Genomic DNA, 85,332 nt, shown 5'->3' with positions numbered 1-85,332 from the left:
GGAGCGAAACGGACTTAAAGTCACAAAATTAGACACAACAAAAGCCATCGCTTGATGGCTTTTGTTTATTTAGTTTGCTCAAAGCGTAGGTGTACAATTACTTTGTCACCATAACCGTTACGCTCCAAATCTCGTTGCAAACGGTATGAAATATAATGCTCAGCAATATTGATAAAGCCTGCTTCCATGAGACGATTTTCAACCAATGACTGAATCATGTTGATGGTTGGGCGTTCTACCTGAGCATCTTGAAGATCAAGCACTACTTTTTTCGTCACTTGAGCAAGGTTTTGGCGCCAAGTATCGTCGAGAACATACACAGTCTGTGCTGCTTTTAAGATGGCTTGGTAAATTTTATCAGGATCAAATTCAGCAACTTGACCATTACGTTTAATAATTTGCATGGCTACCCTCTTTTCATGGCTTTTTCTTTTATTATGCAGAGAATTTACATATTTGTCAAGTGCAAATCCCTGAAAGAGCTATCCATACTGCTTATTACCAGAATTTAGAAATGTAAACTGGTTTGCCATGTTTATCAAAGGAAAGCGTTGCAGTATAGGAATCTGACTCATGGTGCCGCATATAATTAGCGATTCTTTTATCACCGTTTATCAGGTGAATGTCATAAGTCTGCCCGTCAGAACTTTCAAAGTGAGCATTAATCCTAGCACTACTCGTTTTAGACCCAACATGACTAATATCTATTTGTTCAACTTTGCCATCAATGGTTTTAGCTATAGGTCCTCCATAATCCTTGTAAATAGTGACGGTAGCTAAAACATCCTCAACCAAAACATAGGTCATTCCGAAAATAAACAGATAAACTATTGGGATGACAATGAAAGATAATTTACTTTGACAAAACTTTTCCTTCTGCCAAGCCCAGATATCTTGAGGTGACATGATTAAAAACTTCTTAACATACTGATGAACGAGTAACCTATAGACTAACACTAAAAATGTTAATTGTCCCAAGGGATAAGCAAAACTGGGTAAGCCATCAATAAGTACATTGACTTTATCAGATTCAAAAGTGTAATGTCCCCATACCCCGTCAAAGAACTCTAAAAACAAATTATCTCCTTTATGTAATATCGTCTAATCACTTAAAAATCCATCTTCTCAGATGGATTTTCTAACTATTAACGTACTTCTGCTTTAACTTTTTCAGTGAGAGCTTTAGTAATTTTTTCCATGTATTTGGCAACTTCTTCATCTGTGAGGTTGTCATTTGGATTTTGGAAGGTAAGGCTATAAGCCATTGATTTCATACCTGCACCAAGTTTTTCACCTGCGTAAACGTCGAAGAGTTTAACGGCAACCAAGCGTTTGACTCCTGCAGAGTAGATAGCATCCAGAACTTCTTGATGAGTTATTTCTGCCTTGAGAAGAAGGGCAATATCACGTGATACTGCAGGGAATTTTGTGATTTCAACAAATGGTTGATCTGGTTGCAAGGCAGCTTCTACAGCACTAAGGTTAATTTCAGCCACATAAGTCTCAGGAATGCCATAGTTTTTGGCAGTTTGTGGGTGAACTTGACCAAGGAATCCAATCGTTTGACCATCAAGCACAATAGCAGCTGTACGACCTGGGTGCATGCTTGCTAGGTCTTTTGTTGGTACATAGTCAACTGAAACTTCAAGTTTATCAAAGAGTGCTTCAACAATACCTTTGGCATAGAAGAAATCAACTGGCGTTGCTTTGGTTTGGAAATCTTTTTCAGCTACAAGACCTGAAATAGCGAAGGCAAAGGTATTGATTTCATTTGGCAATTCCTCTTTTGGATTACCCTTTTGTTCAAAGACCTTACCGATTTCGTAAATGGCAACGTTACTATTCTTACGGTTAACATTGTAAGCAACAGTATCAAGCATACCAGAAACCATATTCTGACGGAGAGCTGAACGGTCAACAGTCATTGGCCACATCAACTCAGTCAAATTACTTGGTGTCGCAGCAAATTCAACGGCTTTTTCAGGTGTTGTCAAAGCATATGAGATGATTTCAGTCAATCCAGCACCTTCAGCAATGCTACGAACCTTACGGCGAAGTGCTTGTGTTTCAGTCAATTCACCGGCTGTTCCTGCTGCTTCTGGAAGTGTCGTAGGCAATTTCTCGTAGCCGTAGATACGTGCAATTTCCTCAACCAGGTCTGCTTGGATACTGATATCCCAACGACGACGTGGTACAGATACTGTGAATTTATCGGCATCACCTGTCAATCCAAAACCAAGTTTCGCAAAGACATCTTCAATATCTGCAAAAGTCAATTCTGTACCAAGGCGAACATTCACATAGTCAAGACTTGTAGAAACTTGAACTGGCTCTGTATCAACTGATCCCGCTTGAACACGGCCTGCAAGCACCGTTCCATTTGCCAATTCTTGCAACATTGCTGCAGCAAAATCAAGCGCTTCAAGGACAGTATCGTTATTGATACCTTTTTCAAAACGTGATGATGATTCTGAACGAAGGTTGAGACGACTACTTGTCTTACGAATTGATTTACCATCAAATACAGCAGCTTCGAGAACAACATTTTTAGAATTGTTGTCAATTTCAGTTGAAGCGCCACCCATAACACCTGCTAGGGCAACTGGTTTGTCAGCAACTGTAATAACAATATCTTCAGTAGTCAATTCACGTTCTTCACCATCGAGAGTCACCAATTTTTCACCCTCACGGGCATCACGGGCAACGATTCGTGAACCTTCAAATTTGTCCAAATCAAAGGCGTGCATTGGTTGTCCAAAGTAAAGAAGAACATAGTTTGTCACATCTACCACATTGTTGATTGGACGGATACCAGCATTCATAAGAAGGTTTTGTAACCATTGTGGACTTGGTTGAACAGTAACATTCTCAACCACACGGCTAGCATAAGTAGCCACTTTATCGCTTTCGATAGCTACTGAAATCTTATCAGAAGCTGGCTTGCTGTCTTCTGTGACTGTTTTTTCTGGGAAGTGAACAGATTTACCATAGATTGCAGCGACTTCATGGGCCACACCACGCATAGAAAGAGCATCAGCACGGTTAGGTGTGATTGACAATTCGATGATTTCATCATCAAGGTCGAGATATGGGAAAATGCTATCTCCAGGTACAGCATCTTCAGGCAAAATTTGGATTCCATCTGCAAATTCCTTAGGAATAATGCTATCTGGAAGTCCAAGTTCTGCCAAAGAACAGATCATACCGAGAGATTCCATGCCTCGAATCTTCCCTTTTTTAATTTTGTAATTGTCCGCAATGCGTGCACCAGGAATGGCAACAATTACCTTGATTCCAGCAGTGACATTTGGAGCTCCACAAACAATTTGACGTGGACCTTCAGCATCTCCTGTATCTACTTGACACAAGTGCAAGTGTGTTTCAGGCACATCTTCACATGACAAGACATGACCAACAACCAATTTAGACAAGCCTTCAGCAGGTGTTTCAACACCCTCCACTTCAATACCTGTCGTCGACATTTTTTCAGCGAGTTCAGCAGTGGTAACATCCACATCAATCAACTCTTTTAACCATTTATAACTAACTAGCATAATAATGATACCAAGCCCGTTAATAGCTCTCAGCAAAAATAGGAAAGGCAACGTTGGTGCATCAGCACCTAGGAGCCTTTATCTTTTTTGCCCAGAGCTTAGGGCGGGTTCAAATCCTTTCTGTATAATTAGGAAGAAAACATTTAGATTCAAAAACAACTAATCTCGAACTTTGAGGTCGTATTCAAATCCTTTCTGTAAAATTATCAGTTCAACTGATAAATGAGAGAAGAATTTAAACCTCTACTTAGGGCGGGTTCAAATCCTTTCTGTAATTTAGGAATATGTATAGCTAATATAAGAGGAAGACGAACTGACACGTTTAATCGCCCTATAAACTCCTCTCTATCAACTTAATAATAGGTTTATAATTTCAATTTTAGTAACCAATCGCAATCCACTTTACCATCACCGACCGGAAAATTGTGTTCTGCAAATTTTTCAAAGCCATATTTATCGTAAAAAATCTGTGCTTTGAAATTTCTTTCCCAAACACCCAACCAGGCCCAATCACAACCTAGATCACGGGCTTCCTGCAATGCAAATTCAAAGAGTTGCTTACCCAAACCCATGCCTTGAAAGGCCTGACTGATATAAATACGCTGAATTTCAAAGGCATTGTCTAGGTGCTGCTCTGTTTGGGCAGAAGCAACATTGGTCTTTAGAAAACCTGCCTTTTCACCATCAACGAGAATGAAAAAGTATCGCGATTCTTCATGAGTGATTTCATCTAAGAGAACTTCTTCAGAAAGTGCCGTGTCGAAGTAACCTTGCAACTGGGCCTCGGTGTTATCATGAGCAAAAGTCTCTCTAAAGGTGTCTTCGGAGATAACTTTTAATTCTGCTACTTCTTCCGGAAGAACCTGACGAATAACTACTGACATGACAACCTCCTAAACCTTATTTAAACTGTTCTGAGAAACGAACATCCCCTTGATAGAAACCACGGATGTCGTTGATACCATAGCGAAGCATGGCAATACGTTCTTGACCAAGACCAAAGGCGAAACCTGAATATTCTTCAGAATCAACACCTGACATCTCAAGCACTTGTGGGTGAACCATACCAGCACCAAGGATCTCAATCCAACCTGTCTTTTTACATACGTTACATCCTTTACCTCCACACTTGAAGCATGACACGTCAACTTCAACTGAAGGTTCAGTGAATGGGAAGTAAGAAGGACGCAAACGGATTTGACGTTCTGCACCAAACATTTTTTGAATAATCATCTCAAGCGTTCCCTTAAGATCACCCATTGAGATGTTTTTACCAACGACCAAACCTTCGATTTGGTGGAACTGGTGGCTGTGAGTCGCATCATCGGTATCACGACGGAAAACACGTCCTGGTGAGATCATCTTAAGTGGACCTTTAGAAAAATCGTGTTTATCAAGTGTACGAGCTTGAACAGGACTTGTGTGTGTACGAAGCAAAATTTCTTCCGTAATGTAGAAGGTATCTTGCATGTCACGCGCTGGGTGGTCTTTAGGCAAGTTCATACGTTCAAAGTTATAGTAGTCAGTCTCAACTTCAAAACCATCAACGATTTGGAAGCCCATCCCCAAGAAAATGTCTTCGATTTCTTCAGCTGTTTGGCTAAGAATATGACGGTTTCCAAGTTTGACTTGGCGTCCTGGAAGGGTTACGTCAAGACTTTCAGAGTCAAGTTGTGCTTGAATTTTAGCCGCTTCAACAACTTTAGCTGCTTCGTCAAAAGCTTCAGTCAAAACGTCACGAACTTCGTTGACCATTTTACCAACTTTAGGACGTTCTTCATTAGGAAGGTCTTTAAGCCCCTTCAAAAGATCTGTCAAAGAGCCTTTTTTACCCAAAACTGCAACACGCAATTCCTGTAATTCTTTAGAGTGTTCACCACGCATTTCAGCCAATTTAGCCTGCGTTGATGTTTTCAACTCTTGCAATTGTGTTTGTAAATCCATGAGATTCCTTTCTGATGTAACAATTTCGAATCGCAAACAAAAAAACCACATGCCAAAACTCCAACCCGGAGCGTTGACACGCGGTACCATCCGTTTTTATCTGGTTACCCAGACCTTGATTCGCCAGTCGTTTTCATGAGTGAATTCGCCAAACTTCCCTTGAGGAGGCTTCCAGTCCATGGCCCCCAATCCCTGTCAATTTCCATAAGGTTACTAGTCTCTACGACTTCTATTCAATTACTATCAATTTTACCAAAAAAACAAAAAGCTTTCAAGAGCTGACAAAGAAACCTTTAGTTAATGCCAAAATGGAAAATATGTCTAAGATAATTGACATACCTATATAAACGTGCTACAATTATGTCAGATAAAGTTGACATAATTAATAAATTGCGACTTACAGCAACACATTAGCTTGTCTTTCAGAAGGAGGCCCATTATGAATCATGTCAGGGAATTTAGAAAGAATATGGGGCTTTCGCAATTAGAACTTGCAAAGTCTATTGGCGTTTCCCGACAGACTATTAACATGATCGAAAATAACAAGTATAACCCAACACTGGAGCTCTGTCTAAATCTAGCTAAAGCACTAGACACAGATCTTAACAGTCTCTTTTGGGATGGAAATTGCGAATAGAGATATAAGATAGAAAGAGGTAAATCATGATTAAAGAAACTTTCACTGACAAACTCATTAAACGTTTTTACGGTATTACTGGACCTTTAGATGAACAAAAGCGCCAACAGGTTGATCGAATGGGTAACATAGCTTTCGTAGTTCTTTTCTTTACCTTACTTTGTGGTAATTGTATTGCCTTTCTTATAGGCTTTAAGTATCCCGAACTTGTAGCTCGTATTTATCCTATCCTCCTCTTGATTATCATTCTGTTAGTTAGCAGCATCCTTACTTATAAGTTAAAGATAAGTGCTGTTAATGCTTTTGACGAGGAAGAACTGACTGAGAAAGAAAAAAAACAACTTAAGCACGTGGGGCTTAAGTCAGGTTTATGCTTTGGGATTAGCATGTTCTTAGGCATGCCCCTAGTTCACTTCTTAGTTGACAATAAAGACTATTTGACAGAATTATTCTCAATCCGTAATATGCTATCAGGCATCTTTGAAGCTATCTTTTTTGGAGCTATCATGCAGGGCTTAGTTAATGCTGGTATCAAACAAGCCAAATCTCAAGCTGAAAAAGATGACCAATAAACTCAAAAGACAAAGAAAAAATCCAGGTTTCCCAGCCTGGATTTTTTGCTCGAAAGAAGACTTCTTAGACTTGTATACGCGAAGCCTAAAATGTGTCCAGAAAATCGTATCTTAACACATACACTATAACTAACTTCAAAAAACACCATATCCCCATATGACATTTCCTTAAATATTGTAACATGTCAGTAGGAAATGACAAGTCGCCCTCTCTCTCATAAACCCTAAAATCCTAATCATAGTCCTTGTTATGCCATTTTACGCAATCGATTGCGTAATTTTGAAAGCGCAAACTTAATTATTTTCTGAAAGTCCTTGCAAATTTTTTGAGACTATAAAAAAAGATAGTGATAAAGCTATCAACTATCTTTCATGAAAATATAATCTATTTTTAGTCTAAATCAAGGTCTTTCAGTTTGACCGAAACGATTTTCGAGACACCTGATTCCTGCATAGTTACCCCATAAATAGAGTCTGCTGCAGACATGGTTCCCTTACGGTGGGTAACTACAATAAATTGACTGGACTTGTCAAAACGATTAAGGTAGTCACCGAAGCGTTTAACATTGGCTTCATCCAAAGCCGCTTCTACTTCATCAAGGATAACAAATGGAATGGTTTTAACACGAATGATGGCAAAGAGAAGGGCAAGAGCTGACAAGGCCTTCTCACCACCAGACATAAGGTTAAGTGATTGAATTTTCTTACCTGGTGGCTGCACAGAAATTTCTACCCCAGCCTCTAGGAGATTGTCTGAGGTCAAAATCAAGTCTGCTGAACCTCCACCAAACATCTGGGTAAAGGTCTGTTTAAAGCTTTCTCGGATAGCCTCAAAGGTTGCTTTAAAGCGTGATTTCACTTCATCATCCATGTCATTTATGGTATTCAGAAGGAGACTCTTAGCTTCGAGCAAATCATCCTTTTGTCCGTTCAAGAAATCAAGACGTTGCTTAACCTCTTCAAATTGGGCAATAGCATCTACATTGACCGGACCTAAAGCTTTGATTGAACGCTCAAGACCTTGCAGGTTCTGGCGTGTTTGTTCGACATTGTCAAGAGGGCTAGCCTGACCTTTGGCGACTTCAAGTGTCATCTGGTAATCTTCAGCCAACTGGGTCGCAAACTTACGAAGCGATTGACTAATCTGACTTTCACGTTCTTCCAAGCGAGTCTGCTGACGAATCAAGTCCTCGTTACGATTGCCAGCTTTAGCCAAACGCTCCTCCAAGTCTTCCAACTGACCTTCGTAATCTTGCACCTGAATCTTGGCACGGACAAGAGCTTGTTCCAAATCGTCCTTACGTTGAACAGCTTCTTTATGCTGTGCTTGCAAATGCGGAAGACGGTCAATTTGGTCATCATTGACCTGGTTATTAAGGAGGGCTTTAAGACTATCCGATTCCTTCATTAACTCAGACAAGTCGGCTTGAAGACGATTGCTCTCTGTCTTAGCAAAACGCAATTCTGCTTGCAAATCACGTTCCTTCAACTGAAGTTCAGATTGCTTGTCTAAGAGAACCTGTTTTTGTTGGCCAAGAGCGTCTTTATCTTCCTTAATAGCCTCAATACGGTCGTTAATGGCTTCACGCTTGGATGCAATTTGTGCTAACTCTGCTTTAAGTTGTTCAGCCTTATCTTGAAGATTTGCTCCATCAGTTCCCTGAGAATCCTGTTTGAAACTATCCACTAGGGTTTGATTTTTCTCCACATCAGACAAGGCTTGTTGGTGTTCTAGGTCTAGTTTTTGCTCCTGAAGACGAGCATTTTCACCATCTAGCTTAAGGTCTTCTAACTCTTTCTGTAGAGCCTTACGTTTGATTTGGAGGGCTTCAACTTTGGCTTCACTATCACTTAATTGAGCCTTAATCTGGTTAATTTCAGCAGTCAATGCATCCAGTTCAGGCTTGATAAAGAGGTTATTGTTTTGTTTGTTGGTACCACCAGCAAAGGCACCACCGGGACGAATCTCAGACCCGTCAAGAGTAACCATACGTACTTGGAAACGAACAGCTCGAGCTGCTTTATTAGCATTGTCAATGGTATCAAAGATTGCCGTTACCCCTAGAAGGTTTTGGAAAATATTAGATAAACGGTCCTCATAGGTAACCAAATCGGAAGCCAAACCAATAAAGCCCGGTGCATTGGCAAGACTTTGAGCAAATTGTCCATTAAGTTGACGTGGTTTGATGGTTGTCAACGGCAAGAAAGTTGCACGCCCCTGACGATTGCGCTTCAAGTAGTCAATCGAACGCTTAGCAGCCGCTTCATCCTCAACAATAATATTTTGCCCACTAGCCCCCATAGCGATTTCAAGAGCCGTCTGATAGCGCGTATCAAAGGTCAAGTGTTCACTAACTGCACCAATAATTCCTTGAATGGATTGGGCGTTTTGAAGGACAGCCTTAACCCCTGCATAGAAATTAGAATGATTTTTTTGAATAGATTCAAGACTTTGACGACGGGCATCTTTACTCTTAAGGTGATCCATGAGGTCAAACATCTGCTTTTGAGCCTCTTGATAGTCCTTATCAAGAGTTTGATAAGCCTGAGCCTTTTCTTTGTAGATATTTAGAAGGTTTTGAAGACTTGCTTGGGCCGCTTGATAAGCTTTTTGGGTTTCGCTAGCCACTTCCTGAGCGGAAAGCAAATCAGCCTGAGCTTGTTTAAATTCTTCAGCTTGTGCCTCAAGCGCTTGTGTCTGACTGTCCATGTCGTGAGTGACCTGAGTCAAACTGTTGGAAACCTTAGCTTCCTCCTGCATCAGACCAACATAGTCCTCACGCAATCGTTCAATAAGCGTATCCGGGTCATCAGAAAATTGCTCCAGTTCTTTTTGAATAGCAATCAGCTCCTGGGCAAGGCTATCCAACTCAGCATTCAATTCAACTTGGCCTTGATTAACCTTATCGAGTGCTGCCTGAGCTTCTTCTTTCAAATGCTCTAACTCACTGAGACGAGCTTCAGTTTCTTCTTTTTTCTCTGAACGCTGCTGACTCTCCATGGTATAAAGATCAATTTGACGCTCAAAGTCACTAATAAGACGTGTGACATCCACCAAGGTTTGTTGGTCAGAAGAAATTTGTTCTGAAATTTGATGGCGTTTTTGTTTGAGTTCTTGATTCTCAGTCTCAAGGCGATGGCGTTCCTCATAATAGCTGGTTAATTTTTCCTTGACCGCTGCCAAATCCTCTTGGGTCTGGCTCAAATCAGATTTACCAACTTCAATATCGTGGACCAAAAGATTAAGCTGAGTCTGTCTACGTTCCTCATCTAATTCCAAATAACGTTTGGCAGTCGCAGCTTGCTTTTCAAGCGGTTTAACCTGACCGTCCAGCTCGTAGATGATATCTTCCAAACGATCAAGATTATCTTGGGTTTGATTAAGCTTGCTTTCCGTTTCTTTCTTACGTGTCTTATATTTGAGAACCCCTGCGGCTTCTTCGAAAATAGCGCGGCGTTCTTCAGGTTTGGCATTAAAAATAGCCTCAACACGACCTTGGGAAATAATAGAAAAAGAATCACGCCCCAGACCGGTATCCATGAAGAGGTCATGAATATCACGCAGACGAACCTTACGACCATCAATCAAGTAATCATTGTCACCGTTTCGATAAATGTGACGCTCCACACGAATGGTTTCACCAGCACCCGCGATAAAGCCATCACTATTATCAAGAGTGACTGCCACTTCCGCATAGTTGAGAGCCTTACGAACCTCTGTTCCTGCAAAAATAACGTCAGGCATCTTGCCCCCACGCAAACTCTTGGCAGATGATTCACCCAGTGCCCAGCGTAGACTCTCTGTAATATTTGATTTTCCCGATCCATTTGGACCTACAACGGCTGTTACTCCCTTGTCAAAGACGACTTGCGTCTTGTCCGCAAAGGATTTAAAGCCCTGCATTTCAATTGATTTCAAATACATGCTTAATTTCCTAGTTGTTCAAGGGCAGCCTTAGCCGCTGCCTGTTCAGCTAATTTTTTAGATTTTCCAAGACCTGTGCTGAGCTCCTTACCATCAACAGCTACCTGCATAGTAAATTCTTTGGCATGAGCTGGTCCAGACTCATCGATAACGGTATAAGTAATATCAACCGTACCATTGACCTGAAGACGCTCTTGCAAGGCTGTCTTATAGTCTGTTACGCGGTCAAAGTTCCCCTTTTCAACCTGAGGAATCATGACCTGATTCAAGAATTTCTCAACTGCAGGCAACCCTTGATCCAAATAAAGGGCACCGAGGAAGGCCTCCCAAAGGTCACCAAGGATAGTGGCACGTTCACGTCCACCAGATTTTTCTTCCCCTTTACCAAGACGGATATACTGCTCGAAACCGCAAGCCTTTGTAAAACCTGCTAAACTTTCTTCACGAACGATAGTACTGCGCATCTTAGACATTTCCCCCTCTGGCTTATTAGGGTAGCGTTTGTATAGATAAACAGAAATGACTAATTGCAGAGCCGCGTCTCCTAAAAATTCCAAACGTTCATTATGTGAAATGTTTAGGAGGCGGTGCTCATTGGCATATGAGGTATGGGTAAATGCTGTTTCTAAGAGGTCTTTTTGGCTGAAAACAATACCAAAATCCTGCTCAAGTTTTTGTTCAAGTTGATTCATGAAACTTCCTTTCTTTTTAAGCACACTAACTATAATTATATCAAAAAAAGCCAATTTTCATGATAGAAAACTGCTTTTAGACCCTATATCAGCTTATTTTGTGAGATTTAACCTATTCAACTAAAAAAAGCTGAGCAAGCTGCTCAACTTCATTTTCTTAATAATCTGGACGAACGACACCTGTAACTGTCTCACGTGTTGCTTCGACATCTTCTTCAAGGACAACCTTGATGATACGTTTGGCTTCTTCTGAAGTACATGCAACCAATGGCAAACGAAGTGGTCCAACTTCGAAACCAAGATGGTTAAGAACAGCCTTAACAGGTGCAGGGCTTGGTACTGAGAAGAGAGCGTTAACTTTAGGAATGAATTTACGTTGGATAGCTGCTGCTGTCTTGAGATCACTATTTTCAATAGCTTCAAGCATAGCATGCATCTCATCTCCATTTGTATGAGAGGCTACTGAGATGACACCGTTAGCGCCAAGGTTCATAGCGTGGAAGGCATCCCCATCTTCACCAGTATAAACTAAGAAATCTTCAGGTTTATGTTCGATGAGGTAGGCCATATTAGCAAGGCTGGTACATTCTTTAACACCGATGATATTTGGATGTTCAGCCAAACGAAGCATGGTATCAGGAGCCATTTCAACAACCACACGACCAGGGATGTTGTAGATAATAATTGGCAAATCAGAAGCATCCGCAATGGCTTTGAAGTGTTGGTACATACCTTCTTGTGATGGCTTGTTGTAGTAAGGCACGATTGCAAGACCAGCTGCGAAACCACCAAATTTAGCAACTTCTTTAGCAAACTCGATAGAGTCACGTGTATCGTTGGTACCGACACCAGCAATCAATGGCACACGTCCATTAACAATTTTCTGAACAGCCGCAAAAAGTTCCAACTCCTCATCGTGAGTAAGTGTTGGACTTTCAGCCGTTGTTCCCGCCAAAAGAAGAGCTTCTGTATGGTGGGCCAAAAGATGCTCAATCAATTCTGGAAGGGCATCATAATTGATAGAGCCATCTTCGTGGAAAGGTGTAATAAGGGCTGTGATCAGTTTGACATCTCTTAATTGATCAATTGACATAATATTCTCCTTCAACCGTTTTCTAATCCTTTCCATTTTACCATAATTTTGACCAGACAGACAGATAAGTTGACAATTTTCTGAAAACGTGAGGACTGACTATTTCCATTTGATGGCTAATAAACAAAAAAACAGAGAGAAGTCTCTCTGCTTTATAGGATTCAGCTTGATTTAGTATTTGAATACAACAATAAATCCTTACTGATTTCTGTTTCGCTCCCTATTTCAATTCAAATTTCAATTCTGAAGTTGGGCGAACCAAACCACGTTCGTGGAGTGTTTCTGCGATTTGGACTGAGTTCCAAGCGGCACCTTTAAGGAGGTTATCTGAAACAACCCACATGTGGATACCTTTTTCAGCATCCAAGTCTTTACGGATACGTCCGACAAATGTATCACGTGAACCTACAGCATTAACGGCTTGTGGGTAGACTTGGTTAGCAACGTCGTCTTCAAGGACTGCACCTGGGAATTCTGCAATAGCAGCTTTCACTTCGTCAATTGGTGCCACTTCTTTTGTTTCAATGTAGACTGACTCTGAGTGAGCTGACAAGACTGGAATACGCACACATGTTGCTGATACGGCAATGCTATCGTCTTCCATGATTTTCTTAGTTTCGTTTGTCATCTTCATTTCTTCGTAAGTGTAGTCATTTTCAGTGAAGACGTCGATTTGAGCCAAGGCATTGAAGGCGATTGGGTAGTGTTTCTTATCACCACCACATGGCAAGATTTCAGCTTTAACATCACGTGGGTTAACACCGTCATTCAAAACTTCTTTCAACTCACGTTGTGTTTCAAGGATTGCTCCCATACCAGCACCTGATACGGCTTGGTAAGTTGAAACGATGATACGGTCCAAGCCCCATTTTTGACGAACTGGCTCAAGGGCAACCATCATTTGAATCGTTGAACAGTTAGGGCAAGCGATAATACCGTTGTGAGCATCAAGCGCATGTGCATTGACCTCAGGTACAACCAATGGTACATCTGGGTTTTGACGGAAGTAAGATGTATTATCAACGACTACTGCACCAGCTTTAACAGCGTATGGTGCGTATTTAGCAGAGGTAGATCCACCAGCTGAGAAAAGTGCAATATCTACACCTTCAAATGCGTCTTCAGTCGTTTCTTCGATAGTCACATCTTGACCTTTAAATTGCAAGACTTTCCCTGCAGAACGTGCAGACGCAAGGTAGCGAATTTTATCGATTGGAAGTGTTGATTCTTCCAACATTTTGATCATTTGAGCACCAACGGCACCTGTAGCACCGACAACAGCAACTGTGTATCCCATAGTAAAACCTCTTTCGGAATTTTCTATCAAATTAGTTTAGTGAATCTATTATACTACGTTTAAGTCCAGTTGAAAAGGGTTAAAAGGCCAAGAATAAAGAAAAAATCCCCTACCAAATGGTAAGGGATAGGAGGCATCTTTCGATGAGAGTAGCAGGTTCACACAACTACTCAAGGTCCGCTCCTGCGTTACAATCTAATGTAGACCTCCTCAGCGCAAAAGGCTCTAAAGAGCCAATCGACTCATCGCATGTTTCTATTCTAACATAATGAACGACAGAGTCAAGTCATGAATACCATGGGATACTTATCTTAGCCATTTGGATTACTTTCCATCATCATGACCATCTTTATAACCACGTAGGTATTCTGTTTTTTCTGAACTTGTTGTAAATTTGCCAAAAAGAGTTGATTCCTTTGAGTATGAATCATAATTATCAATGCCTTTTTCGGCATCCGCAAAGCCATCTTGGTAGCCCTTGGTATAAGCCTTATTATTCACTTTTGAATGGTATGAATTCCCATAGCGATGATAAGAACGTCGACTCATATACATCCAGAACCAGGGATTACGGATGACATCTTGTCGGTAATAACGGTCACGGGTTTGATAGTCGTCATTATTGTCAAAAATACTTTTAGCCTGGTCATCTGAGAAATCATCATTTTGTTTGGAATACTTCTTGAGTGTCTCATCGTCACTAACCTTTGCACCCGATTGAAAGTTCGAACGTTCAGAGTCATTTAACTCAGGAGCTGACATCTTAGGCTTTGTGTATCCTGAATTTGTATCCGATTTTGACTTGCTAGAACTGTTACTTGAAGAAGACTGACTGTCTGAATGGCTCTGACTGCTATTTGATTTGGAGCTAGAATCAACGTCTGAACCCGAACTATGCGAGCTACTAGAACCGTAAGTCTTACTAGATCCATCGTAACTGTCATGATCACTACTTGACTTGTAACTCTTACTAGACCCACTATCAGATTTATACCCTTTTCCTGAATTACCATCAGAATGATGTCCCTTGTTAGAGCCAAAACCAGATTTAGATCCACTTCTGCTACCTCTACTTGAAGAGCGTGAACCACCACGTCTGCTTCGTAGAGCGGTGATATTTTCAGAAGTTTCTTGTGCTTTAATTTCTTGTGCCGTTGATAAAATTAGTCCTGACACCAAGGTCAACCCTAAGAGAGCCATTGCTTTTTTCATTAAAAAATCCCCTTATTCATCTAATGGTCTTATTATACCATAGAACAAAAAACGGGGAAAATTATAAAGAAAATTACATCAAAGGTCCAATCAAAGAAAAGAGATAGCCACATAGACGATGAGCCATAGGCATTTTCGACAAACTTTCCAGAGTGACTTCCTCTGAGAGAGCCTGGGTTTTCTCAAAATCTTGTTCAATCTTAATCACTTCCAGATTTTTGTAGAGATAAACCCCGTCTTCAAAATTTTGATAGAGACTTCGATAGTCTGTGTTAATGGTACCTACCACAGCTTGTTTGGCATCAGAAACATAAACTTTTGCATGGACAAAACCTGGAGTATAGCGGAAAATACGGACGCCAGCATCCAAGAGCACTTTAAAATATGTCGTCGCAATATCAAAGGCATACTGTTTATCTGGAATCCCTGGCATAATGATCCGAACATCTACACCTCGTCTGGCCGCAAAGGTCATGGCTCTGACCAATTCATCATCCAAAATCAGATAAGGCGTCATGATATAGACATAATTAGTTGATGTATTCAGAAGATGTAAATAAACATTTTCGGCAACCTTGTAGTAGGTCAGCGGTGAATTGCCATAAGGGAGTACAAAGCCCTGACTCTTTCTTTGTTGAGGTTTTTCTTGTAGATAGTGCTCCATATCCGTTTTATCTTCTATTCCAGTCACTGTCCACATGGTCAAAAAGAGAGCTTTTAGCGTTTGAACTGCTGAACCATCTAATCGAATGGCCGTGTCCTTCCAATGACCAAAGCGTTCTCGTTTATTAACATACTCATCAGCGATATTAACGCCACCAGTATAACCAACTTGACCATCAATCACTGTAATCTTTCGATGGTCTCGGTAATTGTAATAGGTTGATAGAATGGGCTTGACTGGTGAGAAGGCCTGAGCTTTTATCCCAACCTTGTGCAAGCGCTCGATATAATCATAGGACAAGGTGGTCATCTCATTCATTCCATCAAACATGACACGAACGTCCAGACCTGCCTTGACCTTCTCCTCCAAAATGGCTAAAATCTCGCCCCACATGATCCCTTCGTCAATAATGAAATATTCTATGAAGATATAACGTTCCGCCTTTTTCAAATCCTCCAACAAGGCTGGAAGCATGTCATCTCCAAGTGGAAAATAGGTAACCTCTGTGTTTCTGTAGATAGGAAACTGGGCTGGACTATGCTCCAAAAAATAAGCTAATTTCTGTAATTGACGATCACTTTGGGATAAATAATCAGCAACTCCTGGATCGGTGCTTAGATAGTCGGATGCCTGCACTGTAGCATCCTCAAGCTGCTTCTTCAAGCGTCTTACACCCAAATCAGCTAACGAAAAATAGAGCAGAGCCGTCCCAAAAATTGGAAAGAGGGCAATGATAATCACCCAGGACAGTTTGGAACGAGAATCCATGGAACGATTGAGCAAGTAAAAGAGGGTAAAGACACTCAACAAGTGTTCCCATAAGATAATGGATGGGAAATGCTCTTGTAGGCTGAGATATGAAAAGACAAGAAAGGCCAATTCCAGTAAGAAGAACAGGAGAATAGGAACCTTTCGGTTAAGTAGAATTTTAGCCCATCTGGAGGGCTTTTGGGGTAACAGTCTAGCACTTTGTTCTTGAGTCATATAGGCTCCTTTCGTGTAGGGGAGACCATTACAACTTTCCGGTCTCTTTCAGTAATTTTATTAGTATCATTTTAGCCTATGAAAAAGGCAGGGATAATTAGCCATTGCGATTATGATTGGCGTGATTTCTACTTTATTTTCCTAACAGGGCCGTCTATTGTCTTTTGCATCCAGACGATATCATGCCATTGCTCAAACTTGTAGCCAACTTTTGGAAAATGGGCAACTTGAACATAACCGCGTTTTTCATGCATGGCAATACTGGCTTCGTTAGGAACTGCAATGCAGGCTAGAAAACGCAAGAAGCCTCGTTTTTTAAGTTCCTCCTCTAGGGCATCATAGAGCTGGCTTCCCAAACCTCGACCACGTGCATCTTCATGAAGATAGATAGACAGCTCTGTCGTCCAATCATAGGCTGTACGAGCATAATAGGTTGAGGCATAAGCATAGCCTAGCACTTGGCCATTCTCTTCCGCTACTAAATAGGGGTATTTTTCAATCGTCTTGCTAATGCGTTTTTCAAACTCTTGAACACTGGGAACCTCATATTCAAAGGTAATAGCTGTCTTCTCGACATAGGGTGCGTAGATGGTCTGGATAGCTTGTGCATCTGACAAGCTGGCTGGACGAATGGTTAACATCATTTTCTCCTTCGACTTCATTATCTTTATTTTAAACTATAAAAAAAGAGGGCTCAACCCTCTTCTAACAGAAATTGTCACTACATCAATGGCGCAACTAATCTGGTCAATAAGCCTAAGCACTTCTGGTGAAATGGTCGATTTTTAACATCAGCCATGCTGACTCGGTGACACTTGGCCATTGTCGCTTGGAAATCTTCCTCAATACCAACCACTGATGACGTCCTGTAAAGATAGGTCGCACACTCAAAGTGATGATAAAGACTACGGTAATCTAAATTAATCGTTCCAACAACAGCTCTACTATTGTCACTCACAAAGACCTTAGCATGAACAAATCCAGGTGTGTACTCGTAGATTTTAACTCCGGATGCCAAAAGTGTTGGGTAGTAAGTCTTAGCTAGGTAGTAAGCTGACTTTTTATCAGGAATACCAGGCATGATGATACTGACGTCTACCCCACGCTCAGCCGCAAACTTCAAAGCATGCAGTAACTCACCATCTAAAATAAGATAAGGTGTCATGATATGAACAAAATCACGCGCATGGTTTAGGATATCAATATAAACATTCTCACCAACCTTATCCTTATCAAGTGGGATATCTCCGTAAGGGACAACAAAACCAGGAGTATCGAAGGTCTCATGTTCGACCATATAGGGTGTCACATCCAGTGTTTCATGAGAGTAAGTCCACATCTGAAGGAAGAGGACTAAGAAAGTGTCGACTGCTGGCCCCTCAACCATAAGTGCGGTATCTTTCCAATGGCCAAAACGCTCAATTTTGTTGATGTACTCATCAGCTAGATTAACCCCACCTGTAAAAGCAACCTTACCATCAATCAGCAAGATTTTTCTATGGTCACGGTAGTTGTAATAGGTAGACAAGAAAGGCGTTACAGAGGCAAAAACACGAGATTGAATGCCAATTCTCTCCAAACGTTTCTTATAGTCGAAACTTAAGGTTGAAAATTCATTCATTCCGTCATATAGGACTCGCACTTCCACCCCTTCTTGAACCTTTTGTTTCAAGATGGCTAGGATTTCACCCCACATTTCACCTTCACCAATGATGAAATATTCCAAGAAAATGTACTTCTCCGCTTTAAGAAGTTGCTTCTTCATTTCCTCAAACTTGGCTTCACCACTTGGAAAATAAGTTGTCTTCGTGTGACGATAGACAGGAAAATGCCCATTCACATTTTCAAGATATTGGACCAAGTTGTAGTTGCTCGTGTGACGTTGCTTAAGCTCTTCGAGAGCCTGATCATCCTGTTTCAATAGGCCAGAACTACGATCAATATTGCTCTGAATCGCACGCTTCATCCCTGTATAGCCTAAATCTAGTTTGGTATAGGCTAGGAGTAAGGTTCCAATAATAGGGAAAGGTAAGACAATCAGCAGCCACGTATTAACAGCCGTTGATTCCATATCACTTTGAAAGAGATAGATGATGGCCAGAATACGGAGGACCACTTCCGTTACTTGCAAGTGCACCCTGTACTGTCTCAACCATAAGTATGACATGGCTACAACAACAAGCTGTAGTAAGATGATTAGGAAGATAATCGTGGCACGACTAAAGATACCTCGAAGAAAGCCACGACGCCCCCTATCATAAAGACGTTCAATTTTAGCTTCGTTTTTAATAGCAAGACTCCTTTCCCTTTTTAATTATTCTTATTATAACAAAAAAATGGCTTAATGAATTTAAGTTTCTTTAATTGTTATCTTCTCCTAACTTATCCAATAGAGCCTGGGCTACTTTTTCTGGAATGCCAAGTGCTTGGATATCCTCAACGGTAGCTTTTTGGATAGCTGTCATAGACTTGAAGTGTTTGAGAAGTTTTTGTTTGCGCTTAGGTCCAAGCCCCACCACGCCATCAAGTTTGGAGCTAAAACTATTTTTACTACGAACTTGACGATGGAAGGTGATAGCAAAACGGTGAACTTCATCTTGGATACGGTGAAGAAGGAAAAATTCCTCGGATTGACGTGGCAAATCAATGACTTGCAAGGGGTCCCCAAAGAGCAATTCGTTGGTTTGGTGCTTGTCATTTTTCTGAAGCCCCGCAACTGGGATAGAGAGATTCAATTCATTGCGTAGGACATCCTTGGCCACATTGACCTGACCTTGACCACCATCCATGATAATAAGGTCTGGTGGCGTTAGCCCATCGCGTTTGACACGACTATAACGGCGACGAATGACCTCACGCATGCTGGCATAATCGTCAGGTCCTTCAACCGTCTTAATCTTGTATTTGCGGTACTCTTTTTTATTGGGTTTCCCATTCTCAAAGACGACCATGGCTGATACAGGACTCGTTCCCATGATGTTAGAGTTATCGAAGGACTCGATGCGAACCGGTGTCGGAATTCCCATGAGTTTGCCTAGATTTTCAATGGCTCCTTGGGTCTTGGCTATATCTTTTTCAAGAAGATCAAATTTTTGAGTCAGACTGACACGGGCATTTTTCGTCGCCAGATTAACCAACTGCTTCTTCTCTCCACGTTGAGGTTTAAAGACCTTGACCTCATCTCCAACTAGAGCTTCGACAGACTCTTGATCAATGTCTCCTGGAATGAAAATCTCCCTAGGCTTAAGATGACGACTATCCAGATAAAATTGACCCATATAGGTTAGAAAATCTTCCTCAGCATCATTATAATAAGGGAACATATTGACATCACGCTGAATGAGTTTTCCTTGGCGAACAAAGAAAACCTGAACACACATCCAACCCTTGTCCACGTAGTAACCGAAGATATCACGGTCCTGCATGTCCTGACGGATAACCCTTTGCTTGGTCCTCAGCGTCGATACCGCCTCAATCAAATCACGATACTCCGCAGCACGCTCAAATTCCATCTGGTCAGACATATCCTTCATCTTGGCCTTAAGCTGATTAACGATTTTATCATCATGACCGTTTAGGAAATTCTTGACATCCTCAACCAAACCTTGCCAATAGTCCTCAGTGGTGTGACAGATGGTGTGGGCATTACATTGTCCGATATGGTAATAGAAACAGACCTTATTGGCCGGATTTTTACATTTCTTAAAGGGGAAAATACGGTCCAAAAGCTTCTTGATTTCATTGGCTGCACCAGAGTCTGGGTAAGGACCAAAATAGAGACCGCCATCCTTCTTAACCTGGCGAGTAATCAAGAGCCTTGGATAGAGCTCCTTAGTAATCTTAATAAATGGGTAAGACTTGTCATCCTTGAGGCGGATGTTGAATTTGGGCATGTTCTCTTGGATAAGATTAATTTCCAAAAGCAGGGCCTCAATATTGGACTCGGTTACGATAAATTCAAAATCTGCAATCTCAGATACCAAAAGCTCTGTCTTGGTATCATGACTTCCACGAAAATAGCTACGCACACGATTTTTTAGATTTTTAGCCTTACCGACATAGATAATATTGCCGAATTTGTCCTTGTGGAGATAGCACCCCGGGTTGTTTGGGAGCAATTCCAACTTATGTTTAATCAGATCATTCATGCTTTCATTGTAGCAAAAAAAGAGCTGAAAAGCTCTTAATAGTCATAGGTAAATACAATTTGAAAAGTGGCCTATTTGCTCAAAATCGTCAAAATTTCTTGGTAGTTTTTGACTTGATAGGTTGGAACAGCTGGAGTCTCATTAACCAAACCATTTGGATTAAACCAAATGCTGTCAATTCCTGCATTATTACCACCTTGGATATCAGCGGTTAGACTATCACCAATCATGAGGGCCGAATCGGGATGAAAGTCATTTACCTGATCCGAAATTTTTTCAAAAAAGTCAGTAGACGGTTTGTGGGCACCCACCTCATCTGAGATGAAAATATCATCGAAGAATGGCAAGATGCTTGAGGCTTGCAGACGACCTCGTTGGATATAGCTAACACCGTTAGTGGCTGCATAAATCTTGTGGCCTCGGTCTTTAACATTCGATAAGAAAGCATGGGCCTGAGGCAACTCCTGCCCCTGTTGGCTCAAGAAATGCTGGTAACGGCCAGCTAAGTGACTGCCATCAACCTCCTGTCCAAAATGCTCAAAAAGACGTGAAAAGCGCGTGCGAAGCAACTCAGGCTTAGTGATTAAACCATGATTAAGATCCTCCCACATGGAACGGTTCATGGGGATATAGTGATCCTTGTAAACTTTAAGATCTCGTGAAGCCACCCCAGCCTCTTCAAGAAGGTAGGTCAAAGCCAAATCCTCAGCACGGTCAAAATCTAGGAGGGTGTGGTCAAGGTCGAAAAGCAAATGCGTGTAGGTCATTGCGTATTTACCTTGAGATATTTTATTCATCATTTCCTCTACCGTTTTTCAATAAAAGTCCAAGAATGCTAACTATAACCCCAACGGTAGCACCAACTGTTGCACCTTTTTCCTTAAGTTTTTCTATCTTCTTTGCTCTACAAAACTCACATTTTTTATATTTATAGTCATTATGTAAAGGTTTCCTACAAGATTTTGATTTACAAAATTTAGTTTCCGTCAATTTCTAATACCTCGCTTCCAATGTTAATCGGTAAATTTAAAATTGTATCTTCAAGAACAGGTACCCTATCACTCCAGTAATTTTCTACTGCTGGATCTATCATATCTAACCTTTCTAACAATTTCGGATTACTTAGATAGGTTTCTTTTAGGAAATCACCAAAATAATTCAAACATTTTTTAGCAGCGTTAGGCTCACCAAGTTCAATATATGCCATAGTCTCTGATAATGAAACCATATTAATTGCCATTAATCCTTCTCTAAGTTCAGACATCCGTGTTTCAATATCTGTTGTTTTTGATCCTTTAAAAAATTTACCAACTGTTGTTTCAGGCTCTTCTTGAATAAATTCCACATTCGATTTTTGACTAAGCATCAAGAGATTTCGACTATCCTCTGCATCAGATATTACTTGCAAAAGTATAGAAGTTTTAATATCTTGATTTTCAACTTCTCTGGCCTGAAATAGCTTCTGTTGGCAACTATAGGCTAATGCTAATCTATCATTTTCTTGCCCCTTTCTTACATCTCCAATTGCTAGTTGGATGGTCTGAACCTGCTCAGCAATTTTAGCAATTTGCATTTGAGTAGAATAGTTCATAACAGAATGTGTTAATTCAGGAGTTAGTTTAACATTTTCTAAAGGAATAGTGGATACTATTTTACTGGTTTTCGGATTTACTAGAGTTGCCAATAATGAGCCATCTTTTTTTGTCATTAGTTTTAACGACCCATCTGCTAACGCTCGTTTTTGTTCCGATGATAGAACTGCCTGGAATGATGATTCAGGAACAGCTGATTTCACTGCTTCAATAAATGATGGAGCAGTATACAAGCATTTTTCTATATGCCCAAATATTGTTTGTGCGTTTTTTTGTAATGGAGTTGCAATCTCTGAAAGTTTCCCTAAAAATTTTGATGGACTAGTTTCATATCCTTCAATAATTTCATACGCATCATCATCTGGACCAAAAAACAAAATATCGTTCGACAAACCGATACCTCACTAAAGTACAATTATTCGCAATCATTGTATCATAAAAAAAGTAGTCAGTCATAAACTTTCTGATAATGAAATGCTAACACAAAAGGGCGACCCGCAGGCCGCCCTCTCAGATTTATGAAAAATAAGTATTGCTTACTTAATAGACTGCTATTATATCCATTGAAGCTTAAAGAAAGCTTAAAGTAGGTTATTTTTTTGATTCTATAGATTTTTACTTAAACAGCGAATCTCTTTAATTCGTGGTATACTGAAATACAAGATTAATCAAACGAGGCGTGTTATGAAAAATTTAAAATTTCAATCCGTTTTTGACATCATCGGACCTGTCATGGTCGGGCCTTCCTCTAGTCATACTGCAGGAGCTGTTCGTATTGGCAAGATTGTTTCTGCCATCTTTGGTGAGACACCGACTGAGGTAGAATTTCAACTTTATAATTCCTTTGCCAAAACCTATCGAGGTCACGGGACTGATGTGGCTCTAGTGGCTGGTATTTTAGGTATGGAAACGGACGCCCCTGACATTCCACGCGCTCTGGATATCGCATACGAAAAAGGCATTAAGGTCTACTGGAAAATTAACAAGGATAGTAATGCGCCACATCCCAATACTACTCGTATTACCTTAAAAAATGATAAAAAAACCATTTCTGCCACAGGTGTTTCTATCGGTGGAGGGAATATCCAAGTAACTGAACTCAATGGTTTTGCGGTCAATCTCAAGATGAATACACCGACTCTCATCATTGTCCACCAAGACGTTCCAGGAATGATTGCCCTTGTCACAGATATTTTGTCGCGTTATGGCATCAATATCGCCCAAATGACTGTTACTCGGGAAAATGCCGGTGAAAAGGCCATTATGATTATCGAAATTGACTCGCACCAGTGTGATGAGGCCGTCACTGAAATCGCTAGAATTCCTCATCTACATAATGTCAACTTTTTCAGCTAAGAGGGGGATTGCATGTTTTACACTATTGAAGAATTAGTTCAACAAGCTGACCGAGATTACCAAGGCAATATCGCCGAGCTCATGATTGCTACAGAGACAGAGCTAACTGGACGGGAACGGCCTGAAATTCTAACTCTGATGACTCGAAATCTCGAAGTGATGAAGGAGTCTGTTCAGGCTGGTTTGTCTCCTGAGAAATCACCAACTGGCTTAACTGGGGGAGACGCTGCCAAACTGGATGCCTATATCAAAAATGGAAAGACCTTGGCTGATTCTGCAGTTTTGGGTGCTGCAAGAAATGCCATGGCAGTCAATGAATCTAACGCCAAGATGGGCTTGGTTTGTGCCACACCTACTGCTGGATCAGCTGGTTGTCTACCTGCTGTTCTAACAACAGCTATCGAAAAACTAGACTTGAGCGAATCACAACAATTAGATTTTCTCTTCACTGCTGGTGCATTTGGTCTAGTCATCGCAAATAATGCCTCGATTTCTGGTGCCGAGGGAGGCTGCCAAGCCGAAGTCGGTTCCGCCTCTGCTATGGCTGCTGCCGCTATTACAATAGCTGCTGGTGGAACACCTTTCCAAGCCAGCCAGGCCATCTGCTTTGTGCTTAAGAATATGTTGGGACTCATTTGCGACCCTGTAGCCGGATTGGTTGAGGTCCCATGTGTCAAACGTAATGCCATGGGAGCAAGTTTTGCCCTAGTAGCTGCTGACATGGCCTTGGCGGGTATCACATCGGCCATTCCAGTCGACCAGGTTGTTGACGCGATGTATCAGGTTGGTTCAGCCATGCCAACTTCCTTTCGGGAAACTGCTGAGGGTGGCTTAGCAGCAACTCCGAAAGGAAAAGCACTCGCAAAAGAAATTTTTGGGTAATTTTTAGTAAAAAACAAAAAACTTAGAAGCTTTCATACTTCTAAGTTTTTTCTTCTTACATAGCCTTTTCAACGTTTTGATTTTAGCTGAATAGCCATTTTGTTAAAAAGTGCCATGTTTCTTTGGCAATACTTGCAAGGAAGGTTGTGAGACTAAATGCGTTGAATTTTTTGAGGAGGTTCTCAACTAGTGGAGTGACAGTCTTAGGTGTTTCCACTGGAGTGTTACTTTCTTCTTGCTTACTAGTATTATCCTGAGATGAATCTGGCACTGTGTTTGTACTGTCGTGACCATTATTTTGTCCAGTTGGTTCAGGCTCTGGAGCAACCTCAGGCTGATGCTCAGGTTCCACTGGTTTATTTTCCGGATTTGGCTCTGGCTGAGGATCAGGTTTGATTGGTTCGTCAGTAGTGTCACTGCTTGTGTTTGTCATTTTTTCAGTTACGAAGAAGTTTTTGAATTCTACTGCTCCATCCCAAAGACCGACACCTACATGGGCTTGATTGAAGTAATTATCCACAGCATCAAATTGATGATGGAGCACTTCCTTGCCATCGACATAGACTGTCATGGTGTCCTTGCCTTTCACAACCTTGACATGGTGGTACTGACCGTCATTGATAGCCTTATCCAAATGAGCTTCAGCGATGGTTTCACCACCAAAACGGAAGAGACGAACAGTGTCGTTGTCAGCAAATTGGACTGAGTAGGCACGACCAGGTTCTTCACGTTCCGCAGCTACAAAGAGGTTGACCAAACCATGTTGGTATTTGACATCGATATCATAGTCAAATTGCTTGAAGCCATTGCTTTCATAAGCCATGAAGAAGTCATTGGCACTGACATTGCTATCGTAAAGGGTGTCGTCATCAATATACCAATCACCAGTGACAGCTTTCAATCCTTTAAGATTGGTCGCAAAATTGTTGAGCGTAATAGCAATATTAAAGGTCTTGGTCAATGATGGGTTTTCAACTGAAGTTGCTGTGACAGTGAGATGACCTTTGTGAAGAGCTTTGAGAGAAAGTTTATTGTCATGTTCGGTATATGACACCAAACTTGGATCACTAACTGTCCATGTCACATCTTGCTCTTCAGAAGCAGGTGCGAGGTAAACCTGCAAGTCCTTACTTTGTCCAACTTCAAGAGCCAAATGACCTGCAACTGTGGTGTTCATGGCAACAGCCTTAGTGACTTCCTTCTTGTCAGTCCAAGTACTCTTAATTGGGTAGATAGCAATATTTGCTTTGGCTGGACCACCTTCAACCAAGACACTAGCGCCAACAGCTCTTGGGCTTGGGAAAATCTGATTAGCACCAGCTACCGTATTTCCCTTAGCAAAGACTTCCACACTCGCACGGTCCACATAAAGGTGCAAATCAATAGAACCATCTTCATTGCGAGTCACTTGTTGGCTGTTAACCTTAGCAAAAGCATCGGAAAGGATTGTTCCAGATTGGCTACGGTCAATAGACAAAGTTTCCTTAGTTAAATCGTAAACGACTTTGGTAGCTTGACCATCACCGACGCGAAGATTAAATCCAACTGCTGTCGTGTCCTTACCTGGTACAAAGTGAGAAACCACTTCATAAGTGTCACCTTTGAAATCTTTAAGCAGTTCATTGTCAGAAGCCACTGTGACATTTTCAAAATATTGAGCATTGTCTGTATCACGAAGGCTTTCGTAGGTTTTGACAGGGGTTTGGGTCAAGAGGTAACGGTCGCCTGATTTGACCAAACCAAGGTCAAGGTTAAGGTTAAAGGTACCATTAAATTTTTGACCTACAGTATCTGCAACCAGATTGCAATAATCTTCCCAAGTGTTCATCCAGTTGATTTCAGTCAATTGTGGGATGTTTGGATGGTCAGCTGTCCCAAAATCATGAACATAATAGGTCATAGCAGCATAGGAATCCTTACCAAAATTCATGATTTCGTCATGGTCTTGGTAAACATCATCAGCTACAAAGGCCCACTTGCCATCTACTTTTTTAAAATCACCAACCTTGTAAGAACGACCACCACGTGAGAGGACCCATTTGAGTGCACCATCATTGGCCACAATCGGATAAAGGTCAGGACATTCCGTATGCAAATCCTTATAGGTTGTTTCCACTTGCCAGTTCTTCAAGTCTTGTGAAGAATAAATGCGGAGTGGACCACCTGCAAGGACCATAAACCATTGGTTATCCCAACGGAAGACCTTAGGGTCACGGAAATCTTGGTTTTGAAGTGGGTCCTGAGACCAGTCAGCAACTACCTTGTCATATTTTTGCCAAGTTCTCCCCTCGTCCTCACTATAGGCAATCTCAATCCGTTGCCCATTACCATTTGAAGTGATAATAGCTACTAGGCCACCTTCCGGAGATTTGAAGAGGCCGGAGCTATTGGTACTATCAACCACGACAGAGCCTGAGAACATGTGACCTGTTGCATCTGGATAGAAGGCTATCGGCTCTTCATCCCAATGTAGCAAGTCTCGGCTTGTCGCATGGGCCCAGTGCATTGGCCCCCATTTGGTATCATCGTAAAATTGATAGAAGAGATGGTAACGTCCCTTGTAGAAGACCAAGCCATTAGGGTCATTAGCCCAGCCATCCTTGACAGAATAATGATACTGATCACGATAAAGCTCATTGTAGTACACATCATCACTTTGTCTGCGGTGGATATTAACACGATAAGTCAAGGTCACAGGACGGCCTAGTGAATCAGTCATACTACTTTCAATAATAAAGTAATTGGCACCTACAGCCACTGGCAATTGTGAAATATCTGTGTAGACATTTCCCTTGGCATCCTCTACCTTGATAACAGCATTTGGATTATGCTTAGTGATGTCAAAGCCTACTGTCTCAGCATTGTGTCCCACATATTGGATATGGAGTGGTTCTTCAGAGAAGAATTGGGCTTGTTTTTCAACAGAACCTGTCTTTGAGGTCACCACAAGATTGTCAATCAAAGGAAGACTGGCATCGTCGAGATTAACATAGCGGGTATTTTTGAAAATGACATTGGCATTCCAATTAAGAAGTCCAAAGTAACCTTCTGGAAGGACTTGAGGTTGGCCCTTGTCACTCTTTTGAAGAACAGCGTCACCTGTACTTGCGACAAGCACATCATTGACATAGTAAGATAGCCACTGATTAGCCGCAACTACTCTAAGATTGTAGGTTTCATCAGCAGTTGGTGTCACATCTTTCTCATCTACAAGTTGAATATCATGATTATTGACCCAACGCCAAAACTTAACCTTATGGTTACCAGAGTCTACGTTGACCCCGTACATATTTTTATCGCTACTATCATTGTTACCACGGAAAATGAGGGCAGCGGCACCACCAGCTTCCTTGAAGGTCACATCTGTTGAATAGATAAAATTCTTGCCCTCGGATTGAGAATAAAGGAAAGAGTCTCCCTTGTCTTTGGCTTCTGAATGAATACCGTCAGCCTGCATTTCCCAGTGGCCATTTTGGTCTGCGGTCATCCCTTCAAGATTGGTAACCGCTTCATTATTAGGCAAATCCGTTTTTTCCGCTGTCACATGAACAGGACTGGTGCTATTCGTTACAACTGGAGAGTGGTCTTGATTGGTCTGATTCAAATCGGCTTCTTGCGTTTGGTTAGTCACTTTCTCAGCCACACTAGCCTGTGTTTGTACTTCTTTTGACTGGTCAGGGCTAGGCTGAGTGGGATTCTCTTGAGCTGTTTTAGCAGATTCGGAAACAAGAGACTGGCTCGGCTCTACCACTTGGGGGACTTCCTTGGTCGTGCTAGGTGCAAGCTCCACTTGAGGGGCAACTTGATGGTCAGTTTGAGTTACCACTTCTTGAGGTGTTGGGCTCACAGTTGCCTGTTCCACTTGGTCCGCATAGACAGGACTAGCCAGGGCCAAACCTACAAAACTTACCAAGGCACAACCATAGACCCAAGTTTTCCCACTTTTACGCATAAACCAATTTTTACAAACAGTATCATTCATGACTCTTCTCCTTCTTTAGAGTAACATTAAATGTTAACTCATTTTTCATGAAAATTCAAAGTCAATACATTCACCTTTATTAATAAGCCTATCAAAGTTTCCGGAAATATCTCTAGGATTTACATTAAAACGGTAAACGCTTACTTTTAATATCATTATAGCACTATCGTCTGAAAATGTCGCATTTTTCTATAATATTTTTCATATAAATGAAAAACTTCCGAATTTGCCATTCGAAAGTCTCATACTTATGCTTAATCTGAGCCTGTTAGCAGGCTATTTCCAATAATACCAATGGTTACAATAGCAATCCCAAAGAATCCCAAAAGGCTAGGTAGACTATCTCCGAGGAAGAGGCAACCCCCCAAGAGGGTAAAGAGAACTTCACCAGCCTGAGTGGCTTCAACCACTGCCAGTTGCTTATGGTTATGCTTAACTAGATTAGTCGCCTCGAAGAAAAGCAAGGTTGCGACAACCCCAGAAAAGACAGCTACAATTAAAGACTGTAAAATCTGTCCACCTGATGGAAGCCCAGCATCTGCTACAGCAAAAACTGACAAAAGTAACCAAAAAGGCGTACTCATCAAGGTCATCCCCAACACACGCTGCGTCGTTGAAAGCTGATCCTGCTTACAGTGGACCATCATCTTACGATTGCCCAAAGGATAGGCAAAAGCGGCCAGTAAAATCAAGAGACTAGCACGGACCACACCGCTACCAAGACCACTACCAAAGTAAGGAATCTGGATGAGAATAATACCTAAAAGGATAACCAATGTCATAAGCAGTTGCTTACCAGGTACCCTCTGCCCAAAGAGAGGCGTCAAGAGCAGACCAGCAAGAATGGTAATCTGCCAAGTAGCCGCCACGAACCAAGACTCGCCATAAATGGACGCTAGAGACAGCGGTCCATAAAAAAGCCCAAAACCCACCGTACTCCAGACCAACCAGGTCAAGGGGGCTTTCTTAATGGCAGACAATACACCTACCAGCTCACCCTTACGCCAGACCAAAACAGCCAGCATAGGCAAACTAAACAAGTAACGTAGACTAGCACTCCACATCCAGGACCCACCTGAAAGGTTCATACTACGATTAAAAATAAAAGTAAAAGCAAAAAAGAGGGCACCAAGAATACCATACCAAAGCGCCCTCGCAAATTGAGATTGTTTCATAATTGTAAACTCCTGTAATTATTCTATTGTACAGTATTTAGAGCAATAAAAAAAGGAGGTCATCGTAATGACTTCCTTTAATCGTCTACAGTTTTCCTTAAGAATCAAGTAAGCAACCTGTATCTTAGTCACCTCTTAGCTGTACTTGTGTACGGGCTAGTAGGTCTCCTAGATGCCTCTTATCTTTCCTAAATATCGTCATTGCCAGTAGCAAAACTGCAAGTAGAGTCGCCGAATTAGAAAGGATAATGGATACCACATCAAAATCACTATATAAGCCATGAATCGTGCCCATATGACCGAGTTGCCAAGGTAAAAATTTGATGACATTTCTAATCAAGCTAGCCTGCACTGTTTTTTTCTGGTAGACAAGTTCAAGTCCCGCTTTTACCTTCCCAAAACTGCCATCATTTTTATAATCCAAGAATGTGAAAAGGAGCGTGATTGGAAAAACAGAGGTGAAAAATACAAGCCACTGCGACTGAATTTCTGTAAACTCTGGGACACCATTAAAAAAGATGATGTAAATAAGCATCGAACTTAAAAACAGAAGAACTAAATAAGCTAGAATGAAAAGATAATCAAAGAGAAATTCAATCATTCTTTTTTTAAACGGAATAGGGTTTATTGCTATAATTTTCATCATCGTCTCCCCCTTTCTCATCTCCTATTATAACATTTTTAATATTCTAAATAATATTTGAGAAGAATATCCGCTGGCTAGCGCCCTCGCAAATCAAGATTGTTTCATAATTGTAAACACCTATTATTGCTCTATTGTACAGTATTTGGAGCAATAAAAAAGGAGGCCATCATAATGACTTCCTTGGTTTAAGTTTTCACTTAAACTTGTCCTTATACTTCTTAATATACTTCTTCCCATACCATTCTTCAACTGACTTGCCTTCCCAGTCTCGGTATTCTTCAGGATACTTCCATTTGTAGTAGCCCTGCAACATGTAGGGGAACATGAAATAAATTTCAAAGGCAGCTATTAATATATTGAACACTAGAAATAAAAATAGAACGCTTAATCCTCCAACCAAACTATCTGCATTTCTTATTGAATCCGAAAATATCGTACGAAAAATTATCCAGAGTGCTACGACTATTCCACCATACTTGACAATAAATCTAAATACTCTATTAAACAATCTATCAGTTGGACTCTCTATTTCGGTACCACCATATAATAAATTTAGCAATGAGGTAGTCTTATCACGTATCAGGTAAATGATTATAAAAAGAATCAGTCCTTCAAAAGCGACCATTCCCAAATATCCAACTAGACCATAAAGGAAATTCAACAATAGAAGATTTAGTTCAATTAGGAGCCATATTATAAAGGAAACCATAAAATAAAATTGACCTCTATAGATTAAAATGAACTGTTGGTTGAATCGCTTCCCTAATATAATCAGTAAAAGCCATATTGCAAGTCCCATCCAAAATACCCAGTAGGGAAGAAAATTAATTCCGGGCAAGTCTACTGTTAAATCCTTAGGATTAGCATGATAAAATAAATAATCATTTAAAGCAACAATCAACCAATTAGGACCGATTATAAATAAGATCGTCAAGATTACTAACCAAACATATGACTTCAAGGTCCCTCTGTATTTTTCTTTTTTTAGAGCATCCTGATAGTTATCCTGTGCAAATTTTCCTGAGACACTATCATCTAAAAGATTTAAACTCTCTTCAAAACTTGCACTAAAGATTGATTTTTTCTTCATTTTTAGCTTCCAACAACTCCTTGTGTTTCTTCAGATACCGCTTGCCATACCAATCTTCCAGTGATTTTCCTTCGAACTCGCGATATTCTTCTGAATATTTGTTTCGGTAGTAACCATACAGTGAATGAGGTAAAAACAATACAAATAATGCACCTATAATAATTACGTTAAAAGCAAAAGAGATACCTATAACAGATAATGTCCCCCAAAAATCAGTTCTAATTTCTCCAATCCTAGGGAACAAAAGTTTCAGGATCATCCAGATTGCTACAATTCCGCTACCTCCCAATGTAACAATATGTATGAACTTTCTCTGTCTTATTGTCATACTTCTATCTTGCACTCCATAAAGACGAGTTTTGATTGATGTAATTCTCATTCGTATGATAAAAAATAGAATCAAGATGGTTAATAAATAGAATAAGATTAACCCAATAACTGTGAGAAATTTCCCTAAAATACTAATAAAAAATAAGTTAAAAGCTAGCACCATCCAGAAAACATATAAATTCGCATTTAGAGTTGTGATGTATGGAAGATTGGCAGGATACTTTTTCCATAAATTGATTCTACAAGCGATAAACCATAAAAAACAACAAAGGCAAAATACCCAGACTGGATAAAAATTGATTCCCCATGTTTCAACTGGTGTATCTGGATTCGGATCTTTCATTATTGATTCTATAAAGATAGCGAGTCCAAACATTATCAATGCACCAAGAAAAGAAAATATGGTTCTAGTTAAACTAAATGATTTGGTATATATGCTACGACTATTTGCTTCGCGAACCATATAATCGATAAAGCCATCATGACGCAAACGACGACTCTCATAAAAGTTTGCCTTAAAGATTGATTTCTTCATTCTTACTTTCCAACAACTCCTTATGTTTTTTCAGGTATTTTTTGCCATACCACTCTTCCAATGACTTACCTTCCCATTCACGATATTCTTCAGGATATTTCCATTTGTAGAGACCTTCTAAAAAGAAAGGAAACTCCATGAAGATAACCATTGCCAAGAATCCAATATCTATGACTAGCCATGTCAAAAACAAGCCTAACAAGGTCAAACTTTGTGAAACTGCTATGCCCGAATGCGATAAGATTATTTTGATGATTACAGCAAACCCTAGCACTCCTGAACCATAGGTGGCGATTAGACCTGCTATTCTATCAACAAGAGTTTCTCTCGCCTCTTCACCGAAAAAACAAGTGGTCAAACTTCTTTTCTCCATACGGAGGAATATCAGGGCAATGATAAACAAGAGAATGTAAATAAACCAAATTCCTAACGAGGTTAGGGTCGGGAGTGCTATAGTTATGGCCAAGAGATTGAATTCAAGAAAGAACCAAAACAAAAAGGTCTCGATATGAAAGCGATATCTGTATGGTCGAAGAAATGGTTTTCGCACAAATTTTCCAATAAGAACGAGTGATAGCCAAATAAAACAACAAATAAGGAATAATTCAGGGGTCAACAGGGACGGCTTATGAACTGGCAGAGTTAAATCCTTAGGCTCTGCAACATCCAAAGAAGAGGCAAATAAGGCAAGGAGAAAGTTCCCTCCAAAAACAAACAAAACACTGTAGAGAATACTTTTTATTCTAAAACCAATACTTGGCTTTCCATTATTTAAGCCTTTTCCAAGTTTTTCGTAATAGTCTTTTTTTATATACTGAAGCGAAGCATCGTCTAATAAATTTAAACTCTCTTCAAAACTTGCCTTAAAAATTGATTTTTTCATTTAGATTTCATCCTGTTTGGTAATTGCCTTTGTATTTTACTCACTTAAATAAGCACAACTGTCTCCATTTTACCATGTCTGGACTTTGCTTGCTTGTGAATGTTTAGATAGATTATAAGCCACAAAAAAGCCACCATATGGTGACCTTTAATTAATAAAATTTCTTTTATAAACTTCTCCTCATCCCAACCAGTCTTTTTCTTTGGCGATGCGGACGGCTTCTGTTCGATTGCCTGCATCAAGTTTGGTCAGGATGGCTGTCATGTAATTTCGGACGGTTCCATTTGAGAGAAAGAGGCTTTCGGCGATTTCTTGGTTGGTTGATCCTTGAGCTACCATGGCCAAGACTTCTTGTTCACGTTGGCTGAGTGGATTATTATCAAAGGCGACACCTTCAACTAGCTCTGGCGAGTACTCCTTTTGACCTGCTAGGACGGTATGGATGGTCCCCATGAGGTCACTGATGGAACGCTCTTTGAGTACGTAGGCATCCACGTGGGCTGCAAGGGCTCGTTTAAAATAGCCTTTTCGTTTGAAGGTGGTCACAATAACGACCTTCGTTTCTCTTTGGTTGGCACGGATCCACTCTAGGACATCAAGGCCTGTCTTAGCTGGCATTTCAATGTCTAAAATGGCTACGTCGACCTCTTCTTTTTCCAAGAGAGCAATGGCTTCTTGACCATCGCTGGCCGCATGGACCTCTTCGACATCGTCTTCCAACATGAGGAGCTGGCAGAGGGCATCCCTCAACATTGACTGGTCTTCGGCAACTAATAATTTCATGCTTTTCCTCCCTCTTTCAAATGTACACGAATAATGGTTGGATGCGATTGAGACAGAATTTCCAAGTCTCCATCTACCAAACTGAGGCGCTCTCTGATACTGTGTAGTTCTTGTCCAGTGACTTCCTCAAAGCCACAACCATCATCCTCAAACTCAAGGACAATACCATGATCACGTCTTAGACGAATCTGACAGCTATCGGCCTGGCTATGTTTGATGACATTATTAGCCAGTTCACGAAGCACCATGGACAAGGTCGACTGGCTAACAGGTGACAGGCTGTCTAAGTCAAGGCTACTATCCACGGCCAAGACGATATCTGATAGGTCAAAGAGTCGCTCGAGTTCCAGTAACTCCTCTGCCACCGTTCGGTACTTGAGCTTATTGACAATCTCACGTACCTCGTACATAGAGTCTCGGCTAATCTGGTTCAATTCTTCCAGATTCTTCCTAGCAGCATCATACTGCTCCTTGTCCATCTGTTTTAGAGCCAACTCGGTTTTGAGACTCATCATGGCAAAGGTGTGTCCCAAGGTATCGTGCAAGTCACGACCAATACGATTACGTTCATTTTCAGCTGATAGGATATTGATGGTACGGTTGGCTTCTTCCATCTTTCTCTCCTGACGTATACGGTTTTGAAAATAGTACATTCCCAACGAAAAGAGGAGAATAGCCATAGACATGAGGTGGGTACCCAAATCGTCTGTCAATAGGAAGGATGATGACGTCAAAATCAAGAGTGTCGCTAGAAAGGATAAGAAGCGATAAGATGATATGCTATCCTCAAAGCGCCAAACGAGAAGATTGACGTTGAAAAAAATAAACCACATCATCCCCCCCTGGAAGGTCAAGGTCATAAAGATAATGTAAGCTAGAGTGTAAAACCACAGAAAGGGAATCCACTTACTATAAGCTTTTTTCAAATACACTATAAGGAGATAAGCGATGGTAAACAAACCTGTCAATAACAGGGTCCAGACTGGAAAATACCCGCCAAAAACTCCTAAGATTGGGAAAACAAGGAAAATCAGACTAACAAAATAAGCGAAATCATTTTTCTGGTAAGTTCTAAACATGGTCACTTTCTCTGTAAGATTTGATAAAAAGGGCTAAGCCTGTAGTTATTGTAGCATAGACCAAGATAAAAATGAGCGATTTCCATGAAAATTCCCCTTTTTTTGCGAAATTGACTACTAACTGATTGATATGATAGATGGGTGTCCACTCCGAAATGTGCTGAACCCATTTTGGAAACATGGTTACTGGCATCCAAGAACCACCGATAATAGCAAGACCAAGAAAGACGATATTTCCGACGATAGCCATGATTTGTTGAGACTTAATTTGGGCAAGGAGCAAGCCAAAGGATAGGAAGACTAGGCTTGACAAGAGTAAAAGAGCCCCTGAACCAAGCCAATGTGATAATGGCATCTTAACATCACGCACAAAAGCTCCCACACAGAAAGTCACTAGGATAGCAACCATAAAGTTCATAAGAACTCGGAAAATCTTAGAGAGGTAATAGGACTGAATACTGATTTTTGAATGTTCGATGTAGGTTAGCCAATGATCGGTTTGATCCTCTCTAAGCATGTAGGGGAAGGTAAAGAAACCAAAGCTAGACATAGAAAATCCAGTCATGGTCAACATATAGGACAAGATAAAGGCTTTTTGTGATTCAGGGTCAGGACTCATTTCCATACCTGAATACAAGAGGAAGAATCCGACGGGCATTCCGATGGACATGATGAAGACTGGCCAACTGCGCCATGTTTTTATCCATTCGATTTTAAGTAGTGCTTTCATGACTTGTCCTCCCTTGTGCTATCAAATAGGCTATCTAAAAGTGTCTTGTTTTGAATTTCAATGTCAGAAATGCGACAGCCTAGAGCTTGTAAACTACTCCATACACTTTCAATATCTTTAGTCATAAAGGTTACAACATCACGTTTTTCAGTCACATCATAAATTGCTGCCAGTTTGTCAAGACTTGGCGCAAAGCGACTTGGTAAGGTGACTTGCTTTTCCTTTTCTTCGCTACGCATAGCATGTGGCGTAGTATCCCTAATGAGTTTTCCCTGATGAAGAACCAAAATGCGGTCAGCTGTGTGCTCGACTTCTTCGATATAGTGGGACGAATAAAGAACAGTCACACCTGACTTTTTCAGATCATTGATGATTTCCCAAAAGCGTTGGCGTGTCGTAGTGTCCATCCCTGCTGTCGGTTCATCTAAAAAGAGAATGTCAGGCTTGCCAATAAGACAGAGAACAAAGGCAAGAAGACGTTTTTGTCCTCCTGAGAGTTTGTCCGCGAACTGCTGATACTGGTCGTCTTTGAAGTGTAAGAGTGCTTGTATCTCTTCTTTAGATAAGCCATTTTCAGAAATATCTTGGAAAAAAGCAATCAGTTCCTTAACTCTTAGTTGTGAGGGAATGGTATTTTCTTGAAGGAGAACAGCAATTTGATCTTGCGCTTTTCCCTTTTTGCCCTTGATAAAGACTTGACCGCTACTGGCTTTCTTATCACCAAGAATGCAGGACATTAAGGTCGTTTTACCAGCACCGTTGGGCCCGATTAAGGCAAGACAGTCTCCTTGTCCCACCTCAAAGCTAATATGGTCTAAAATTGTTTTTCCTTTGATTTTTTTGACAAGATTTGTGACTTGAAGGATTGCTTCACTCATGTTTGTGATTTCCTTTCTTTTGGTAAAAGGCTAAAAAGACATAACAAGCTGCAACTGAGACACCCATAACACTGTAGAGAATATCACTGCTGCCATGAAGTAGGACATAGGCAAAGAGGATGGTCCAAATTACCGCTAGGAGCATGATACTTAGTATTTTCAATAATTTCATACTGGGCCTCCTAGTTTTTCAATTCTTTAATGACAAGGTCGATAAAACTTTTAGCCATAGTGATGAGAATGTAGGCTGAGATAGACAAGCCAATAATCAGACCCAAATTTGAGAAGATAGCTTCAAAGTTCCCTTTTTCAAAGATGTCAGTAAACATGCTAAGTCCAGCAAAGACAGTTCCGATAACAGCGTAGATAAGGTAAGATGTTTTGATTTTCATGAGATGACCTCTTTCGTTTTTTATTATTTCTAAGTTATGACTAAAGTATATCTTTTTGGTCATTCTCTTTTTAGCACCAGATGTCATGACATGACATGACATTTGTCATGTGACGTAAAAAAGCCGACCTAAGGTCAGACCCAAGAGATAGATAAACTATTTCAAATGAACCATGAGCTAAAAATTCTTCAAAGCATGACATAACAATCTTTTTGGAGAAAATCTTAAAATTCTGTATCAAGAAAAAAAGCCGACCCAAGGTCAGCTTTTCATTATCTTATTAATTATTTTTTGAATGGTTCTTCCACCATGATGAGAGGATGGAACCTGAGATATTGTGCCAAATACTAAAGATAGTTGATGGGATAGCAGCTTGTGGCACGAAATATTTCATAGCAAGGGTTGCTCCAAGACTTGAGTCTTGCATTCCCACTTCGAAGGTAATGGCTTTTTGTTGGGGTTCTTCCAAACCAAGGATTTTTGAAAATCCAAAACCAAGGGCATAACCACAAAGGTTATGGAGCATAACGACTGGAATGACAAGGGCTGTCGCTGCTGTAAAAATATTAGCATGGTTGGCAGAAACCACTGCTCCAACGATCAATAGGATGGCAGCTTGAGAAATCAAAGGCATAATTTTGATGATGGCATCAATTTTTTTACCAAAGATTGAGTGAACGAGTACACCCAAGATAATAGGGACAACCACGATACGCAAGGTACTAAGGAAGAGGCTTTGGGCAGGGACACTCACGTACTGACCAGCCAAGAATGACAAGAGGGTTGGAATCATGAGTGGTGCCAAGAGAGTTGAGAGGGTTTCAATAGAGACATCCAAGGCAACATCCCCACCTGAAAGGAAGGCCATGACACTAGATGAAGTCCCACTTGGACAAGAGCCAACAAGTATAACCCCTGCTGCTGTCGCACCCTTAAGATGGAAAATCATACAAAGCAACCAAGCCAAACCAGGCATGATGACATAGTGGGCAACAGTCCCAAGGACAACTGGAATTGGACGCTTAGCAATACGTTTAAAATCTTCAGTTGTCAAGGTAAGGCCCATACCAAAGAGAATCAAACCAAGCAGATAAGCCGTATTGGGAATGACCCAACTACTAGTTGCAGGAAGGGCGTAGTTAAAGGCCGCCCAGAGGATAACAGCTACAGTAAACCATTTGCTGAGCCATTTACTAAAAGATACAAGTGACTCCATAATGAAACCTTCTTTCTATTTTCACGATATAGTATAGCACTTTCATTTTGAATTTCAAGGTAAATTTCGAATTTTCTGAAATTAATTTCAAAAAATAAATCCTCACACTTAACATGCGAGGATTTTGCGATTTCTATAAACCTTAAGCCTTGTCTTGCGACTTTTCTTAAAATTGTTGAGCCCGTTCTTCTCCCCACCACAGTGGCAACAATTAGCCCAAAGTAATGGTCTGACGTGTTTCGTAGTCAACCATGAACTCTAAATTACGATTGTCAGGATGCAGTTCCATTAAAAATTCGCGACAAGCTCCACAAGGCATGCCAGACGGTCCACCATGAGGTGGCTGGTCACGAAAGGCGATAATACGCTTAACTTTAGTTTGACCAGTTTCTTGATACATATTGAAAAGGGCAGCTCTTTCGGCACATAGATGGAAAACACCACACGTTCCTTCCATACAAAAGCCCGTGAAAATTTGCCCATCTTCAGCCTCAACGGCAGCCACAACATGTCTAGCATAGACAAAGTCTGAGACTTCCTGTGGCTGATACAAAGCTTGAGCCTTTTCATACATTTTCTGCCAAATATCCATTATTTCTCCCTTAACCTCGATCACTTTCTCTATGAGACTTGATAAAGAGTGCAAGCACTATTGATACTGCCGTATAAGCCAAAATAAACAAAAGTGATTTCCATGAAAATTTCCCATTGATAGCAAAATTAACGACCAACTCATTGACATGATAGACAGGTGTCCACTCAGAGATGCTTTGAACCCACTTAGGGAACATGGAAATAGGAACCCATGAACCACTCACTATAGGCAAGACAAGGTAAATAATATTAGCTACAAGAGACATGATTTGTTGAGATTTAATCTGAGCGATAAGTAAACCAAAAGCTAGAAAGAGTAGACTGGACAAGAGTAAAAGAGCACCTGATCCTAGCCATCTAAAGAATGGCATCTCTACATCTCGGAAAAAGGCACCTACACAAAAGGTCACAATGATAGCCACCATAAAATTCAGCAAAACACGAAAGATCTTAGATAGATAATAAGCCGAAATGCTGATTTTAGAATGCTCGATATAGGTCAACCAGTGTTCAATTCGATCCTCTTGTAACATATAGGGAAAGGTGAACAAACCAAAACTAGACATAGAAAAGCCAGTCATGGTTAACATATAAGATAGCAAAAACTCTTTTTGGGCTTCTGGAGTAGGCGCTGAGAAAATACTTGAAAAAAGGAGGAAAAAGCCAACAGGTATCCCGATTCCCATGATAAAGACTGGCCAACTACGCCACGTTTTTATCCATTCAATTTTTAGTAATGCTTTCATGCCTTGTCCTCCCTTGTTGAATCAAATAGGCTATCCAAGAGTGTTTTATTTTGAATTTCAATATCAGAAATTCCACAGCCCGAATTTTCAAGACTTTGCCATACCTTTTCAATATCTTGGGTCATAAAGCTAATGACATCTCTCTTCTCAGTAATCTCATAGATGTCTGGCAGACCTTGAACAATGCTAACAAAACGACTCGGCAGAGTGACCTGTTTCTCTTTCTCTTCGTGTCGCATAGCGTATGGCGTGGTATCTCTGATGAGTTTTCCCTGATGCAGGACTAAGATACGGTCAGCTGTGTGTTCCACTTCTTCGATATAGTGAGAGGAATAGAGAATGGTCACACCTGATTTTTTCAAATCATTAACAATCTCCCAGAAACGCTGACGAGTCGAGGTATCCATACCCGCTGTCGGTTCGTCCAAAAAGAGGATTTTAGGTCTATCAATCAAACAAAGGACAAAAGCCAGAAGACGTCTTTGCCCACCTGAGAGTTTGTCCGCAAACTGCTGGTACTGGTCTTCCTTAAATTGCAGGAGTTTCTGAACCTCTTGATTGGTCAAGGGATTATCAGAAATAGATTGGAAGAAGGCAATCAGCTCTTCCACTTTCAAACTATTTGGAATGGTATTTTCCTGAAGGAGAACCGCAATTTTATTTTTGGCCTTACCTGCCTTACCATCAATGAGGACCTGACCACTGCTGGGCTTTTTATCACCAAGAATACAGGACATCAGGACAGTCTTACCCGCCCCATTAGGTCCAATCAAGGCCACACAATCGCCCTTGTTTATTTCAAAACTAATCTCCTCTAAAATGGTCTTTCCCTTGATGCGTTTTCCAAGGGATGTGACTTGAATAACCGTTTCACTCATACCTGTGATTTCCTTTCTTTTGTATAGGAACCATGCTAATTGACAATAGAGCTGATATCATTGGACTCCCTTAATACTCCACTTCCAACTCCGTACAGAAGAGACTTCCGCTCAGATGAAGTCTCGTTTCAACTTGCTCTAAATCAGATTCAAAACGATCCACCTTCACAGATGATAGGGGATGTGAGATTCCAGTGGTGTCCATAACACAACCATGAGGAAGTCGAATATGAACTTCACCAAACTTAGCATCAAGATGAACTGCTACCTGACTTGATGCAAAGCTGGCTTGACTCAAATCCAGCCACAGCTCACCGAAAGCCATATTCATATCAACCGTTTCGACTTCTTGAGAATAAATCCGATACCTATCCTCAGCCATATATGTCTTAACAGAAATATGTGGTCCTTCTTGGTCGTTCTTATTGACCTTATAGTCTTTAGTGAGACCCTTCTTTTGACTACGGCCATAGAGCAACTCTAAAGCCAAACCTATTAGAAAGATACCGCTAAAGAGATTCCACTGTGCAAAGTCGAGATTTAACAAGTCATGAACATAGGGTGATAAGAAGGCCAAACCAAGAAAAATAAGGAGAGGTCGCCTATTCAAGATACCAAAACAAAAGAAAGCCACGAAGAAGACCAGATTATAGTTGACCATGATCCAAAAATCTGGAATAAAGGCACTAGCGATAAAACAAGCTGCTAGTAAAAACAACAAGAAGGACCGAAGATTAAATCGTTCCATAAGAAAACTCCTTTCTAGTAAATGATTGCAATTTTCTCATTATTTTCACTACCAGTATAGCACTATTTGTAACCGTATTCAATGCTATACAAGAAGGATTTGCAAGAAAAAAAGAGCTTTCGCTCTTTCATTATTTTCAATGTTTGACAGTTACTTGTCCAAAGGATACTGAGCCTGTTAGAGAAACTGTAGTGCTTGATAACTCTCGCTCTCCTAGACTATCGTAGCCTTTCACTCCTGCTAGGCTTGTATGAAGCCCGTGTGTATCCACTTGCCAATCCTTGGGTACTCGAATGATGACCTGAGAAAAATTGGCCTGAACCACAATCTGAGGTCGGTCCGTCATAAACTGAGCCTGACGCAAATCCAAGGTCAAACGCCCAAAATCAGCATTGGCATAGACAGTTTCGAGGTTTTGAGAAGTCACCACTTGCACAGACTCTGAAAAAAGAGTCTTAGCAAAAATTTCTCGCTCATGTTCTTTAGACACCTTGTAAGAGAATTTTTTCTTATAACTTGGCTTGCTCAAACGGTCCACTGCAATCCCCAAGATAAGAATCCCTACAAAGAGTGTCCATTCTGAATAGTCCAATCTGAATAGGTCATGGATATAGGTCGACAGAAAAGCCATCCCCAAGAAAAAGAGAAATTTCCCCTTAGATTGCCAGCTCAAAAGCACAAAAAGCAAGGCTAAAATCAACTTATAATTAAAAGCCAAATACAAATCTGGAATAAAAGCTGTTGCGATAAAATAGGCAGCAATGATAAGTAAGGTAATAACACCTGCATTAAAGCGTTTCATAACAAGTCCTTTCTAAATCCTGTCCTTGAGTTTTTCTACAAAAAGGTAGGCTGCTGGACAAAATAGCGTATTTTTGATGGTCAGATGATTAATCTGATAGATTTTCTTACGATCCGTGTGAGGAAAAGCTGCACAAGCCTTGGGGCGGACATCATAGATATCACAGAGATTATCCGGCCCCAAAAATGGACAAGGCATAGACTTGAAGACTTTATCGCCATCCTCATCTACCTGCAAGTACATCTCCTCAAAGGCAGGTAACTTCATGCGAAAATGCTTGGCAATGCGAGTGATGTCCTGCTCTGTGAAATCTGGTCCTAGCGTCTTACAGCAATTTGCACACTGGGTACAATCAATTTCTTGAAAGACTTCATTGTGCACCTGTTGAACAATCTTATCTAAATTTTTAGGTGCCTTCTTCTTGAGCTGTGCGAGAAACTTACGATGCTCCCCCTGCTTCTGACGTGCCAACTCCTCATAACGTTTGACATCAATAGTCTGTGACATGTGTTTTCTCCGATAATTTATAATTCTGTCATCTATTATAGCATAAAAGAAATAGAGCCTAGCTTGAACTAGACTCTATGTAAGTCACATTGATACGATTCTACGATAAGAACGCGACGTTAGGACGAAAACCATGATATAAGCTAGGAAGAAAACACCACAAACAATGATAGTGACCACTAACATAAGATCTGGATTGAGAACTCCAATGATACGCACAATCAAACTGATCATATGATAAGCAAAGGCCAAGTGAATAAAGGCAAAAATCAAAGGGAGGAAGAAGACGGTAAGAACTTGCTTACGAATGGTTTGCTTGACTTGAAGGTCGTCCAAACCAATCTTTTGAAGAATAACAAAGCGCTCACGATCCTCATAACCTTCGGAAATCTGTTTATAGTAAATCACAAGAACTGTGCCAAGCATGAAGATGATGGATAGGAAGATACCAATAAAGAAGGTTCCGCCAACAAAGCCATTTACCATCCCTTCTGCATCATATCGGCTGTTTGCAGAGAAGTAAGACTCAGGGACACCTGTAGTTTGTCCAGCTAACTGTTTTGTTGCTTCACCTGCTATTTGGTCTAGCAAATCTAAATTTTTCTTGGCATCATGTGTAGGGTCCTTGACGTTAACACCAACATAAGTAGCTTGCGCTATTGATGTCCCTTTCATTGATGACTCAAAAATCTTGATATCTGGTACAACTAAGTAACTATAATCTGACACAATAATCTTATAGATATTTGGTACTTTTTTATTGATAAAGTCACCAATTTGCCTATGAATCTGGTAGTTCTTACCATCTATTGACAGACTCTTTTGCGTCTTCAATGTTTTATTCTTAGTGTATAAGGCAATTTGATTAGAACTGAGATTGAGTTCTTTCCCTGTCAATTGCTTAAAGGTTTCTTGAGAGAAGACCAGAACAATTGATTTTGGAACAACTTTTCTTTCATTTTTAGTAAAAACGGTTAACTTATTAGTTTCTTGATTTTTTATACCAAACAAAAGATAAGAGACAGCTACTTCTTCATTTGCTTGCTCACCTGTTTTGATTAAGAAATCATCCATAAGCTTTTTAGTGCTTGTAAGGTCAACTTTATTGCCCGAAACTGAATAATCATGTGGAGCAGCACTCACTAGATAGTCTTTTTTCCCAGCATAGATACTAGCAGCTCCTACAAGCGTCACCAAAACCATACTTGAGAGGATAGCAATAGTCGCCAGTCCAACTGCATTTTTCTTCATTCGAAAGACAAGGTTGGAAGTGGAAATCATATTATTAGGCTTGTAATAGTAGCTTTTCTTCTTTTTCAAGAGTTGCAGAACTACTGTTGTCCCGGCATTAAAGAGAAGGTAAGTCCCTAGAATAACTAGTAAAACAGCCAAGAAAAAACTCATAATAGCTATTACTGGATTCTGAACAGAAAGAGCAAGGTAGTAACCATATCCCATAGCCCCGAGTCCCAACAGGGTTTGAATAACTAGGAACCGTCCCTTTTTTTCACCCTTAAGGCCATCTTTAGTTAATTGTAAAGGATTTAGCCGTAGCAATCGAAAACCATTTACCAAAACCAACCAACTAAAGATACAAGCAAAGATGACAAGAACAATAGGAATTGTCATTACTTGAAAGGTCGAAACCAAACCGGTACCTTCTCCGATAAGCCTTTGAAGAAAAGCGTAAATGAGTTTATCAAATAGTGCCCCCACACCTATACCTAGAAGCAGAGTCACAAAACCCATAATCACCGTTTCTTTTAGAATCATACTAAAGAGGTGACGCTTCTCTAAGCCTAGCATACTATAGAGACCAAGCTCCTTTGAACGATTTTTCATAACAAAGCTATTGGCATAAAGAACAATAATTCCAGAAGAGAGGGCGACAATCACAAGTCCCATCCCCAAAACCATCTTGATAGGATCTGACCCAGTTAAGTCATCCAGATGTGGATTAAGCGTTAAAGATGTAAAAATATAGGTAATAGCAATAGCCAGAATTGTTGCTAAAGCAAAAGGATAATAAAGCTTACGATTTTTTATGAGATTGGACAAAGCCAGTCTATTGGTTAGACGAAACATATTAGTTCACCTCACTTGCCATTGCAGTTAGTGTATCGGAAATTTCCTGGAACATTTGATGTTCAGACTTATCTCCTTTGAAGATTTGATTATAAAGAATTCCATCCTTGATAAACAAAACACGCTTCGCACGACTGGCGGCAGCCGTCGAGTGAGTTACCATAAGAATGGTCTGACCGCTGGCATTAATAGCATCGAAGACATCCAAGAGCGCCGCTGAAGATTTAGAATCCAAGGCACCTGTTGGCTCATCTGCTAAAAGGATTTCTGGTTTAGTAATGATTGCACGCGCAACTGCAACCCTTTGCTTTTGGCCACCTGAAATTTCATAAGGGTACTTCTCCAGTAAGGAATGAATTCCCAGTTGACGACTGATTGCATCTACTTGTGTCATCATTTGCTTAAGTGGGCGTCGAGAAAGGACTAAAGGTAGCAAAATATTATCTTTAACCGATAGGGTATCTAAAAGATTGAAATCCTGGAAAACAAACCCCAATTTTTCACGACGGAAACTGGAAGCATCCTTGTTTTTGATAGTTGCTGTGTCCATACCATTAAGATAGACACGCCCTGCTGTTGGTTTATCAAGCATGGCAAGGATGTTGAGTAGGGTTGATTTTCCTGAGCCGGACTCACCCATGATTGCAACATATTCACCCTTTTCAACCGTAAAATGGATATCTTTAAGGGCTTCAACCTGGTTTCCTTTGAATCGTGTTTTATAGATTTTTTTAACATGTTGAACATCTAGTAATGTCATAATAAGCTCCTTTACTTAATAGATTTGGAAGAGATTTTAGGAACCTCTTACTTAACTTCTGATACCATTTTATAGAAAAAGCAGGGCTACAACCATAACCCTTGCTTTCATTTCTGGTCTTATTTCTTACACTTTTGTAAGTTAGTAATCAATAGCCAACTTCTGCTTTTGAAAATGAATGGAAACGGTGGTTCCTTGTCCCACTTGAGAGCTAATACTAATATCATGTCCAAGCTGATCAGCAATTTTCTTAGAAAGATAGAGTCCCAGTCCAGACGACTGCTGAGTCAAGCGGCCATTGTAACCTGAAAAACCACGCTCAAAGACACGTAATATATCACTATCCTTGATACCAATCCCAGAATCTTTAAGATAAAGCCTATTATCTTTGAAGTAAATGTCAATGCCACCACTCTTTGTGTACTTCAAACTATTTGATAAGACCTGCTCTATGATAACCAAGAGCCATTTTTCATCTGTAACGACCTCAACATCCAAGTCATGTAGATTAATAGTTAATCCTTTTTGAATAAAGAAAATGCTATGCTTTTTAACAACTTCTTTAACCAAGGGGGCTAATGCAACCTGCCTCAACTGCAAATCATCATGAAAGTTTTCCAAACGTAAATACTGCAAGACCAGATTGGTGTAGGCATCAATCTTGAAGATCTCTTGCTCCAAGAGAGCCCTCGTTTTACTATCTGTAACATCCCCTAACAATAATTGACTGGCTGCTATTGGCGTCTTGATTTGATGCACCCAAAGGGTATAGTAGTCCATCAAATCTGTATAGCGCTTACGCTCCTCCTCAGTCTGAGACATCTGGCTCTCCCTAGCACTTTCCAAAGCTTGGGCCAGGTAAAATTCCAAAGGACTTGATGGTGTGATTTCCTCATAGAGAAAGGCTAAGTTATAAGAGTGATAGGAGCGAACCAAGTCCCAAATAACCATGATGATAGTCACAAATGTCATTATGGTCAAGGCGTAATAAAGAATATCTGCCGCCTCTTCAAATAAAAAGGCAAACAAGACCAATATGATTCCATTAAAGGCGAACAAAAGATAGAAAGTCAGACGAGACCTAATATGGTATTTGATAAATTGACACTTACCCATCATGACGTAACCCGTAGCCAACACCTTTCTTGGTTTCAATAAAATCCTTCAAACCCACTGCCTCTAACTTCTTACGTAAACGAGCTACATTTACAGACAAGGTATTATCATCAATAAAGAAGTCACTATTCCAAAGCTCCTTCATGAGGTCTTCCCGACTAACGATATTACCAGCATGGTCGAAGAGAACTTGTAAAATCTGAAACTCGTTCTTTGTCAAAGAAACGACCTCTCCCTGATAAACTAAATCCATGGTCTTAAGGTTCAGAATTACACCCATATATTCCAAGAGACTCTGATCCTTACCGAACTCATAAGAACGACGCAAAAGCCCTTGAATTTTTGCTAGGAGAACATTTTGGTCAAAAGGTTTAGTCACAAAGTCGTCCCCGCCCATATTGATTGCCATAACGATATCCATGGCCTGATCTCTCGAAGACAAGAACATAATAGGCACCTTGGAGACCTTACGAATTTCCTGACACCAATGATAACCATTGAATAGAGGTAAACCAATATCCATGAGAACCAAGTGGGGTTCTACTTTTACAAAAATAGATAATACTTCCATGAAATCTTCAACAAGAACAACTTCGTAACCCCACTGTTCTAGTATTTTTTTGACTTGTTGACGGATAACCTCGTCGTCCTCCACTAATAAAATCTTATGCATAACTCTACCTCTTTCATTTCCCACTATTATAACAGAAATGCTATAAGAAACGACCATTCTCAGCAAATCTTACAATAATGTTAGATTGAATTTTCCAACTTTTAAAATAGTGCGTTTTCATAGGAAAAATCCTTTGAGTCTTCAAAGAAAATATAGTATTATTATAGAGTTGATATTGGTTTATCATCAACCAACGACAGCTTCATCGAATAATGAGAACATTACTTATTTATGTCACGAATTGGCGTGACGTTTCTACAAGGTGCCGTAACACCTAACAATGAGTAAGTCATAAAGTCATAAAAAGATTTTATCGTCTTTTTATGATTTTAAAGGCTTGCTTTGCAAGCCTTTTTCTGTTATTCGATGGTTTGATCTTTGTCAGAGTCTCAATAGAATCTGGGAAAAATCAAATTACACTTTAGTTATATTTTTTATAGGAGGTAATATGAAATTACTGGAAGACCGCATTCTCAAAGATGGGAATGTCCTTGGGGAGAACATCCTCAAAGTTGACTCTTTCCTCACTCACCAAGTGGACTTTAACCTCATGCGTGAGATTGGAAAGGTCTTTGCTGAAAAGTTCAAGGATGCAGGCATCACCAAGGTGGTGACTATCGAGGCATCTGGTATTGCTCCAGCCCTCTATGCTGCTGAGGCCTTGGATGTCCCTATGATTTTTGCTAAGAAGGCTAAAAATATCACCATGAATGAAGGGATTCTCACTGCTGAGGTCTACTCCTTCACTAAGCAGGTGACTAGTACTGTCTCTATCGCAAGCAAGTTCCTCACTCCTGAAGATAAGGTCCTCATCGTTGATGACTTTCTAGCTAACGGCCAAGCTGCCAAAGGCTTGATTCAAATCATTGAAGAAGCTGGTGCACACGTTGAAGCGGTTGGTATCGTTATTGAGAAATCTTTCCAAGATGGTCGTGCCCTTCTGGAAGAAGCTGGCTACCCAGTCGTTTCACTTGCTCGTTTGGATCGTTTTGAAAATGGTCAGGTCGTATTTAAGGAGGCAGACATCTAATGCAAAACAAAGAGAAACACTCGCAGGCAGCGGTCCTAGGACTGCAACACCTACTTGCCATGTACTCGGGATCAATCCTGGTGCCAATCATGATTGCTGGAGCCTTGGGGTATTCAGCTCATGAATTAACCTACTTGATTTCAACCGACATTTTCATGTGTGGTGTAGCAACCTTCCTCCAACTTCAACTTAATAAATACTTCGGTATCGGTCTTCCAGTTGTTCTCGGGGTTGCCTTCCAATCAGTAGCACCACTTATTATGATTGGTGAGAAATACGGTAGCGGTGCTATGTTTGGTGCCCTTATCGTTTCAGGGATTTATGTTATCCTCGTTTCTGGCGTCTTTTCAAAAGTGGCCAATCTCTTCCCTTCGATCGTTACAGGATCAGTCATCACAACTATTGGTTTGACCCTCATCCCTGTCGCTATCGGAAATATGGGAAACAATGTTGATAAACCAACTGGTCAAAGCCTCTTCCTTGCCGCTATCACGGTTCTCATCATCCTCTTGGTTAATATTTTCACCAAAGGATTTATCAAATCCATCTCAATCTTGATCGGTTTGGTTGTCGGTACTGCTATCGCAGCAAGCATGGGCTTGGTTGACTTCTCACCAGTAGCTGCGGCACCTATTGTCCACGTGCCAACGCCATTCTACTTCGGGGTACCTAAGTTTGAGTTGTCATCAATCATTATGATGTGTATTATCGCTACTGTGTCTATGGTTGAATCAACTGGGGTTTACTTGGCCCTCTCTGATATTACCAAAGAACCACTCGATAGCACTCGCCTTCGTAACGGATACCGCGCTGAAGGTTTGGCTGTTCTCCTTGGTGGACTCTTTAACACCTTCCCATACACTGGTTTTTCACAAAACGTTGGTCTTGTGAAGTTGTCAGGTATTAAGACTCGCTTGCCAATCTACTATGCCGCTGGTTTCCTTGTTCTTCTTGGACTCCTTCCTAAGTTTGGTGCCTTGGCACAAATCATCCCAAGCCCAGTCCTTGGTGGTGCAATGCTTGTCATGTTCGGTTTTGTTTCTATCCAAGGGATGCAAATCTTGGCGCGTGTTGATTTCGCCAACAACGAACACAACTTCTTGATTGCTGCAGTATCAATTGCTGCAGGGGTTGGTCTTAACGGTAGCAACCTCTTCAACAGCCTACCAAATGCTTTCCAAATGTTCTTCTCAAACGGTATCGTGGTTGCAAGCTTGCTTGCCATCGTCCTCAATGCCATTTTGAACCATAACAAAAAAGAAAAATAACACAAGAACACCTGAGTCGCTTGACTTAGGTGTTTTATTTGAAATTAAAATCTTCAAGTTTGTAAATCGAAAGAAAAGACTAAGCAACTACTCTGTCAAACTTTTATTGAAAGTATCTCGTGTTATTTAATTCTTACGATTGACTTATTTTCAATTCTATAAATAGCATCGTAATCTTCCAGATTGTAATGATGGGCAATTTCAATAATACTATTAGGCAACTGTTTCAAGACATTTCTTATTTCCTTTGAACTTGCTTCATCTAAAGAAGCCATCATCTCATCCGCAAGTAAAACCTGCTTTCCTCTCAAAATAGCACGCGCAATCTCCAGTTTTATGATTTGACCACCTGAAAAGTTATCTCCAGTTAATTCATAGTCTAATTGGTGACAACAAGCCTCCCATAGTCCAACCTTTTTCAGTGTTGAAATGAGCAATGAGTCAGAACAATCTTGATAAAGAGTTAGATTATGTCGCACACTTGTATGAAAGATATAGGGATTTTGATGAATAATTGCAATGTTATCTAAATTTGGAGTCAGCTCCCTTCCATCAATGCTTTTAAAAATGATTTCCCCACTATATGCCTTATCTTGCCCTGATATTAACCTAAAAAGTGTTGTTTTCCCAATACCACTATCACCAACTATAAGATTATGCTGAGACAATGAAAAAGTAACCGTAACATCTCGAAAAATCTCTTGATTATCATAAGATTTAGTGACGTTTTTTAACTGAATTTCTTTTAAAGTATGTATGTGATGCCCTTTTGAAGGCATTTCTGCCTCGCTTCCAAATGTCAATAATTTATCTTTTATCACTTGACTTGATTGAATACTTGCAATAGCCTCCAGAATTTGTTGTAAGGGGTTAATAAGATATGTTGAAGCAGACATCATGGCAATAAGTGTAGTGATTGAATTTTGTTTCATTACAAGACCAATCACAAACGGTCCAATCAAGCCGATAGCTTTCAGAGGTCCTGTCCAAAACATAACTAAATTCTGAAGTGTATAATACTTAAATTGTGTCATCTCCATCTCACCAAGGGTTATGAGAGTTTGACTTACATTCTCTTTTTCTGCTTGATTGCAAATAATCGTTTCAATCCCCTTACCAAAATCTGTGATAGCTCTTAAATTCTTCTCTTTTGAACTACTTAGTAATTCTCCTGATTCTTTTAATTTTCTCTTAAATATAAACTGAGGCAAAATCATCAGAAAGGCTCCTATAGTAAAAAGACTACCCACAATAAGATTTTGTTTGAGCAGATAAATAACAGATACTAGGACAGAGGCGCCCCACACTGGCGAGATAAGAAAAGATTGAAGGAACTCCTGGTCTACGATTCCAAGATCTTGTGTCAAGAGTGAGCAAAGCTCAGAATCAGAGTTCTTTTTAGGAAAGACAGCATAATTCTTCAAAATATTCCCTGATAGTCTTACATTAAACGCCCTAATAATAGAACGAAGCAGAATATTCTCTATATACATAAAAGCGTACATAGCCACCCAAAGAGAAATGCCCGAAAATGTAAAAACTATTAAATCCCGACTATTACCGCTATCTAAATGACCTGCCATCTGGATAATTATAGGAATAACAATTCCTTGACAGGAATAAAGAAGTGCAAAAATGATATAAAGTACCATTTCCTTTTTAGGAAGTAGCTTAATAGATTTAACCATCATTGTAACACAGCAACTGATTTATTTTTTTCAATAATCATTGCTTTTACCTCCTTCCATTTGATACTATTATTTTAGTTTATTAATGCTACTAAACTATTGAAATTTCGGAAATCCGATAAGGAAATTTTATATGGAACTAGGTCAAAAATTTAAGCAGATTCGCAAACAGAGAAAATATACTATCCAGAGACTCGCTCAAGTGGCCGGATCTGTAGCGAGTATTTCGGACTTTGAAAATAACAAAACATCACTCTCAAATGATATTCTTTTCAAACTTTTAAAACACCTAAAAGTCGAATATAATGAATTTTTCGGACAAGAATATCTTGTGGACGAAACCTACATAAAACTTGCTAATCAATACAATCAAGCCTCAAATAATCTAGATTTTGAAGCACTAAAGCAAGTCGCAGAAAGATTTCGCATTTTAGGAGAAACTAATTATAGCGATTATCTGATTAGTCTTTGTATTACCTGTCAGGTTTCAAAACTTCAAAACCAGCCGGTTAACCAAGATATTGCTACAGAACTTCAAAACTACTTCTTTTCGATTGATATTTGGACACTTCTTGATATTGATTTACTGGATATGGTAAAGGATATCTTCACAGAAGATGCTCTAACAATCTACATTAAAGAACTCCTATCAATTCTCGGTAAAAATCCTAGAAATAATTTAGATCGAATCACTTTAGATGTTATCAGTCGTTGTATTTTCCAAATCATTCTTTATGGAAATCAAGAAGATAGTGATTACTATTTAAACGAACTAAAAACTATTCAATTCCCAGATTATTTCATGTTACAAAAACTCTATCTTAAAGAGCTAGAAGCTGCATACCTTTATAAATTTATCGATAAGAATATGGGAAAGATTATACATAAAGAAATTCTCCACTACTTGGCTTTTATTGGTGATGACGATAATTTGAGAGAATGGGATCAAACCTTCTGTCAATTATAGACTTTATTGGATAACAGTTGTACAATAAAGTCTATAATTTGAAAAATTTAGAAAGGAAAACAGAATGCACGAAACACATTCTCTCCGTGAGCGATTTCTTGTTTTCTTCAAGATTTTTGTGCCCATACTGATTTATCAGTTTGCCAACTTCTCAGCAGCCTTTGTGGACACTACCATGACTGGTCAATACGATGCCCTACACTTGGCGGGGGTAGCCATGGCAACGAGTTTATGGAGTCCTTTTTTCACCTTTTTAACAGGTATCGTCTCTGCCCTAGTTCCTATTATCGGACACCATCTAGGAGCAGGTCGCAAGGACCGAGTAGCACCTGATTTCTATCAATTTCTCTATATGGCTTTGGGCCTATCACTTATCCTTTTTGCCCTCGTTTTTCTAGGGGCACCCTTGGTTTTGAATCATTTAGGTTTGGAGCCTTTGGTCAGAAAGGTAGCCCTTGGTTATTTACGCTTTTTGAGTCTTGGGATTATCCCCCTTCTTCTCTTTAGCGTGGTTCGCTCCTTCCTTGATGCCCTTGGCCTCACACGCCTTTCCATGTATCTCATGCTTTTGCTCCTACCTCTCAACGGTTTCTTCAATTTTCTCCTCATCTATGGCATTGCTGGTCTACCAGAGTTGGGTGGAGCTGGGGCTGGTCTTGGAACTTCAATGGCTTATTGGGCCCTTCTCCTCATTTCCATTTCGGTTATCAGAAAGCATAAAAAGGTTAAGCCCTACCACATTGAAAAGGTCCAACCCCTTGATAAAACAGCTCTACTTGACGCACTTAAACTGGGTCTTCCTATTGGTGGAACGGTCTTTGCGGAGGTCGCTATCTTCTCAGGTGTTGGTTTGGTTATGTCTAAATATCCGTCCCTAGTGATTGCCAGTCACCAGGCAGCTATGAATTTCTCAAATCTCATGTACGCCTTCCCTCTCAGCATTTCCAGTGCCATGGCTATCATTATTTCCTACGAATTTGGGGCTAGACGCATGGATGCGGTCAAGAGCTACAGCAAGCTGGGACGGTTGACAGCACTAGGATTTTCTATCTTTACCTTGATTTTCCTCTACTTCTTGCGCTATGATTTGGCTGAACTTTATGGGCATGAGCCTGAATTTTTGAAAATGACAGCCATTTTCATGACCTATAGCCTCTTCTTCCAAGTGGCAGATGTCTTTGCGGCTCCGCTTCAAGGAATCCTGCGTGGCTACAAGGATACCAAGGTGCCTTTTTATCTCGGTGTCCTAACCTACTGGGGCATCACCTTCCCAGTTGGCTTCCTTCTTGAAAAAGTCACTGGGCTGGGCCCCTATAGTTATTGGATTGGCCTGATTGCCAGCCTTATCGTCAGTGGTCTCTGTTACCAATGGCGCTTAAATAGAATCGTCAAACGTTACGAATCACAACTTTGATATCCCTAAAGCAGTCTTGTCAGACTGCTTTTTCTATGCTCAAATCTCAATAATACAGAAAGAAGCCTCCTGCATATTGAAAACAGATAAACTGTTATCAATTTACAGAAAGCTTCTTTTTATGAGTGATACTTTAAATTCAGATTTACCTGACCTATTACCAAACTGGATTAATTAATGAAAACATAGATGTTTAATTTGGAAAAAGGTATCACAGAGTCCAGATGGATCAACTAAGGCACTATAAATCATGACTAAACTACATAAAGTTAGGAAATGATAAAAATAAACCACTTTTTCTCCTGTTTTAGGAAGTAAAAAGAAAGACCCGAGCCATAAGACACAAATGGCTATTAATAGGATTACTTTATTCATTGATTCCATAAAATTCTCCTTTATAAATGTTTAGCACAATAAAATAGGACTTAGTATTATCTGAATGTTATCATAAAATCTAACAAGCATTGCATATCCCTTCAAGGAATCACTTTAACAATTTTTGCTAGTCTTGTTTAGGTAAGTTAAGACATATAAAATCATATTGGGAGGTTGGGGAGACTAATTATTACACAAAGTACAATAATGTTTACAGACGTCAAGACTAGCAAAATCTAAGTAAAATGACATGTTTACAACTGTCAGATTTCTCACTGTCATAGTGTACTATTTTTTCTATATAATATGTAAAACAAATAGGATAAAATTGTAAAAAAATGTAATGAAAGGTCACTTTTTTATCCTGAATGGTTAGGTTACATATCATGTTAGATTTAAAAGGCTTTCATCTCACAGCTTCTTTTGTCATGTAAAAAGAGGTTAGAACCAAGGGCACCAACCTCTCTTTTAGCTTTTACTAAGTAATAACTATCTAAAAATGACTAATCAGTCCACTTGATCAAGCAAGTAAGCATAGCCCTCTTTTGCCATGTCAGCTTTAGGAACAAATCGCGTTGCTACCCCATTGATACAGTAGCGTAAACCACCTCTATCACTTGGCCCATCTGGAAAGACATGCCCAAGATGAGAATCTCCCACACGACTACGGACCTCAATACGATCCATATTGTGAGAATGGTCTTCCTTGTAGTTGGCTACCTCTGGACTAATGGGTCTAGAGAAACTTGGCCAGCCACAGGCTGAATCAAACTTGTCCTTGGATGAAAAGAGTGGCTCACCAGTCGCCACATCAACATAAATTCCAGGCTCAAACTGATTCCAAAGCGGACTCGTAAAGGCCCGTTCTGTTCCATTCTCCTGAGTCACAGCGTAGGCTTCTGGACTCAAACTTTCCTTAAGCTCCTCCCGATTCGGCTTGTGATAAGCATTAGCATCAATAACAGGATTAGCTGCCTGATTGACATTGATATGACAGTAGCCATTCGGATTTTTCTTGAGATAATCTTGATGGTAATCCTCAGCAGGAATAAAGTGCTCAATTGACAACAACTCAACCGCCAAAGGCTGACCGTATTGCTCAGTCATTTCTTGGAAAACTTGCTCGATAGTCAATAAATCATTTGCATCCGTGTAGTAAACACCCGTACGGTACTGAGTTCCCACATCATTGCCCTGTTTGTTTTTACTAAGAGGATTGATGATACGGAAAAAATGAAGCAGAATCTCTCGTAAGGACACCTTGCTAGCATCATAGGTCACCTGAACGGTTTCAGCGTGACCCGTCTGACCGATGAGTTCATAGCGGGTCGTCTCACTACGGCCATTAGCATAACCCGAAACCGCATCAAGCACACCAGACACACGAGAGAAATACTCCTCAACACCCCAGAAACAGCCACCAGCAAGATAAATCGTATGATTATTTAGATTTGACATTTTTAACACTCCCTTCAATAGATACTTTCATCTCCACGCCTTAAGTGTAACGCTTTTGAGAAGATTTCGCACTTATGGTGACTTGGGGGAGAAAAAATCCCATCACATTGTGATAGGATTTTATGTTTATTCCATTTCAAAGCTTTCGCTCTTAATCTTATCTGGTAAGACGAGAGACAAGAGGATGCACAAGATGGCTGGGATTAACCATGGTAATGATGCTCCTGACAATGGTAGGAAGTTAATAAGAGCATTTAGTCCTGCAAGCTTGAATTGGCTGCCAAGCACGCTAAGCAAGGCAATCAGAGTGACTACAGCAACTGTAATTTGCATACCTGGTTTAGACAAGGCCACGAACTTGTTGGCAATTACAATCATGACAATCGTAATCGTGATTGGGTAGAGAATCAAAAGCACTGGCACTGAGAAGGCAATGATATTGTTAAGTCCCAAGTTGGCAATAGCAAACCCAATCAAGGTAAAGATAATGGCGTAAGCCTTGTATGATACTTTCGGAAATGCCTTGTGGAAGAATTCCCCTGTCGCAACGATAAGTCCTGCGGTTGTTGTGAAACAAGTCACTGTCACCATGATAGCTAGGAAAATCTGAGCAGCTGGTCCAAAGATAGCTTGTGTGGCTTGTGACAAGACGCTAGCACCAATATTGGCATCTTTTGGTAGGCCTGCCACTTGGAGTGGGAAATGATTGCCCAAAAAGGCTAGTCCCAAATACAAAGCACAAAAGAGAAGCGTCACTACAAAACCAACGACCCAAATAGTAGAAATATACTCTTTTTTAGACTTAAAGCCTAATTGGTTGAGGGTGACTACTGCCACTACACTGAAGGCCACAGAAGCCAAGGCATCCAAGGTGTTGTAGCCTTCCAAGAATCCCTTACCAAATGCAGAAGCTTGATAAGCTTGGCTAGCTACCTGAGGACTGTGACCACCGTATTTAAGTGCTCCTGCCACAATAACCATAACAATCATGATGGCAAAGACAGGTGTTAAAATACGTCCAATACTATCTAGAATTTTAGATGGGTTCATGGCAATCCAAAGCGCTAGAGCAAAGTAGATTACGGTAAAGACAAAGAGCCAAAGGCTAGTATGCCCACTACCAATCAAAGGCGAGAAGCCAATCGAAAAGGCTGCTGCTGCCGTTCTAGGAATGGCAAAGAAAGGACCAATGGACAGATAAAGGACTGCCAAATAGACTAGGGCAAACTTGGGCGAGATTTTTTGTGAAATCTCATGAATGTATCCCTTTGGATTTAGGGTTCCGATAACCAGCGTTAAGATGGCAATACCGACACCTGATAGGACAAACCCTGCAATCGCAGGCCAAAAATGACCTCCAGATTCAAAGCCTAGCTGAGGCGGAAAGGTCAGATTTCCGGCTCCAAAGAACATACCAAACAACAATAAAGCTGTAAGGCCTCCTTTTTTTAACATAAGTTTCTCCAATCTAAAACAAACAAGACATCATCTCAAAAAAGATAACTTGTTTATTACTATTTTAGTCAACTTACATAGTATGACATGATTAGTTTGGAACTTCAAGCTATTCAGACTTATTAGGAAAGGTTTTTAAAATTGCAAATTTTCTGTATCATTGTACGAAAAAACTAGACAAGATTCTTATCTCGTCTAGTTTGATCGTTTGATTATGGGTGACTGACAATCAGTTCAAGTTCTCCCTTGATTTCCCAAGCTTGAACATCGCTTGGTAGAATGAAGTGGCTGCCTTTTGCAATTGGATATTCTTGACCATCAACAAGGAGACTTCCTTGACCGTCAAGTACACTAAACAAACTGTAATCAGCAGTCTTTTCAAAATCAGCCTTACCTGAAATCTCCCATTTATAAACGGCGAAGAAATCACTTGCTACTAAAAGCGTTGATTTGAGGTCATCTACTTTTGTTGTGACTGGGCGACTGTTGGCAGGTTCACCAATATTAAGGACATCGATAGATTTTTCCAGATGGAGCTCACGCAGGTTGCCCTGGTCATCCTTACGGTCAAAGTCATAGACACGGTAGGTTGTGTCACTTGACTGTTGGGTTTCAAGAACTAAGATTCCTGCACCAATGGCATGCATGGTACCACTTGGAACATAGAAAAAATCGCCTGCTTTAACTGGAACCTTGGTCAAAAGATTTTCCCAATCCTTACTTTCAATTTGCTGACGCAATTCTTCTTTTGATTTGGCATTGTGCCCATAAATGATTTCGGCACCTGGTTCAGCAGCAATGATATACCAGCACTCTGTTTTACCAAGCTCACCTTCATGCTCAAGTCCGTAAGCATCATCTGGATGGACCTGTACACTAAGCCAATCATTGGCATCCAAAATCTTAGTCAAGAGAGGAAAGACAGGTTCCTGACGATTGCCGAACAACTCGCGATGCTCTGCATAGAGAACATCCAATGTTTTACCAGCGAAACGACCATTTTTAATAGTAGAAACACCATTTGGGTGAGCTGAGATAGCCCAGTACTCTCCAACATGGTCGCTAGGAATATCGTAGCCAAAGACATCACGCAAATGCGTGCCACCCCAAATCTTCTCCTGCATGACAGATTGTAAAAATAATGGTTCAGACATAATTACTCCTTTTTCTAGGAACGAGAGACCAAAAAGTCTCTAGGAAAATTTAGAATAGTGACCTTAACATAATAGATTCTCAGATAGAGGTCCTCTATAGGTGTAACTCAATCATATTAATGTCAATAATCTTCTTATTTACCAAAAGTTTAGGCAAGTTATTATGATTGTTTACCTCAATTATAAGCATAATTTGTGAAAAATTCAACAAACTTATAAAGAAAAGAATGAACAGATTAACTTCCCAAATCACTAACCAAATGTAAGGTCTAAAAAATTTCTTAGTGAGACGTTTTCCTTAATCCATCTATTTGAATTACACAAATTTTTAACCTATAATGTTATTGATATTATGAAAGGAAATCTCTCAATGAAATTCTATTCCTATGACTATGTGCTAAGTCAGATTAGCCAACAAAACTGGGTTATGGTTGCCATTACTGCAGGACTTATTTTAGTGACCGGTGTATTTGCTTTTAAAGCCTTCAAAGAACGCCATGATACTAAGTTTCGTGAACTCTCTATTATTTCTATTTTAACCTTAGTTGCCGTGGTTCTAATTGCTATCAGTAATTTCCAAAGCAATCAATCTAACAACGACCAATTTAGAGCATCTCTTCACTTTATCGAGGTTGTGTCTAAAAATCTTGACGTTGATAAGAGCAAGGTTTATGTCAATACTTCTACTACTACAGATGGCGCTATCCTCAAAGTTGGAAACAAGTACTATCGTGCCATCTCAGGTTCAGAACCTGACAGCTACTTGCTAGAACAAATAAAACTTTACAAGTCTGATGTTGAACTCGTGGAGGTTAAAAAATGACATCTTTTTATCTTACTGTTGCAATTAAACTAGCTTTGGGGCTTATTTCACTCGTCTTTGTTATCAATTTAACAGGTAAAGGAAACCTAGCACCTAGCTCAGCTACTGACCAAGTACAGAACTTTGTTCTTGGTGCAATCCTCGGTGGTACAATTTATAGTAGTACCGTTTCAATCCTCCAATATATCGTGATTTTGATTATTTGGACGATTTTGATTTTACTTCTAAAATGGCTAATTACCAATATTCTCTTTATCAAACATTTGATTGACGGTAAACCAACTGTCATCATCAAACATGGTCAACTAGATCCTGAAGCTTGTCGCTCTAAAGGACTTTCAGCCTCTGATGTCGCTTTAAAATTACGTTCCCAAGGAATTTTTCAACTCAAAGAGGTTAAACGTGCGGTGATTGAGCAAAACGGCCAATTGATTGTGGTCCGTTCTGGCGATGAAAATCCAAAATATCCAATCATTACTGATGGGGTCATTCAAACTGAAATTCTTGATACTATTGGTAAAACGGAGGATTGGTTAAATGAAGAACTTCAGAAAATGGGATATGAAAACGTTTCGGATATCTTTATTGCTGAATACGATAAAGGGAAGATTAATGTCGTTACTTATTAAACAAATCACTTGCATTACTGTTTAATATTGTCTACAATGGTCTCAACATAATAAGGAGGTTCTACTATGGGAATCGAAGATAAATTGAATCAAGCTAAAGGCGCTCTTAAAGAAGGCGTTGGCAAACTTTCTGGTGATAAAAAGACTCAAGCCGAAGGTGCTGTTGAAAAAGCTGTAGCTAAAGCAAAAGATGGTTTCGAAGACGTTAAAGATAGCGTTGAAGGTGCTGTTGAAGGCCTTAAAAATAGCTTTAAAAAATAAAACAAAAAAGAAGTTTTCAAGCCATTTGGCAAGAGAACTTCTTTTTTATTTGTTGTCTAAGATGAGATTACTTACGAGAATGCTTACTTCCTTTAAGTGCAAACGATGTTGTCATGAGTACTGCACCTAATGCGCCTAGTCCCAAGCTACTCACATCACCAGTGTTTGGTAGGCTTGATTTACTTGTTTGGTTCGTTTGTGAACTTTTATCAGACTGATTAGCCTTAGAACTTGTTTGGGTATTGGTTTTTTGTGCAAGCTTCGTCTGTACGACTGGGCTTATATTTTCCTTTTGACTTGATACTTCTCTTGCCTGAGTTTTTGCTGCTTCAGAAGTTTGATTTTGAGGAAGAATCTTATTCAACTTCTCAGCAGTCTCCTGACCTTGTTGTTGGGCAACACCTGTCGCATTGGTCATGCTTTGTGTCGGTTGTTCTTCTGCAGACTGGTTAGCAACAGAAGTATTTGTTTTAAGCGATGTTCCTTCTGGGCTTGAAGTTTTTGAAGTTGATTTACTTTGATTTGATAAAGCTGTGTTTGTTGCTGTCAGTACTGAAGCGTTGGCTGCTGGTTGACTAGCACTGTTGCCTGTCGAAGTGCTAGTATTTGTAGAGCTTGAGCTACTTGTTTGACTAGCAAAGTTTGGTGGGGTAGGACGTCCTGTATTAGTCGTTTGACTTGTTGAGCTCGTGCTACTTGTGCTTGTCGTATCCTCAGAACTGGTCGAACCTGATTGGCCCCATGGTGTGTTAACGCTACCAGTATTGGTAGAGCTTCCGCCATAGCTAGTCGGTCCCCCATAGCCTCCGAAATTATCAGACATTGAGCTATTACCAAAGCCTCCACCTGGGAAGCCACCCATTCCACCTGCACCAGGACCGTTGTTTGTGCCTTCTTCAGTAGCTGTTGCAGTGGCACTTGAACCACTTGAGGTCGTGATGGTATAGGTTTCACCCGAAGTTAGGCTCTCGGTACTGAAGACCACATTTCCAAATGAAGACGTTGCTGTCGTTGTTGCAACAACATTTCCAGAGCTATCAGTGACTGTAATGGTGTCCCCTGCACTTCCTGAGATATTAGCCATAATGTAAGATTGGCTTGAACCTGTTGTAAAGGCCTGAGCCATTCCTTGGTTACCAATGGCCCATACGGTACCACCTGAGATAACACCTGTTCCATCATAGTCGATAGCGGCATTATCTGCACTTGTCTGAGCGACATAGAGAGAACCACTCTTAACAGTCACATTGCCGTTACTGTCGATACCATCACCGCCTGCCAAGATAGTTACCGTTGCACCATCAATATTGATGGCAACTTCATTTTCCAAATCCGCAGTTGTATTAGTCAAGTTTGACGTATCGGCACTATCCTTGGTCGTCCATTCGGTAGCATTAATACCGTCATCACCAGCGGTAATATTGATTGTTCCACCTGTCAAGTTGATGTAACGTCCTTCAAGACCTTCATCGCCTGCAACTACTGTTACAGTTGAATCACCTTCAATAGTCAATTCATCTGTAACCGTGATACCTTTATCAGTTGCATTAATGGTTACCGTTGAGTCGGTAATCGTCAAATCTCCACTATTAACATCAGTTTCGTCTTCAACTTGGATACCGTCATCTGTTGCCGTAATATTGACTGTTGCATTTTTAATGGTTACAGCTGTCGTTGCATTGATGCCATCCTTGGCCTCAGAAGTCAAATCAAGCGTTACAGAGTCAACCGTTACACTATCAGCCTTAATGGCGTGTTTTTCAGTACTTGAAAGGGTCAAGCTACTTCCAGTACCACTGGTAATGGTCAATGCTCCCGCTGCTTCGATGGCATTGGCAGAGGTTGAAGAGATAGAACTGTCTGAAAGGACATTCACCGTCAATTCTGCTGAGGAATTAGAAGTGATTGAGGAATCTGTTAAGGTCACTCCATCCAAGTAGATTGTAACTGGATCCGTCACGCTACCAGCCACAATAATAGTGTAACTTGAGCCATTACCTGTTAGAGTATATGAACCTGATTGATTAATGGTTACGGTAGTGCCATCAACTGTTACTTTGCTACTATCACTCGTTACCACAGTTGTCCCATTAAAGGTAATCGTGATCGTCGTGCTTTCTGAATCAGCACTGCTAGACTCAGTTGTTGTCTCAGACGTAGTATCTGAAGCATTGTTAGTTAGAACTGAGGCTGTCTCTGAAGCAGTCGCTTCAGTAGAGCTTGTGCTTGTATTAGTGCCACTGTTTTCATCTGTAGTAGTTGTTGCCGTTTCTGAAGTTTCATTAGTGGTTGTTGCAGCAGTTTCAGAAGAACTGGCTTCTGAAGTTGAAGATGTGCTTGACTGATTAGATGTCTCACTACTTGTCGATGTATCTGTTGTGTCGGATGTCGTAGTTATAGTACTTGTATCAGTGTCTGTACTTGTTTCAGTAGTATTTGACGCATCTTCTGTCTGCACACTTTCTTCAATCAAATCGGCAGTGGTTTCACCCGTCGCTACAGTTGAGAGTGTTGATTCGGTGTTTGCCTCATCGGCTGAAGCCTTATTTTCATTTAAGACGACCGAGCTACCAAAAATTAAGCTCGCTACTAGGACTGAACCCGCTGTTTTCCATTTTGATGATTTTTTAATGGCGTAACGTTCTTGTGTTTGTTTCGTATCTTTGTATGTCATATGTTAGACCTCTTTCTTACTTTTGAGATGCCTCTATTAAACACAAGAAACCTAAGACAAGACTTAAAGAAAGGTTAATCTTTCCTTAAAGTAAAAAGTCCCCAAGATATTGGGAACTTTCAATCTATAGGATAAACTACTCTAAATTCTTCCAACACAACTAGACTGTCCTGACTAAAATGTAATCCAACCTCATGCAACCATCTGCTAAAGAGGTTTTCATGAAGCTTTTGCCAGTAAGCTAGGGTTCGATCTCCTTCACCTTCCTTGTAGGCATGGTTTTCAGAAACCTCTTTAAATGGGATGACCTCAACTTTCGTCGTTTCAATAATACAAATAGCATTCTCCTTACTATCAAGAATGACGCTCAGTTCATTTTCCTTGGGCAATGGTTCATTCCCCACTGCATACAAGTCAAAAGCTGAACTGGTTGCTGTCTTTTGCCCCATCAATACGAGTTCTGCCAAATAATCTGCTTCCACGCCAAAGGCCCAGGCATCAATCTTATCTCCGATTGTCTGATTTAAAATTTTATAGGCTTGCCACATCTGGTATGATTTCATCAATCTACTCCTGCTTCTACTTTCCTTCCATTATATCAAAAAATGATAGGCCAGATGGCACTATCATTTTCATCTTAATACTTCGAATGTTTGTAACCGTAAAAGGCATAAATAACTGAACCGATTAGCACTGCCAAACCAAAGGCTAACCATGTCTGCCAACTGTACTGACTCATAAAGGAGAGACAGACGATAATTGAGATAATTGGTAAGACCGGAACAAATGGAACCTTGAACTCGTCCTTCTGTGGCAAGCCCTTGTCCTTACGAAGAATAATGAGGGCAATAGCCAAGAGGACCAAGTAAGCCAAGGTCGCAATGTTAACCAAGGATGCCATGTTGGCCAAGGAGAAGATACCTGCCGAGATAGCTGACAATACGCCTGTCAAAAGTGTCGCATGATGTGGAACCTTATTAGTCTTTGAAACCTTTTGGAAGGTTTGGGGAAGGAAACCATCACGCGCCAGGCTATAAACCATACGGCTAAGGGCATAGGCCATTGAAATACATACCGTAATCAAGGTCATAATTGCAACGACAGAGACGTAGTTGGCTGCCCAAGAAATACCGATATAGCGAAGGGCATAAGCCACAGCATCATCAACATTCAACTTGGTATAGTGAACTACTCCTGTCAAGACCAGCGAAACCACTGCATAGAGTGAAGCCACAATAATCAAGGCAAGAACGATACCTCGAGGAACGTTCTTTTGCGGCTCTTTAATCTCGTCTACGGTCATAGAAATAGACTCAAAACCAAGAAATCCAAAGAACATGAGAGAGGCACCAGCCATAATCCCAGTTTTTCCTCCGTAAATCTGACCAAAGCCAAATGGCGCAAAATCAGCCCAGTTGCTAGGATTCAAATGGAAGAGGCCCACTAAGATAAAGACCGCCAAGGCTGAAAACTTGAGCACTACCAAGAGAGAGTTCAAACGTAAAGCCTGCTTAGAATTCATAAGAAGAAGGGCTGTCACCAAGACCAAAACCAAGACTGGCAAGAGGTCAATGTAAGTGCCTTGGCTGGGATTAAAAGGCCCACTGATGGCTTGAGGTAACTTAAGACCAAAGCTAGCCAGTAGCCCCTTGAGGTAGGCACCCCAACCAGAGGCAACACTGGATACGGCATTCATAAAGACAATCATGGTCAACCAGCCACCCATCCAGGCAGGATACTCCCCCCAGACAGCATAGAGGTAACCATAGACACCACCGGCTGATGGGTAACGTGAGGCAAACTCGGCAAAGAAAATTGCTGACATACCAACACACACGGCTGAAATCAAGACCGAAATAATCAGGGCAGGACCAGCCAGAGTCGATGCCGCGGTACCAGTAATCGTAAAGATTCCTGTACCAACCATGGCACCGATTCCCAGAAGGACCACATCCCTAAGGGTCAGATGCCGTTTCATCTCAGTCTGAGCGAGACCGACATCCTTTTTACGAAAAATACTCATTTTTATACTCCATTTTTTGCGAAATACCGAACTATTATACCATATTTCTTAGTCTAAATGGACCTCTTTCTGTATTTTTATACTTTTATTGGTGAATGCTATGTTGAAGATGGGGACTTCCAGTGCTTACTTTTTAATTTTACATACATCTCGATTAAAAGGAGCTTGCTAAAGTGGTCATTTATCATTCTTTTTTGTTTCTCAAATCCTTACCTAGAAAGAATTTTCAATTTTTAGAAAAAAACATGAAAATCTTATGAATGCGTTTGATTCTTCTAATGAAAGATGTTAGAATGGGGTCATTAAAAAGGAAAAGGGGAACTTTTATGGAAAATAAAGTTCATTTTAAACTTCATAAAGTGAAAAAACAATGGGTTACCATTGCCGTGTCTGGTTTAGCACTTGGTGCCTCATTGGTTGGAGTTGGTGTCTCTGCTGACGAACAAGCTACAAATCAAGTTACCTCAGCTAGCACGCCTGAAAGCGTCAGTCAGGATCCTGAGCTTGTCGTCACAGAAACAACTGTAGCTACGACAAAAGCTGATCAAGGCGCAACCAATAAGGCAACTGATACGACTGCTACTGTCACAACTGAAAAGCAGCCAGTCCTTAAAGAAGAACAAGCAAGTAGCACTTACAATTTGTCTAGTGGCAAAACGAGAACTGCTGCTTCAACTTCAGAAACAACTAACACAGCTACTGACGTGAATAGCCAAGCACCGGAATCTGTTGAAACTGCTGTCGTTTCTGGCGGTCAATTCAATAGTGATGCTGAGGGCAACTGGTACTATCTCAAAGATGGGAAAAATTTGACTGGTGCCCAAAACGTTGACCATTTCGACCTTTATTTCCACGAGGATGGCAAGCAAGCCAAGGGTGAGATTATCACAGAAAATGGACAATCTTACTACTATGACAAAGCCAATGGACGTAAGGTAACCAATACCTCTATCAACATTGATGGTCAAGCCTACAAAGTTGATGCCCAAGGTCGTTTGACAGCAGTTCTGCCTGAAACGAACAAACGTAACCAGTTTATTGAAGACAACAACCACAACTGGTATTACCTCGGCAAAGATGGGAAACCCGTCACTGGTGCTCAGAACATCGATGGCTTTAACCTCTACTTCCACGAAGATGGTCGACAAGCTAAAAACGAAATCGTCACTATTAATGGTGATAGCTACTATTTCGATAAAGACAATGGACGTCGTGTGACAGGTCGCCAAGCTCTTAACAACGTCAACCATAAATACTTTGGCTTTTACTACTTCGACAAAGATGGCAAGATGGTCAAAGATGACTTCATCACTGAAAATGGAAATCTTTACTACTTTGATGCTACTGGTAATCAACCTAATTTTGTCTTTGTTTCGGATAAAGCTGGAAACTGGTATTACATCAATGACTTCAAGGCAACTAAAGGCTTCTCAGCCCCATTTGGTTTCCAAACCGAATTTCTAGACCGTAGCCAAGCTCACTACAAGACAAGTGTTCAAAACCTGAACGGACAACAGTATTACTTTGAACCAAAGACTGGTATTATGGTAACCAACCGTTATGTTTCTGACGATAAAGGGAATTGGTATTACTTTGGTAAAGATGGTAAAGCGCTTCATGGCTTTCAAACAGTAGACGGTAGCCTTCACTACTTCAATGACAATGGTCAACAAGTCAAAGGGGACTTCCTTTACTACGGTAACGATATCTACTATTTCGATAAAGATAATGGAAATCCAGTAACTAACCAATTTATCAATAGAGACAACTCTTGGTACTACTTCGGAGCTGATGGTAAAGCCGTGTCTGGTTTCCAAACCATTAACGGACAAAACCTTTATTTCCACGAATATGGTGTACAAGCCAAGGGACAACTGGTTACTGTTGGTGGCAAAACCTACTACTTCGATCCAAATACAGGTGACAAGTGGGTCAATCGCTCACTTACCTTAAACGGTATGGTCTATAACTTTGATATCAATGGTGTGGCGACTACTAAAGCTGACCAAACCACAAATCGAAATCAATTTGTTAAAGGTACTGATCAAGAATGGTACTACTACGATGCTAATGGCAAAAAGGTCACTGGTTTCCAAACTATTAACAAGGACCTCTACTACTTCAACGATAAGGGCCAACAAATTCGAGGAAAGATTTTCAACCTAGGTGATAACTACTACTTTGCCAACAAAGACACTGGTGCTGTCCTTCGTAATGCCTTCTACCATGATAAATCTACTGGTCGTTACGGTAACTTCTCTGAAAACATCTACTACGCAGGAAGTGATGGTGCCTTCAAGACAGGCTGGTTTGAAGTTAATGGCAACCGTTATTATGGTAGCGACTATTCTGATGACGACACACCTAAAGGAAACCTCTACACAGGAGTTATCAACTCTCAACTCTTTAGCCCAGATGGAAAACTCTTGACAAACGGTCTCTATCCTGAGTTCAAGCGTACTGGTGAGAATTCGTATGAACTTGAAGGTGTCTATGTTACAGATGCCGACGGTAATATCAAAGAAGGTCCTTATCAATATGATGGTAAGATTCTTGGATCTAAATATAGTAACGTCCGCCAATCACAATGGTCAACTTTTGACGAATGGGACATTCTTAATGGGCACCTCTACCATTTCGACTCAACACCAATGACCTTCACAGCACCAAATGGCCAAAAAGTGACCACAAACGTGGCCATTGCAACAACTAACAAGGCCCTTACTTATCGCGGTGTAACATTTAATTTTGATGCCAAGGGTATTGATGCGGCAAAAGAAAAAGCCATCCACTTTGACCAATTGCAGACGGATCGTAGCGGCACAAGTTATCTCTATGAAAATGGTCAGAAAGTCACTGGCTTGAAGACCTTTGATGGCGTCACTTACTATTTCTATGAAGATGGCCGTCAAGCCAAAGGCACAGAGGTCACAATCAATGGTAAAACATACCAATTTGACCAATTGACTGGTATCATGACACGTAACGCCTTTTCAAAATCATACAACTACGAAGGTTCTCCACGCTTCCCATACTACCCAACACGCTACTATGGCAACGACGGAGCTGCTCTGACAGGTTGGCAAACCATCGATGGCAAGGACTACTTCTTCCGAGAGAGCGGAAACCTTGAAACAGGACGTTTTGTCATCGGAGACAGAGCCTATAATGCTGATGACAATGGTGTAGTTGCTGACCGCAAGGGTGAACCAGCTTATCGCAATCGCATTGTCTACGATAAGGGCGATAACTACTATTACAATGACAAAGGTGAGAAAGTTACCGGCTTCCAAGAAGTTGATGGCAAGGTCCTCTACTTCGACGCTGAAGGCAAACAAGTCCTAGGACGCTTTGTCACAGTCGATAACTACACCTACTATTTGGACCCTAAAACAGGTGAAAAATACACTAACCGCTCTGTCCTCATCGATGGTAAACTCTATACCTTCGACAAAGACGGACATGTCGTGTCATAAGATGAGATGAAACCGAGACGAAAGTCTTGGTTTTTTTGTGGGTTCTTTTAAAATTAAATTTTTCGAACTTTCTTCCATAAAAACTGAAAAATTGTAATTTATACTTGAGTTTTTCAAGAATTAATTGATAAAATTTGCAATACTTTTACTATTTTTTTCACAATATAACAGCTTCCGAATAATTAAAAAATTATTATAGAAATATTTGAATATATAAAAATCAAATGTTAAAATTAAGGTGAAAAGTGAGAAACGGAGGATAGAATTATGGAACACAAAACTCATTTCAAGCTTCACAAAGTGAAGAAACATTGGATTACCATTGCTATTTCAAGCTTAACACTTGGAATCATCGCTTCTACCGGAAATATCGCTTATGCTGAGCAATCGGAATTATCTCTTACTAATCAAACAATAGAAAATTCCATAGTTTTTGAAGAATCAGCTATCAACACATCGAATACTTTCATTGATGAAAAGACTACTAGCCAGTCCGAATCGTCTCTTGAAACATCAACAAATCATTCTACGACAACCGGTACTTATACAGTCGACAACAACTCGAAAGTATCGCTTCCTGAAGATAGTACCGTACCATCTTCAAGTGAAGCATCTTTTGAAGGAGCTACTAATGTTTCTGAAGCTTCAAGTATTGAAACACAAGAAGATAACTCAATTACAGGAGGCAACTTCATAACTGATGAATATGGTAATTGGTACTATATTAAAGATAATCAAAAGTTAACTGGCTTTCAAACAGTGGATGGTGTTCCTCTTTACTTTGACCAGGATGGTATCCAAGCAAAGGGTAACTTTGTAACTGTGGATAATGAAACATACTACTTTGACAAAGATTCTGGTAGAAAGTTAACGAACCAATTTGTTACTGATGGTGGCTATGGATGGTACTATCTCGGAGCTGATGGTAAGGCTGTAAAAGGAGCGCAAACTATTGATAACTTTGATCTCTATTTTGATGATAGAGGATATCAAATTAAAGGTTCGCTAGTTAATATCGGAGAACAGACTTACTATTTTGATCCATACAACGGAAGAAAGGTTAAGGACAAAAAGATTTATGTCCATGGAGGTACATTCTATTTTGATGAATCTGGCGCTGCAGTAAAAAATCGTTTTATTTCTGATAATGAAGGTTTTTGGTATTACTTTGATAAAGATGGACATATGGTTACCTTCAGTCAAATCATCGATGGCTACTCTCTTTATTTTCATTCTGATGGAAAACAAGCTAAAGGTCAACTAATATCAATTTGGGGGAACCATACAGGAACACATTATTTCGATAAGGATAATGGTAGAGAGGTTAAGAATGCCATCTTCGAGCTTGATGGTAAGTCTTATGAAGCTGATGAAAACGGTATTGTTAAAGAACTCCCTCCATATCGTAACCAATACATTTCTGAAAATGGAAATGATTGGTCCTATTACGATGGTTTTGGACACAAACTTATTGGACTTCATAATATAGATGGTGTAAATGTTTATTTTGATGATAACGGAATCCAAGCGAAAGGAAAAATAACAACTATAGGTACAGACACTTATTTCTTCGAAAAGGATAATGGAGCAATGCGTACAAATCAGCTTTCTGTCATTCCTACCAGAGTGAAGAAAACCGTAAATGTTTATGGTACTGATATTGACATAGATGAGAACGTCAATATCACTTACTATTTTGGCCCAGATGGAAAGGCTATAAAAGGATTCCACACGATAGATGGACAAACCTACTACTTCAACGAGAAGGGTTGGGCACTCGATGGCATTATCCATGAAAAAGATGGCGACTACTTCCTCCAAAACTATCATTTAATTTACAATCAGTTTGTAAACACATACTCTGATAATCAAGATGATAAAACAATTACTGGTACCTACTATGTAAACGGTGAAGGAAAGGTTCAAGTAGGATGGCTTAACAAAGACAATAATCGTTATTATCTAGATCCTGAAGCAGGTGGAAAAGTCACTTACGGTTGGAAAGAAATTGATAATAAATTCTATCATTTCACTGAGAAAGATAATCAAGATTCTGCTGGTCAACTTATTCTCAATCAAACTTATCAAGATGGCGACATCTTAGTAACTATTGACCAAGAAGGAATCGTAACTCGTAGCACTGAGAAGCGTCAAACATTTGTTAAAGATGCTCTAGGAAATAGTTATTATGTCACTAATGATGGGACATTTTTAACAGGTCCTCAAGTGGTTGATGGTATCTCTCTTTATTTTGATAAAGATGGCAAACAAGTAAAAGGTCAATTACGTAAGATTGATGGACACATCCATTATTACGATAAACTCACAGGAGAAATGATGACAAATCGTTTCGTCACATTATTACTCGGAGAATATGTTCCAGAAGAAGATTATGAAAAAGTTATCCATTTTGGAATGCCCGCAGCTCCTGGAAGCGGTAGTGGCGACGGAGGGGCTTCTAGAGTCGCTAGATACTACTTTGACAAAAATGGCAAAGCAATAACTGGGCGTCAAACTATTAATGGTAAAGATTACAATTTCCAACAAGATGGGCGTGCCATCCTGAATAAAATGGTTGATTTTGGCGGTCAAAGCTACTTCTATGGCGATGATGGAGCCATGGTTAAAAATCAAACTGTTATGTTTAAATTTTTAGCTATAATGAGACAATTTACGGTTAGCTATCACTTTGATGAAAATGGTGTTGGCCACTACGTCCACTAGCATTAGTTGTATTTCTTTACCTCAATAACGTCTAATTTAGGAATACTACATCTAAGAGAGTCAAAACCACCTGTGAGAATGATAGTGTCTGTTTTTTAAAGTCAGTCGTACAAAATAAATGTACGGCTGTTTTTTATGCATACCGCTTAGACTTGTACTTCTCTATTTTCTTCTTAGCGATTGGGTATAACAAAGGATATCTGAAATTAAGGTAGCGTTTCTCACTTCCAAAGCCAGTTTCATAATCAATATTCAACATGGTATAGTGGATAAGGTTCGTCAATACCAGAGTAACTAGAGAATAGAGAACTGCTACAATTATCAGGGATATGACAATAAATGTTCATATATTATTGATTAAAGTTTTTGAAATATAAGTTTTTTATTAAACATAAATCACTTTTATGAATCCTCTAGAAAATCATAAAAAGCCCTAATTTTTGAATGAAATTTTACATTAACACTCGTAATGTACTATTACTATCATGTTTTAAATCATTTTAAGTATCAAACAAAATTTTTCAATTTACATATTTTTAATTTTTTGACTTTTATAATCACCTCTGTTATAATCATCATATATCAAGGAGGAATTAATGAACATGAATAAGAAATTACATGCTACTATTGGTCTTAGTGCTGCAATTTTAGCACTTGGTCTATCATCTTCTGCACTTGCAGATGAACAAGAATTGCCAGTAAGTCTTCCCGCTACAGAGGCTCTTGATAACACTTCTTTTGAAAACCTAGTTGTTGAAAACATCCCTGCTTCAGCCGTTGATGTTAATCTAACTAGCGAATCAGTAAGCACAACTGCTACTGCTAATCCTGCCACTGAGGTTAACTCAGCGAGCACTGCTATCCTTAGCGAGGAAGTAACTACACCTGCAAGTACTCCTACACCAGCAGTTGAAAATACAACTCCTGTAAGTCTTGAAGAATCAAGTCCAGTTGTAAACACACCAACGGTTGATGAACGTGTGTCAGAAGTTCGTATTCATCATATTCGTCGTACAACTGAAGCAAGTTATTCACAATTTAGCTCTCAAAAAGATGTGCTTTACACAACGATTAAAGTACCTGCATTCACTGAATACGACACATCTGCTTTTGCACCAGCAACGGTTACCGATGAAAATGGAAAAACATGGTATTTTGCTAAATACGACGATATAGTACTTAACAATAAGAGTAATTACGGCGCTCCTAAAAAAGGAATTGCTTCAAGTCCTATGATTGATGTTACCTACTTCTATGATGATGTTGACCTTGCTCCAACTGTCGCACAACAAGCCCGTTTTGTCGATGAGAAGGGACAGGAAATTGCTCCAATCAAAGTCAACATGGTTAGACGCGATATTGATTTAGCTTACTATGCCTATTTCCCGACTGCGCCTGAAACGATCCAAGCTAATGGTAAAACATATAAGCTACAATCAACTGATGATCAAGAAATTAAGTCACACAAAATTCGTATTTCAAATACTGTGACAATCACTTATATTTACAAGGAAGTTACTGAAGGAACAGCTGAAAAACCTGTAACACCTGTTACACCAACAAGTGCTAAAAAACTTCGTCTTCCTAAAGGCAATAACGGTGTGAAAACGCGTATCCCTGTTAACTACAAACACCAAACAAATTCTTCAAACCAAGGAACTACAAAATTACGTCTCCCTAAAGGGAATAATGGTGTGAAAACACGTGTACCGGCTAAAAAGAACACTCCTATTCTTGCAGTAGACTACTTATAAGCAAAAAAAAAAAAAAAAAAAGACAAACTAAACTCGTCTTTGTTTTTTTCATTCCTAATTAAAACAGCAGATTTTTTAAATCATATATTCCAAATCATAACTAGCATCAGAAAGAATACGTGCCAAAAATTGTTGTGTACGTTTTTCTTTTGGTCTGTAAAAAATGTCTTTTGGACTCCCCTCTTCGATGACATGACCACCATCCATGAAAACGACATGATTAGCTACATCTCGTGCAAACCCCATTTCATGAGTCACAACTACCATTGTCGTTCCTTCATGAGCAAGTTGTTTCATGACATCCAGAACATCCCCAACTAGTTCTGGATCAAGGGCTGATGTTGGTTCATCTAACAAGATAACTTCTGGTTTAACTGCTATAGCCCTGGCTAAACCAATACGTTGTTGCTGTCCTCCTGAAAGTTGTGATGGGTAGTAATCTTTAAAATCCAGAAGACCAACTTTTTTAAGTGCTTCTTCAGCAATCTCTTGCGCTTCACTTTTGGGAACTTTCCTAGCAATCACTAAACCTTCCAAGATATTCTCAATGGCAGTCTTGTTTGCAAATAAATTGTAATGTTGAAATACAAAAGCTGTCTTCTTTCGGATATCTAAAATATCTTTCTTTGATAACTTATCCAAAGAGTAGTCCTTACCCGAAATTCTTAATTGACCTCCATCTGCTTTCTCCAAATGATTAAAGCAACGCAAGAAAGTTGTTTTTCCTGAACCTGATGGTCCTAAGATGACAACCACGTCTCCCTGTTTCACTTGTAGATTGACATCAACAAGAACCTGACGATCTCCAAATGTTTTTGATATATGTTTAGCTTCTAGCATAGTGACTCCCTCTATGTAAATTGCAATTTTCTTTCTCCAAAGTTAAAGAGAACTTGAATGATACCACAAATGATTAAATATAAAATGAAGATGACAAAATAAGATTCAAAATATTGATATCCATATGCTGCTTCGACTCGTGCAATTGCGGTAATATCTTTTATCGTCATAACAAAGACAAGTGACGTTCCTTTCACAATATTGATAACTAAGTTACACAAATTGGGAAGAGCAGACTTAAGTGCCTGAGGAAAAACGATTCTCAGATAAGCTTGTCTTGTTGTTAAACCTATGGCTTGTGCAGCTTCTAGTTGACCTTTATCAACAGTTTGTAATGCTGATCGAATGATTTCCGATAAACTTCCTGTCGTCATCAAGCTATAGATAATAAAAGCATAGTAAAGCGGATTAACTTTGAAGACATCTATGTGACTCCCAATTCCTTTAAAAAATTGATTTAACAAACTAGGGAACAAACTATAAAAAAATAAAATTAACAGAATTGGAGGTGTTGCACGAATAAATGCAAGATAAACAATTGAAAAAGTCTTGACACCTCTCAACTTATAAATCTGCCCTAAAGCGAGAAATAAAGCAGGTAGAAAACTCAATAAAATTGCCACAACCATGATTCCCAGAGTTACCGGAACACCATATAAAGCCTTGATAAAGGTATCTATAATAAAAGTAATATTCATTTTTTACCTCTCTTTTACACTCAATTGTTGTTCTGTTATCCTAGAAATCAACGATAAAATTAACGCTATTCCCCAATAAACAAGGGCAACAGCTGTATAAGTCTCCAAAGAATAATTTCCTAAATGGCGACTAATCAAAAGATTCCCTTTGCCCATTACATCAATAAAACCAATCGTATAAGCCAAAGCTGCATCGCGCATAAGATTAAGTATAGCTGTTGTAATATTTGGTAAAGCAACCTTAAATGCTTGAGGGGCAATAATTCTTACAAAGGTTTGTTCAGAAGTAAGCCCAATACTAAGCCCAGCTTCTAATTGTCCTTTAGGAATTGCTTGATAAGCCGCTTTAAACACTTCTGATATCATTGCTGAGAATAGGAGAACCATAGTCACAAGAACAAATATCAATTTGGACCAATCATTAATATCTAATCCCAACCACCAATTAAGAAATTCTGGGACTCCGTAAAATACCAAGAATAATAGCACAATAGGTGGGGTACAGCGTAAGATAAAAACATATCCCTTAGCTAAATTCTCCAAAGCTTTATCCTTGGAAAGGCTTGCCCAAGCAATTAATCCTCCTAATAACGACCCAAGTAAAGTCGTTAATATGATAACCAATAATGTCATTGGTAAGCCCTTTATGACTTCAGGTAATGCTCCAAAAACTTTTGAAATGTCATAATTGACCATATTTTCTCCTAACTAAACTCACTTCAGAAGCTTATCAAAACATCATACTTTTACGACGTTACAATTTACTTATTTGTCTACGTATGAGAAGACATCCTCACCAAAGTATTTTTTAGATAACTTTTCAAGTGTACCGTCTTCTTTTAGTTCCTTGATAGCCTTAGTATATTCTTTTGAAAACTCTTCGTTCTTACTATCTCGATGGAAGAGTGGATAGGTTGGAATTCCTTTATAAGGGAACCAAGTCAATTTATCTGCATATTGATGATACGCACCATCTTTATCAGTTACAGCCTTTTCAAAAGATAATTTAATATCAAAGTAAGCATCATAACGATTTTCCAAAACCCATGCATAGGCATCTGAAACTTGGAAAGATTCCGCAGATGTTAACTCGATTGGTTGATCTTTATGTTCATCGTTGTAGTCTTTAATAACATTCCACTGAGCATTTTGTGGTGAGATTGGCACCAATCGACCATTTTGTTTTGCAAAGTCAGAGATATTTTTATATTTATCTTTATCATCCTTACGAATGGTAAATCCAATAATACTTGCTCCAATTGGATCTTTAGGAATAATAAATTTTTTAGCACGTTCATCTGTATACCACGCGCCCTTAGTACCAATGTCATATTTACCTGACTCTAAACCAATCAAAAGGTCATCATCACTGGTTCCAGTATATTCAAATTTGTACTGTGGAAGCTTTTTATCAATTTCCTTTAATACAGCTACCTCATAGCCATCAGAATTACCATCCTTATCAACAAAATCATAAGGAACATAGTTTTGAGTATGGGCAACTTTTAATGTTGTTACCTTTCCAGAGTCTGATTTTGCTTTTTTATCTCCTGTTAAGCTACGTCCAATAACTGTAGCCCCAATAAGTGCTACAACAACTACCCCACCAATAATCCATGTCTTTTTACTCATACTAATCTCTCCTTTTTCTTACAAAATTGCTGCTTCACGTACCCATTCAATACGCTCATGGTTAATATCACTTGGAATCGTGCAATCAGCACCAATGATTAACCCTTGGGTTCCATTATCAGCAATAATCTCCCTAACCTTTTCTTGAATAGCTTTTTTAGTTCCAGTATATAGAAGACCGTCTTTTCCATTTTCAAACCCACCAAGAACTGTGCGACCTCCAAAAATGTTACGGCCTTTTGCCAAACTAATTCCTTCAGGACCAACCGCCCAATTAATTACCTGAGCAGGATAATCCTTAAAGAGTTCAACGTTATTGCGGGCCCCTTCGTAGCCACAAATATGTAGAATGTTATGACCCTTGGCCTCATTGGCTGCATCTAAAACCTTTAATTCACTTGGAGCAATGATTTCCTTATAAATCTCAGTGCTAACACGATTATCTTGAATACTTTGAACACTTAGGTAAATACCATCAGCACCAGCTTCTTTAATCACTCTCTGACTAAGACTTGCAATGTCTTCTCCAATAACATCTAAAACATGCTTCAAAGCTTCACGGTTCTCCTCAATGTAATCTGCGATAAGATCATCGCCTCCTGAAACTTTTCCAACTAACCATTTTAAATAAGTAACCGGAGCGAAGATATTGTAAATTGCAACAATATCTTCAGGAAAATCAGCAATCAAACTTTTTACAAGTTCAACTTGTGCAGAAATCCAAGGATGATTTGCTCCTAAAGGTTCAATTGTTTGCAAGTCACTGATTGACTTAAAGTCTTTAAGAGCAGGCTGTGGGTATGCAAAGAAACCATCACTCATCAATTTAACAAAATCAGGTTTGACTTCTTCAATAAATTTTTTATGACCAGCCTTATTTTTATCAATAATTTCTGGATTTTCAAAACCATGTAACCACTCTGCTTCAGTAGTAAAATGATGCCAAAATCCCACCGGGACACGATCAACACTTTCTCCACGAAATGCTTTCAAAACTAACTCTCTTTTTTCTGACATAAGAATCTCCTTTTCTCTTATCCTAATATCAACAGCTAATGAACATACCTAAAATACTTTCAACTCCTATTATCACTAGCTGCTTCAAAACTGAATGACATTATCTTATCAGAGATTATCACATCCGAAAAATAAAGAAATGTTATCCCTAGCCATAAATATTATTTATGATATAGTAACCCAAATAACGTTAAAACCTATTGTTCCCTTCTTTTAAGCACATGTCCTTACATAGTATTATTACCGTCAGCTATAAGTAATTCTTAACACCAAGATAAAGAATTACTATCACAAACACCATTTAATCTCTAGTCTTCCTGAAAAATCACTTCTCTGACTAACTTTGCTATAATAGTCTCAAACAAATAAAAGGAGGTTTCCTATGACAACCTTATACGATTTTACAGTTTCAAATCAAGCCAACCAGCTTGTGTCTCTCCAGGACTATAAGGGCAAGGTCGTCTTAATCGTCAATACAGCAACAGGTTGTGGTTTGACGCCACAGTATCAGGGCTTACAGGAACTCTATGACAAATACAAAGACCAAGGTTTCGAGATTCTTGATTTTCCTTGTAATCAGTTTATGGGGCAAGCACCTGGCAGTGCTGAAGAAATCAATACCTTCTGCACCCTCAATTACCATACAACCTTCCCTCGTTTTGCCAAAATCAAGGTCAACGGTAAGGAAGCAGAGCCACTTTTTGATTGGCTAAAACAAGAAAAATCTGGACCGCTTGGGGCTAGAATTGAGTGGAACTTTACAAAGTTTCTGATTAACCGTGAAGGACAAGTGGTCGAACGCTTTTCTTCCAAAACTGATCCACTAAAAATGGAAGATGCTATCAAGGCTCTTCTTAATAACTAAAAACAAAAAAACGAGAGTGAAACTAGAACGACAATCTTTAACTGTCGTTAGTTCTGCTCTCGTTTTCTGCGTTAAGAAAAATAGTATAGAAAGAAATTTTGCTTTATTTTAGAACAAAGCTGTCAATGCTGTAATTAAACCAAAGATAATACCTGGTGCATTGGCCGCAGCAAGGGGAAGGTCACGTTCTTTTTTAAAGAGACCATAGTAAACCCAAAGGCTACAGTTGACTGCAGCTACCAATGGTTGGATAAAGTTTCCTTTATGACCAGACAAATTGTCCATGATTTGTGGTACGTATGATACATACATCATAACTGACATGAAAGTCGCTACCCAACCAAGGGTTTTCATTTGTTTATCTGACATTCGAGACTCCTCTTTCATAAAATTCTATTTGCCTTGTACATCTAGAAATATTTCAAGACATGTTTTAATGCACTAAAATTAAAACAGTGTCTATCTTACGCTTTAACAATAGAGAATGCAAGAATTTCGGGACAATGTTAAGAAGATGTAAACTATCACAAGATTGTGATAGTGCATTTAGTCTCTTATGTAGCGTTTTCATAAGAGAAAAAGACCTCGTGAAGAGGTCTAAAGTCAATGAATCTTCTATTTTTTCTCATTAAAAAGCACTGATATTAAGGATTACTGTCATAAATCATTCAGCTAAGAGTACTTCTTTGATGGTTTGCTTTTGGAGTTTTCTGTTGGATAGATAAAACAGGCTTTCATAAACCACAGCAAAGCCAAGCAAGGTCCAGAAGCAAACATTCCCATCAAAGTGATGCTCAATCTTTTCAGGAACTGTATCTTTGATTACACCAATCAAGATTTCCATGATACCGTATTGGTAAACCGTCCCAAGAACAAATCCTAGATAGGCCCAAAAACGATAGGGAGCGAGAATATGATTTTGACATTCACGATTTGTGTAGCCAAAAGCCTTCATCAAGGCCAAGGTTTCACGACTTTCTGAGACGACAATCCCCAATGACAAAAAGAGAATCGAGAAAGAAAGGATCAAGCCAATCATAATCATCATGGTTTGGATGATGTCATCTGTGTAATCCCTGAGGCCAAAGGACAATTGAACCATGGCCGCGAAACACATGGAGCCAAAGACCACAAAAAACAAGATAGATTTTCTCCCCCAAATCAGTGACGAGGACAGCTCTTTTAAAAAGGGGTTGTCTTTCTTGGGAGCCCTCTTTCTCCTTTTGACCTTGATCGGACTTGGGGACTTTTTCAATAAGCGAAGAGCCGGCGTTTGTAGTTGTCTTCTAGCATAACCAATCGCGAGAAGCATAAAGAAGGTCGTTGGCAGGATCACCAAAGCAAGCAAGAGCTGCCAGTGAAAGTGAATGGTAATTTCTGGCAAAATCCCCTTCTCATTACGGAAGTCGTAAAAATGTCCCATCATGAGAAATGAAGTGAAATAGCCAAGAAGCGCTCCAGCTCCAAAACTGAGTCCAAAGGCCCAAAATCGTTTCGCCAACTGACCATTGCTGTAGCCCAAAGCCTTTAAAATCCCTAATTGTTCCTTGTGGTCATCGACAAATTGTTTGATATAAAAACACATGAGAAGGACCGACGTCAAGGACAAGACGACCCCACTGACCATGGCCACCATCCAGGAAAGCGAAACCTGGGCATCATAGTAGGTCTGAATCATGGGATTGGTTTTCGAAATCTCCAACTGCTCGATATCCAAGTAAAAATTCAAGAAGAGATTGGCCACAAAGACCGCACAAGCCCCAATGATACTGACGACAACTAATTTTCGAATATCTTTTACTGAAAACATAGCTTACCACCCAATCTCATAGGCAGTCTGAGGCTGATCATTGGTCACAACTTCGGTAATCTTGCCACTATTGACACGAATGATGGTTCTGGCCATATCTGCAATATTTTGGTTATGCGTCACCATGATGAGGGTAAAGCCCAGCTTTTCCTTCAGTTTCCAGATATAGTCGAGAATCTTGCGCCCTGTTTCTTCATCGAGGGCTCCCGTCGGCTCATCTAAGAAGAGAATCTCTGGCTTTTTGGCCAAGGCCCGAGCAATGGAGACTCTCTGCTGTTCCCCACCAGACAATTCACTCGGATACTTGTCCAGCTTATCGCCAAGCCCCAAATCCTCGATGATCTGCAAAAAATCATGATTGTTTGCCAGGTCAGCTCCCATCTTTACATTCTGTCTGACCGTTAGATTAGGCAATAGATAATACTGCTGGAAAATAAAGGCAATCTTTTTACGTCTAAAGGCTGTCAATTGAGCATCCGTGAGTTGTGATAAATCCTGCCCTTGAATAAGAATATGCCCCTCGTCCACCTTTTCTAAGCCTGATAACACATTTAAGAGAGTTGATTTCCCAGATCCAGAAGGACCGAGGATAACCACATCATCCTGGTCTTGAATCTGCAAATCAATCCCTTTTAAAACCTTGGTTTGGCCGTAACTTTTGTGCACATTTTCTAGTTGAATCATTTCTTTCCTACCATTTCTTTGATGAGAGATTGACAAACCTCTGTCAGTAATCCAATCACTTCTTCCATGCTGAACTGATAAATACCAGAAGCAACCATAGAGGCCATCCCGTGTGAGTAGATAAATAGATGCTGGTACAAGCGACTAGCTTCCTCTACAGTCAAAGGATAGTCTGCAACAATCGAATCCAGAACCAATTGGTAACTATGATCCTTCATGGGAAGAAAATCTTGAAAGTGACGAATCGGCTCTTTGCTAGGATTTTGGAAAAGCAATTGAAATAGTTGGGGCTCTTTTGAGGCGAAAAGAATATAAGCAACCCCGACAGATCGAAAAGGCTTTTCATCTTCTAAAGCCTTGCGAATATACTCCACCACGACCATCTCCGCAGCACCAATAACCTCTGCTTGTAACTCAGCCATATTAGCAAATTGCCCAAAAATGACTCTTGGTGTAGCTCCCAGTTTCTCCGCTAATGCCCTAGCAGTTAAACTAGCCATGCCCTCTTCTCTCACCAATTGTAAAGCTGTCCCAATCATAGCCTCTTTACTAAATTTAACCTTGGGTGGCATAAGACTCCTTTCACGCAACGTTCGTTGCGCAACACATGTTGCCTAAAAGATATCATAAAAAGGAAAGGCTTGTCAAGAAAAAACTGAAGACCACAAAACAAAAAACCAGACTACCGATAAGAGTGGAATCTGGTTTGATAACAAGATTCTAAGGCAAATCATTTCCTGCAGCTAGGTAGATTTGGTACCATTCCTTGCGAGTTAGGGTAACTTCTGCTGCTTTCCCTGCTTCAAGGACATGCTGGGGCTTGGTCGTTCCAATGACTGCCTGCATCTTACCAGGATAGCGGAGGACCCAAGTAAGGGCGATGGCTGTCGGCGTGACCTGGTATTTTTTCGCCAAGTCATTGAGGACGTGATTGAGGGCCGCAAACTCTTCTTTGCCAACAAAATTTCCCTTGAAATAGCCATGCTGGAGGACAGACCAGGCCTGAATCACCGTATCGTTTAAGCGACAATACTCAAAGACACTGCCATCTCTCACAGCTGCTTTTGGCCCTTCCATATTGACATGAAAACCTGCATCAAAACTTGGTGTAAAGGCAGCACTCAACTGCAACTGATTGACCTTGAGAGGTTGTTTGACTGCCGTTTTGAGCAATTCCATCATCATAGGATTTTGATTTGACACTCCAAAATGACGGACCTTGCCCGCTTGCTCCAAGTGATTAAAGGCTTCTGCCACTTCTTCAGGTTCCATGAGGGCATCCGGTCGGTGAAGGAGGAGACTATCTAAGCGCTCGATCTGCAGACGCTCGAGGATACCGTCGACAGAGTCCAAAATATAGTCCCTAGAGAAATCAAAATAGGTAAAGCCGTCTTTGCGAATCCCGCACTTGGACTGGATCCACATCTGGTCCCGAAGATCCGGACGACGCTTGAGAACCTTACCCAGCAGGACCTCACACTGGCCATCGCCATAGATATCTGCCAGATCAAAAGTGTTGATCCCAATCGACAAGGCCGCCTCCACCAAGGCCTCCACCTCATCTTCACTCATCTGACTAATCCGCATCATGCCAAGGACAATCGTTGACAAACGCTCATTTTCAGCAAAATCAATATACTTCATCACTGCCTCCTTTTCTGTATCTCTATTGTAGTGAAAAGGGTTTCAAAAATCAATTGAGAAATAAAAGGCCCTCAGCATCAACTGAGGGCTTGGATGATTTACGATAGCTAGGTCACCTTTGATAGTCTCTCAGAATCCCTAAGATTCAAGACTGATAACACGCCCATTGATTGTATATAAAGAAATGGAAGATAAGATTTGCAATAAGAAAAGCTCTCTATTACTTCCAAAAGCTTTTACAGATTTCTAACATGGATGATACATTTATTCTTTATAATAACGTTTGGTAATCTTGTATTGTGAAATAAGGATATAAATATAGATGATGGATACAACACTCAAAGCCAAGAGGATATCCGTCTGGAAGGCAATCCCAATGATTAAAATTCCAATTAGCATGATTGGCAAGATATAATTGCTTAACTTAACCACCACTTCGAAATTTTCTTCGTAGCTTATCTGTTTTTCTGCCTCATCCATCATACTCATCAAAAATTCACGCACTTCCTTGGCATTGGCATTGCGAGGAATTGGTTTTCCATAAATCAGATCAAAGGTCTTACGATAGAAGATACCCACTAGGAAAAATAGGACAATCAAGGCAAGAAAAAGATAGTGCATGGTAAAAGGTCCAAAGATAAAAGGCAAGTTTCCTGTTCCAGGTCTATCCATAGACATCAATTGACTATAAAATATGATGACTAAAAAGTATGGTAAGATCAAGATTCCTTTAAAAATGGTCGCTAAACCATAAAGTTTTTTCTTTTGAACGTCATAGTGATATGCCTCATCTTCATCTTCTATTTGAAGCATCTTTTGATGGACTTTTCTTCCCCACATCAGTAAGCCCATCGTAATCATGAACATAATCAGGAATAAAACTACAGATCCCAAATAGAGTACTTCTTTACTAAAGAGAGATTGAATTTCAATTGGTTTTTCTGATCCGAACATCCCTGTCAGAACTCCAAGACCTCCTCCGATTAAGCAGGAAACTGTGATGATTCCGACATTTCTCCAAAAACGGTAACGTGGAGATCTTTTTTGTGGTTGCTTTTTCATAATCATTCCTCTTCCTCTACTAGACTAAAAACATTTTCCACAGGCTCTTTGAAAACCTGGGCGATGGTGATGGCAATAATAACCGAAGGGGTATATTCCCCCCGTTCCAAGAGACTGATGGACTGACGCGAGACCCCTGCTAGCTTGGCTAGCTCAGATTGGTTGAGCCCATCACGCGCCCTCAACTCTTTCAGACGATTTTTTAATCTCATAATGACTACCTCAATTGCTGAATTAATTCAACATCTTCAATACGAACTAATTTTGTCACCCTATGTTGTTTAATACCCCCACGGCTTAATTTAACCCAATCTTCATCAAAATCAACAATTTTCCAATTACTTCCAAAACCATTTAGTCTAATACTGACCGTTTGCCCTTTCAATTCTTCTAAAAGTCTAGACATTTCTTTATTTCCTTTCAATTGTTTTTCCAACCCTTTGATACGTTTGTTCAATCTTTTTATCTTCTTCTCTGAGCTTGCATAAACTATAAGCAGAAAAGGGATAAATAGAATCCATATGGCTCCCATAAGAATACCTCTCCTTCATTCGTCTAAAACTATTGTAACGCTTCTTTTTATTTTTGACAAGTATCTTTGTCAAAAAATAAAAAGAATATTGTCAAAGTTGTTGAAGATAAGATATTAGTAGCTCATCTATTCAAACCTTTTAGACTATCTCTCCTTCGATAAACGACTTGAAAAAATTGATGTGCAAGATATCGCTAAGAAAGCACCCAAAACCAAATAATTTTAGATACTCAGAGGTTTGGAGAACTGTCTTAACCTGAGCCTAAAAATTAAAAATCGAGGGCTCAAACTTTACTCATGGAACTTCGGAGAAAATCGCTGACATTTGCTATCACCTAAGGAAAGTTTCAAAATTCAAGCTATACATTTTCTTGGGCATTACTAGTTTTGAAATAGAAAAAACTAGCAAGATTCTTCAATCCTGCTAGTCATTTGTCTTATCATTATGATTTTGTTCAGTCAGTACATAACCGACTGACTAAGTTAAGGTGATTATTTGTCGCCAAAAACTTTGAAACGACCTTCAGTTTGGATGTCCTTATCTCCTGCTGGTGCGACGATTTGACCAAATGGTGCTTGGGCACGGAGTTTCCAGTTCGCTGGGATATCATATTTTTCAGCCAATTGGGCATCAACAAGTGGGTTATAGTGTTGCACGTTCATGCCGATATTCTTCTCAGCCAAAGCCAACCATGTTGCATAAAGAGCGATTCCATGACCTTGTTCTGACCAAATTGGGAAGTTATCTGCATAAAGTGGGAATTGCTCTTGAAGGCCTTTCACCACATCTTGATCTTCATAGAAGAGGATTGTTCCCTTAGCTTGGGCAAAACCTTTCAAACGTTCTTTTGTTCCCTCGAAGGCTTCTGCAGGTGTCACTTTTTCAAGCTCTGAATAAGCAATCTCATTCCAGAAGACATCTGATTCTTCATCCAACAAGATCACCACACGTGATGTTTGTGAGTTAAAAGCAGTTGGTGTGTTAAGAACCGCTTCTTGGATAGTATCAATCAATTCTTGATTTGAAAGTTCCACATCTTTTCCCAATGCATAGATAGAACGGCGTTTTGTTTGTAAATCTGTAAAGTTTGTCATCGTTATTTCCTCTTTATTTGTGATATATGTTAATTGTTAAAATTGTCAAGTTCACTTGTAACAACTTTGATTACAATAACCATTATATCCGTTTGAAATGTAACGTCAATGGTTACGACTCAAAAAATCACTAATTATTAATATTTTTTTCTTACCCGTGTCAAAATACCGTCATTATCCTCGAATGTTAAGACATTAGAAGATAACCATTTGACCTCAGCTCCACGATTATTAGCACGCTCTGCAATAGCAATCAAATCTTCCTTGTCTTCTACTTCAAGGACGTAATAGGCAAGACCAGACATATCTTCTTCACGTTTGGCCAAGTCCTTTCCACCCCATTCATTGACCGCTAGGTGATGATGGTAATCGCCTGAAGCAATCCAACTAGCACTTGGAATAGTGAATTTATCTGCTAACTCCAAAACTTCCTGATAGAAAGCTGAAGCTAGCTGACTATCCTTGACCGATAAGTGAATATGCCCCATGCGAGTATCCTTAGCTATCACAAAAGGTTCAACCTTGCGTCCCATATCGTAAATTTCTTGGGCTGAGAGTTCTTCTGTTACCCCAACGATGCGACCATCCTCACGAATATCCCATTCAGCAACAGGCTTGTCTCGATAGAGCTCAATGCCATTACCCTCAAGGTCCTCCAAATAAAGGGCTTCGCTATAACCATGGTCAGCGGCACCAACAAAAGGATAGTCCAGCTCAGCAATATGTTTGAAAACATCAGCCAGATCCTCGCGAGACGGCAATAAAATCGCCATATGGTAAAGACCGTAACTGGACTTGACCGCTTCCTCACGATTAGTTTCAATCAAGTGGACCAAAGGCTTGTTTCCAGCTCCCAAGATAACCTCTTTTTCCATTTGGGAGAGGATTTCAAGACCTATAATCTGTGAATAAAAGGCCGTCTGACAAGCCAAATCCTTAACATTTAGCACTGCCTCCGCTAAATAAATCTTACTATTGTAATCGTATGTCATATGATTTTTCTCCTGTGTTGTAATATTTTATATGACAATATTATACTTGGTTTAATTGTAATGTCAATCATTACAACCTGAAAATCATAACCACCCGTCTAACGGGTG

76 protein-coding genes, 1 pseudogene and 1 riboswitch are annotated in these 85,332 nt (G+C 39.9%); of the genes and pseudogenes, 15 read left to right on the top strand and 62 right to left on the bottom strand.

Translation table 11 applies throughout. The features are described from left to right. Positions 1–65: 65 nt before the first annotated feature. The 5 genes from HMPREF2571_RS01085 to pheS all read right to left on the bottom strand — a co-directional run bounded on the left by HMPREF2571_RS01085 (position 66) and on the right by pheS (position 5,498). On the bottom strand, positions 66–404 hold the full coding sequence (locus HMPREF2571_RS01085) for an ATP cone domain-containing protein (RefSeq protein WP_002891184.1): 339 nt from the start codon (positions 402–404) through the stop codon (positions 66–68). A 94-nt stretch (positions 405–498) separates the two neighbouring features. Continuing rightward, entirely contained in the window at positions 499–1,077 is a 579-nt protein-coding gene (locus HMPREF2571_RS01080) for a hypothetical protein (protein WP_070847023.1), read from the bottom strand. 68 nt (positions 1,078–1,145) lie between these two features. Next, positions 1,146–3,554, bottom strand: coding sequence for a phenylalanine--tRNA ligase subunit beta (gene pheT, locus HMPREF2571_RS01075; protein ID WP_070847028.1), 2,409 nt, complete (start codon positions 3,552–3,554; stop codon positions 1,146–1,148). Between the two features lie 365 nt (positions 3,555–3,919). After that, entirely contained in the window at positions 3,920–4,438 is a 519-nt protein-coding gene (locus tag HMPREF2571_RS01070; protein WP_070847021.1) for a GNAT family N-acetyltransferase, read from the bottom strand. A 16-nt stretch (positions 4,439–4,454) separates the two neighbouring features. Next, the gene (gene pheS, locus HMPREF2571_RS01065) at positions 4,455–5,498 is read right to left on the bottom strand and encodes a phenylalanine--tRNA ligase subunit alpha (RefSeq protein ID WP_004182138.1); all 1,044 of its coding nucleotides are present in this window, start codon (positions 5,496–5,498) and stop codon (positions 4,455–4,457) included. A 439-nt stretch (positions 5,499–5,937) separates the two neighbouring features. Between pheS and HMPREF2571_RS01060 the strand changes: the two genes are divergently transcribed. After that, positions 5,938–6,135: a helix-turn-helix transcriptional regulator gene (locus HMPREF2571_RS01060; protein WP_002891190.1), complete on the top strand. Its 198-nt coding sequence runs from the start codon at positions 5,938–5,940 to the stop codon at positions 6,133–6,135. A gap of 26 nt (positions 6,136–6,161) precedes the next feature. Continuing rightward, a complete protein-coding gene (locus tag HMPREF2571_RS01055; protein ID WP_014633008.1) occupies positions 6,162–6,707 on the top strand; it encodes a DUF3278 domain-containing protein in 546 nt (181 codons plus the stop codon). Positions 6,708–7,098: 391 nt separating this feature from the next. Here the strand turns inward: HMPREF2571_RS01055 and smc are convergent, their stop codons facing one another. The 12 genes from smc to HMPREF2571_RS00995 all read right to left on the bottom strand — a co-directional run bounded on the left by smc (position 7,099) and on the right by HMPREF2571_RS00995 (position 22,706). Beyond that, entirely contained in the window at positions 7,099–10,632 is a 3,534-nt protein-coding gene (smc, locus tag HMPREF2571_RS01050) for a chromosome segregation protein SMC (RefSeq protein WP_070847019.1), read from the bottom strand. 2 nt (positions 10,633–10,634) lie between these two features. Continuing rightward, positions 10,635–11,324 carry a ribonuclease III gene (gene rnc, locus HMPREF2571_RS01045; protein WP_002885331.1) on the bottom strand — a complete coding sequence of 230 codons (690 nt, stop codon included), beginning with the start codon at positions 11,322–11,324 and terminating at the stop codon, positions 10,635–10,637. Between the two features lie 157 nt (positions 11,325–11,481). Further along, positions 11,482–12,417 (bottom strand): 4-hydroxy-tetrahydrodipicolinate synthase, encoded by a 936-nt coding sequence (dapA, locus tag HMPREF2571_RS01040; protein WP_013990425.1) that lies wholly within the window; start codon positions 12,415–12,417, stop codon positions 11,482–11,484. A 220-nt stretch (positions 12,418–12,637) separates the two neighbouring features. Then, positions 12,638–13,714, bottom strand: coding sequence for an aspartate-semialdehyde dehydrogenase (locus HMPREF2571_RS01035; RefSeq protein WP_013990424.1), 1,077 nt, complete (start codon positions 13,712–13,714; stop codon positions 12,638–12,640). A gap of 324 nt (positions 13,715–14,038) precedes the next feature. Further along, positions 14,039–14,926: a LisH domain-containing protein gene (locus HMPREF2571_RS01030; protein WP_070847017.1), complete on the bottom strand. Its 888-nt coding sequence runs from the start codon at positions 14,924–14,926 to the stop codon at positions 14,039–14,041. A gap of 73 nt (positions 14,927–14,999) precedes the next feature. After that, the gene (gene cls, locus HMPREF2571_RS01025) at positions 15,000–16,574 is read right to left on the bottom strand and encodes a cardiolipin synthase (RefSeq protein ID WP_070847015.1); all 1,575 of its coding nucleotides are present in this window, start codon (positions 16,572–16,574) and stop codon (positions 15,000–15,002) included. Positions 16,575–16,702: 128 nt separating this feature from the next. Continuing rightward, entirely contained in the window at positions 16,703–17,215 is a 513-nt protein-coding gene (locus HMPREF2571_RS01020; protein ID WP_070847013.1) for a GNAT family N-acetyltransferase, read from the bottom strand. Between the two features lie 80 nt (positions 17,216–17,295). After that, complete coding sequence (gene cls, locus HMPREF2571_RS01015) at positions 17,296–18,846, bottom strand: cardiolipin synthase (protein WP_176745583.1); 1,551 nt, start codon at positions 18,844–18,846, stop codon at positions 17,296–17,298. Positions 18,847–18,934: 88 nt separating this feature from the next. Beyond that, on the bottom strand, positions 18,935–20,722 hold the full coding sequence (gene uvrC, locus HMPREF2571_RS01010; RefSeq protein WP_013990419.1) for an excinuclease ABC subunit UvrC: 1,788 nt from the start codon (positions 20,720–20,722) through the stop codon (positions 18,935–18,937). A 71-nt stretch (positions 20,723–20,793) separates the two neighbouring features. Beyond that, positions 20,794–21,489: a YjjG family noncanonical pyrimidine nucleotidase gene (locus tag HMPREF2571_RS01005; RefSeq protein ID WP_014632998.1), complete on the bottom strand. Its 696-nt coding sequence runs from the start codon at positions 21,487–21,489 to the stop codon at positions 20,794–20,796. A gap of 22 nt (positions 21,490–21,511) precedes the next feature. Further along, entirely contained in the window at positions 21,512–21,712 is a 201-nt protein-coding gene (locus tag HMPREF2571_RS01000) for a hypothetical protein (protein ID WP_013990417.1), read from the bottom strand. Continuing rightward, positions 21,699–22,706, bottom strand: coding sequence for a hypothetical protein (locus HMPREF2571_RS00995; protein ID WP_013990416.1), 1,008 nt, complete (start codon positions 22,704–22,706; stop codon positions 21,699–21,701). Before HMPREF2571_RS00995 ends, HMPREF2571_RS01000 begins: the two co-directional genes overlap by 14 nt. A gap of 292 nt (positions 22,707–22,998) precedes the next feature. Here HMPREF2571_RS00995 and sdaAB point away from each other — a divergent pair, with 292 nt between their 5' ends. Continuing rightward, positions 22,999–23,670 carry an L-serine ammonia-lyase, iron-sulfur-dependent subunit beta gene (sdaAB, locus tag HMPREF2571_RS00990; protein ID WP_013990415.1) on the top strand — a complete coding sequence of 224 codons (672 nt, stop codon included), beginning with the start codon at positions 22,999–23,001 and terminating at the stop codon, positions 23,668–23,670. A 12-nt stretch (positions 23,671–23,682) separates the two neighbouring features. After that, complete coding sequence (gene sdaAA / locus HMPREF2571_RS00985) at positions 23,683–24,552, top strand: L-serine ammonia-lyase, iron-sulfur-dependent, subunit alpha (protein WP_013990414.1); 870 nt, start codon at positions 23,683–23,685, stop codon at positions 24,550–24,552. A gap of 82 nt (positions 24,553–24,634) precedes the next feature. Here sdaAA and HMPREF2571_RS00980 read toward each other — a convergent pair whose 3' ends face one another. The 23 genes and pseudogenes from HMPREF2571_RS00980 to HMPREF2571_RS00870 form a co-directional block, all read right to left on the bottom strand. Next, entirely contained in the window at positions 24,635–28,534 is a 3,900-nt protein-coding gene (locus HMPREF2571_RS00980; RefSeq protein ID WP_004182336.1) for a GH32 C-terminal domain-containing protein, read from the bottom strand. A 254-nt stretch (positions 28,535–28,788) separates the two neighbouring features. Beyond that, positions 28,789–29,709 (bottom strand): DMT family transporter, encoded by a 921-nt coding sequence (locus HMPREF2571_RS00975; protein WP_013990412.1) that lies wholly within the window; start codon positions 29,707–29,709, stop codon positions 28,789–28,791. Positions 29,710–29,833: 124 nt separating this feature from the next. After that, on the bottom strand, positions 29,834–30,355 hold the full coding sequence (locus HMPREF2571_RS00970; RefSeq protein ID WP_004182334.1) for an RDD family protein: 522 nt from the start codon (positions 30,353–30,355) through the stop codon (positions 29,834–29,836). Between the two features lie 193 nt (positions 30,356–30,548). After that, positions 30,549–31,445, bottom strand: a complete 897-nt coding sequence (locus HMPREF2571_RS00965) for a hypothetical protein (RefSeq protein ID WP_013990410.1) — start codon at positions 31,443–31,445, stop codon at positions 30,549–30,551. Next, on the bottom strand, positions 31,423–32,310 hold the full coding sequence (locus HMPREF2571_RS00960) for a phosphatidylinositol anchor biosynthesis protein PIGW/GWT1 (RefSeq protein ID WP_013990409.1): 888 nt from the start codon (positions 32,308–32,310) through the stop codon (positions 31,423–31,425). Before HMPREF2571_RS00960 ends, HMPREF2571_RS00965 begins: the two co-directional genes overlap by 23 nt. Beyond that, positions 32,291–33,193 (bottom strand): hypothetical protein, encoded by a 903-nt coding sequence (locus HMPREF2571_RS00955; RefSeq protein WP_013990408.1) that lies wholly within the window; start codon positions 33,191–33,193, stop codon positions 32,291–32,293. Before HMPREF2571_RS00955 ends, HMPREF2571_RS00960 begins: the two co-directional genes overlap by 20 nt. A 180-nt stretch (positions 33,194–33,373) precedes the next feature. Then, positions 33,374–33,976, bottom strand: a complete 603-nt coding sequence (locus tag HMPREF2571_RS00950; protein ID WP_070847011.1) for a response regulator transcription factor — start codon at positions 33,974–33,976, stop codon at positions 33,374–33,376. Then, positions 33,973–35,055, bottom strand: coding sequence for a sensor histidine kinase (locus tag HMPREF2571_RS00945; protein WP_049546122.1), 1,083 nt, complete (start codon positions 35,053–35,055; stop codon positions 33,973–33,975). The genes HMPREF2571_RS00950 and HMPREF2571_RS00945 overlap by 4 nt, the downstream gene beginning before the upstream one ends. Continuing rightward, the gene (locus HMPREF2571_RS00940; RefSeq protein WP_022496329.1) at positions 35,048–35,785 is read right to left on the bottom strand and encodes an ABC transporter permease; all 738 of its coding nucleotides are present in this window, start codon (positions 35,783–35,785) and stop codon (positions 35,048–35,050) included. The genes HMPREF2571_RS00945 and HMPREF2571_RS00940 overlap by 8 nt, the downstream gene beginning before the upstream one ends. Beyond that, positions 35,782–36,663, bottom strand: a complete 882-nt coding sequence (locus tag HMPREF2571_RS00935; protein WP_070847009.1) for an ABC transporter ATP-binding protein — start codon at positions 36,661–36,663, stop codon at positions 35,782–35,784. Before HMPREF2571_RS00935 ends, HMPREF2571_RS00940 begins: the two co-directional genes overlap by 4 nt. Further along, a complete protein-coding gene (locus tag HMPREF2571_RS00930) occupies positions 36,656–36,835 on the bottom strand; it encodes a hypothetical protein (protein WP_049553607.1) in 180 nt (59 codons plus the stop codon). Before HMPREF2571_RS00930 ends, HMPREF2571_RS00935 begins: the two co-directional genes overlap by 8 nt. 10 nt (positions 36,836–36,845) lie before the next feature. After that, positions 36,846–37,055 (bottom strand): hypothetical protein, encoded by a 210-nt coding sequence (locus tag HMPREF2571_RS00925; RefSeq protein WP_070847007.1) that lies wholly within the window; start codon positions 37,053–37,055, stop codon positions 36,846–36,848. Between the two features lie 280 nt (positions 37,056–37,335). Beyond that, positions 37,336–38,271 (bottom strand): bile acid:sodium symporter family protein, encoded by a 936-nt coding sequence (locus tag HMPREF2571_RS00920; RefSeq protein ID WP_013990402.1) that lies wholly within the window; start codon positions 38,269–38,271, stop codon positions 37,336–37,338. A gap of 166 nt (positions 38,272–38,437) precedes the next feature. Then, positions 38,438–38,863, bottom strand: a pseudogene (locus HMPREF2571_RS00915) (cytidine deaminase). Positions 38,864–38,873: 10 nt separating this feature from the next. After that, on the bottom strand, positions 38,874–39,611 hold the full coding sequence (locus tag HMPREF2571_RS00910; RefSeq protein ID WP_070847004.1) for an ABC transporter permease: 738 nt from the start codon (positions 39,609–39,611) through the stop codon (positions 38,874–38,876). Then, a complete protein-coding gene (locus HMPREF2571_RS00905; protein ID WP_070847002.1) occupies positions 39,608–40,489 on the bottom strand; it encodes an ABC transporter ATP-binding protein in 882 nt (293 codons plus the stop codon). Before HMPREF2571_RS00905 ends, HMPREF2571_RS00910 begins: the two co-directional genes overlap by 4 nt. 70 nt (positions 40,490–40,559) lie before the next feature. Then, positions 40,560–41,237: a hypothetical protein gene (locus HMPREF2571_RS00900; RefSeq protein ID WP_070847000.1), complete on the bottom strand. Its 678-nt coding sequence runs from the start codon at positions 41,235–41,237 to the stop codon at positions 40,560–40,562. 136 nt (positions 41,238–41,373) lie between these two features. Then, positions 41,374–42,039, bottom strand: a complete 666-nt coding sequence (locus tag HMPREF2571_RS00895; RefSeq protein WP_070846998.1) for a hypothetical protein — start codon at positions 42,037–42,039, stop codon at positions 41,374–41,376. A gap of 12 nt (positions 42,040–42,051) precedes the next feature. Beyond that, positions 42,052–42,546, bottom strand: a complete 495-nt coding sequence (locus HMPREF2571_RS00890) for a YkgJ family cysteine cluster protein (RefSeq protein WP_002885314.1) — start codon at positions 42,544–42,546, stop codon at positions 42,052–42,054. A gap of 84 nt (positions 42,547–42,630) precedes the next feature. After that, a complete protein-coding gene (locus tag HMPREF2571_RS00885) occupies positions 42,631–44,631 on the bottom strand; it encodes an ABC transporter permease (protein WP_013990397.1) in 2,001 nt (666 codons plus the stop codon). Position 44,632: 1 nt separating this feature from the next. Beyond that, positions 44,633–45,391: an ABC transporter ATP-binding protein gene (locus HMPREF2571_RS00880; protein WP_013990396.1), complete on the bottom strand. Its 759-nt coding sequence runs from the start codon at positions 45,389–45,391 to the stop codon at positions 44,633–44,635. A gap of 141 nt (positions 45,392–45,532) precedes the next feature. Continuing rightward, positions 45,533–46,510: a sensor histidine kinase gene (locus tag HMPREF2571_RS00875; protein WP_041817203.1), complete on the bottom strand. Its 978-nt coding sequence runs from the start codon at positions 46,508–46,510 to the stop codon at positions 45,533–45,535. Further along, the gene (locus tag HMPREF2571_RS00870; RefSeq protein ID WP_013990394.1) at positions 46,500–47,180 is read right to left on the bottom strand and encodes a response regulator transcription factor; all 681 of its coding nucleotides are present in this window, start codon (positions 47,178–47,180) and stop codon (positions 46,500–46,502) included. Before HMPREF2571_RS00870 ends, HMPREF2571_RS00875 begins: the two co-directional genes overlap by 11 nt. A 205-nt stretch (positions 47,181–47,385) precedes the next feature. Then, positions 47,386–47,481: riboswitch (purine riboswitch) on the top strand. A gap of 147 nt (positions 47,482–47,628) precedes the next feature. Between HMPREF2571_RS00870 and HMPREF2571_RS00865 the strand changes: the two genes are divergently transcribed. Both HMPREF2571_RS00865 and HMPREF2571_RS00860 read left to right on the top strand, forming a co-directional pair. Next, on the top strand, positions 47,629–48,210 hold the full coding sequence (locus tag HMPREF2571_RS00865; RefSeq protein WP_013990393.1) for a xanthine phosphoribosyltransferase: 582 nt from the start codon (positions 47,629–47,631) through the stop codon (positions 48,208–48,210). Further along, positions 48,210–49,478 (top strand): nucleobase:cation symporter-2 family protein, encoded by a 1,269-nt coding sequence (locus HMPREF2571_RS00860; protein ID WP_070846996.1) that lies wholly within the window; start codon positions 48,210–48,212, stop codon positions 49,476–49,478. Before HMPREF2571_RS00865 ends, HMPREF2571_RS00860 begins: the two co-directional genes overlap by 1 nt. 122 nt (positions 49,479–49,600) lie before the next feature. On the opposite strand, the gene HMPREF2571_RS00855 is transcribed toward HMPREF2571_RS00860, so the two are convergent. Then, a complete protein-coding gene (locus tag HMPREF2571_RS00855; RefSeq protein WP_045768715.1) occupies positions 49,601–51,166 on the bottom strand; it encodes an ATP-binding cassette domain-containing protein in 1,566 nt (521 codons plus the stop codon). A 133-nt stretch (positions 51,167–51,299) separates the two neighbouring features. Here HMPREF2571_RS00855 and HMPREF2571_RS00850 point away from each other — a divergent pair, with 133 nt between their 5' ends. Both HMPREF2571_RS00850 and HMPREF2571_RS00845 read left to right on the top strand, forming a co-directional pair. Next, the gene (locus HMPREF2571_RS00850) at positions 51,300–52,133 is read left to right on the top strand and encodes a helix-turn-helix domain-containing protein (protein WP_014632966.1); all 834 of its coding nucleotides are present in this window, start codon (positions 51,300–51,302) and stop codon (positions 52,131–52,133) included. Between the two features lie 64 nt (positions 52,134–52,197). Beyond that, positions 52,198–53,547 (top strand): MATE family efflux transporter, encoded by a 1,350-nt coding sequence (locus HMPREF2571_RS00845; RefSeq protein WP_045768579.1) that lies wholly within the window; start codon positions 52,198–52,200, stop codon positions 53,545–53,547. Positions 53,548–54,429: 882 nt separating this feature from the next. Here the strand turns inward: HMPREF2571_RS00845 and msrB are convergent. The 3 genes from msrB to manA all read right to left on the bottom strand — a co-directional run bounded on the left by msrB (position 54,430) and on the right by manA (position 57,989). Then, positions 54,430–55,380: a peptide-methionine (R)-S-oxide reductase MsrB gene (gene msrB, locus HMPREF2571_RS00835; protein WP_013990386.1), complete on the bottom strand. Its 951-nt coding sequence runs from the start codon at positions 55,378–55,380 to the stop codon at positions 54,430–54,432. Positions 55,381–55,506: 126 nt separating this feature from the next. After that, positions 55,507–56,835 (bottom strand): branched-chain amino acid transport system II carrier protein, encoded by a 1,329-nt coding sequence (gene brnQ, locus HMPREF2571_RS00830; protein WP_070846994.1) that lies wholly within the window; start codon positions 56,833–56,835, stop codon positions 55,507–55,509. A 212-nt stretch (positions 56,836–57,047) separates the two neighbouring features. Then, positions 57,048–57,989, bottom strand: a complete 942-nt coding sequence (manA, locus tag HMPREF2571_RS00825; protein WP_070846992.1) for a mannose-6-phosphate isomerase, class I — start codon at positions 57,987–57,989, stop codon at positions 57,048–57,050. 370 nt (positions 57,990–58,359) lie between these two features. Here manA and HMPREF2571_RS00820 point away from each other — a divergent pair, with 370 nt between their 5' ends. The 3 genes from HMPREF2571_RS00820 (at position 58,360) to HMPREF2571_RS00810 (ending at position 59,702) form a co-directional block, all read left to right on the top strand. Beyond that, positions 58,360–58,812 carry a DUF3290 family protein gene (locus HMPREF2571_RS00820; RefSeq protein ID WP_002885310.1) on the top strand — a complete coding sequence of 151 codons (453 nt, stop codon included), beginning with the start codon at positions 58,360–58,362 and terminating at the stop codon, positions 58,810–58,812. Beyond that, on the top strand, positions 58,809–59,441 hold the full coding sequence (locus HMPREF2571_RS00815; protein WP_070846990.1) for a DUF421 domain-containing protein: 633 nt from the start codon (positions 58,809–58,811) through the stop codon (positions 59,439–59,441). The genes HMPREF2571_RS00820 and HMPREF2571_RS00815 overlap by 4 nt, the downstream gene beginning before the upstream one ends. A gap of 66 nt (positions 59,442–59,507) precedes the next feature. Further along, entirely contained in the window at positions 59,508–59,702 is a 195-nt protein-coding gene (locus tag HMPREF2571_RS00810; RefSeq protein ID WP_070846988.1) for a CsbD family protein, read from the top strand. Between the two features lie 67 nt (positions 59,703–59,769). Here the strand turns inward: HMPREF2571_RS00810 and HMPREF2571_RS00805 are convergent, their stop codons facing one another. From HMPREF2571_RS00805 to HMPREF2571_RS00795, 3 genes are all read right to left on the bottom strand, one after another. Further along, on the bottom strand, positions 59,770–62,376 hold the full coding sequence (locus HMPREF2571_RS00805; RefSeq protein WP_070846986.1) for a carbohydrate-binding domain-containing protein: 2,607 nt from the start codon (positions 62,374–62,376) through the stop codon (positions 59,770–59,772). Between the two features lie 119 nt (positions 62,377–62,495). Beyond that, on the bottom strand, positions 62,496–62,939 hold the full coding sequence (locus HMPREF2571_RS00800) for an ASCH domain-containing protein (RefSeq protein ID WP_070846984.1): 444 nt from the start codon (positions 62,937–62,939) through the stop codon (positions 62,496–62,498). A gap of 74 nt (positions 62,940–63,013) precedes the next feature. After that, positions 63,014–64,399, bottom strand: coding sequence for an amino acid permease (locus HMPREF2571_RS00795; protein WP_037601034.1), 1,386 nt, complete (start codon positions 64,397–64,399; stop codon positions 63,014–63,016). Positions 64,400–64,725: 326 nt separating this feature from the next. On the opposite strand from HMPREF2571_RS00795, the gene HMPREF2571_RS00790 reads away from it, so the two are divergent. The 3 genes from HMPREF2571_RS00790 (at position 64,726) to HMPREF2571_RS10625 (ending at position 72,353) form a co-directional block, all read left to right on the top strand. Next, on the top strand, positions 64,726–67,875 hold the full coding sequence (locus HMPREF2571_RS00790) for a KxYKxGKxW signal peptide domain-containing protein (RefSeq protein WP_070846982.1): 3,150 nt from the start codon (positions 64,726–64,728) through the stop codon (positions 67,873–67,875). Between the two features lie 267 nt (positions 67,876–68,142). Beyond that, the gene (locus tag HMPREF2571_RS00785; RefSeq protein ID WP_013990378.1) at positions 68,143–70,599 is read left to right on the top strand and encodes a KxYKxGKxW signal peptide domain-containing protein; all 2,457 of its coding nucleotides are present in this window, start codon (positions 68,143–68,145) and stop codon (positions 70,597–70,599) included. Between the two features lie 596 nt (positions 70,600–71,195). Beyond that, positions 71,196–72,353, top strand: a complete 1,158-nt coding sequence (locus HMPREF2571_RS10625; protein ID WP_013990377.1) for a ribonuclease E domain-containing protein — start codon at positions 71,196–71,198, stop codon at positions 72,351–72,353. 75 nt (positions 72,354–72,428) lie between these two features. On the opposite strand, the gene HMPREF2571_RS00775 is transcribed toward HMPREF2571_RS10625, so the two are convergent. The 5 genes from HMPREF2571_RS00775 to HMPREF2571_RS00755 form a co-directional block, all read right to left on the bottom strand. Beyond that, entirely contained in the window at positions 72,429–73,193 is a 765-nt protein-coding gene (locus HMPREF2571_RS00775) for an amino acid ABC transporter ATP-binding protein (RefSeq protein ID WP_070846980.1), read from the bottom strand. An 11-nt stretch (positions 73,194–73,204) separates the two neighbouring features. After that, positions 73,205–73,891 (bottom strand): amino acid ABC transporter permease, encoded by a 687-nt coding sequence (locus tag HMPREF2571_RS00770; protein ID WP_013990375.1) that lies wholly within the window; start codon positions 73,889–73,891, stop codon positions 73,205–73,207. Positions 73,892–73,894: 3 nt separating this feature from the next. Further along, the gene (locus tag HMPREF2571_RS00765) at positions 73,895–74,587 is read right to left on the bottom strand and encodes an amino acid ABC transporter permease (protein WP_013990374.1); all 693 of its coding nucleotides are present in this window, start codon (positions 74,585–74,587) and stop codon (positions 73,895–73,897) included. Between the two features lie 69 nt (positions 74,588–74,656). After that, positions 74,657–75,523, bottom strand: a complete 867-nt coding sequence (locus tag HMPREF2571_RS00760; protein WP_013990373.1) for a transporter substrate-binding domain-containing protein — start codon at positions 75,521–75,523, stop codon at positions 74,657–74,659. 18 nt (positions 75,524–75,541) lie between these two features. Beyond that, positions 75,542–76,540: a uroporphyrinogen decarboxylase family protein gene (locus tag HMPREF2571_RS00755; protein WP_013990372.1), complete on the bottom strand. Its 999-nt coding sequence runs from the start codon at positions 76,538–76,540 to the stop codon at positions 75,542–75,544. A 382-nt stretch (positions 76,541–76,922) separates the two neighbouring features. On the opposite strand from HMPREF2571_RS00755, the gene HMPREF2571_RS00750 reads away from it, so the two are divergent. Continuing rightward, a complete protein-coding gene (locus HMPREF2571_RS00750; protein WP_013990371.1) occupies positions 76,923–77,405 on the top strand; it encodes a glutathione peroxidase in 483 nt (160 codons plus the stop codon). Positions 77,406–77,513: 108 nt separating this feature from the next. Here the strand turns inward: HMPREF2571_RS00750 and HMPREF2571_RS00745 are convergent, their stop codons facing one another. The 10 genes from HMPREF2571_RS00745 to HMPREF2571_RS00700 form a co-directional block, all read right to left on the bottom strand. Further along, complete coding sequence (locus tag HMPREF2571_RS00745; protein ID WP_002885327.1) at positions 77,514–77,774, bottom strand: SemiSWEET family transporter; 261 nt, start codon at positions 77,772–77,774, stop codon at positions 77,514–77,516. Between the two features lie 295 nt (positions 77,775–78,069). Then, the gene (locus HMPREF2571_RS00740; RefSeq protein WP_013990370.1) at positions 78,070–79,215 is read right to left on the bottom strand and encodes an FtsX-like permease family protein; all 1,146 of its coding nucleotides are present in this window, start codon (positions 79,213–79,215) and stop codon (positions 78,070–78,072) included. Between the two features lie 3 nt (positions 79,216–79,218). After that, positions 79,219–79,899 (bottom strand): ABC transporter ATP-binding protein, encoded by a 681-nt coding sequence (locus HMPREF2571_RS00735; RefSeq protein WP_013990369.1) that lies wholly within the window; start codon positions 79,897–79,899, stop codon positions 79,219–79,221. Continuing rightward, a complete protein-coding gene (locus HMPREF2571_RS00730) occupies positions 79,896–80,471 on the bottom strand; it encodes a TetR/AcrR family transcriptional regulator (RefSeq protein ID WP_013990368.1) in 576 nt (191 codons plus the stop codon). Before HMPREF2571_RS00730 ends, HMPREF2571_RS00735 begins: the two co-directional genes overlap by 4 nt. A gap of 148 nt (positions 80,472–80,619) precedes the next feature. Then, positions 80,620–81,543 (bottom strand): aldo/keto reductase, encoded by a 924-nt coding sequence (locus HMPREF2571_RS00725; RefSeq protein ID WP_013990367.1) that lies wholly within the window; start codon positions 81,541–81,543, stop codon positions 80,620–80,622. 264 nt (positions 81,544–81,807) lie between these two features. Beyond that, complete coding sequence (locus HMPREF2571_RS00720; RefSeq protein WP_176745582.1) at positions 81,808–82,611, bottom strand: DUF3169 family protein; 804 nt, start codon at positions 82,609–82,611, stop codon at positions 81,808–81,810. Beyond that, positions 82,608–82,817, bottom strand: coding sequence for a helix-turn-helix transcriptional regulator (locus HMPREF2571_RS00715; protein ID WP_002885361.1), 210 nt, complete (start codon positions 82,815–82,817; stop codon positions 82,608–82,610). The genes HMPREF2571_RS00720 and HMPREF2571_RS00715 overlap by 4 nt, the downstream gene beginning before the upstream one ends. Positions 82,818–82,822: 5 nt before the next feature. After that, positions 82,823–83,137 carry a FlxA-like family protein gene (locus HMPREF2571_RS00710; RefSeq protein WP_013990365.1) on the bottom strand — a complete coding sequence of 105 codons (315 nt, stop codon included), beginning with the start codon at positions 83,135–83,137 and terminating at the stop codon, positions 82,823–82,825. Positions 83,138–83,629: 492 nt separating this feature from the next. Beyond that, a complete protein-coding gene (locus HMPREF2571_RS00705; protein ID WP_013990364.1) occupies positions 83,630–84,232 on the bottom strand; it encodes a nitroreductase family protein in 603 nt (200 codons plus the stop codon). A gap of 137 nt (positions 84,233–84,369) precedes the next feature. After that, positions 84,370–85,224 carry a VOC family protein gene (locus HMPREF2571_RS00700; RefSeq protein ID WP_013990363.1) on the bottom strand — a complete coding sequence of 285 codons (855 nt, stop codon included), beginning with the start codon at positions 85,222–85,224 and terminating at the stop codon, positions 84,370–84,372. Between the last annotated feature and the right edge of the window lie 108 nt (positions 85,225–85,332).

The sequence above is a fragment of the Streptococcus sp. HMSC068F04 genome (genome assembly GCF_001837455.1).
Lineage (GTDB): Bacteria > Bacillota > Bacilli > Lactobacillales > Streptococcaceae > Streptococcus > Streptococcus salivarius_D.
This window is presented reverse-complemented; position numbering and strand designations above follow the sequence as displayed.

Excerpts from the sequence above, each read along its gene's own strand:
- HMPREF2571_RS01085 (WP_002891184.1), bottom strand. The coding sequence starts at position 404 with ATGCAAATTATTAAACGTAATGGTCAAGTTGCTGAATTTGATCCTGAT.
- pheT (WP_070847028.1), bottom strand. The coding sequence starts at position 3,554 with ATGCTAGTTAGTTATAAATGGTTAAAAGAGTTGATTGATGTGGATGTT.
- HMPREF2571_RS01070 (WP_070847021.1), bottom strand. The coding sequence starts at position 4,438 with ATGTCAGTAGTTATTCGTCAGGTTCTTCCGGAAGAAGTAGCAGAATTA.
- pheS (WP_004182138.1), bottom strand. The coding sequence starts at position 5,498 with ATGGATTTACAAACACAATTGCAAGAGTTGAAAACATCAACGCAGGCT.
- HMPREF2571_RS01060 (WP_002891190.1), top strand. The coding sequence starts at position 5,938 with ATGAATCATGTCAGGGAATTTAGAAAGAATATGGGGCTTTCGCAATTA.
- HMPREF2571_RS01055 (WP_014633008.1), top strand. The coding sequence starts at position 6,162 with ATGATTAAAGAAACTTTCACTGACAAACTCATTAAACGTTTTTACGGT.
- smc (WP_070847019.1), bottom strand. The coding sequence starts at position 10,632 with ATGTATTTGAAATCAATTGAAATGCAGGGCTTTAAATCCTTTGCGGAC.
- rnc (WP_002885331.1), bottom strand. The coding sequence starts at position 11,324 with ATGAATCAACTTGAACAAAAACTTGAGCAGGATTTTGGTATTGTTTTC.
- dapA (WP_013990425.1), bottom strand. The coding sequence starts at position 12,417 with ATGTCAATTGATCAATTAAGAGATGTCAAACTGATCACAGCCCTTATT.
- HMPREF2571_RS01035 (WP_013990424.1), bottom strand. The coding sequence starts at position 13,714 with ATGGGATACACAGTTGCTGTTGTCGGTGCTACAGGTGCCGTTGGTGCT.
- HMPREF2571_RS01030 (WP_070847017.1), bottom strand. The coding sequence starts at position 14,926 with ATGAAAAAAGCAATGGCTCTCTTAGGGTTGACCTTGGTGTCAGGACTA.
- cls (WP_070847015.1), bottom strand. The coding sequence starts at position 16,574 with ATGACTCAAGAACAAAGTGCTAGACTGTTACCCCAAAAGCCCTCCAGA.
- HMPREF2571_RS01020 (WP_070847013.1), bottom strand. The coding sequence starts at position 17,215 with ATGTTAACCATTCGTCCAGCCAGCTTGTCAGATGCACAAGCTATCCAG.
- uvrC (WP_013990419.1), bottom strand. The coding sequence starts at position 20,722 with ATGAATGATCTGATTAAACATAAGTTGGAATTGCTCCCAAACAACCCG.
- HMPREF2571_RS01005 (WP_014632998.1), bottom strand. The coding sequence starts at position 21,489 with ATGACCTACACGCATTTGCTTTTCGACCTTGACCACACCCTCCTAGAT.
- sdaAB (WP_013990415.1), top strand. The coding sequence starts at position 22,999 with ATGAAAAATTTAAAATTTCAATCCGTTTTTGACATCATCGGACCTGTC.
- sdaAA (WP_013990414.1), top strand. The coding sequence starts at position 23,683 with ATGTTTTACACTATTGAAGAATTAGTTCAACAAGCTGACCGAGATTAC.
- HMPREF2571_RS00980 (WP_004182336.1), bottom strand. The coding sequence starts at position 28,534 with ATGAATGATACTGTTTGTAAAAATTGGTTTATGCGTAAAAGTGGGAAA.
- HMPREF2571_RS00975 (WP_013990412.1), bottom strand. The coding sequence starts at position 29,709 with ATGAAACAATCTCAATTTGCGAGGGCGCTTTGGTATGGTATTCTTGGT.
- HMPREF2571_RS00970 (WP_004182334.1), bottom strand. The coding sequence starts at position 30,355 with ATGATGAAAATTATAGCAATAAACCCTATTCCGTTTAAAAAAAGAATG.
- HMPREF2571_RS00965 (WP_013990410.1), bottom strand. The coding sequence starts at position 31,445 with ATGAAGAAAAAATCAATCTTTAGTGCAAGTTTTGAAGAGAGTTTAAAT.
- HMPREF2571_RS00960 (WP_013990409.1), bottom strand. The coding sequence starts at position 32,310 with ATGAAGAAATCAATCTTTAAGGCAAACTTTTATGAGAGTCGTCGTTTG.
- HMPREF2571_RS00955 (WP_013990408.1), bottom strand. The coding sequence starts at position 33,193 with ATGAAAAAATCAATTTTTAAGGCAAGTTTTGAAGAGAGTTTAAATTTA.
- HMPREF2571_RS00950 (WP_070847011.1), bottom strand. The coding sequence starts at position 33,976 with ATGAAATTATTAGTTGCCGAAGACCAGTCAATGTTGAGGGATGCCCTC.
- HMPREF2571_RS00945 (WP_049546122.1), bottom strand. The coding sequence starts at position 35,055 with ATGTTTAGAACTTACCAGAAAAATGATTTCGCTTATTTTGTTAGTCTG.
- HMPREF2571_RS00940 (WP_022496329.1), bottom strand. The coding sequence starts at position 35,785 with ATGAAAGCACTACTTAAAATCGAATGGATAAAAACATGGCGCAGTTGG.
- HMPREF2571_RS00935 (WP_070847009.1), bottom strand. The coding sequence starts at position 36,663 with ATGAGTGAAGCAATCCTTCAAGTCACAAATCTTGTCAAAAAAATCAAA.
- HMPREF2571_RS00930 (WP_049553607.1), bottom strand. The coding sequence starts at position 36,835 with ATGAAATTATTGAAAATACTAAGTATCATGCTCCTAGCGGTAATTTGG.
- HMPREF2571_RS00925 (WP_070847007.1), bottom strand. The coding sequence starts at position 37,055 with ATGAAAATCAAAACATCTTACCTTATCTACGCTGTTATCGGAACTGTC.
- HMPREF2571_RS00920 (WP_013990402.1), bottom strand. The coding sequence starts at position 38,271 with ATGGAGTCACTTGTATCTTTTAGTAAATGGCTCAGCAAATGGTTTACT.
- HMPREF2571_RS00910 (WP_070847004.1), bottom strand. The coding sequence starts at position 39,611 with ATGAAAGCATTACTAAAAATTGAATGGATAAAAACGTGGCGTAGTTGG.
- HMPREF2571_RS00905 (WP_070847002.1), bottom strand. The coding sequence starts at position 40,489 with ATGAGTGAAACGGTTATTCAAGTCACATCCCTTGGAAAACGCATCAAG.
- HMPREF2571_RS00900 (WP_070847000.1), bottom strand. The coding sequence starts at position 41,237 with ATGGAACGATTTAATCTTCGGTCCTTCTTGTTGTTTTTACTAGCAGCT.
- HMPREF2571_RS00895 (WP_070846998.1), bottom strand. The coding sequence starts at position 42,039 with ATGAAACGCTTTAATGCAGGTGTTATTACCTTACTTATCATTGCTGCC.
- HMPREF2571_RS00890 (WP_002885314.1), bottom strand. The coding sequence starts at position 42,546 with ATGTCACAGACTATTGATGTCAAACGTTATGAGGAGTTGGCACGTCAG.
- HMPREF2571_RS00885 (WP_013990397.1), bottom strand. The coding sequence starts at position 44,631 with ATGTTTCGTCTAACCAATAGACTGGCTTTGTCCAATCTCATAAAAAAT.
- HMPREF2571_RS00880 (WP_013990396.1), bottom strand. The coding sequence starts at position 45,391 with ATGACATTACTAGATGTTCAACATGTTAAAAAAATCTATAAAACACGA.
- HMPREF2571_RS00875 (WP_041817203.1), bottom strand. The coding sequence starts at position 46,510 with ATGATGGGTAAGTGTCAATTTATCAAATACCATATTAGGTCTCGTCTG.
- HMPREF2571_RS00870 (WP_013990394.1), bottom strand. The coding sequence starts at position 47,180 with ATGCATAAGATTTTATTAGTGGAGGACGACGAGGTTATCCGTCAACAA.
- HMPREF2571_RS00865 (WP_013990393.1), top strand. The coding sequence starts at position 47,629 with ATGAAATTACTGGAAGACCGCATTCTCAAAGATGGGAATGTCCTTGGG.
- HMPREF2571_RS00860 (WP_070846996.1), top strand. The coding sequence starts at position 48,210 with ATGCAAAACAAAGAGAAACACTCGCAGGCAGCGGTCCTAGGACTGCAA.
- HMPREF2571_RS00855 (WP_045768715.1), bottom strand. The coding sequence starts at position 51,166 with ATGGTTAAATCTATTAAGCTACTTCCTAAAAAGGAAATGGTACTTTAT.
- HMPREF2571_RS00850 (WP_014632966.1), top strand. The coding sequence starts at position 51,300 with ATGGAACTAGGTCAAAAATTTAAGCAGATTCGCAAACAGAGAAAATAT.
- HMPREF2571_RS00845 (WP_045768579.1), top strand. The coding sequence starts at position 52,198 with ATGCACGAAACACATTCTCTCCGTGAGCGATTTCTTGTTTTCTTCAAG.
- msrB (WP_013990386.1), bottom strand. The coding sequence starts at position 55,380 with ATGTCAAATCTAAATAATCATACGATTTATCTTGCTGGTGGCTGTTTC.
- brnQ (WP_070846994.1), bottom strand. The coding sequence starts at position 56,835 with ATGTTAAAAAAAGGAGGCCTTACAGCTTTATTGTTGTTTGGTATGTTC.
- manA (WP_070846992.1), bottom strand. The coding sequence starts at position 57,989 with ATGTCTGAACCATTATTTTTACAATCTGTCATGCAGGAGAAGATTTGG.
- HMPREF2571_RS00820 (WP_002885310.1), top strand. The coding sequence starts at position 58,360 with ATGAAATTCTATTCCTATGACTATGTGCTAAGTCAGATTAGCCAACAA.
- HMPREF2571_RS00815 (WP_070846990.1), top strand. The coding sequence starts at position 58,809 with ATGACATCTTTTTATCTTACTGTTGCAATTAAACTAGCTTTGGGGCTT.
- HMPREF2571_RS00810 (WP_070846988.1), top strand. The coding sequence starts at position 59,508 with ATGGGAATCGAAGATAAATTGAATCAAGCTAAAGGCGCTCTTAAAGAA.
- HMPREF2571_RS00805 (WP_070846986.1), bottom strand. The coding sequence starts at position 62,376 with ATGACATACAAAGATACGAAACAAACACAAGAACGTTACGCCATTAAA.
- HMPREF2571_RS00800 (WP_070846984.1), bottom strand. The coding sequence starts at position 62,939 with ATGAAATCATACCAGATGTGGCAAGCCTATAAAATTTTAAATCAGACA.
- HMPREF2571_RS00795 (WP_037601034.1), bottom strand. The coding sequence starts at position 64,399 with ATGAGTATTTTTCGTAAAAAGGATGTCGGTCTCGCTCAGACTGAGATG.
- HMPREF2571_RS00790 (WP_070846982.1), top strand. The coding sequence starts at position 64,726 with ATGGAAAATAAAGTTCATTTTAAACTTCATAAAGTGAAAAAACAATGG.
- HMPREF2571_RS00785 (WP_013990378.1), top strand. The coding sequence starts at position 68,143 with ATGGAACACAAAACTCATTTCAAGCTTCACAAAGTGAAGAAACATTGG.
- HMPREF2571_RS10625 (WP_013990377.1), top strand. The coding sequence starts at position 71,196 with ATGAACATGAATAAGAAATTACATGCTACTATTGGTCTTAGTGCTGCA.
- HMPREF2571_RS00775 (WP_070846980.1), bottom strand. The coding sequence starts at position 73,193 with ATGCTAGAAGCTAAACATATATCAAAAACATTTGGAGATCGTCAGGTT.
- HMPREF2571_RS00770 (WP_013990375.1), bottom strand. The coding sequence starts at position 73,891 with ATGAATATTACTTTTATTATAGATACCTTTATCAAGGCTTTATATGGT.
- HMPREF2571_RS00765 (WP_013990374.1), bottom strand. The coding sequence starts at position 74,587 with ATGGTCAATTATGACATTTCAAAAGTTTTTGGAGCATTACCTGAAGTC.
- HMPREF2571_RS00760 (WP_013990373.1), bottom strand. The coding sequence starts at position 75,523 with ATGAGTAAAAAGACATGGATTATTGGTGGGGTAGTTGTTGTAGCACTT.
- HMPREF2571_RS00755 (WP_013990372.1), bottom strand. The coding sequence starts at position 76,540 with ATGTCAGAAAAAAGAGAGTTAGTTTTGAAAGCATTTCGTGGAGAAAGT.
- HMPREF2571_RS00750 (WP_013990371.1), top strand. The coding sequence starts at position 76,923 with ATGACAACCTTATACGATTTTACAGTTTCAAATCAAGCCAACCAGCTT.
- HMPREF2571_RS00745 (WP_002885327.1), bottom strand. The coding sequence starts at position 77,774 with ATGTCAGATAAACAAATGAAAACCCTTGGTTGGGTAGCGACTTTCATG.
- HMPREF2571_RS00740 (WP_013990370.1), bottom strand. The coding sequence starts at position 79,215 with ATGTTTTCAGTAAAAGATATTCGAAAATTAGTTGTCGTCAGTATCATT.
- HMPREF2571_RS00735 (WP_013990369.1), bottom strand. The coding sequence starts at position 79,899 with ATGATTCAACTAGAAAATGTGCACAAAAGTTACGGCCAAACCAAGGTT.
- HMPREF2571_RS00730 (WP_013990368.1), bottom strand. The coding sequence starts at position 80,471 with ATGCCACCCAAGGTTAAATTTAGTAAAGAGGCTATGATTGGGACAGCT.
- HMPREF2571_RS00725 (WP_013990367.1), bottom strand. The coding sequence starts at position 81,543 with ATGAAGTATATTGATTTTGCTGAAAATGAGCGTTTGTCAACGATTGTC.
- HMPREF2571_RS00720 (WP_176745582.1), bottom strand. The coding sequence starts at position 82,611 with ATGATTATGAAAAAGCAACCACAAAAAAGATCTCCACGTTACCGTTTT.
- HMPREF2571_RS00715 (WP_002885361.1), bottom strand. The coding sequence starts at position 82,817 with ATGAGATTAAAAAATCGTCTGAAAGAGTTGAGGGCGCGTGATGGGCTC.
- HMPREF2571_RS00710 (WP_013990365.1), bottom strand. The coding sequence starts at position 83,137 with ATGGGAGCCATATGGATTCTATTTATCCCTTTTCTGCTTATAGTTTAT.
- HMPREF2571_RS00705 (WP_013990364.1), bottom strand. The coding sequence starts at position 84,232 with ATGACAAACTTTACAGATTTACAAACAAAACGCCGTTCTATCTATGCA.
- HMPREF2571_RS00700 (WP_013990363.1), bottom strand. The coding sequence starts at position 85,224 with ATGACATACGATTACAATAGTAAGATTTATTTAGCGGAGGCAGTGCTA.